Source organism: Paenibacillus illinoisensis NBRC 15959 (assembly GCF_004000925.1).
Classification (GTDB): Bacteria; Bacillota; Bacilli; order Paenibacillales; family Paenibacillaceae; genus Paenibacillus; species Paenibacillus illinoisensis.
On sequence record NZ_BIME01000007.1, the window covers coordinates 230,685 to 335,375 of the forward strand.

Annotated in this window: 88 protein-coding genes and 1 pseudogene (1 of these 89 cut by a window edge); 54 read left to right on the forward strand and 35 right to left on the reverse strand. The window is 47.7% G+C overall.

The window, feature by feature from the left end; translation table 11 throughout:
* Nucleotides 1–735: the 5' portion of a pentapeptide repeat-containing protein gene (locus PIL01S_RS18410; RefSeq protein ID WP_127538867.1), read on the reverse strand. 90 nt of this gene lie to the left of the window's left edge; the window shows 735 of its 825 coding nt (coding positions 1–735); the start codon lies at nt 733–735; its stop codon lies beyond the left edge, outside the window.
* Nucleotides 736–1,085: 350 nt separating this feature from the next.
* Here PIL01S_RS18410 and PIL01S_RS18415 point away from each other — a divergent pair, with 350 nt between their 5' ends.
* Complete coding sequence (locus PIL01S_RS18415; protein WP_095359839.1) at nt 1,086–1,625, forward strand: NADPH-dependent FMN reductase; 540 nt, start codon at nt 1,086–1,088, stop codon at nt 1,623–1,625.
* 218 nt (nt 1,626–1,843) lie between these two features.
* On the opposite strand, the gene gdhA is transcribed toward PIL01S_RS18415, so the two are convergent.
* Entirely contained in the window at nt 1,844–3,220 is a 1,377-nt protein-coding gene (gene gdhA, locus PIL01S_RS18420; protein ID WP_127538776.1) for an NADP-specific glutamate dehydrogenase, read from the reverse strand.
* A gap of 387 nt (nt 3,221–3,607) precedes the next feature.
* Between gdhA and PIL01S_RS18425 the strand changes: the two genes are divergently transcribed.
* From PIL01S_RS18425 to PIL01S_RS18435, 3 genes are read left to right on the forward strand one after another with little or no spacing between them, the layout of a single operon-like run.
* Entirely contained in the window at nt 3,608–4,081 is a 474-nt protein-coding gene (locus tag PIL01S_RS18425; RefSeq protein ID WP_127538777.1) for a GreA/GreB family elongation factor, read from the forward strand.
* Nucleotides 4,071–4,577, forward strand: a complete 507-nt coding sequence (locus PIL01S_RS18430) for a cation:proton antiporter regulatory subunit (protein WP_174818710.1) — start codon at nt 4,071–4,073, stop codon at nt 4,575–4,577. The genes PIL01S_RS18425 and PIL01S_RS18430 overlap by 11 nt, the downstream gene beginning before the upstream one ends.
* Before the next feature lie 3 nt (nt 4,578–4,580).
* On the forward strand, nt 4,581–5,786 hold the full coding sequence (locus PIL01S_RS18435) for a cation:proton antiporter (protein WP_127538778.1): 1,206 nt from the start codon (nt 4,581–4,583) through the stop codon (nt 5,784–5,786).
* A gap of 123 nt (nt 5,787–5,909) precedes the next feature.
* On the opposite strand, the gene PIL01S_RS18440 is transcribed toward PIL01S_RS18435, so the two are convergent.
* Nucleotides 5,910–6,788, reverse strand: coding sequence for a PhzF family phenazine biosynthesis protein (locus PIL01S_RS18440; protein WP_127538779.1), 879 nt, complete (start codon nt 6,786–6,788; stop codon nt 5,910–5,912).
* 188 nt (nt 6,789–6,976) lie between these two features.
* Between PIL01S_RS18440 and PIL01S_RS18445 the strand changes: the two genes are divergently transcribed.
* Together PIL01S_RS18445 and PIL01S_RS18450 are read left to right on the forward strand one after the other, a co-directional pair.
* On the forward strand, nt 6,977–7,903 hold the full coding sequence (locus PIL01S_RS18445) for an NADP-dependent oxidoreductase (protein ID WP_127538780.1): 927 nt from the start codon (nt 6,977–6,979) through the stop codon (nt 7,901–7,903).
* A gap of 180 nt (nt 7,904–8,083) precedes the next feature.
* Nucleotides 8,084–8,821, forward strand: a complete 738-nt coding sequence (locus PIL01S_RS18450) for a cyclase family protein (protein WP_127538781.1) — start codon at nt 8,084–8,086, stop codon at nt 8,819–8,821.
* A 128-nt stretch (nt 8,822–8,949) separates the two neighbouring features.
* Here the strand turns inward: PIL01S_RS18450 and PIL01S_RS18455 are convergent, their stop codons facing one another.
* Nucleotides 8,950–9,150, reverse strand: a complete 201-nt coding sequence (locus tag PIL01S_RS18455; RefSeq protein WP_095290136.1) for a hypothetical protein — start codon at nt 9,148–9,150, stop codon at nt 8,950–8,952.
* A 185-nt stretch (nt 9,151–9,335) separates the two neighbouring features.
* On the opposite strand from PIL01S_RS18455, the gene PIL01S_RS18460 reads away from it, so the two are divergent.
* Nucleotides 9,336–9,818, forward strand: a complete 483-nt coding sequence (locus tag PIL01S_RS18460; protein WP_127538782.1) for a hypothetical protein — start codon at nt 9,336–9,338, stop codon at nt 9,816–9,818.
* Between the two features lie 91 nt (nt 9,819–9,909).
* Here the strand turns inward: PIL01S_RS18460 and PIL01S_RS18465 are convergent, their stop codons facing one another.
* From PIL01S_RS18465 to PIL01S_RS18475, 3 genes are all read right to left on the reverse strand, one after another.
* Nucleotides 9,910–11,736, reverse strand: a complete 1,827-nt coding sequence (locus PIL01S_RS18465) for an ABC transporter substrate-binding protein (RefSeq protein ID WP_127538783.1) — start codon at nt 11,734–11,736, stop codon at nt 9,910–9,912.
* 62 nt (nt 11,737–11,798) lie between these two features.
* Nucleotides 11,799–13,313 carry an ABC transporter permease gene (locus PIL01S_RS18470; protein ID WP_127538784.1) on the reverse strand — a complete coding sequence of 505 codons (1,515 nt, stop codon included), beginning with the start codon at nt 13,311–13,313 and terminating at the stop codon, nt 11,799–11,801.
* A gap of 12 nt (nt 13,314–13,325) precedes the next feature.
* A complete protein-coding gene (locus tag PIL01S_RS18475) occupies nt 13,326–14,744 on the reverse strand; it encodes an ABC transporter permease (protein WP_127538869.1) in 1,419 nt (472 codons plus the stop codon).
* Nucleotides 14,745–14,914: 170 nt separating this feature from the next.
* On the opposite strand from PIL01S_RS18475, the gene PIL01S_RS18480 reads away from it, so the two are divergent.
* Nucleotides 14,915–16,660: an ABC transporter ATP-binding protein gene (locus tag PIL01S_RS18480; protein ID WP_127538785.1), complete on the forward strand. Its 1,746-nt coding sequence runs from the start codon at nt 14,915–14,917 to the stop codon at nt 16,658–16,660.
* A 112-nt stretch (nt 16,661–16,772) separates the two neighbouring features.
* Here the strand turns inward: PIL01S_RS18480 and PIL01S_RS18485 are convergent, their stop codons facing one another.
* The 3 genes from PIL01S_RS18485 to PIL01S_RS18495 form a co-directional block, all read right to left on the reverse strand.
* The gene (locus PIL01S_RS18485; protein WP_127538786.1) at nt 16,773–17,555 is read right to left on the reverse strand and encodes a hypothetical protein; all 783 of its coding nucleotides are present in this window, start codon (nt 17,553–17,555) and stop codon (nt 16,773–16,775) included.
* Between the two features lie 110 nt (nt 17,556–17,665).
* Nucleotides 17,666–18,427, reverse strand: coding sequence for a LuxR C-terminal-related transcriptional regulator (locus tag PIL01S_RS18490; protein ID WP_246058451.1), 762 nt, complete (start codon nt 18,425–18,427; stop codon nt 17,666–17,668).
* Nucleotides 18,428–18,445: 18 nt separating this feature from the next.
* Complete coding sequence (locus tag PIL01S_RS18495) at nt 18,446–19,510, reverse strand: suppressor of fused domain protein (protein WP_127538787.1); 1,065 nt, start codon at nt 19,508–19,510, stop codon at nt 18,446–18,448.
* Nucleotides 19,511–19,659: 149 nt separating this feature from the next.
* Between PIL01S_RS18495 and PIL01S_RS18500 the strand changes: the two genes are divergently transcribed.
* The 5 genes from PIL01S_RS18500 (at nt 19,660) to PIL01S_RS18520 (ending at nt 26,385) form a co-directional block, all read left to right on the forward strand.
* Nucleotides 19,660–19,953: a hypothetical protein gene (locus PIL01S_RS18500; protein WP_127538788.1), complete on the forward strand. Its 294-nt coding sequence runs from the start codon at nt 19,660–19,662 to the stop codon at nt 19,951–19,953.
* 349 nt (nt 19,954–20,302) lie between these two features.
* On the forward strand, nt 20,303–21,760 hold the full coding sequence (locus PIL01S_RS18505; protein ID WP_127538789.1) for a glycoside hydrolase family 1 protein: 1,458 nt from the start codon (nt 20,303–20,305) through the stop codon (nt 21,758–21,760).
* A gap of 70 nt (nt 21,761–21,830) precedes the next feature.
* Nucleotides 21,831–23,255 (forward strand): glycoside hydrolase family 1 protein, encoded by a 1,425-nt coding sequence (locus PIL01S_RS18510; protein ID WP_127538790.1) that lies wholly within the window; start codon nt 21,831–21,833, stop codon nt 23,253–23,255.
* A gap of 232 nt (nt 23,256–23,487) precedes the next feature.
* Nucleotides 23,488–24,339, forward strand: a complete 852-nt coding sequence (licT, locus tag PIL01S_RS18515) for a BglG family transcription antiterminator LicT (RefSeq protein WP_127538791.1) — start codon at nt 23,488–23,490, stop codon at nt 24,337–24,339.
* A 129-nt stretch (nt 24,340–24,468) separates the two neighbouring features.
* Complete coding sequence (locus PIL01S_RS18520) at nt 24,469–26,385, forward strand: beta-glucoside-specific PTS transporter subunit IIABC (protein ID WP_127538792.1); 1,917 nt, start codon at nt 24,469–24,471, stop codon at nt 26,383–26,385.
* 136 nt (nt 26,386–26,521) lie between these two features.
* On the opposite strand, the gene PIL01S_RS18525 is transcribed toward PIL01S_RS18520, so the two are convergent.
* The gene (locus PIL01S_RS18525; protein ID WP_127538793.1) at nt 26,522–27,403 is read right to left on the reverse strand and encodes a LysR family transcriptional regulator; all 882 of its coding nucleotides are present in this window, start codon (nt 27,401–27,403) and stop codon (nt 26,522–26,524) included.
* Nucleotides 27,404–27,574: 171 nt separating this feature from the next.
* On the opposite strand from PIL01S_RS18525, the gene PIL01S_RS18530 reads away from it, so the two are divergent.
* Both PIL01S_RS18530 and PIL01S_RS18535 read left to right on the forward strand, forming a co-directional pair.
* Nucleotides 27,575–28,168: an ankyrin repeat domain-containing protein gene (locus PIL01S_RS18530; RefSeq protein ID WP_164764273.1), complete on the forward strand. Its 594-nt coding sequence runs from the start codon at nt 27,575–27,577 to the stop codon at nt 28,166–28,168.
* A gap of 50 nt (nt 28,169–28,218) precedes the next feature.
* Complete coding sequence (locus PIL01S_RS18535; RefSeq protein ID WP_246058453.1) at nt 28,219–29,574, forward strand: uracil/xanthine transporter; 1,356 nt, start codon at nt 28,219–28,221, stop codon at nt 29,572–29,574.
* Here PIL01S_RS18535 and PIL01S_RS18540 read toward each other — a convergent pair.
* Both PIL01S_RS18540 and PIL01S_RS18545 read right to left on the reverse strand, forming a co-directional pair.
* Entirely contained in the window at nt 29,561–29,938 is a 378-nt protein-coding gene (locus PIL01S_RS18540) for a PilZ domain-containing protein (protein WP_127538795.1), read from the reverse strand. The two genes, PIL01S_RS18535 and PIL01S_RS18540, sit on opposite strands and share 14 nt — an antisense overlap.
* Before the next feature lie 109 nt (nt 29,939–30,047).
* Complete coding sequence (locus PIL01S_RS18545) at nt 30,048–30,512, reverse strand: hypothetical protein (protein ID WP_127538796.1); 465 nt, start codon at nt 30,510–30,512, stop codon at nt 30,048–30,050.
* Between the two features lie 148 nt (nt 30,513–30,660).
* Here PIL01S_RS18545 and PIL01S_RS18550 point away from each other — a divergent pair, with 148 nt between their 5' ends.
* The 9 genes from PIL01S_RS18550 (at nt 30,661) to PIL01S_RS18590 (ending at nt 39,438) form a co-directional block, all read left to right on the forward strand.
* On the forward strand, nt 30,661–32,244 hold the full coding sequence (locus tag PIL01S_RS18550) for a HEAT repeat domain-containing protein (RefSeq protein WP_127538797.1): 1,584 nt from the start codon (nt 30,661–30,663) through the stop codon (nt 32,242–32,244).
* Between the two features lie 28 nt (nt 32,245–32,272).
* A complete protein-coding gene (locus tag PIL01S_RS18555; protein ID WP_174818711.1) occupies nt 32,273–32,737 on the forward strand; it encodes a DUF6386 family protein in 465 nt (154 codons plus the stop codon).
* A gap of 73 nt (nt 32,738–32,810) precedes the next feature.
* Nucleotides 32,811–33,494 carry a hypothetical protein gene (locus PIL01S_RS18560; protein WP_127538799.1) on the forward strand — a complete coding sequence of 228 codons (684 nt, stop codon included), beginning with the start codon at nt 32,811–32,813 and terminating at the stop codon, nt 33,492–33,494.
* Nucleotides 33,495–33,514: 20 nt separating this feature from the next.
* The gene (locus PIL01S_RS18565) at nt 33,515–34,135 is read left to right on the forward strand and encodes an SMI1/KNR4 family protein (protein WP_127538800.1); all 621 of its coding nucleotides are present in this window, start codon (nt 33,515–33,517) and stop codon (nt 34,133–34,135) included.
* 10 nt (nt 34,136–34,145) lie between these two features.
* The gene (locus PIL01S_RS18570) at nt 34,146–34,679 is read left to right on the forward strand and encodes a DUF5412 family protein (protein WP_127538801.1); all 534 of its coding nucleotides are present in this window, start codon (nt 34,146–34,148) and stop codon (nt 34,677–34,679) included.
* A 374-nt stretch (nt 34,680–35,053) separates the two neighbouring features.
* A complete protein-coding gene (locus tag PIL01S_RS18575; RefSeq protein WP_246058455.1) occupies nt 35,054–35,602 on the forward strand; it encodes an RNA polymerase sigma factor in 549 nt (182 codons plus the stop codon).
* Nucleotides 35,592–36,731, forward strand: a complete 1,140-nt coding sequence (locus tag PIL01S_RS18580) for a DUF4179 domain-containing protein (protein WP_127538802.1) — start codon at nt 35,592–35,594, stop codon at nt 36,729–36,731. The genes PIL01S_RS18575 and PIL01S_RS18580 overlap by 11 nt, the downstream gene beginning before the upstream one ends.
* Before the next feature lie 316 nt (nt 36,732–37,047).
* Complete coding sequence (locus PIL01S_RS18585) at nt 37,048–38,580, forward strand: methyl-accepting chemotaxis protein (RefSeq protein ID WP_127538803.1); 1,533 nt, start codon at nt 37,048–37,050, stop codon at nt 38,578–38,580.
* 150 nt (nt 38,581–38,730) lie between these two features.
* Nucleotides 38,731–39,438: a DUF4274 domain-containing protein gene (locus PIL01S_RS18590; RefSeq protein ID WP_127538804.1), complete on the forward strand. Its 708-nt coding sequence runs from the start codon at nt 38,731–38,733 to the stop codon at nt 39,436–39,438.
* Between the two features lie 90 nt (nt 39,439–39,528).
* On the opposite strand, the gene PIL01S_RS18595 is transcribed toward PIL01S_RS18590, so the two are convergent.
* The 3 genes from PIL01S_RS18595 to PIL01S_RS18605 all read right to left on the reverse strand — a co-directional run bounded on the left by PIL01S_RS18595 (nt 39,529) and on the right by PIL01S_RS18605 (nt 42,750).
* The gene (locus PIL01S_RS18595; RefSeq protein ID WP_127538805.1) at nt 39,529–40,401 is read right to left on the reverse strand and encodes a DUF4850 domain-containing protein; all 873 of its coding nucleotides are present in this window, start codon (nt 40,399–40,401) and stop codon (nt 39,529–39,531) included.
* 119 nt (nt 40,402–40,520) lie between these two features.
* On the reverse strand, nt 40,521–40,886 hold the full coding sequence (locus PIL01S_RS18600; RefSeq protein ID WP_127538806.1) for a VOC family protein: 366 nt from the start codon (nt 40,884–40,886) through the stop codon (nt 40,521–40,523).
* A gap of 211 nt (nt 40,887–41,097) precedes the next feature.
* Nucleotides 41,098–42,750, reverse strand: a complete 1,653-nt coding sequence (locus PIL01S_RS18605) for an alkaline phosphatase (RefSeq protein ID WP_246058457.1) — start codon at nt 42,748–42,750, stop codon at nt 41,098–41,100.
* A 236-nt stretch (nt 42,751–42,986) separates the two neighbouring features.
* Here PIL01S_RS18605 and PIL01S_RS18610 point away from each other — a divergent pair, with 236 nt between their 5' ends.
* The 3 genes from PIL01S_RS18610 to PIL01S_RS18620 all read left to right on the forward strand — a co-directional run bounded on the left by PIL01S_RS18610 (nt 42,987) and on the right by PIL01S_RS18620 (nt 47,333).
* Complete coding sequence (locus PIL01S_RS18610) at nt 42,987–44,291, forward strand: hypothetical protein (protein ID WP_127538807.1); 1,305 nt, start codon at nt 42,987–42,989, stop codon at nt 44,289–44,291.
* A gap of 223 nt (nt 44,292–44,514) precedes the next feature.
* Nucleotides 44,515–46,029, forward strand: coding sequence for an AbgT family transporter (locus PIL01S_RS18615; RefSeq protein WP_127538808.1), 1,515 nt, complete (start codon nt 44,515–44,517; stop codon nt 46,027–46,029).
* A 47-nt stretch (nt 46,030–46,076) separates the two neighbouring features.
* On the forward strand, nt 46,077–47,333 hold the full coding sequence (locus tag PIL01S_RS18620) for an amidohydrolase (RefSeq protein ID WP_127538809.1): 1,257 nt from the start codon (nt 46,077–46,079) through the stop codon (nt 47,331–47,333).
* A gap of 132 nt (nt 47,334–47,465) precedes the next feature.
* On the opposite strand, the gene PIL01S_RS18625 is transcribed toward PIL01S_RS18620, so the two are convergent.
* Complete coding sequence (locus tag PIL01S_RS18625) at nt 47,466–49,049, reverse strand: choice-of-anchor I domain-containing protein (protein ID WP_127538810.1); 1,584 nt, start codon at nt 49,047–49,049, stop codon at nt 47,466–47,468.
* Between the two features lie 210 nt (nt 49,050–49,259).
* On the reverse strand, nt 49,260–50,042 hold the full coding sequence (locus PIL01S_RS18630) for an SDR family NAD(P)-dependent oxidoreductase (protein WP_127538811.1): 783 nt from the start codon (nt 50,040–50,042) through the stop codon (nt 49,260–49,262).
* A 149-nt stretch (nt 50,043–50,191) separates the two neighbouring features.
* Here PIL01S_RS18630 and PIL01S_RS18635 point away from each other — a divergent pair, with 149 nt between their 5' ends.
* Both PIL01S_RS18635 and PIL01S_RS18640 read left to right on the forward strand, forming a co-directional pair.
* Complete coding sequence (locus PIL01S_RS18635) at nt 50,192–51,085, forward strand: LysR family transcriptional regulator (RefSeq protein ID WP_127538812.1); 894 nt, start codon at nt 50,192–50,194, stop codon at nt 51,083–51,085.
* Nucleotides 51,086–51,297: 212 nt separating this feature from the next.
* Complete coding sequence (locus PIL01S_RS18640; protein WP_127538813.1) at nt 51,298–51,741, forward strand: Hsp20/alpha crystallin family protein; 444 nt, start codon at nt 51,298–51,300, stop codon at nt 51,739–51,741.
* Nucleotides 51,742–51,870: 129 nt separating this feature from the next.
* Here the strand turns inward: PIL01S_RS18640 and PIL01S_RS18645 are convergent, their stop codons facing one another.
* A complete protein-coding gene (locus PIL01S_RS18645; protein WP_127538814.1) occupies nt 51,871–52,425 on the reverse strand; it encodes a DUF1697 domain-containing protein in 555 nt (184 codons plus the stop codon).
* A 139-nt stretch (nt 52,426–52,564) separates the two neighbouring features.
* The gene (locus tag PIL01S_RS18650) at nt 52,565–53,215 is read right to left on the reverse strand and encodes a hypothetical protein (RefSeq protein ID WP_127538815.1); all 651 of its coding nucleotides are present in this window, start codon (nt 53,213–53,215) and stop codon (nt 52,565–52,567) included.
* A 474-nt stretch (nt 53,216–53,689) separates the two neighbouring features.
* On the opposite strand from PIL01S_RS18650, the gene PIL01S_RS18655 reads away from it, so the two are divergent.
* Nucleotides 53,690–55,330, forward strand: coding sequence for a DUF1593 domain-containing protein (locus PIL01S_RS18655; RefSeq protein ID WP_127538816.1), 1,641 nt, complete (start codon nt 53,690–53,692; stop codon nt 55,328–55,330).
* A 103-nt stretch (nt 55,331–55,433) separates the two neighbouring features.
* Here PIL01S_RS18655 and PIL01S_RS18660 read toward each other — a convergent pair whose 3' ends face one another.
* Entirely contained in the window at nt 55,434–55,997 is a 564-nt protein-coding gene (locus PIL01S_RS18660) for a TetR/AcrR family transcriptional regulator (RefSeq protein WP_127538817.1), read from the reverse strand.
* Nucleotides 55,990–57,204, reverse strand: coding sequence for an MFS transporter (locus PIL01S_RS18665; RefSeq protein ID WP_127538818.1), 1,215 nt, complete (start codon nt 57,202–57,204; stop codon nt 55,990–55,992). The genes PIL01S_RS18660 and PIL01S_RS18665 overlap by 8 nt, the downstream gene beginning before the upstream one ends.
* 216 nt (nt 57,205–57,420) lie before the next feature.
* Between PIL01S_RS18665 and PIL01S_RS18670 the strand changes: the two genes are divergently transcribed.
* A complete protein-coding gene (locus tag PIL01S_RS18670; protein WP_127538819.1) occupies nt 57,421–58,227 on the forward strand; it encodes an alpha/beta fold hydrolase in 807 nt (268 codons plus the stop codon).
* A gap of 24 nt (nt 58,228–58,251) precedes the next feature.
* Nucleotides 58,252–59,235 (forward strand): sensor domain-containing diguanylate cyclase, encoded by a 984-nt coding sequence (locus tag PIL01S_RS18675; RefSeq protein WP_127538820.1) that lies wholly within the window; start codon nt 58,252–58,254, stop codon nt 59,233–59,235.
* A gap of 110 nt (nt 59,236–59,345) precedes the next feature.
* Here the strand turns inward: PIL01S_RS18675 and PIL01S_RS18680 are convergent, their stop codons facing one another.
* The gene (locus PIL01S_RS18680) at nt 59,346–60,833 is read right to left on the reverse strand and encodes a right-handed parallel beta-helix repeat-containing protein (RefSeq protein WP_127538821.1); all 1,488 of its coding nucleotides are present in this window, start codon (nt 60,831–60,833) and stop codon (nt 59,346–59,348) included.
* Between the two features lie 117 nt (nt 60,834–60,950).
* On the opposite strand from PIL01S_RS18680, the gene PIL01S_RS18685 reads away from it, so the two are divergent.
* On the forward strand, nt 60,951–61,094 hold the full coding sequence (locus PIL01S_RS18685; protein WP_246058459.1) for a hypothetical protein: 144 nt from the start codon (nt 60,951–60,953) through the stop codon (nt 61,092–61,094).
* Nucleotides 61,095–61,227: 133 nt separating this feature from the next.
* Complete coding sequence (locus PIL01S_RS18690; protein ID WP_127538822.1) at nt 61,228–61,884, forward strand: DUF2625 family protein; 657 nt, start codon at nt 61,228–61,230, stop codon at nt 61,882–61,884.
* Nucleotides 61,885–62,020: 136 nt separating this feature from the next.
* Here the strand turns inward: PIL01S_RS18690 and PIL01S_RS18695 are convergent, their stop codons facing one another.
* A complete protein-coding gene (locus PIL01S_RS18695; RefSeq protein ID WP_127538823.1) occupies nt 62,021–63,367 on the reverse strand; it encodes an MFS transporter in 1,347 nt (448 codons plus the stop codon).
* 242 nt (nt 63,368–63,609) lie between these two features.
* Nucleotides 63,610–66,261, reverse strand: a complete 2,652-nt coding sequence (locus PIL01S_RS18700) for a cation-translocating P-type ATPase (RefSeq protein ID WP_127538824.1) — start codon at nt 66,259–66,261, stop codon at nt 63,610–63,612.
* A gap of 446 nt (nt 66,262–66,707) precedes the next feature.
* On the opposite strand from PIL01S_RS18700, the gene hcp reads away from it, so the two are divergent.
* The 3 genes from hcp (at nt 66,708) to PIL01S_RS18715 (ending at nt 70,669) form a co-directional block, all read left to right on the forward strand.
* Entirely contained in the window at nt 66,708–68,000 is a 1,293-nt protein-coding gene (gene hcp, locus PIL01S_RS18705) for a hydroxylamine reductase (RefSeq protein ID WP_127538825.1), read from the forward strand.
* 225 nt (nt 68,001–68,225) lie between these two features.
* The gene (locus tag PIL01S_RS18710; RefSeq protein ID WP_127538826.1) at nt 68,226–69,617 is read left to right on the forward strand and encodes a PTS transporter subunit EIIC; all 1,392 of its coding nucleotides are present in this window, start codon (nt 68,226–68,228) and stop codon (nt 69,615–69,617) included.
* A 263-nt stretch (nt 69,618–69,880) separates the two neighbouring features.
* Nucleotides 69,881–70,669 (forward strand): collagen-like domain-containing protein, encoded by a 789-nt coding sequence (locus PIL01S_RS18715; protein ID WP_127538827.1) that lies wholly within the window; start codon nt 69,881–69,883, stop codon nt 70,667–70,669.
* Nucleotides 70,670–71,139: 470 nt separating this feature from the next.
* On the opposite strand, the gene PIL01S_RS18720 is transcribed toward PIL01S_RS18715, so the two are convergent.
* Nucleotides 71,140–71,886, reverse strand: coding sequence for an isoprenyl transferase (locus tag PIL01S_RS18720; protein WP_127538828.1), 747 nt, complete (start codon nt 71,884–71,886; stop codon nt 71,140–71,142).
* 155 nt (nt 71,887–72,041) lie between these two features.
* Here PIL01S_RS18720 and PIL01S_RS18725 point away from each other — a divergent pair, with 155 nt between their 5' ends.
* Entirely contained in the window at nt 72,042–72,683 is a 642-nt protein-coding gene (locus tag PIL01S_RS18725; protein ID WP_127538829.1) for a hypothetical protein, read from the forward strand.
* Nucleotides 72,684–72,890: 207 nt separating this feature from the next.
* The gene (locus PIL01S_RS18730; RefSeq protein WP_127538830.1) at nt 72,891–73,661 is read left to right on the forward strand and encodes an SDR family NAD(P)-dependent oxidoreductase; all 771 of its coding nucleotides are present in this window, start codon (nt 72,891–72,893) and stop codon (nt 73,659–73,661) included.
* 68 nt (nt 73,662–73,729) lie between these two features.
* Here PIL01S_RS18730 and PIL01S_RS18735 read toward each other — a convergent pair whose 3' ends face one another.
* Nucleotides 73,730–74,374, reverse strand: coding sequence for a TetR/AcrR family transcriptional regulator (locus tag PIL01S_RS18735; protein ID WP_127538831.1), 645 nt, complete (start codon nt 74,372–74,374; stop codon nt 73,730–73,732).
* 164 nt (nt 74,375–74,538) lie between these two features.
* Here PIL01S_RS18735 and PIL01S_RS18740 point away from each other — a divergent pair, with 164 nt between their 5' ends.
* The 3 genes from PIL01S_RS18740 (at nt 74,539) to PIL01S_RS18750 (ending at nt 78,435) form a co-directional block, all read left to right on the forward strand.
* Nucleotides 74,539–75,081: a CueP family metal-binding protein gene (locus PIL01S_RS18740; RefSeq protein ID WP_127538832.1), complete on the forward strand. Its 543-nt coding sequence runs from the start codon at nt 74,539–74,541 to the stop codon at nt 75,079–75,081.
* 289 nt (nt 75,082–75,370) lie between these two features.
* A complete protein-coding gene (locus PIL01S_RS18745) occupies nt 75,371–76,387 on the forward strand; it encodes an ABC transporter substrate-binding protein (RefSeq protein ID WP_095359600.1) in 1,017 nt (338 codons plus the stop codon).
* Nucleotides 76,384–78,435 carry an iron ABC transporter permease gene (locus tag PIL01S_RS18750; RefSeq protein ID WP_127538833.1) on the forward strand — a complete coding sequence of 684 codons (2,052 nt, stop codon included), beginning with the start codon at nt 76,384–76,386 and terminating at the stop codon, nt 78,433–78,435. The genes PIL01S_RS18745 and PIL01S_RS18750 overlap by 4 nt, the downstream gene beginning before the upstream one ends.
* A gap of 101 nt (nt 78,436–78,536) precedes the next feature.
* Here PIL01S_RS18750 and PIL01S_RS18755 read toward each other — a convergent pair whose 3' ends face one another.
* Both PIL01S_RS18755 and PIL01S_RS18760 read right to left on the reverse strand, forming a co-directional pair.
* Entirely contained in the window at nt 78,537–80,612 is a 2,076-nt protein-coding gene (locus PIL01S_RS18755; RefSeq protein WP_127538834.1) for a methyl-accepting chemotaxis protein, read from the reverse strand.
* Between the two features lie 169 nt (nt 80,613–80,781).
* Nucleotides 80,782–81,954 carry an aminotransferase class I/II-fold pyridoxal phosphate-dependent enzyme gene (locus tag PIL01S_RS18760; protein WP_127538835.1) on the reverse strand — a complete coding sequence of 391 codons (1,173 nt, stop codon included), beginning with the start codon at nt 81,952–81,954 and terminating at the stop codon, nt 80,782–80,784.
* A gap of 166 nt (nt 81,955–82,120) precedes the next feature.
* On the opposite strand from PIL01S_RS18760, the gene PIL01S_RS18765 reads away from it, so the two are divergent.
* Nucleotides 82,121–83,146 (forward strand): leucine-rich repeat domain-containing protein, encoded by a 1,026-nt coding sequence (locus PIL01S_RS18765; RefSeq protein WP_127538836.1) that lies wholly within the window; start codon nt 82,121–82,123, stop codon nt 83,144–83,146.
* Between the two features lie 76 nt (nt 83,147–83,222).
* On the opposite strand, the gene PIL01S_RS18770 is transcribed toward PIL01S_RS18765, so the two are convergent.
* On the reverse strand, nt 83,223–85,514 hold the full coding sequence (locus tag PIL01S_RS18770; protein WP_127538837.1) for a helix-turn-helix transcriptional regulator: 2,292 nt from the start codon (nt 85,512–85,514) through the stop codon (nt 83,223–83,225).
* A gap of 347 nt (nt 85,515–85,861) precedes the next feature.
* Here PIL01S_RS18770 and PIL01S_RS18775 point away from each other — a divergent pair, with 347 nt between their 5' ends.
* The 8 genes from PIL01S_RS18775 to nagZ all read left to right on the forward strand — a co-directional run bounded on the left by PIL01S_RS18775 (nt 85,862) and on the right by nagZ (nt 98,313).
* Nucleotides 85,862–86,527: a hypothetical protein gene (locus tag PIL01S_RS18775; RefSeq protein ID WP_127538838.1), complete on the forward strand. Its 666-nt coding sequence runs from the start codon at nt 85,862–85,864 to the stop codon at nt 86,525–86,527.
* Nucleotides 86,528–87,152: 625 nt separating this feature from the next.
* Nucleotides 87,153–88,049 carry an ABC transporter permease gene (locus PIL01S_RS18780; protein WP_246058467.1) on the forward strand — a complete coding sequence of 299 codons (897 nt, stop codon included), beginning with the start codon at nt 87,153–87,155 and terminating at the stop codon, nt 88,047–88,049.
* A gap of 15 nt (nt 88,050–88,064) precedes the next feature.
* A complete protein-coding gene (locus tag PIL01S_RS18785) occupies nt 88,065–88,934 on the forward strand; it encodes a carbohydrate ABC transporter permease (RefSeq protein WP_127538839.1) in 870 nt (289 codons plus the stop codon).
* Between the two features lie 45 nt (nt 88,935–88,979).
* Nucleotides 88,980–90,536: an extracellular solute-binding protein gene (locus PIL01S_RS18790; protein WP_127538840.1), complete on the forward strand. Its 1,557-nt coding sequence runs from the start codon at nt 88,980–88,982 to the stop codon at nt 90,534–90,536.
* A gap of 62 nt (nt 90,537–90,598) precedes the next feature.
* Nucleotides 90,599–92,908, forward strand: a complete 2,310-nt coding sequence (locus tag PIL01S_RS18795; protein ID WP_164764275.1) for an Ig-like domain-containing protein — start codon at nt 90,599–90,601, stop codon at nt 92,906–92,908.
* A gap of 5 nt (nt 92,909–92,913) precedes the next feature.
* A complete protein-coding gene (locus PIL01S_RS18800) occupies nt 92,914–93,696 on the forward strand; it encodes a glucosamine-6-phosphate deaminase (protein ID WP_127538841.1) in 783 nt (260 codons plus the stop codon).
* Between the two features lie 8 nt (nt 93,697–93,704).
* On the forward strand, nt 93,705–94,856 hold the full coding sequence (locus tag PIL01S_RS18805; protein WP_127538842.1) for an N-acetylglucosamine-6-phosphate deacetylase: 1,152 nt from the start codon (nt 93,705–93,707) through the stop codon (nt 94,854–94,856).
* Nucleotides 94,857–94,866: 10 nt separating this feature from the next.
* On the forward strand, nt 94,867–98,313 hold the full coding sequence (gene nagZ / locus PIL01S_RS18810; protein ID WP_127538843.1) for a beta-N-acetylhexosaminidase: 3,447 nt from the start codon (nt 94,867–94,869) through the stop codon (nt 98,311–98,313).
* A 148-nt stretch (nt 98,314–98,461) separates the two neighbouring features.
* Here nagZ and PIL01S_RS18815 read toward each other — a convergent pair whose 3' ends face one another.
* Nucleotides 98,462–99,181: an SDR family NAD(P)-dependent oxidoreductase gene (locus PIL01S_RS18815; protein WP_127538844.1), complete on the reverse strand. Its 720-nt coding sequence runs from the start codon at nt 99,179–99,181 to the stop codon at nt 98,462–98,464.
* Complete coding sequence (locus tag PIL01S_RS18820; protein ID WP_127538845.1) at nt 99,178–99,588, reverse strand: winged helix-turn-helix transcriptional regulator; 411 nt, start codon at nt 99,586–99,588, stop codon at nt 99,178–99,180. Before PIL01S_RS18820 ends, PIL01S_RS18815 begins: the two co-directional genes overlap by 4 nt.
* A 199-nt stretch (nt 99,589–99,787) precedes the next feature.
* On the opposite strand from PIL01S_RS18820, the gene PIL01S_RS18825 reads away from it, so the two are divergent.
* Nucleotides 99,788–100,342 (forward strand): NAD(P)H-dependent oxidoreductase, encoded by a 555-nt coding sequence (locus PIL01S_RS18825; protein WP_127538846.1) that lies wholly within the window; start codon nt 99,788–99,790, stop codon nt 100,340–100,342.
* Between the two features lie 300 nt (nt 100,343–100,642).
* Here the strand turns inward: PIL01S_RS18825 and PIL01S_RS18830 are convergent, their stop codons facing one another.
* Nucleotides 100,643–100,996, reverse strand: a complete 354-nt coding sequence (locus PIL01S_RS18830) for a DoxX family protein (RefSeq protein WP_127538847.1) — start codon at nt 100,994–100,996, stop codon at nt 100,643–100,645.
* Nucleotides 100,997–101,136: 140 nt separating this feature from the next.
* Here PIL01S_RS18830 and PIL01S_RS18835 point away from each other — a divergent pair, with 140 nt between their 5' ends.
* Complete coding sequence (locus tag PIL01S_RS18835) at nt 101,137–101,517, forward strand: winged helix-turn-helix transcriptional regulator (RefSeq protein ID WP_127538848.1); 381 nt, start codon at nt 101,137–101,139, stop codon at nt 101,515–101,517.
* Between the two features lie 295 nt (nt 101,518–101,812).
* Here the strand turns inward: PIL01S_RS18835 and PIL01S_RS18840 are convergent, their stop codons facing one another.
* On the reverse strand, nt 101,813–102,391 hold the full coding sequence (locus tag PIL01S_RS18840) for a TetR/AcrR family transcriptional regulator (protein ID WP_127538849.1): 579 nt from the start codon (nt 102,389–102,391) through the stop codon (nt 101,813–101,815).
* Nucleotides 102,392–102,530: 139 nt separating this feature from the next.
* Here PIL01S_RS18840 and PIL01S_RS18845 point away from each other — a divergent pair, with 139 nt between their 5' ends.
* A complete protein-coding gene (locus PIL01S_RS18845; protein WP_164764276.1) occupies nt 102,531–103,451 on the forward strand; it encodes a CPBP family intramembrane glutamic endopeptidase in 921 nt (306 codons plus the stop codon).
* A 227-nt stretch (nt 103,452–103,678) separates the two neighbouring features.
* On the opposite strand, the pseudogene PIL01S_RS18850 reads toward PIL01S_RS18845, so the two are convergent.
* Nucleotides 103,679–104,118 (reverse strand): annotated as a pseudogene (locus PIL01S_RS18850) (sulfurtransferase); the annotation flags it as partial.
* Nucleotides 104,119–104,691 lie beyond the last annotated feature (573 nt).

The following is a 104,691-nucleotide window of genomic DNA, read 5'->3' on the forward strand; positions in this document are numbered from 1 at the left end:
AATGCTCCCGGTCAGATCTGCTCCGCCCAGATCCGCATCACGCAAGTCGGCACCGATCAGATCAGCATGTCTTAAGTCGGCATTGCGCAGGTCACAAGCAATCATTAAGGCGCCCCGAAAGCTTGCTCCCCGGAGGTCAGCACCTCTTAAATTGGCGCCTAGGAAGTCTCTTCCTTTCAATTTCTTGCGTTTGGATTTCCCTTGTTCATGGCTGCTGGATGGCGCATGCGCACGTACCAGTTCACTCCCCTGCACCAGAAGATCGTTTACGATCGCCCGCTGAGAGGGAATATCCAGACGCAGAATCGCGGAAGGCTCCAGATCGGTTAGGCGTTCCGTCTCCTGGTATACGCTGCGGATGGCATCGTGAAGAGAGGAGGTTTCCGGCCTCAAGAGCATTTCGTTCATATAACTGAGCAGTTCATGCAGTTGTCTCATGACAGGCAGGCAGTCGAACATTTCGGCAGCGGATTCCGGATGATCCCGCCAATCTCTGCCCGCATAGGTTACTTGGGACAGCTTCTGACCTGCACCAAAGCAGTCATAGACGGTGCAGCCCTTGAAGCCCTTTTGCCGGAGCTGCGTATGAATGCCGCAGCGATGGTCTGAGCGCAGGTTGGAGCAAGGGGTGCCGCTGGCTTTGTCAAAAGCAAAGTCGGATGACTTGCCATAAGGCAAGGCAACGCAGCACAGCCCGAAACATTGCTCACAGTCCGTGTATAAATGAGGGCTCATCGTACTGCCGTGGGATAGATTAGACAATGTGTACACTTCCTTTAATAAATGAAAAAACTGGATATTCAGTGTTAATATCACTTTACCATTACACTGAAATATGATCAATTCCTATAGGTTTCATATGGGAGGGCAAAATTGCAGAATAAATAGGAATCAACATTGATATGATAAGTAGAGGTAAAAAAACATTTGCAAACTTTATGTAAGTTACTTGACTAATTTAATCATATAACTTATTATCAATAACAAGCCAAACAATTAAACGGATGCAGGATGGTGCAGATATGGGATTTATGGATAAGTTATTCGGTAAAACTAACAACAACACACAAGAGGAGGAAACAAAAATGTCGAAATTAAATATCGGGATTATTCTTGGGAGTACACGTGAAGGTCGGTTGAGTCCGCAAGTAGGAGAATGGGTAAAACAGATCGCTGATTCACGCGGTGATGCCAACTATGAAATCGTGGATATTGCCGATTATAAGCTGCCGCTATTGGGCGAAGCTGATGCAACAGAACAGGCTACTGCCTGGAACACCAAGCTGGCGAGCCTCGATGGATTCGTATTTATCGTACAGGAATATAATCACAGCATCTCTGCATCACTGAAAAATGCACTGGACTATGCTCGTGAAGCTTGGAACGATAAAGCTGCAGGAATTGTTAGTTATGGCTCGGTAGGCGGTGCACGTGCGGCAGAACACCTGCGCGGTATTCTCGGAGAACTGTCGGTTGCCGATGTTCGTGTTCACCCGGCGCTTTCTTTATTCACCGATTTTGATAACGGAACCTTCAAACCGGCTGATCTGCACTTGACCAATCTCAACGGAATGTTGGATCAAGTGTTGTCCTGGAGCGGGGCACTGAAAACCGTTCGTTCATAATCATATGGAATGTAATAGCCGCCATTTTGGCGGCTTTTTTGCGTGAGGGAGAACACAACCATATTGACCGTCTCACCCTGTGAAGGCCTGGCGTGCTCCGATCATTTCAAAAGATGAAAAGGACAGCTCTCCACAGGGAGAACTGTCCTTCATGAATAAAGTTAAGATGAATGATGATGTGCACACGCTTCAAGTGGAACGGTCAAATTGATTAAAACTTAGACTACGCCTTGAGCGAGCATGGCATCGGCTACCTTCAGGAAGCCTGCAATGTTGGCTCCTGCCACAAGATTGCCTGTACAGCCATATTGATCCGCTGCCTCTACACAGCTGTTGTAAATGTTCCGCATGATCTCATGCAGCTTCGCGTCCACTTCTTCAAATGACCAGGACAACCGCATGCTGTTCTGAGACATTTCAAGGGCGGACACTGCAACTCCACCTGCGTTGGCTGCTTTCGCCGGACCGAACAGAACGCCCTCTTTCAGGAAAAGATCGATTGCAGCAAGCGTGGAAGGCATATTGGCTCCTTCACCGATGGCTTTCACGCCGCCTTGCACGAGCAGTTCAGCAGACTGTTCATCAATCTCATTTTGCGTTGCGCAAGGCAGCGCGATATCGCACGGGATGGACCAGATACCTGCACAGCCCTCGGTGTACACCGCATGAGGATGCTCTTTGACGTATTCGCTGATCCGCAGGCGATCCACTTCTTTCAATCGTTTTACGGTATCCAGGTTAATTCCTTCTGCATCGTATATGTATCCCCCCGAGTCACTGCAAGCCACGACCTTGGCACCGAGCTCCTGAGCCTTTTGGATGGCGTAAATGGATACATTGCCTGAACCGGAAACAACCACTGTGCTGTCCTGGAAGCTCAGCCCTTTCGATTTCAGCATCTCGTTCACGAAATACACACAACCGAATCCAGTGGCTTCCTTGCGTGCAAGGCTTCCGCCATACAGCAGACCTTTCCCCGTCAATACAGCTGCATCATGCCCGCTGCTAATGCGTTTGTACTGTCCGAACATGTAACCGATTTCCCTCGCGCCTACACCAATATCGCCTGCAGGTACGTCCGTATCGGAACCGATATATTTATACAGCTCTGTCATGAAGCTTTGCGTGAAACGCATCACTTCCAGATCGGATTTTCCTTTGGGATCGAAGTCGGAACCGCCTTTACCGCCGCCGATCGGCAGTCCAGTCAGTGCATTTTTGAAAATCTGTTCGAAGCCCAGGAACTTCACGATTCCGGAATACACGGAAGGGTGGAAGCGCAGACCGCCTTTGTAAGGACCGATGGCACTGTTGAACTGCACGCGGAATCCGCGGTTCACTTGGACCTTGCCTTGGTCATCGACCCAAGGTACGCGGAACGTAATAACACGTTCAGGTTCAACCAGCTGTTCGAGCAAGCTGTTGTTCATGTATTTCGGGTGTGCTTCAATCACAGGAATGAGTGAGTCCAGAATCTCTTTTACAGCCTGATGGAATTCATGTTCTTGCGGATTTCTGGCGATAACCGATTCATAAACGGAATGAACATATTCTGCAGCAGTGACTTGAGTTGATTCGTGAGTAATAGTGGACACTTTTTCGATGCACTCCTTTATTGTGTTAAAGTCTTTGGTTGGCTATTTGCATAAATTGCATAAAAGTTTGTAGTTAAATATACAGGAAAGAAAATAAAAATACGAGATGAAAACCCATAAAATGTTTTTTATGACGTTATTAAAATGTTCTATGGATCTATCATGTGGTGTAAAGATTGGATTCCAATATTGGATAATACAGCCGATTACCCATTTTGAACGGGAAGTTAGCTGAATAGACTGGATTAAAAAATTAGTTTTGGTAAGATGGTAAGAAGGCCCCGGTTTCCGGGGCTTTTACCTAACAGAAGGAGGAAAACAGGATGATGAACAGCAACATGCGAATTCATGTGGAGAACAAAGCTTGTATAGGAGGTGAGATCTATTATGAACCATAGGTCTAACCTTCAACCTTGCAGAGAAATACTGGTGAAACAGCTCATTACATTGGGTGAAGAGAAAAGGACATTTCTCGACGCCTATTTTGACGTGCGTGAACCCGAGCGGATACAGATGGAGAAATTATTGACTGCTTACACCGGATATGTCCAGAAGCTGCTGCTCGGCCCGGATGAGCTTCTCCATTCCGTCGTGCTTATTGGGAGCGAGATCCGATTTGATTACATTGATTTCCATACGTCGGATGCATTCAAGATCGTCATGCCTGAAGAGGCAGATCCGGATGCAGGGCGCATTTCCTTTCTCTCGCCTGTAGGACGTCAATTACTGCTTAGCAGCAAAGGGGAAACGAGATCCGTTACAATCCCTGCTGGTTCCATGAGGGTGCGTATTACGGAAATCACTTGGAGTAGTACAACCTTGAATCCGGTGTCTTCAGGAGGTGTGGATCATGCACTTTAAAGAGACGGATTTACCGGGAATTGGACGCAAGTATTGGCTGCATACCCGTAGCGGAGAGCATTTGATTATCGTGATTCATAATGATGAGCGGCGCGATCTGTTTCACATGGAATCCGGAGACACGCCTGAAGAGGTGGGGGATATGATATCCCTGATAACCTTGGATGACGAAGAGGCCCGGGCAGTCGCTGCCATCGTGGGAGGCATGATTTATAAGCCCAAGTTCCAGGATGAACGGGAAGTTATGCTCGAGGGCCTGCTGATCGAATGGTTGCGAATCGAACCTCATTCACGAAGCGTTGGAAGAACGATTGGGGAACTGGATATCCGCCAAGCGACGGGGGCTGTCATTCTGGCGGTGGTGGAGAAGAACAGGGAGAAACAGTTTAATCCGGGGCCAGACTATGCATTTGCCTCAGGGGCTACCATTGTCGTAGCAGGAGAGCGGGATCAGATCAGGCAATTAAAACGGTTATTATCCGATGGACGGTTGTAGCCCATGGATATGCTCATATTCGAAGTGGGAATTGCTGTTGCGCTGATTACACTTACGGGGCTAATATCTGCACGATTACGATTTTCGGTCATTCCTTTCTATATTCTGATCGGAATGGCAGTTGGACCGCATGCACCACAGATCGGTATCGTGGATTTGCGTTTCATCGAAAGCTCGGCATTTATTGAATTTATGGGCAGGCTTGGCATTTTGTTTCTTCTATTTTATCTTGGACTTGAATTCTCGGTCTCTCGTTTGATGAAATCGGGCAAAGCCATATTGACCGGAGGCATGTTCTATGTAGGGCTTAATTTTGCTTCCGGTCTGCTGCTGGGCTGGTTCATGGAGCTGCCGTTAAAAGAAACGCTGGTGGTGTGCGGCATCATGACCAGCTCTTCAACAGCGATTGTGGCCAAAGTACTCGTTGATCTGAAGCGCACGGCGAATCCTGAAACGGAGATTATTATGGGCATGATCATGTTTGACGATCTGTTCATTGCCATTCATATCTCGATCCTGACTGGACTCGTTCTCAGCGGGGCAACCTCGTTCCTCAGTGTGCTGCTGGTATCCTTGTCTGCGATGCTGTTCATTGTGCTGTTTCTGATCATTGGCCGGAAGAGCATCAAGTATATTGACAAGGCGCTGAATATCAAGTCATCCGAACTGTTTCTGCTTACCGTGATGACGTTGCTCTTTCTAGTCGCTGGTTTCTCGGAAACACTGCATGTTGCCGAGGCGATCGGTGCATTAATGATGGGGCTGGTACTCGGTGAATCGAGACATGCGAACCGGATTGAGCATCAGGTCATGCCGTTCAAGGATTTTTTTGGTGCGATCTTCTTTTTTAGCTTTGGGCTGACCATTGAACCCTCCTCCCTTGGGGGAGCTGTCGGGATGACGATCATTGCGGTCATTTTAACGATTGTGAGCAATTATGGCGCAGGAATGATTGCAGGCAGAATGTCCGGAATGACGCCAAAGGCTTCACTCAAAGTGGGATTCACGCTGGTTTCCCGAGGAGAGTTCTCGATCATTATGGCGAACATTGGCAAGGCCGGAGGACTGATGGTTTCAATCCAGTCCTTTGCTGTGCTGTACGTGCTGATTCTGGCGGTACTTGGGCCAATCCTGACGAAGGAAGCGCCGTGGATCTATGGGCAATATGAACGTCTGAGAAATCGATTACGAAGGAAAGAGACAGGTTAGATTGGGTTTTGGTAGCAGCGTCACACCATGGAGAGGCTTCAACTCTCGGGTGTGACGCTTTTTTTGGATTCCTATGCTACCAAGTACTGTAGTGAAAAGGCGAGCAACGCGGATATTTTTTGCTTAAGGAAGATGAATTTGAATATTCTCGATATGCACGGCGACACCGCCGATCTGAACTTGAGTGATCTCGTTGGAAGGGCCGAGCGTTATTCTGCCTAGAATCCTGGAAGGACGGTTCATCGTGTACCCTTGTTTGATCATATATGTCTGATTATGGGGAGCTCGGAGTTGTTGATACTTATGCAGGTAACACAGCAATGCGCCATTGGATGTACCTGTGGCGCTCTCTTCCGGTATGTTGTACAGCGGGGCAAAGTTCCGACATTCTGCGAGGGCTGCATTATCCTGCGTTTCGAGTGCGAACACATGATAACCCACCACTTGATGAGCTTTGCTGATGTCGGAGATTTGCAGAAGATTAGGATTGATGTTTGTCAAAACATCAGGATGCCTAACCGGAATTAAGATGTCGCGCAGCCCGGTAGACACGATCTGTACAGGCAATTCTGAGTGTAGGTCTTGCAGCGGAATCTGCAGAGAGTCTGCGATGTCCTGCCGGTTGACCAGCTCTCCAAACTGCGGAAGTGTCTGGGACAGATAGACGTCACCGCCTTCCTCGACGGTTACTTCGAGAATTCCCGCAAGTGTATTAAGTGTATACTTGCCCACGTCAACCATCTGCTCTGCCTTCATGAGATAGAATAGTGCCACCGTTGCATGTCCACATAGGTCAACTTCATGATTTGGAGTAAAGTAACGTATGTTGTAATCAGCTAAATTCGAAGGCATGACAAATGCCGTTTCGGAAAATCCGACTTGTCTGGCAATCTCTTGCATCTGCGACGCGGACAAATGCTCTGCCTGCAGAACGACTCCAGCGGGGTTACCTCCCTCAGCGATATCCGAAAATGCATGTAATGTGATGACCTCAATATCCATTTTGTTTTCCCTCGCTTGTCCGTTAGTTCATGAAAAATGAGAATGTTCCTATTATAGCATGCTTAGTGGCTGGTTTTTTGATGGAACGAGGACGGCGAGCGATTGAGATTCAAGGTCAAGTGAATGGCTGCACAGGGTAATGAAGAAGGAGAGCACGCAATAATCCAATGGGAAGGCAGGGATTTGCAATGAAAGCTATTGTTATTGATAAGTTTGGTGGAGCGGAACAATTGAAGGAACAGGAAGTACCCAAGCCGACATGTGGAATCAATCAGGTTATCATCCAGATTCATGCAACCTCGGTGAATCCGGTCGACTTCAAGGTCCGACAAGGACATATGGAAGAAGCGGCTGATTCATTCCCTTTGATTTTGGGCGGGGATGCTGCGGGTATTGTGGCAGAGGTAGGATCCAATGTTACACAGTTCAGGGAGGGTGATCGTGTATTTGCCCGTCCGCGAAGCTTCGGAACCTATGCAGAATATGTGGCGGTAGATGCAGATATCGTATCCCGTATTCCGGACAATCTGAGTTCTGAGGATGCTGCGGCCATACCGCTTGCGGGCATGACAGCCTGGCAGGCACTTGTTGATCATGCGCACCTCGCCAAGGGGCAAAAGGTATTGATTCACGCGGGAGCAGGCGGTGTGGGAACTTATGCGATACAGATTGCTAAATACATTGGTGCTGAAGTGGCGGCAACGGCGAGTGAGTCCAATGAGGAGCTGCTTCGCTCCTTGGGCGTGGATCATTTTATCAATTATAAAAAAGAAGATTTCTCAGTGATCCTCTCCGGGTATGATGTCGTGCTCGATACAATGGGTGGTGATATTCAGCGGGACAGCTTCAAGGTGCTAAAGTCCGGCGGACATCTGGTTTCGCTGGTGGAGCAACCGGACGAGAACCTTGCCAAGGAGGCAGGCGTAACGGCGAATGTATTCATGATGGAACCGAAAGGGGAGCAGCTCGACCAACTGGCGAAGCTTGCCTCAGAAGGAAAACTCAAACCTGTGATTGACGAGACATATGATTTAAGCGAGCAGGGACTTCAGGAGGCGCATAAGAAGAGCGAAACACATCATACACGTGGGAAGCTTGTCATCCGCACGCAATAGGTGTCAACTCCCATACGAAGGTTATATTACATTGAAATTAGGAGCTCAATGCTGGCCATCTTCCGTTTGGGAAGGTGGCTGTTTTATTGTTGATGGCAGCAACAGAACTGCATTCCCATAGATGGAGGTTTAAGATATAATAGTAGAAATTTATTCCATTCTGCGCATGAGGTGATCCAATTGTCCAACGAACTTATTCAAGCCATTCAAGTGTTAAAAGAAAAGAAGTGGGTTGATCTGACCCATACATTCGGCCCGGAATCGCCGCACTTTTCTGCTTTTGATGCAGCACAGTTTGATACGCTGTTCAATCACGACCAAGGCTTTTTCGCTCAGAGCTTCAAGTTCCCCGGTCAATACGGCACCCATCTGGATGCACCGATTCATTTTGTGCGTGACACGCGTTATCTGGATCAGCTAGGGCTGAAGGAACTTGTGCTGCCGCTTGTGGTTATTGAGCAGTCTGCTGCCGTGGCGGGCAATCCGGACTTTACGCTGGATGTCGAGCATATTCTTGAATTCGAAAAGGAACATGGGGTCATTGAAGAAGGCAGCTTCGTGGCACTCCGTACCGATTGGAGCAAACGCTGGCCCGATCATGAAAAGTTCGACAACAAGGATGCAGAAGGCAACAGCCATGCACCCGGTTGGTCGGTTAGTGCATTGATGTTTTTGTTCGAAGAACGCAAAATCAAGGCCATTGGTCATGAAACCTTCGATACCGATTCAGCTGTGGACTATCAGAAGAATGGCGCACTTCTCGCGGAATATTATGTGCTTGCTCAGGATACATATCAGGTAGAGTTGTTAACCAATCTGGATCAGGTGCCAGCAAAAGGTGCAGTGATCTTCAACATTGTACCCAAGGCCGAAAAAGCTTCCGGATTCCCGGTTAGATCCTTTGCCATTTTGCCTTGATGCAGCAGCTCTCAAATGAAATTAAGTTCTATAGAAGGTCAGGGTCCAATTATATACAATTCCTAACTACTAGATCAATGCTCATATGTAAACGTAAAGGAGGCACGTGTTGCCTCCTTTTTTATGTCTTACTTTTGATCCGAGTGGGGATTCGGATTGAATCTTTGTGAGATTTTCTTCTCGGCTTTCTTGCGCCGGATCCAGCGCTTAAGTATGTTCTGCTGCTTTCTTTCTTCTAGTGTTTCTTTCATGCCTTGAATCATGAATTCGGATCTTCGTCTATCATCCCGACTAATCTCGCGTAATTCTTTAATAAATTTGTCGTCCATATCTGCCTCTCGCTCATTCAGGATAACACCATTATACCGAACGTACGTTCTTTTATCAAGTTTTACCATTAGCCATTGTAGCCGCAACCGAATTTGTGAAAAAGAGCACAGGAACAGTCTCCTCTATATGTGAAAATGGAATTGAGAATTCAGTGCCATCTGTACACTTGTCTGGAGGGTGAGGTATGAACGCAGGTGAGAAGCGACTCGGATCCGGCCAGGGTTCGGACAGATTATCGTGGGTACTCATTATATTGCATGGATTTTTGGGCATTGGTGCGATCGTTGGAGGGGGAGGCCTCATTATCGATTCATCAGGAAGTCTCCTCCATATGTCAAATTCGTTGTTGGAGCATTCCCCGTTTGGCAATTTTTTGATTCCGGGAATCATACTATTGTTGGTTCTTGGTATCATGCCGATCGTGATTGCCATTTCGCTTATAACATACTCTCATTGGGAAATAGGAGAAAAACTTAATCTCTACCTGGATCGGTATTGGGGATGGACATTCTCCTTGTATACAGGGTTCGCACTTCATATCTGGATTATGGTTCAGGTATTCTGGATACAGCATGTCTCAATCATTCATCTGATTTATTTTGCATGGGGCGTCGCAATTCAGGTTGTTACTCTCCTGCCTGGAGTGCAGCGAAGATATTCCAGGTAGATCATTCAACCTAGATGCAATCTGCATTATATGAAAACGGCTGCCGACAGAACCCTGGAGTGATTCTGTCAGCAGCCGTTTATGCTTTTATCTACTTGGATGCGTTGTAATTGCTCAAGAACTCTTTTACTTTGGCCGGATCAGACTTCAATTCATTCCCTGTCTGAACGAGCGGACTTACCGTAGAGTAGGCTTTGAGCTTGTTGTTCTTATAGAACTGGAGAATCTCATCCTGATTAATGGAGTACAGCACTGCCTTTCTCAAGTCACTGCTCTTCGCCACATCTCTATTCTTGGTGTTAAACAGCAGATAGGAAACCGCGTTGCTCGGAATGCTCTGCAGCTTCAGCTTGCTGTCACTTTCAATGATGTCATACTTCGTTTCTGGTACCCCGTAATACAAATGAATTTCACTGCTGCGAAGGGCAGACAATGCACTGTCAGCATCCGCGATGAAGCGTACGTTTACCTGTGAAATTTTCGGAGCATATTCAGAGCCTTTGCGGTATCCGGGGTTTTGATAGAATACGCCCTCGTAATCGTTTTTGTAAGCCAGAATGTAAGGTCCACTTGCATACAGTGTGTTGTTGTACGAAGCCCCCTCTGTTACCGTGTTCTGGTCACCATAAGGAATATCCTTGTTTACGTCAAAAGAAGCTACGTCATAGGTGTTGATGCTCTCCACCTGTTTCTTGGACACGATCCCCGCGGATTGGTGAGCCAGGTAATTCAGGACTTGAGGGAAAGGCTCTGTTGTGGTTAGTTTCACGACCTGATATTTACCTGCACTATTATCCGCTTTTGTTTTGTCTGAGACCAGTTCGGTGATTTTGGAATCGAGTCCTTGCTCGAGAGCGTCTTTGATGGTTCCGTTACCGCCGGATTGCTGGATGGATTCCAGGGTGCTCAGGTCGGTTACCAGCTCAGCTTCTTTGATATGCTCGTGCAAGCTGTATGTCCGGTGATCCGGAACAGAGTCTTTATTTTTGGCGCGGTCCAGAGAGAAGATGACGTCATCGGCACCAACGCGCTCCCCGGTATCCACTGCCTTTTTGTTTTCAATCTTTGCAAAGTTAATATCGTCTCTCAGAATGAAATAATACTCCGAATTCCCCTCAGCGATGCTGAAATTGTGGGAAAGTGATGCTTCGGCTGTCAGTTGATCATCATCCGTCAGGTTTACAAGACGAACATACATGTTGGTGTTCAATTGGTTGATGGAGCCGTCGTTGCCTTTGATCGGGTCAAGGGAAGTCAGCACGGAAGCACTTTGAGTCAGGATCAGTGGATCCTTAGTATTCTTGGAACTGTCCTTGAATTCGATCGGTTCCCAAGCCATGGCACGGGATTTGGACAGGCGCACCGTATCCGGATTCAGGATGTCCTGATTCACGGCCTGACTCTTCAAGGAAATGTACAATGGAGCGATGTAGGCTTGATCCGTTACCAGGCGGTCCTCCAATTGTTTGTACGTTTCCTTGTATTCTTCGGGTGTTTGGGTGGCTGCGGCGTCAATGAGTTTATCGATCTCTTCATCCGCCAGAATGCTGTAGTCACCACCGGTTTTGAAAAGAGAACGAACGGCATAGTCCGGGTTACCGGTTACTGTCGTCCAGCTGGAGAGAGCAATATCATAGTTGCCCGCGTCCTGTTGGGATTTGTAGCTGCCGTAATCCGGCTGCAGATTCAGCTTTACATTGAAGCCGTTTTTGGTCAGCTGATCACGGATGATATTAACGTCATTTTCGGAAGAACTTTGGGCGAGCAACTCAATGTCGACTGGAGCCTGATTCTGAGCGTTCTCTGCTGGCGAAGTGGGGGTCGTCTCCGATTGGGTTTCGGACTTGGTCTTCACGCTGCAGCCCGAAATCACGATGACGAGAATAAGCAGCAATGAGATCAACGAACGTTTTTTCATGGGATTACCTCCTGGATAATTTTGAATGGAATGAATTGAATGAATTGTTAGAATTGCTTGAATTAAGCCTTTACCAATTTCGGATCAAGTGCGTCGCGCAGACCATCACCGAGAAAGTTGAATGACAGAACGAGCAGAATGATAGCCAGCCCCGGATAAATGGCGAGATACGAGTGCGTTTCCAGATATGTACTGCCCAGCTTGAGAATGTTGCCCCATTCCGGGATATGTGGTTCGACACCCAGTCCCAGATAGCTCAGGCTGCTGGTAGCAATGACCGCTCCGCCAATCGTAAGCGTGGACTTGATGATCATTGGTGCAAGCGAGTTGGGAATGATGTGCTTGAAAATGATGGAACGGTTGTTATAGCCGAGTGCACGCGCAGCCTCTACGAATTCGAAGGTGGAAACATACAGGACGCTGGCTCTCATGGTACGTGCATAAGTCGGGATGGAGCCCAGACTGAGTGCCAGAATCAGATTGACCGTATTGGCGCCAAATGCCGCAATGATGGCAATGGCCAGCAGGATGCCCGGAATGGCATAGAGGACATCGAGCAGCCGCATGATGATATTGTCTGTGTGTCTTCCATAGAATCCGGAGAAGGCTCCAAGGACTCCACCAATGATCACAGGAATAATGGTCGACAGGCAGCCTACGATCAACGAGATGCGGGCACCGAATACGATTCGCGAGAACAGGCATCGCCCGAAATCATCCGTCCCGAGTGGATAAGCCAGGGATGGCGGCTGCAGCAGGGCGGAATAGTTGTTTTCGACCGCCATGCTGTAATCAAAGGTGAAGAAACTGCAGATCGAGATGGAAAATAGAAAGATGATAAAAAACATGCCGGACATCGCTGTTACGTTAGGAGCCAGTCGGTCCCAGAGGTCGTTCCAGAAGTTTGATTTCTGTTTCCCTTGTCTCCGGTAGCGCCCGATGATGGAAATGCCGAGCAGGAGTGCAAATACGTTTCCTGTGACCGAGGTAAGGATCAGCAGGATGCTGACAGCAATCATCCAGCGTGGAATGACCGAAGCAGCAGTATACTGGGCTACAATCATCAAAACGACCAGGTCAATGACCAGAATGAATAGCAAGGCGGCCATGGCTGGCAAAAACGTATCGGATACATAGGGTTTGAACATATTGAGCGCCGATACGCCAATAACGAACAGCTGCGTCAGCAGCATATAGACCGCAAAGGTGTATTCCACTTGCTTTGCTTTTTTGATCAGATGAAATGCTGCTGTGACGATGAAAATATTGCCAGAGCAGATGGTCAGCAGCTGAACCCAAGCCAGCCTGCGGGTTAATGCTGAGATATGTCCGTGTCTGGTCAAGTCTTTTCGGATGAGCAGCATCAGGATACTCTGAATGATCGTAAAGAAAAGATAGATACAAAGTGCAGTTAGCAGAAATGGTCTGAATTCTTGCCTGCCCAGGTCATAACTGTTAAACAGCAGTAACACCGTCAATAGGAGAGAAGTAACCCACGCAAAGCTGGCCTGACTGTATTCTGGTGAAGACTTAAGCCGGAAACGCACTTCTTGTGTTAGGGAACCCGAATTTGTCATATTGCACCTGCTTTAATATTGTTTCATCTTGGAACGTACTCTTGGATCAATAAATGCGTACAACAGATCTACGATTACATTAATAATGGAAATGGTAATCGCTGTATACACTACTCCGCCCATGATACTCGGAATATCGGGAATAAACTGTTTATCCACAATGTAACTGCCGAGTCCACTAATATTAAATACTTTCTCCGTTACGGCCGCTCCGCCGAGCATACCTCCAAATTGCAATCCAACCACCGTTACGATTGGAATCAACGCATTGCGTACCGCATGTTTCAGCAGAACACTCCGTTCGCTGAGTCCTTTGGCGCGAGCTGTCATCACGTAATCTTCGTGAATAACTTCCAACGTGGAAGAACGGGTCATCCGGGCCACTGCAGCCGTTAATCCTGTTCCCAGAACAATGGTTGGCATAATGATGGACAGCCAGTTCTGAGGATTGAAGGTCGCAGGCAGCCACTGCATTTTAATTGAGAAGTTCAGGATGAAGATCAGTCCCTGCCAGAAGTTCGGAATCGACAATCCGATCAGGGCGATAAACATAAATGTGTAATCAAACAGCGAATTGGGCTTGATCGCTGAGATGATCCCGATGGGAAGTGCGATGACAAGGGCAAGCAGTAGAGAAATGACTGCGAGTGTCAGTGTAATTGGAAACTTTCTGGCTATGGTCGCAGTAACATCCTCATTTCCCGAGAAGGATTTGCCCAGATCAAACAGCGCGATTCCCTTGATATTGTTCCAGAGCTGAACGAGATAAGGCTGATCCAGACCGTATACGTGATTAAAGGCTGCAATCTGCTCCTGTGTCGCTGTCTCTCCGAGAATGTTGGCTGCCGGGTTGAATGGAGACAGATACAAGATAGTAAATACGAGGGTAGCTACACCCAAAATGACGAATAGAGTCATCAGTATTCTTTCGAATATGTACTTTAGATAAGGATTGCCATAGATCCATAGTATGACGTACATCAGACAGCCTGGAATGATAGATAGAGCCACAAACCAGGGTTTATCCAGCAATGCACGGAACGTGTCTGCCATGGTCAGGCGCTGTTCTCCATGTTCCTGCAGCCTGCGTGACGTTCGTTCATACAACTCTTTCTGATATGTTTCCTCCAGCCACTGCTCCGTCTGACGCTTGAATTCTGTTTCACTGACCTGCTGCTGGAAGAAGCGATGTTTGCGCCTCAGCTGTTCTTCTACTATGGTTCGAAGCTTATCCCGGTAAGAAGAAGAGTGCATCTCCTGTTCTACAGCTCGCTGAGTGGTTTGCCATCCATCCTTTTGGTGTCTGGATTGCCACACCAGAAGCACAATCAGATTGATCGGCAGCCCGAGAATAAACAGCACATATCGGTAGGAGGGATGAAGCAGCATTTTGCCATAAATGAAACTCAGATGCTGTGCAAGCCGTGACATTTTGCCGCCTACTGCAAGATTCAAACCGTGCAAACCTCCCTACATTCAGTTTTAAATTGCATTATTCCGATTGATATAGTATATATTATTTAGGGTCTATTCAATTGTCAAGGTATGGAATTGTGTACATATTATGAAACGCGTAAATATGAAGGAAAGCAGGTGTTTACATGCAGCCTTTACTGAAAGTTAGTGATTTGTCCGTCTCTTTTCATTCTGGAGAGAATGAGTTTCAGGCGGTACGGGAGGTCAGCTTCGAGGTTCGGAAAGGGGAAACGCTTGGGATTGTTGGAGAATCGGGGAGCGGCAAAAGTGTAACAGCCCGTTCCATTATGAGGCTGCTTGCTTCTCCTCCATCTCAGATGAAGCAGGGAGAGATTTTGTTTCGTGGAGTCAATCTGGCGACCAAAACGCAAAAGGAGATGGAAAGCATCCGCGGCCGCGACATCGGCATGATTTTTCAGGATCCCATGAGTTCGCTTAATCCGACCATCAAAGTTGGAAAACAAATCTCCGAAAGTTTGATCAAGCATCAGAAGCTGTCTCGCAGGGAAGCGAAAAAGCAAGCCATCGCCATGCTCGAGCTGGTTGGCATATCACGGAGTGAGGTGCGCTACAATCAGTACCCGCACGAGTTCTCGGGAGGCATGCGTCAGCGGGTCATGATCGCCATTGCACTTGCTTGCCGCCCGGAGCTGCTGATTGCCGATGAACCAACAACTGCACTCGACGTGACTATCCAGGCACAAATTCTGAATCTGATGAAAGACATGCAGGAACGGCTGGGGACGTCCATTATACTGATTACCCATGATCTGGGGGTTGTGGCCGGAATGTGTGACCGCGTCGTGGTCATGAAAGAGGGACAGATCGTGGAATCCGGGACGACGGCGGAGATCTTCGCCAATCCGAAACACGAATATACGTCCAGACTTCTGAATGCCTTGCCGCGGTTGGATGAGAAGAAGAAACCCAAACCGGTTTCACTGTTCCCTAAGGATCTACAAGATGATCAGCCTCTGCTTGAGGTGAAATCCCTGCGGCAGCATTTTAATCTTGGCAAAGGCAATACACTGAAGGCAGTGAATGATATCAGCTTTTATATCCGACAGGGCGAGACACTGGGAGTCGTAGGAGAGTCTGGCAGCGGAAAATCCACGACGGGGCGTGCCATCTTGAGACTGCATGAACCGACTGGCGGGGATGTCTTGTTCAAAGGGGTTCCACTAAACCGGCTGTCCACTTCGGAAATGAAAACGATGAGACGGCATATGCAGATCATCTTCCAGGACCCCTACGCCTCATTGAACCCGAAATTGAGAATTATGGACATTATCGGGGAGGCTCTTGATATCCATCAGCTGACCAAGACAACAGCGGAGAGGGAGAAGCGGGTGGAAGAACTGCTGGAAATGGTGGGGCTTGATCCATCCCATGCGCTGCGGTACCCTCACGAATTCTCTGGCGGTCAGAGACAGAGAATCGGGATTGCGCGGGCACTTGCTGTGGAACCGGAATTTATTGTGTGTGATGAGCCGTTGTCTGCGCTCGATGTGTCCATACAGGCGCAGATCGTACAGCTTCTTGAGGAATTGCAGCAGCGGCTTGGTTTGACGTATCTTTTTATTGCACACGACTTGTCCATGGTCAAACATATCAGTGATCGTGTGGCTGTGATGTATAACGGTAAAATCGTTGAGCTTGCTGAGAGTGAAGAGCTCTATTCCAATCCACAGCATGCGTATACGAAGTCGCTTCTCTCTGCAATCCCGGTCCCTGATCCGGCTGTGGAAGCGAAGAAAAAACGCACGGTGTTTGAAGAAAACAGCAGGGAGCAGCTAGCCGATCGTTACAATCTGGAGCAGTCCAAGTGGGTCGAAGTAACGGAAGGGCACTGGGTGGCCGTTTCTGGTTAGAACGGATCAGAGTGATCACACGAGCAGGCACAAAAAAACAACCCCGTCAGTGATCTGTGCAAGATCAACTGTGCGGGGTCCTTTATACGTTTGTTTTAGGTTGTGGACGGTATTATTTGAATTGCACCGATTTCTTGATATTGTCAATTTCGGCTTTGCTTGCATCATCCAAATACGTGAAGATGAAGTTGAAGGCATAACCTTCAATGATGGTGCTGTAGTAATCCTGTGTAATGGTTGTGCCGTCACCAGCATCCATTGTGATTTGCATAACATCCATCTCTTTACCACCGATCGTTTCGGTTGTGATTTCCTTATAATCATAAGGGAACTGGCTGTCGACCATGAATTTCTTGGTTGCTTCCAGGTAGTCTTTACCTGTGCGAATCCCTTGCAGCAGGCTGACTTTCTCGGCAATAGCCATAGCGGAAGGACCCACTTCCTGACCACCCAGAGGCAATTCTGAAGCCATCAACAGGTTCAGTGTTTTTGTTTGGGACAGTTCAAGCTGTTTTTTCTTCGTATCATCGTCACCGGCAATGGCATCCGAAGAAGCGCTTGTCAGCTCGTTCATTCCTGCAGCATCCTGGAACTCCCATTCCTCAGGGAATTTCAAGGATACACCGAAGTAGTCATTCGTGTAGGAACCTTTTTCGGTTGTACCCAGTTCCACGTTAGCTGAATTGTCTTCTTCCTCAGCTGCTCCGTCAGTCGACGTTTCCGTACTTTCAGTATCCTCAGTTTTGGCTGTATCCGTGTCTGTAGCGGCTGCAGTTTCTGTTTTAGTCGTGTCTTCCGTTTGAGCGTTGTTATCTGCCTTGTCACCGCAAGCGGCTGCAACAAGCATCATCATGATGAGCATAGTGAATAAAGACGTTTTTTTTGTGATAGACATAAAACCCTCCTGAAATAAATGTGTGTGTTCTCTCTCTGTAATGTTGCGTACTCCAAAATTGTAGCACAAGTGTTCTTCTTGACCAGCTATAGGAAACTATAGGGGTTCCACTATAAATAAGACAATCGGCTTGCAATTGAAACAGCTTCCGTGCTGGATTGCACACCTAATTTGTTGAAGATCACTTTTTTGTGGTGATTCACGGTGCATTCCTTGATTTTTAATTTCAAAGCTATGGCCTTAACGGTTAACCCTTTTGAGATCATTTCAAGGATGGTTAACTGACGCTCAGTGAAATCCACAGAAGGCTTCTCGGTAGGAACGGATGACATCAGGCTCTGGTAGCTGTTCTGCATATGGGCAGGAATGAGCTTGGCAATGGCGATTAATTCACTTTGCATATCTGCGTTAATGGTGGACACATCCAGATAACCGGAATGGTTGATTCCTACAGATAGAGGCGTAGCGTAACAGTGCCATTGTTGAAAAAGCGGGCTCTCATGCTGCTCTGGCGGCAGCAATACCGGTTCGTTCTTTTCCATGGTGGCCGAGATGGCGTTGATTCCGCAGCTCTGTGCAGTGAAAACCATGCCTGGACGAATCGGTGACTGCTTCACTTCATCCTCCAGATCAGGGCTGTAATCCATGGCGAGCAGCACGCCATCCGCATCCGTAAGCAGAAACAGATAGGTGCTGGACAGATTCTCTCGGATATCCGATAGACTGCGCTGGAAGGCACCGATCAGAAAATGATTGATTTTGCGCAATCTTTCCAGACTGGTCCTGGAAATATATTTAATATGAGCCATGCTCGATCTAGGTGCACTGATGTCAGACCAATGTTCCAGCAAGGCCGATGTAGTGACAGACATGATACTACCTCCTTACATTTAACCGATGGTTTCTACGACGCGACCTTCCTGGTCGGTAATTTCAGTTCGGACGATTTGGATAACCAATCCGGGAAGGGAAGGAATCTCGAATGTCATTTCCGAAGGTTTAAGATGAGCTGTTAGTTCGTTTACTGTCTGTTCATTCACGGTTACGGTGATTTTGGTTTCTTCTTCATGAAAATAAGCGTTTTCCCCGGCCTCGAAGGTGATATTTACACCTGAACCGACAAGTGATAACGGAGCACGCTTTGCAATACGGCTGCGCAGTATTTTTCCAATCAGAACCGCTTGTTTGGCTCCCAGCTGGAGTTCGGCGGGCGTATTTTTTTGCAGCAATCTTTTGCGGGAAGGCGTCCAAGCCAGTTGTTGTATGAATAAAAATGCCGTGCTGGAGCCTTCAAGCTCAATTCCACGCTGAACAGCCTGCCCTACCGATGGAATATCCACATAGGAGTTGCGCATGAGATCCGTAACATACTTGGGCATAAATGCTTCGCATGCCTTGAGGAAGCCACGTGTGTTCCACGTCTGCATCGTTTCCATTTCACGTCCAGTAATCCCGACCATTTGAATGAACTCCACTGTACCATTAGGGGTGGACAGCTGATTCAGATCCGGGTCTTCAATAAAGGAAAGGGCGGTCAGCAAGGTATCAGAGCCCAGACAGATCGGTCCATTGGCATCCAGGTAGTCGCCTGGGCGAAATACGTTACCGCTATTGAAGACATACCGCCCCATATTCTGTAACAAGTTCAGGGCCCAAGCTGGAGGTTCAGTCTCATCCTCTGTTCGGGTAAGCCGAAAGGTCAGTTCGAATCCATATCCACTGTGCTCTGGATCATTGGTTTCTTTGTCATATAGTTCGGAGAATCCGTACGTTACAAAATGCCAATGAGGCGTTGGGTGTTCCACTTTATAGGCACTGATTCCATCCAGAGGGTCAGGTCCTCCGAGCGCATAAGGGATGGCTGTGCCATAATGTTTGGGTTCCTGCTCCCCATAAAGTTCGTTAAATGCTGTATCAATGGCATCCCAGCCGGCTGTGCTTGCTTCATCAGTCATGATGGGTTCCTCCTTCAGGTGTTCAATCTCCCAAAAAAACATGTAAAATTAAGTTTACCTGTCTCAGTTATCGTTTCAAGCGGCTTAAGGCTGAATTATGTCAGATAGGACTTCGGGGTATCAAATCGCATTTCAGGGAGGTAATTTACATGAGTATGAAAGATATATTTCTTGCTGAATTCAATCAGGAGAATTGGGACTCATTTGTTATGTGCTTTGCTGATCGCTTTTTGCAGGTCGATCCAAAACTGGTGGAAAGCGCGAAACAAAAGGGGATTCCGGCAGATATATGTCAGGTACTTTTATGCGAAATGGGGGAGTATGCACTGGAAGGGATGAGCAAAAAGGTGCCTGCTCTAGGCGACCAAAGTCCTGCAAGCTATCTGGGTCATACAGACGGCACAAATGCATTAAGAGCAGCCATTATGCGCATGCCGCGTTGAAGTTCTTCTATATAAAATGGGTGTCACGTGGTGAAGTTGATTTTCAAATATAGATATGTTACGCTTACATCACGAGAGAAAAACAACCAAATAATCAATACATCGTTTGATGGATTGTTACTGCGAAGACAGGCAAAACCTAAACTGATGGTGAAATGAAAGCTCCTTTTTTGGGCGCTATTTTACCTTGAGTTTAGGTTTTTCTTGTTTTCTGGCCTCTTTTGGGTCCATGGATCAGGAACAACCTCAATTGGATCTACTGATTACCGTGTTGGTTTGCTCGAAATAGGACATTCTATCTTTCTGACTTGTCATTACAAAATAAATTGTTGAAAAGAGGTTGTTGTTCATGACTACTGCAAAAAAAGGATTCCCTGAAAACTTCCTATGGGGCGGCGCTACAGCTGCCAATCAATTGGAGGGTGCATTCGATAAGGACGGCAAAGGTCTCTCCACAGCAGATATGATCGCCCATGTTCCCAAAGAGAAACGTACGGGCGGACATGCTATGGAAATCTCCTCTTCCCGCATCGAAGAAATTCTGTCAGGCAAAATTGAAGAGCGTTTCCCGAAACGCTTTGGTATCGATTTCTATCATCGTTTCAAGGAAGACATCGCCTTGTTTGCCGAAATGGGCTTCAAAGTATTCCGCTTGTCCATTCACTGGGCGCGAATTTTCCCGAACGGTTATGATCAGGAACCGAACGAAGCAGGTCTGAAATTCTATGACGAAGTCTTCGATGAACTCTTGAAATACGGCATTGAGCCGCTGGTGACCTTGTCTCACTACGAAACTCCGCTCGGTCTGACACAGAAGTACAATGGCTGGGCTAGCCGTGAAGTTATTGGGCACTACGTAAGATATGCAGAAACAGTATTCAACCGTTATAAAAACAAAGTGAAATACTGGCTGACTTTCAATGAAATCAACGTCATGCTGTTCAGCCCGTACACTGGCGGCGGCATTCTGATCGATAAAGTAGACAACAAATTGCAAACGACGTATCAAGCGCTGCATCACCAATTCGTAGCAAGTGCCATGGTAACAAAACTTGCGCATGAGATTATTCCTGGTTCCCAAGTAGGCTGTATGCTCGCTCGCATGGAGACATATCCGGCGACTTGTAACCCGGTAGATGTGCGTCTGGCTCAACACGAGAATCAGATCAACCTCTTCTTCACGGATATGCACGCTCGTGGTAAATACCCGAACTACATGGCACGTTATTTTGAAGAGAACAACATCATGATTCAAAAAGAAGCTGGCGATGATGAAATTTTGCTGAACAACACGGTCGATTTCATCTCCTTCAGTTACTACATGTCCGTAACCAAATCAGCTTCTGCTGACCTGGAGGAAACTGCAGGCAACCTGGCTGGCGGTGTAAAAAACCCTTATTTGGAAGCTTCCGACTGGGGTTGGGAGATCGATCCAATTGGCCTGCGCATAACGCTGAACAACTTCTGGGATCGTTACCAAAAACCATTGTTCATCGTAGAGAATGGTCTTGGAGCTTATGACAAAGTAGAAGAAGATGGTTCGATTCATGACTCCTATCGTGTGGATTACCTGAAAAAACACATCGAACAAATGAAGGAAGCCATCAAGGATGGTGTGGATCTAATCGGATTTACGGCTTGGGGTCCAATTGACCTGGTGAGTATGTCCACTTCCGAAATGTCCAAACGGTACGGCTTCATCTACGTTGATCTGGACGACGAAGGTAACGGAACCCTCGAACGTTCCAAAAAGGATTCTTTTGACTGGTACAAAAACGTGATTGCAAGCAATGGTGAACAGCTGTAATTACAGGTTCGGATAGCTTGAACGCTTCTGACAAACAATGAATAGACACGATAAGAGAGGAATGATTGAGATGACAACACCATTTCCTAAGGACTTTCTATGGGGCGGCGCGGTAGCTGCCAACCAGCTTGAAGGAGCTTATAATACGGATGGTAAGGGATTGTCTGTCCAAGATGTGATGCCTCACGGGATCACCACGCCAAGAACGGAAGGACCTACGGAAGATAACCTGAAATTGATCGGAATCGATTTCTACAACCGGTACAAAGAGGACGTAAAACTGTTTGCCGAAATGGGCTTCAAAGTGTTCCGTACATCCATTGCCTGGTCTCGAATCTTCCCTAAAGGGGACGAGCTTGAGCCAAACGAAAAAGGTCTGCAATTTTACGATGACCTGTTCGATGAGTGCCATAAATACGGGATTGAACCCCTAGTAACGATTTCTCACTATGAGACGCCGCTGCATCTGTCCAAAACGTATGACGGCTGGGTTAACCGTAAAATGATCGAGTTTTACGAACGTTATGTAACCGTTCTGTTCAACCGCTTCAAAGGCAAAGTAAAATACTGGCTGACGTTTAATGAAATCAACTCCATTTTGGAGGAGCCATTCATGAGCGGCGGGATCTATACGCCAAAAGACCAATTGAGCAAGCAGGATCTGTATCAGGCGATTCACCATGAGCTGGTGGCAAGTGCACTGGCTGTTAAACTGGGTCATGAAATTATGCCGGAAGCCAAAATTGGCTGTATGGTTCTAAGTATGCCAACGTATCCGCTGACTCCGAATCCGGATGATGTGGTTGCAGCGATGCATGCAGAACAACGTAATGACATTTTTGCCGATATCCACGCACGTGGATACTATCCAAAATACATTAACCGTTATTTCAAGGCGAATAATATCAATATCAAGTTCGAAGACGGAGATGCGGAAATTCTGAAGCATACGGTCGACTTTATCTCGTTCAGCTACTATGTAAGTATCTGTGAGACAGGTGATCCGGAGAAACGCATTGAAGGAAAAGGAAATCTGTTTGCAGGGGTTCAAAACCCTTACCTTAAAGCAAGTGAATGGGGTTGGCAGATCGATCCGCAAGGTCTGCGTGTTACGCTGAATAAATACTGGGATCGATACCAAAAACCATTGTTTATCGTTGAGAACGGGCTGGGTGCCGTGGATGAATTGATCACGGACGAGCACGGCAATAAAACGGTAAATGATGATTATCGCATTCAATATCTGAATGACCACTTGGTGCAGGTTGGTGAAGCGCTTGAAGATGGTGTCGAAGTTATGGGATACACTTCATGGGGCTGTATCGACCTGGTTAGTGCATCGACTGCAGAGATGAAGAAGCGTTACGGATTTATCTATGTAGACCGCAACAACGACGGAACAGGTTCACTGGAACGGTATAAGAAAAAATCGTTCCATTGGTACAAAGAAGTTATTAGTACTAATGGTGCAAGCTTGAAAGGCATTAACGAATAATAGTGGTTCAAAAGGCATGGTTGACAAGCATCTTCTCATGTCATAATTAGTCACATTAACCGCTTTCACAAAAACATTGTCATATAGATATTTATATGGTAAGATGGGCCTAAGGCTAATGAATAACTGGATTGTTACTGTTCAATCAGGCAAAACCAGAAGCAGGGCATCTTTCGTGACCTGCTTTGGTTTTGCCTTTTACTACTTTGACGGTGCAAGGTGATGTGAAGAAATGAAAATTGAGAAGGTGCTCAACAACAACGTAGTTACCGTGATTGATTCGGGCGGAAACGAACTGGTCGTCATGGGGCGGGGAATTGCCTTCAAAAAACATGCTGGTGAATCGATCGACGAAAGTCTTGTCGAAAAAATATTCTCATTGGAAAGCAAGGAAGTATCGCAGAAACTGAAAACGCTTCTGTCCGATATTCCAGTTGAATATGTTGAATGCTCGGATGAAATTATTCGTTATGCGGAGACGGTGTTAGGTGAGAAGTTACATGAGAGCATCTATATTTCACTAACGGATCATATTCATTTTGCCATTGATCGACATCGTCAAGGATTGCAGATCCGTAACGCACTGTTCTGGGAGATCAAGCGCATGTACCGCAAGGAATATGCCATTGGACTAAAGGCACTTCAGATTATTGAAGAAACGCTGGGTGTACTGCTTCCCGAAGACGAATGCGCATTCATCGCCATGCATCTGGTCAATGCCCAGATGAACGGCGAGATGAGAGAAACCATCAGTATTACGAATATTGTCAAGGACATACTCAACATTGTAAGGCGCAGTTTTGTCATTGAACTGGATGAGGATTCGCTGAGCTATTATCGCTTCTTAACCCATCTGAAGTTTTTTGCTCAACGTGTGCTGCAAGGTACAGCCATTGAAGACAAGGAAGAAGATAATCCGCTTCATGATCTGGTGAGTAAGCAATACCCTGAAGCATATGCTTGTGCAGTCAAGATTAATGATTATACGCGGAAGATCTATAATCGGGTCTTGTCCAAGGAAGAAATACTGTATCTGACGATTCACATTGAGCGTGTTGTAAGAAATGAACAACCAATTGAATAATTTTAGGATTGTTACTGCTAAAAAGGCAAAACCTAAACGTTGAATAATGATAAGCTGAAACTGCTTTGTCATTATTCAGTGTTTAGGTTTTTTTTTAACCTTCATTACACATTAAAGGAGCAAAATACAATGGATAAACAACAATTGTCCAAAGATATTCTGAAGTTGGTCGGTGGAGAAGAAAACATTGATCAAGTCACGCACTGTATGACAAGACTCAGATTTAATCTCAATGACAATGGCAAAGCTGACAAAGCGACGCTTAAAAATACACCTGGCGTTATGGGTGTTATGGAGAATGGTGGTCAATTTCAGGTCATTATCGGAAACGACGTGCCTGTGGTGTACAACGCGCTGGTAGGAAACATGTCCAAATCTCCTGATGCGAAACCAGCTGCTGCTGCAACAGGCGGCAAAAAGAAAAATTCGCTGAGTGCCGTATTTGACTTTATTTCAGGTGTGTTCACTCCAATCCTTCCAGCCATCACTGGCGCGGGTATGATCAAAGGGATCGTGGCCTTGCTGCTTACCTTTGGATGGATTGATGCAACAAGTTCAACATACATCATCTTGTCCGCAATTGGTGATGGTGCGTTCTACTTCCTGCCAATCATTCTCGGGATTAGTACAGCACGTAAACTCGGGAGCAATATGTACATTGGTGCGGCCATTGGTGCATCGGTTATGCATCCAACCATTACCGCTTTGTTAGCACCGGGTGAGAATGTATCTTTCATCGGTTTGCCGGTTGTAGCTGCAACCTATGCATCTTCGGTTATTCCGATTTTGATTGCAGTCTGGCTGGCATCTTATGTAGAAAAAGCTATCGACAAGGTTACACATGCTTCTCTTAAATTGATTGTTGTACCTACAGTTACACTGCTTATCATTGTTCCTGTTATGATGATCGCCGTAGGACCACTAGGGGTTATCATTGGTAACGGCTTGACAGACGGTATTAACTGGTTGTTTAATAATGCTGGTTTGTTTGCAGGATTGCTTGTTGGTGGAGCGTTCTCACTCTTGATTATTACAGGAATGCACTATGCGCTCGTTCCAATCATGATCGGTTCCATTGCAACATTGGGATACGATTACTTGATTCCGCTCATGATGGTTGCTAACTTTGCACAAGCAGGTAGTGCTCTAGGTGTTTCTCTGAAATCCAAAAACAAACAAATCAAGTCCTTGTCTGCATCGACTGGTGTTACCGCACTTATGGGTATTACAGAACCAGCTATGTACGGGGTCAATATGCGATTCAAAAAACCGTTTGTGGCAGCACTGATTGGTGCGGCAATTAGCGGAGCGTTCATTAGCTTCTTCCAAACTAAAGCCTATGTTATGGGTGGTCTGGCAGGTCTTTCAGGAATTCCAATGATCATCGGTCCGACATTTGTATATGCTCTGATCGGAATAGTCATTGCGGTTGTAGCTTCAGCAATTCTGACCTACATTCTCGGATTCGAAGATGTTCCAGAAGCGGTTCCAGCAGCAACGACTACAGCTTCAGCTGAGCCTGTTACACCAGTTGCAGCTGATGTAAACAGTTCCGCTTCCGCAGTATCTGCGGTTGAAGAAGAAAAAGCCCAGGATCAAGAAGTATTCAGCCCGATGACAGGGGAAGTAAAACCGCTGAGCGAAGTACCGGACCCTGCATTCTCTGAAGAAATTATGGGTAAAGGATTTGCAATTCAGCCGACCGAAGGTCGTGTGGTTTCCCCGATTAACGGAACGGTGTTCTCTTTGTCGAAGAGTGGACATGCCATTGGTCTGGTCAGCGACAACGGTGCAGAGATGCTGATCCACATCGGAATTGATACAGTGAAGCTGAAAGGCCAATTCTTCTCGCCTAAGGTTCAGGCGGGTGCAAAAGTTGCTGTGGGTGATGTATTGATGGAATTTGACCGTGAAGAAATCGAAAAAGCGGGTTATACAACCATTACACCAGTCATCATCACAAACATGCATCAATATGAGTCGATTGTATCTGCAGGTCGTACTGCAATTAAAGAGCAAGAGCTGCTCTATACAGCCAAAGCCTAATCCATAAGAAACAGCAGAGTTTCCAAACGTACTGGAGACCCTGCTGTTTTTTTGTTTTATAGCTACGCTAATCGTTGTATGTCACTGCAGCTGAATATACGTTGCTTCCAGAAACAACACCTCATCCGTTATGTACCTATGGGAGCATCTCCCGAACCAACTGCACGAATTGCTGGGCCGGCTTGGACAGATAACGATGGTGCAGCCAGACGAGCGCTGAACCCACGGTGGAGTTTGGATCAAGGATCCGATATACATGGAATGATTGTTCGTGATGAAGCTGCAGCACAGTGCCAGGCACGATGGAGTTCGCGAATCCGAGCCGGACCAGCTCTAGCAGCATGGCCACATCTGAGCATTCACCCATAATTGAAGGCTTCACCTGATGTTCACGAAACTTCTCGAGAATCAGTTCAAACATGCCGAGTCCCTCTGTACTGGGAAGCAGGAGTGGAACTTCTGCCAACTGATCAAAATAAGTTCCATGTTCCTCCTTGGTCTCCAGGGGCTCCGAGGATATGTAGTAGAGCGGCTCCTGCGGCAGATGCAGCACTTCATAGTGTTTGGTTTTTACCGGCATACGTACGCAGGCAAGTTCAATCAGACCATCATCCAGCATGCTGCATAGTTGAGCGGATTCATTCTGCTGAATTTTATAGGTTACTTGAGGATGGCTTGTGCGAAACTGCTGGAGCGCCTTCGGGATCAGACTATCGGAAATGGTGTTCATGCCCAGGGATAGCTTGCCCCGGATGCCGTAACGGAAGCTCTGCATTTCCATAACGGCTTCCTCCATGTATTTGGTCATCGTGACGGCATAATCATAGAAGCTGCGGCCTGCTTGCGTTAATTCCATCAAGCGTCCCTTGCGTTCAAATAAGGCTACGCCAAGCTCTTCTTCCATCAGTTTTAATTGCTGGCTGAGTGGAGGCTGAGCCATGTGCAGTCTTCGAGCAGCTGCTGTAATTTGTTTCTCTTCGGCAATGGCAATAAAGTAGCGACATTGTTTGATATCCACTTGTTTTCACCCTCGTTGCAAGTATATGTATTTCGTATAGTTAGCCAACAAAACATGTATTTTTAATATACTATCCTCCTATGGTACCATACATTAGATTTACGCACCTAAATAGCAAGATTCGATCTCCATAGGAACGCTGATCCACAAGGTTAACAAACGAATTGGAGGATGAACGCATTGGTTAAAACGATACATGCCGCTGCTGAAGCTGGACATACAGATGAGGTAATCCGGTTTATTACACAAGGTGACGGACTGAATGAACGGGATGCGCTTGGGAGAACTCCGCTAATGGCTGCAGTGCATGGCAACAAGGTACAGACCGTTAGCATGTTGATTGATGCCGGAGCGGATATTAACATTCAGGATAATCGATTGGATAATCCATTGTTATATGCCAGTGCTGAGGGCCTCAAGGAAATTGTTGAAATGGCCATCGCGGCTGGGGCAGATACAAGATTAACGAATCGCTTTGGCGGAACCGCACTTATCCCTGCAGCAGACAGAGGCCATGTGAACATTGTGGAATTCCTGCTGACTTGTTCGGATGTGGATGTGAACCATGTCAACAATCTGGGCTGGACAGCTCTGCTGGAGGCCGTCATTCTGGGAGACGGTGGACCCCGGCATCAGCAGATCGTGGCATTGCTTCTGCAATATGGTGCCGATAGAGAGATCGCCGATCGGGATGGCGTTACCCCGCTAGCTCATGCCAGACGCAACCGTTATACCGAAATGGAACGGATGCTATCGAATAGCTGAATGAAGGTGCCTATTTCCATATTGAGGCACGAAAGGACACGAATGAAATCATGAACAGACAACAAGAGCATTTCATTACAAAATATATGAGTCAGACATCCTCGCTGGTTTTGGCAGGAATTCAATGGTTCTTCTTCCTGTTTACCAACACGGTTGTGGTGCCATTATCCATTGGTCATAATTTTCAGATGTCACCGGATGCCATCGCCGCATCCATGCAGCACGCTTTCCTGCTCACCGGAGCTGTGTGCATTCTGCAGGCCGTGTTTGGGCATCGCTACGCGGTCATGGACGGACCGTCAGGTCTGTGGTGGGGATTGACCCTCAGCCTGACCGTCTCCGCATCTTCTGCCGGCATGAGTCTGGAGCGAATCGGGGGCGGACTTGCTGCCGGCTTCCTGCTCGCAGGACTAACCATGGCTGTTCTTGGACGATTGGGTGCAGCCCATCTGCTGCAGAAACTGTTTACACCCATGGTCAAGAGCGCCATGTTATTTCTCATGACGATTCAGCTGACCATGAATTTCTTCAAAGGCATGATCGGGTATACGGAATTCGGCACATTTAACCTGCCGGTTGCAGCTTTATCCGTAGCTATTGCCTTTCTGGTCGCCCTGATCCAACTGAAGGGAAGAGGTAAACTGGGCAACTACTCCATCCTCATTGGCATTGTGACAGGGTGGATTGCATACAGTTTTGTGTTTCCAGGCCAGCATGCAGGGTTGTCGGGCAATTCTGGGGGGAGTTTGTTTACGCTGTTTCCATGGGGGGTACCGACGTGGGAGCCGGGCATTGTTGTAACTGCGTTCTTCGTCGGATTGGTCAATATGACGAATTCAATTACGACATTAAGCACGGTCGAGAAAATATATGAAACACAGACGACAGACCAGCGATATAAACGCTCCTATGTGCTAACCGGATTGTTCAGCATGCTATCCGCATGTGTGGGTGTGCTGCCATTTGGTTTATTTGCTTCGTCTATCGGTTTTCTGGAAAGCACTCGGATTTTGCGGCGTGCTGCTTTTATTATCGGAGCTGCCATGTTATGTATTTTGGGGCTCACCCCTTCGGTGACTGCCTTTTTTGCGCAAATACCACCGAGTGTGGGCAGTGCTGTGCTGTTTGTAGCCTATCTGCAAATGTTTGGAACAGCTCTCCGCACCATTGAAGGTACTGCATTTAATTCCAAGACGATCTACCGCGTGGCTCTGCCTGTGCTAACCGGCGTGGCAGTGATGAACATCCCTGCAGAGGCATTTCAGGCATTACCGATTTACCTTATTCCGATTATTAGCAATGGTCTCGTGATCGGAGTTATGGTCTCGCTGATTCTGGAGAAAAGTGTGAACTGGTCCAAAATGGAGAATGCTTCTACCGCGAGCAAAACCGCTACTTCACCATGATTCTTCCCTGTCCGGCAAGCATGCGCAGTTCTCTGGACAGGCGATCATGGTTCCCGTCTTGTATTTTAAGCTGCACGCCGTAATGCCAGGTTTCGTTCTCCTCGTTGCCCCAGCGCAGTGTTCCTTCCAGATCTAACGGATCTTCAAAAAGAAGCAGATTCATTCCGATCCGGATTTCATTGGACTCCACATGCAGGCTTAGCGGAAATGAAAGCTGGCACCCCGATCGGCTGATATCGATCAATTCGGCCTGAATGGGTTTGTGCGGAGCAGAGACTCCATTAATGCTGATAATGTAAATTTCAAACGTGATGGGTTCCTTCAATGTATAACGAAAAGGCTCTCTTCTAAGGTTGATTGACATAGTTTCCTCCACAAAGTTCAAAAAGTTCATGTTATGGATATATCGTCAATTTGTAGCCGAAAATGAAGAGATATGGCCTTGTTTGCATTGAAGGGGATCCAACACCATGTCAGGTAAAATTGAGCCCTATGCTCGCACTCGCAGACCGTGGATCATAGCTGGAATATATTGATCCCCATGGGAAGCTGTATTCCATATAGGGATAGGGTTTAGAGCGGTTAATATGCGGCGCAGTGGAAATTTGATTTTTGAGCCACTCATCATGGGCCAGCTTGCGCTTCATCTCACCTGCTTCGGTCCAGTCATCCCATGAAGAGGGGAATTCTTCGCCGTCCAGTGCCAAACTGGCCTGAACCAGCCGGGACTGGTGGAAACACAAGGCGAGGTAAAATGCTTTAACATCTGCAGAGGCATCTGATTTGAATTTGTACCACGTATATCCCGTAGTAAGTTTCTGAACCTCCGTACGATTCTCCCGATAAAACCAACTTGCCTTCAATTCCTCCTCCGTAAGACCGGAGTACAATTTCAGGCTATCGTGAACCCGAATCACGCCGCTTTCCCATCCGTCCATATTACAGCTCCTCCCTCATTGCATTTTTTCACAAGTATAGCATACAGATATAGCCCCTGAGTTCCTTTAACCCCGGTTCCCGGCTTGATATAATGGTTGGATATGGTTCTGATTCCTCACCTGAATCAGATGGGAAGGAGCGGATGAAATGCGGCAATTAACTTCGGAACTCCGGCATAAACTGGATCAGCTCGAGACGGGAACGGTTCGGGAAATCGCCGAGCAGCTCCGTCATCTTGGTCAATCCGGAGAGTATATCTTGATCCCGAGTCTGCTGCGGCTGATGGATGATGACAGTCTTGTTATTCGTCAGGCTGCAGAGCAGGCTGTAGCTCGTTTGATAGAAGCGTGTCCAGTATCCGAACTGGTGTGGCTGAACGAACATGTAAGGGAATGGCGTCCTTCCCCCGTCATTTGGAAGCGGGTCGTGGAACGTGAGGTACATAAGATAGATCAGGCCAGTACAATTCGTTTGTCCATGTTGACGATGCACTGGAGCGGCTACATCAGAGAGGCTGCGGTTAAAAGAATGATTCGGGAGGATGAGTCCTATAGCTTTCCTTATTTGCTGCTTCGGTTGAATGACTGGGTGCCCGAAATTCGTCAGTTGGCGAGAGCGGCACTGGAACTTAAACTGAAGCCCGAGCATGCCAAGCTGTGGATGGAAAATATCATGCTTGTGGAGCGGCTTCGGATCTGTGGACGGGATTCATTCGAGTCTTTTATCGAATCCGTACATCACCTGCTGCGTCAGAAGGAATGCAGGTTTGTCCTTCATAACGCACGGGTATCCCCTGAACCCAGCATCCGTCAGTTCGCTTTTCGGATTTCACTCGAAGCAGAGGGCACGGATGCTGGCATGATTATGGAGCAGGCATTACGGGATGAGAACCCTGCCATCCGGCGATGGGCAGCGCAGCGAGTAGATCGTATGTTGTCCGGTCAGAAGCTGAGAGAGGCCCTTCTTGGCATGCAGCTGGACAGTGTACCTTCAATCCGCCGGGAAGGTCTGGCTGTACTTGCCACGATGTATCCAGATGATGCAAAGGCCATTATAATGGATCGGCTTCTGGATTCAAACCTGCCAGTGCGGGATACAGCACGGAGGTATGCCAAACGGTGGATGAACGTGAGCTATGCGGAGTGGTATCTGGATGTCATCTGGGGTGATGATCAGCATCATCTCGCTGCAGCAATTTCAGGACTGGGAGAGACGGGGGACAAGGCAGACGCAGAAGTGCTGTATGAATATGCGAAGCATCCATCGATTGCCGTACGAAAAGCCGTTATCCGCGGATTAATGCGGCTGGACGCTTCTTCATACGGAACGCATTTTGTAGATTCGCTAAAAAGCCCGCAATCTGGCATTTCTCGGGAGGCCTGCCGTGCACTTATGCATCATCCCTATCTCATTCAGCCTGATGTAATGGCTGATCTGTTGTCGGACCCTGATGCCCTGCCTCATGTCGTCCGCAATGTGCTGCGCATTATTTCTTCCATGAGCAAGTGGAATCAGGTTGGACTGCTGCTGCAGCAGCTTCCAGCGGCAAGGCACGAATGGGTGAAACAAGCCATTCATCGCCAGTTGTATAACTGGGCCAGGTACCCGAACCGCAGCTACGGCGGAAGATTGTCCGTGGCAGAACGGGGACGTCTTCATAAGCTGCTGTCGTTATGCGGGCAGGAACTGGACGGTGATCTGCTGCATCGCTTGGAGTGGCTAATGCAATAAATCATGACGATCAGAGAGGAAGATAAGAATGCGTGGGACATTTCAATTCGTGACGGGAACGGCAACCATGTGCCTGTTCGATCTGGCTTCGTTAAAACACCGTGTAGAAGAACCGACCGACTGGTGGTCCATTCCGGAAGATGAACTGGCTGAGGTGAATGCGGGCAATTGCCTCTTTTTCAATCTGGGAGCCGATGGATTGTACGAGGTGTCATGGAGTGTGGACATCTCGGATTCAACCAGCGTAGTGCAAGAAACGGAAGGTGCGCAGGTATTCTATCTGCAAGTTCCGTCCGGCAACGTATTTCTGGGTGCAGCTGAAGATGTCAGTGGGGGAGAACTGGAGCCGGATGAGTCATGCGATGGAATAACACTATCGCTGCAGCCGGGAAATGTGGCTTGCATCGTCTCAAGAGAAGGCAATCAGATCTCACTGACGATTCAACCAGGTGCTCAAGGACACAATGATCTGAATAGTCTGATCCGGATTTGAAGTGTTTTTTATAAGGATAGACAGATCTCATAGAACTCAAGAACTGAAGAAAACGGAAGCGGGAGGAATCCACATGCCGAATTGGAATTTCACATCGATCACAGATTCAGATAAACTGCATCAACATATGCAGGTACTCGCCGCACTAGATATCATCCTGTCGGAGGAAGAATGGCTTCGTGTACACCGATATGAAGCAGAACTGCAGCCTGGTGTAGCTTGGGGGAGTATCGACAACGGGGCAGGAGATCACCTGCATGTGTTGTTTACCCCATCGGGTACCTTAATCAAAGGATTTGATCATGAATCTCCCTTAAGCCCCCATGCTCGTGACGATGGTGAAGTCTATCCGGGCATGTATGATGAAGTGCCGAAGGCATTAAGAGCAATCTTGGAGGACCAGGAAGAGAGAATGGAACCCGAGGATGTTACCTTTTGTATTTGGCAGGAGGGAAAAGACCCGGAGTGGAAGACAGGAAGCTGGATTCAGCAAGCGTTAATCGAAGAAAGCGAAGACGACGCCACAGGCGGTGCCGATTTTTTGCTGGGCTATATTGAGGAAACGCCAGAGGCGTTCGCTGATTGGGCAGAGGGTTATTACGAGTCACATGAACTGCCGCTGTCTGCGATTGCAGAAGTATATGAAGGAAAACCAGTGACGCCAGGTTTAATCAGGAAGCTATGTCCTGAACGTGATGTAGAAGCAGCACTGGATGAGCTGCAACAACGTGGTTATGTCATAGAACGAATGGAATAGAGGGTGAGGGGACAGCAGTCGTGTATAAGCAGCAACTGGAACGCATAAGCGAGAAGTTGAAGAATCTTCAACGTTTGGATGCGGATATGAGCTTGTTTGGGGCAGAGAACCACGAGTATGAGCTGGAGCGGGTATGGACACCGGAAGAGATCACAGGGTTCGAACAGAAATGGAAGATTAATTTGCCAGAGGAGTATCGGGCTTTTCTGATGCATATGGGATCGGGAGGAGCAGGTCCATATTACGGACTGGAGAAGCCGGAAGATGGGGTGTATGCCGTCATTGGATATGACGATGAGCTGAATGCTATCTCGGATCCATTTCCCTATGTAGAAGCTTGGAACTGGGAAGTTGACTGGTATGATGACAGCAAGGAGGAAGAAGAGTGGGATGTACTGGACCATGATTATCTGGATCCTAAACGGTCGGCAGGCCTGCTGCGCATCAGTGATTTTGGCTGCGGCATTTCCATGAATCTGGTCTTGAATGGACCATGCAGCGGGGAGATCTGGACCGATGATCGGGCGAATCGCAGCGGCATCTATCCGGATCATTATTTCGGTAATACGGAACGTCTGCGTTTTCTGGATTGGTATGAGTTATGGCTGGATCGTTCCATCCATGAATTGAATGAAGAGTAGGGGATTCTTGATGGTAAAAAAAATGAACAGGATTGCATTCTTGCTCGTGCTCATTTTATACTTCATTTCGTTTTACTCATTATATGCCAATATGCATAATCAATGGTTGATCGCTCCGCCTGTCTATGTGCTGCTCGTTTTTTCTATATTCGTTCTTGCCCTAGCTATATTTGGGATTCAAGATCGATCGAACAACTTTGCGAAGCTGAGAAGCTGGATCTCGGTGATTCTCTCTTCAGTCCTCATTGTCCTACTCCTTGTCGTTGCATCATTTACTGCGATGTTCTCCGGAGCAAAAGTATTACTTACGACGACACATTCGCCAGATCAGCACTATACACTGAAGTTCTATAAAACGGATGCGGGTGCAATGGGGACATTCGGTATTGTAGGGGAATTACAGGGACCGCTTTGGTTTCGAAAAGTAGTGTATTCGGAGCGAAAAGCAGATCAAGTCCATTTGCAATGGAGCAATAACCACACCGTTGTCATTAATGAGCATCAAGTGAATTTATTGCTAGAGAAATCCTGGATTCCACAATAATACTCATTGAGAATAACTAAGCTTTCTAGGGACCTCGTTGTAACTCATGTAGATCAGTGATAACCATTTAACGTGAGTGAAAATAACTGATTCGACTTTACATAAATAAATAGGGTTTATAAAAAACGTACGATGATCTATAAAGCACATTTTAATAAAGAACAGTACGGATTAATGAATGATCTCTGTCTTAAACAGGGGTCATTCTTTTTATCGTTTAACTCAAAATATTTCCAGACAGCCTTGAGCCATATTGGGCCAGTTTGAATCTATTTTACAATCCGGCTCATTGGGATTTGGGAAAATAATAAAAACCGTTTGGTGCAGTTACCCGTCTTATACCACAGAAAGAGAGAGAGAAGGAGGGAACCGGGGTGGAGACCAAAGCCGAGATGAAGAAGATGATATTCGTGCAAACCGAAGATGAGACGGTGTTTGTCCAGTCCATCATGGAGCATCAAGATACGCTGATTTCCATTGCCTACAGCTATCTCCGCAATCGTCATGATGCTCTGGAAGCCGTGCAGGAGATGACATGCCGGGCCTGGACGAAGCGTCGGAGTTTGAAAAATGAAAAAGCGTTCAAATCATGGATTATTCGTATTCTGATCTATGTCTGTATTGATGAACAGAGACGCCGCAAGCGAACCACACCGCTGGCTAATGACGGTTTGGAGGATGTGTTTGCAGAGGTCGCAGTTGCAGGCCAGGATGATAACCGGATTGTCATGTGGGGATTTTTGCAGAAAATAAAACCGAAATACCGCCATGTATTATTGCTGAAATATTATAACGACATGACACTAAGTGACATTGCCTCGATCCTTGGAAAACCCGAAGGCACCATCAAAACCTGGCAGCACAAAGGGCTGGAGCACTTACGCAAGCTGATGAAGAACAGGGGGGATTGGCATGAGAACTAGTCCGGAGGAACAAGCGCTTCTTGCAGACGCATATCAGGTTGAAGTAGAGAAACAGCATTTGAACCCGGCAGATACGGCGTTTGCCATCCAGCGAGGGCTTGCAAAAGCAAGAGCGAGGCGAACGACAAGCGGTCTCCCAATAAAATGGGTCACTGCTGTGCTCATTACAGCAATTACTGCCGCGTGTTTCCTGCTCGGGCCATACCGAGGGATGGTTATCCCCCAGACAACAGCTGTTGAACCCATTCAGGACTGGGGAGTGCTGGAGCCTTTTCGAAAACTAGCTGAGCAGGACGTTAGCGGGGGTACGATCGAATCTGCAATGAATAATGGCTATGTTCAACTTGTCGACCGTACGGTGAAATCGGGAATATATCAATTTACCGTTAATGCAGTAATGGCAGACGAGAACAAGTTAATTGTGTTATATACAGCCAAGACAGACGATACTCAAGAAGTCTATTCGGTTGTGAATACCAAGATGACAAACGCGGTAACGAATAATGTATTGGGCGACGGAAATATTAGAGGGGTGCATCATTCAGAAGATGAGCACACCATTTATGGTCAAAGCGCCATAGAGTTTCAAAAAAATCAGCCCTTGCCTGAACAAGTCATGATGAATGTACAGATTTCATCAGTTGTTCCGAACCAAGGGACTGATTCAGATGCAGTCAAAAAGGAACGGAAATATCAATTTTCAAAAAAAATGAACGTCACTTTCAATCTGGACCCTAAATTCTCGATTCCACAGACAGAAGTCTTAGAACTGAATAAGCTATTCACAGTTGGTGGATATGAGGTTATGTTATCTGAAGTAGAATTATCCCCTCTTGTGACTCGTGTCAGATTCATTTATGAACCTGGCAAAAAGATTGATTACGAAACCAAACTTTCCATCTACGATGTAGTTAACCCTATTAAAATTGTTTCTACAACCAAGGATGGTAAGCAGTTAGAGTTATCCTCGGTAGGAGGAATTGGCACCGAAGACGGCATGATCCACTCGTTCAGCAGCAACCTGCTTGATAATCCACAATCGTTGGTGTTAAAGCTGCTTGCACCGGGCAAAGTGTATGATGATCTTCAGGAAGCAGAACGCGATATGATCGAGTTGAAAATCAAATAGACTGGTTTGTTGTCATCAGGATTCAGCGGAATCAACCTAATTGGCCTGCTTGTACGTAACAGCGTACGAGGCAGGCTTTTTGGTTTATCTCTCGATTGATATGGAAGCCTATTATTTTGCTGTAGTATATAAATTTTAAATTTAGAATACCGATATACATAATGTAGCGCTTATTTCATGTTTATGAAGTTAATTTGTACTATGCTACAGCGCGGGGGATTTGCGGATTGCGTATAAGCAGGACCATAGACCAATGGAATGTAGTACAGAGTTGCCCTACAACACCACATTTACCTAGATAAAGGACGGGGAACGGATGAATCGGTATGATGAAATTATTTGGAAAAGGAACAAGCTGATCAGTATCATTTTGTGGATTATTCTTGCGATTGGTGTGAGTCTGAGCTTCATGCTCCCCAAGCTGCTTGTTTCCAATGGGATTGCCATTTTGTTTGCAGCCTGGGTTACATACGCTAATGTGAAAAGAAAACATATTCATTTAATTCCTTGGCTGTTTACCATTTTGATTACCTTATGTGGGGTCTATGTCGGTTGGGGTACGGTTAACCTTACGATGAGTCTGGTAATAACCGCTGTTTTGCTGCTCATTCCGAACAAGAAGTTTTTCATGATTGGTTTTTTTGTCTTACTAGCCCACAGTGTGCTCCAGCTATTTGTTATAAACACAGCTCATGCTGATGAACTTATAGAGAATATCGTTAACGTTGGACTGTTCGCTCTTACTGGAGCAATCCTGATGTTAGTCTCCCATTTGAATCAAAGACTTTTCCTGGACAGCGAAGTCCGCTGGCAGGAAGTAGAGCAATCCAAACACAGAGTAGAGACGATGATGGAACGTGTCAAAGCTTCGGTGGAAGGTCTGTCTCTTTATACGGATCAACTGAAACAGAAGGTGGACGCGACCGGGTCCATCACGCATGAAGTGACGCTCGGATTCAGTGAAGTGGCCAAAGGCGTTGAGTTCCAGGCGACCAGCGTAGCAGAAATTTCGGAATCTCTCTCCTTGTCGGATCATCATATCCGTGATGTTGCTTCCTATTCGTCTCAAATGAAAGAACTGTCCGCCAGTATGGCATCCAGTACGGAAACGGGAAGTGCACAGATGGACCATCTGAATGTGCAGATGCAGGAACTCTATGAGACGATTGATACCACGGCTTCCGATATGAGAAAGTTCAATGAGGAAAGTGAAGCAATGTCCCTGATGTTGAACAGTATCTCGGATATTGCGAACCAGACCAACTTGCTTGCACTCAATGCTGCGATCGAAGCCGCTCGTGCAGGCGAACATGGACGCGGATTTGCCGTGGTCTCGGAGGAAGTTCGCAAGCTGGCAGAGCACTCTGGTCAGTCAGCAAGTGAGATTGGCACCATTTTGACCCGGTTAAAAGGGCAAACACAGGCACTGACGGATCGCTTCGAACGCATTCGCCTTGCTCTTCAGGAAGGAAGAGATAGCGTGCAGACTGCAGAAGTTGTGTTCCGTACGATTAATAGCAATTCCCAGGAAGTGCTGAATCAGGCTATGGATATTGAGAGCAGTTCCGCCACGATGAAGGAATCCTCCACCAAAGTCGTGAATGAGGTTTCCGAGATTTCAAGTGTGACTCAGCAATCCAGTGCCGCTACGGAAGAGATTCTTGCCAGTATGGAGGAGCAGCGCAGCCTGACTCAGAAGATGGTGGACAGCTTCGGTGAGCTGGAGCAACTGATTCTGAACCTAAATGAGCTGGTGTCGGATCATCAGATGTCCTCTTCTGTCACTAAAGAGAAGGCTGTTGATCGTCCTTCACCAAGTGTGGCACCGATCGATACACTGTCAGCTTAGAGGCAGGATACCTTTTAGTAGAAAATGTAGAGCCCGCCCGTACGTTCATCGTCGGGTGGGCTTTTTTGCTGCCAAGTGGTGACTTGAACCCCATGAATATCTCCTTTACAGTGTAATGTAGAGTGTGAAGTGCAAGGAGGAGTATAGTGAATGAAGTGGCTTGAAATCAGTAAGTCCAAAGATGTGGAACAAGTTTGCGCAGCTATACATAGCCTGGATATCAATGAGCGAGATGAACGAGGACGTACACCGCTTATGCTTTTCTTAACGCATCGCATGCCAGCTGAGGCCATTAAATGTCTGTTGGAACAGCAAGCAGACTTGGACGCGGAGGACAAACTCGGCGATACCGCTCTAAAAAAAGCTGTGAAGTTCAAGCAGATCGAAGCTATCCAGCTGTTGCTTGAATATGGGGTGAAGCTGGATTCTGCATATGGAATTCAGGCAACGGCCTGGAACGCTGCTAGGAGGGACCCGGACATTGCAGATATGCTGCTCGGTACCGCGGGCTCGGTAAGACTTCGGCTGACTCAGGCGGAACAAGCCATCGTGGATGAAATTTTGTACGAGGAAGCTTCAGAGAGGGCAGCCGCGAAGATCCGTGAGCTGGACTCAGCTGTACTTCTGCATGCTGTCGTGAACGGGTATAACTGGGATGACAGTCCCGAGCCTATGCTGGCTGTTTGTGAACATCCTGCCTGTGCCGAGATCACGATGCTGGACATGGCAGAGCTGCTGGATGCCGATTATTGGCTGGAGATGGACGAAGATGAAGTGAACCAAAGCGAGGATGGACCAGGTTATCGCCAGCTTGCCGAGCTGCTAAGCGTGAAGTGTCCAAAAGCGTTCCACAAATGAATTGTGAATACAAAACAAGAGCATGTTATGGGCTCAACTAGAGATGCTCTTTTTTGTATATTAGTAAATAATGTGATTCTAGGCGAGCGCCTAATCTGTCTCCATATTCAGCGGTCCATGATGGGACTGGAAAAAATGCAGAGAGGACTGAATTACCTCGTCTCGGGTAGAGGGAACTTGAGCTAGGTTGAATTCCAGCAGCCGGAATACATAACCATTGCTGTCTTCTTCGTAATAAACGACACCTTCTTGGTAAAAACCGTCTTTCAATGTCGTCACATATGATGCTGTTCGGTGATTCTCTCCCTCCGTTCCGCCATCATTCCATTCGTCAAAAGACATAGGATCATAGACAGTGAAACCCTGTTCCTCTGCCCAGCCGGCCTGATCGGGAAAATATGTTCCAATATTGTTTATGGCACAGCCTTGACAGGCCCAGGCGTTGTCCGAATAATGCAGATTCTCTTCTGTATTATCCGGATTCATCAGTGTGAGTCCATAGGAACCGTTCGCCCCTACGCTTCCCGAAGCTTCCCAGCCTGCTGGAGCTAATAATAGGTAGCCGCCTGGCATGTCTGATCTATACACCAGTACAGCTTGCAGCTTGTCTTTAAGATCCGGTGAGAGTTCGTAACTCATCTCCGGAACTCGGGGAGGTGCAGATCTGATATAACTTCGATCACTGTCCACGCTGAGATCTGCTTCCGTCAACTGCAGAGGCAATACAATCTGACTTCCATCTGTTCCTGGAAAAACGATTGTTTCCCTCGTCGATTGAGCAGGTGCTGAACCTTGTTCCATCTCCTCTGAAGCAGGTGCCGATGCATAGCCATTTCCCCAGGTGCCAGTGGTAAACCCGGCATACATTCCACATACAAGCAGAGGAACGGCAGCGATTGCTGCGAACCACCCTATTTTGCGACGGGGTTTGACGGATGGGTGCTGTTCCACGTTTTTCCCCATTCCTTGCTCAACTCCTTATCCAATAGTCACTAGCTTAGTGTTCGGTTCGTTGCGGTCTTGATTGGGCGTAGATAAAAAGGTACCAAGTTATAGGCGCTGATGCACCGTGTCACACCAGATCATGCATGTTCGGCGAGCTGTATCTCGAAGCCGTCCGGGTCGGCAATGTAGAGGAAGCGTAGATGTGGATTCGGCTGAACAGGCCCGCGAACAATGGGAATATTCAGTGCTGCCAGTCGTTCCATGGCTTCTTCCAGTGAACTCACCTCGTAGCCGATGGACACGCCAGATTCTTTTTTGAGGATGGATTCACTTCCCTCAATCAGCTCCAGCATGGTTTCATTTTCTGTGCCCAGCATGGCAATTTGCCGCCCACGACTTTCGAATTGACGCTGGATTGGAAGCCCGAGCATGCCGTGGTAGAACCCAAGCGAGGCTTCCAAATTGCGCACCCGAAGCGTGATCCAGTTTAATTTGATCAACATGGGTGAATCTCTCCTTTTTGTCTCCTATATATCAATGTTACGTCCATTATACGACAAGCAAGGAGGGTGTACCCATCCTTGTCTGTGAACAACAAAAATAGCTGCCGAAATATTCGGCAGCCCAATGATATAATTCCGGTTGAAACTTTATAAACCGCTACGCTTTCCCATTATGTGTGTTTGGTTTATAAGCGCAGACCATCTTTCAAACTTACTGAATCAGATCCACTGCACCCTGTGGTACAAAAGCATCTACCCCGTTATACACGATTACGCCTTCCAGCGCAGTCTTTTTGCCGTTAACCAGCGCAATATTTTTGTAGATTTGCAGTTCTACTTTAGTGCTGCCTTTGGTAACCAGAATCTTAGGATTTTTGGCATCTGTCAGATCCAGCTTGTACGTAGCGCCTTTGGCTGTGAATGCTTGTTTGGCAGGAACAAACAGCTGTTTGCTCACGCTATCCAGCTCTAGATTCAATACGCGCGCCATATATTTAGCCACATCCGTATTGTCGATTACGCCGAATGGACGGTCATTGTTCGGAGCATACGTGTAGAGCACAACGTCTCCGCCTGTGTGACCACCAGTTGTCCAGCCAATGCCTGCGCGTTTGCTGATCATTGGTCCGATGGCGTAGTTCAGGCTGCCTGGCTCGGCTGCCTTAATGGTAGCGATCTCCTCGGATGTCAGGTCGGAAATGCCATAGTATTGTTTCATGACAGCTTTGATATTGGTGCGTTTGGCATTCAGCTTCGCTTCCACGCCTTCACCTGTCAGCTTGGCCTTTTTCAAAGGTCCGATAAATGTGGACAATGGTTCTTTGTCATAGGTGCCCGTTGTTGCATTGTTACCGATCGTGAGACCGCCGTTACCGTGGTCCGTTACTGCCACAACAGCTGTCTCTCCATCTGCTTTGGCAAAATCCATGGCTACTTTTACAGCATCATCAAATGCCAGCACGTCACTGATAATTCCGATCGGATCGTTGGCATGCGCAGCCCAGTCCACTTTGCTGCCTTCAACCATGAGGAAGAAACCGTCTTCGTCTTTGGACAGAACATCAATGGCTTTGGAAGTCATTTCAGCAAGGCTTGGTTGCTTGGCAGGGTCACGGTCCATATCATAAGCCATGCCTGCAGGTGCGAACATTCCCCACAGTTTACCGGAGTTTGAGGCATTCATGGCAGCCGGTGTGGTCACGTAATCGTAACCGAGTGCTTTAATAGAAGAGACCAGATTTTCACCGTCTTTGCGACCCGCCGGCTCAAGGTAGCGACTTCCGCCGCCCAAAACAACATCGAGGCCGTTATATACTTGCTGTTTGCTGAGTGCGTCGTAATTTTTGCGATCCGGATAGTGGGCAGAGAAGTCTGCCGGTGTAGCGTGCATAATCTCGGAGGTGGCTACAATGCCGGTTGCCTTGCCTGCCAATTTGGATGCCTCCAACACGGATGCAACGGGTTTCTTGGCATCTCCAGGCGCGATAGCCTTCTGTCCAGGCATGGTTGCCTTGTCTGGCAGTACGCCAACATATCCTGTATGTGATTTATAACCTGTAGCAAAAGCCGTTCCCGCAGGAGCCGAGTCCGCAATCGGAGCATCCGCGGAGTGTGTGCGAACCATACCGCTTGCCATGGAATCCAGAGTCAGGGAGGACCCTTTGTACCAGCGGGCCAGTGCAGTGGCATCGTTAGCCATACCGTCCGGAATCAGGATAATGACATTTTTGATCGGTGATGATGATGCGGGTGCAGCAGTGTCGTCAGCAGCCCATGCTGCGCTGCTTCCTCCCAGCGTAGCTGTAACAACTGTTGTAACCGCGAGCATCATTTTGGCCGCACGGGCATTGAACCGGTTTAACATGAATACATCCTCCTAAAATAGATATGTATAGTTTGGTATCCAAAAACCAGTGTATACAACAATTGCTAAACGAACGTAAGGAATGGGTTAACTAAATGTAAAATTTACGATTATGATGCTTAATCAGGAATGAGAGGGTGTAAGCCATGGTTGAGATGAAGAGGTTTACAGCGGAACCTCAGTTCGGTATGATTTTTGTATAAACGATGTTGCGTTGGACAAGGGGATGTGAGTGCATGTACCGAATCGGAATTGTAGGACCGAAGCCGTCCATTGAGCGGACCATGCGTGCTGTGGAGGGGCAGGAGCTGGAGGCTCATTTTGAGTTGTATCCCTATGAACATGCGCGCGAGACGGGCGAGATTATTACGAGGAACCGCGAGAAAGTACACGGGTGGGTCTTTACGGGTCCCATTCCTTATCTGACAGCCCAGGACGTCTTGCATGAAAAAGAACATGCCATCTACTGCCCGCCTACCGGGGCCAGCTTGTACAAAGCCATGCTGCAAGCCATTTATACACTGGACAATCCGGTGAAGGAAATCTCCATTGATATGACGGGGAATGAAAGCTGGGGGCTGATGGACAGTCTTGAGGAATTGAATTTCTCGGATGAGCAACTGCGAAAATACGTTTTTTCCACCGATTACGATGTCGAAGACATGATCCAATTCCACGTTCGTCACTGGGAGGAAGGGCAGACCAAGGCAGCGATTACCTGTCTGTACGCTGTATATGAAGGATTACTTCAGAGAGGGGTCCCAGTCTTCAAGATTGATTCCACCAAGCTGGAGACGGTGCAAGCGGTACGAATGCTGATTGAGCAGATTCGCAGTTCTGCATTCAAAGACAGCCAGATTGGCGTGTTAATGGTTGAGATTGAAGGGTGGCATGCAGCCGGTGAACAATCGACGGAACGGTATCAGTTGCAGCATATGGAGCTCAAGATCAAAGGCATCCTCCTGCGTCATTGTGAACAAATCGATGGTTCCCTTCACCAGGATGGTACAGGACGATATCTGATGTATGGTTCCAGGGGTGGAATGGCCCGTAACATGGAATCGCTGCATACAGCGATGCACCAGCTTGAGCTGGATACGGATCTGCTTTCCTTTGCCGGGATCGGGTTTGGTGAAACTGCATTTGATGCAGAGCGTCATGCCCGGAAGGCGATCCAATATGCCAAGGACGATGAAGCTGGACGTGTGATTGTCTATGAGACGGATGGGACGATTGTGGAGGCAGCGGGTGAGGATCAGGAATTATCCTATGAGATGTATTCAAGTGACACCGAATTGCTCGAACAGTTGAACAAGGCAGGGGTTAGCATTCGTACGTTTCAGAAACTGAAGGCATACATACGCCGGATGGGCAAAGAAGAATTTACGGCCAGTGAACTGGCATCAGGATTATCAATGACCATCAGGCACGTACAGCGAATTCTCGGCAGTCTTACGGCATACTCCCTGGCTGAAATCACGGGAAATGAGCTGAATACCCGCAGAGGACGGCCAAGTAACCGATATCGGCTGCTGCGTTAGATTTACGAACATAGAGTCGGAATAAGGATACCGATGTTGCAACCTTAGCTCTCATGTCCACTCCTGGTGGACAATGTGAACGGGCTGCAGATCGGTATTTTTTATGTTTAGTGTCAAAATACATAACATAAGTATTGAGTTTTGTATGGAGTTAATTATATAATGTCCTAAAATTACGACAATTTCGTTAAATGTACGTTAATAACACTCAGGGGGTATTTGCATGGTGAAAGCGGAAAGGCAGGAGAATACAGGACTTTTTGGTTGGGTAGAGAAAGTGGGGAACAAGCTTCCCAATCCGTTTTTATTGTTTATCTATCTCATTGTTGCCCTGATGTTTGCTACCCTTATACTGTCGTTCTTTAACGCGACAGCACATAACCCGATTGATGGAGAGAAGGTTCAGGTCAAAAACCTGCTGAGCCGAGAGGGAATACAGTGGCTGCTGCCGAATGTGGTAAAGAACTTTGCTGATTTTAAACCACTTGCTTCGATTCTGGCACTGGTACTCGGAATTGGTCTCGCTGAGAAAGTAGGTCTTCTGGAAGCAGTCATGCGCAAAATGGCTGTTCGGGTGCCCGCCCGTTATGCCAGCTATCTGGTCATTTTCATTGCATTCTTCAGTCATGTGTCTTCTGATGCTGCGCTTGTCATCATGCCTCCGCTCGGAGCATTAATTTTTCTCGCTGTAGGCAGACATCCAATTGCCGGATTGATCGCAGCCATTGCCGGCGTTGGTGCTGGTTTCACCGCAAATATGCTGATTGTGACTACGGATGTATTGCTGTCAGGCATCAGTACCGAAATTGCCGCCTCGGTAGATCCAAATGTGGGTGTTACGGTCTTGGATAACTGGTACTTCATGTCCGCGTCTGTCATTGTGATGACACTGGTTGCAGGTTTTATGACCGACAAATTCCTGGAACCGCGCCTTGGCACATATGAAGGGGAACGTGTGTACAAGCTGGAAGCTCCAACACCTGAAGAAAACCGGGCACTGCGTGCAGCCGGTATTGCCGCCCTTATTTTTATCGCTGTCATCGCGTTTATGGTGGTACCTTCGAATGGCATTCTTCGCAATCCGGAAACAGGCAGTGTGATGGGTTCGCCTTTTCTTGCAGGGATTGTGCCTGTCATTTTACTGTTCTTCTTCACCGTAGCACTAACTTACGGCATTAAACTGAAAGTGATTCGGAACCAGAATGATCTGCCGAAATTGCTGATTGAACCGATCAAAACGATGGCAGGTTTCATTGTGATGGTCTTCCCGCTATCCCAATTCGTGGCGATGTTCAACTGGAGCAACATGGGTAAGTTTCTGGCACTGACTATCACGGATCTGCTTGAAAAAACGGGTATTAATGGCATCCCGGTGGTGATTGGACTGATCTTCCTGTCTGCGTTGCTAACGATGTTTATCGCAAGTGGATCAGCGATCTGGTCCATTCTGGCTCCGGTGTTTATCCCGATGATGATGCTGCTTGGATTCCATCCGGCGTTCACTCAAGTCATTTTCCGGGTATCCGACTCGGTTATTATTCCACTCGCCCCGGTATCGCCTTTTGTACCCTTGTTCGTCGGATTTTTGCAGGAGTACCGCAAGGATGCCAAGCTCGGGACGTATTATTCCTTGATTTTGCCATATTCCATTGCATTCTTCTCCGTCTGGGTCGTCATGGTCATTCTCTGGTACGTCTTCAACCTGCCACTTGGCCCGGGAGTTCACGCCAGATTATAGAAGATGGACTGATTCGGAAATAAGAGAGTTGAGAGAGGGGAACCGATATGATCGACATTATCGCGCTTCGAAGAGAGCTGCATCAATATCCCGAATTGGGATTCACGGAATTTCGTACCGCTACGAAAGTTGTACAGATGTTAACAGCGTTAGGCTATCGTGTGACGTATGGAAAAGATGCCATTGATGACACGTCCCGGCGGGGGCTGCCCAAACCGGAAGTACTGGAAGATGCCTATCAGCGTGCTCTTCAGGAAGGAGCGGACCCCGCTATCGTGGAACAGATGCGCGGCGGATTTACCGCTGTTGTCGCCGAGCTGGATGGAATTCAGGAAGGGTCGACAACGGCATTTCGCTTCGACATGGATGCACTGCCGATTCGTGAAAGCGGGCAGGACAAGCACGTGCCACAGTCGGGGCAGTTCCGCTCGAAACATGAAGGCATCATGCACGCATGCGCACATGACGGGCATACCAGCATTGGTCTAGCACTGGCAGAACGGTTAAGCGACCGACAATTCGCCGGGACGGTTCGTCTGCTGTTCCAGCCTGCCGAAGAGGGAGTACGCGGTGCATATGCCATGGTGGAAAAAGGCATGCTGGATCAGGTGGATCGCCTGTTCTGCATGCATCTCGGCACTGACGTATCATCCGGTCATGTCAAAGGGGCCTCCGCTGGTTTCCTGGCAACGACGAAGCTGGAAGCGCACTTTACGGGGGTATCCTCGCATGCGGGAGCTTCACCTGAAGAAGGGCGGAATGCGCTGCTTGGTGCGGCAACTGCCATGTTAAACATTCATGCCCTGCCAAGATTCAGTACAGCCGATACACGGATCAATGTGGGCATTTTGGAAGGAGGAACTGGCGCGAACATCATTGCCGAGCACGCTCGCATGGTGATTGAGACGCGTTCCACGAAGGAAGAAACGAATCTTGAACTGGAGCGGCGTGTGCGTCAGATTCTGGAGCATAGTGCAGCCATGCATGAGTTAAGGGTTACCGTTGAGATTGTAGGCGGAGCTATTCCGATCAGGTGTGATATGGAACTTGCGGAGCTTGCCGTGAAGAAGGCAGAAGGGATATCCGGAATAAGACATGCTGAAGCGATCTCGGATGGCGCTGCTCTGGGAAGCGAGGATGCCAGCTATATGATCAAACGTGTACAGGAGCAGGGTGGACTTGCCACGTATATGATTGTGGGCAGTGACCTGCCCGCACCCCACCACCATCCTGAATTCGATATCGATGAAGCGGTTCTCGCGCCGGCGGTGGAATGGCTGGAACGATTGGCTCGCAGCGTTTAAAGCAGCAGAGATGGCACATTAGCAGGCAACAAAAAAGGACATGAGAGCGTGATGCTCTCATGTCCTTTTGAGATTTCGTGGACTCGGTATGCAGCAGGCAGCTGCTGGAACAGCCGCCTGCTGCATACTGAATTATTTTTTCTCAAAAAAGCTAAGTGTCCCTGTGCTCTCATCCGCACTAACAAATACGCTGCGGCCGTTAACCCGGTGGATTCCTTCCGGTGACTCACCAGCTGTCGGAATCAGGCCAAGGTAGGCAGGGTTTACCGGGTCAGCGAGATCGAAGAACAAAATGGCATCGGCCCGTTCAGAGGCTACGGCAGCATAGGTTGTGCCGTCTACAGTGGATACCGTCAGATTTTCGACCTCACTGCCTTTGTTGGGACTGCGATCATCCGGATATAAACCAACCTTGGCGGTTGCATCATCGATCAGGTTTTGGCTGTCATATACCCGCTTGCTCTGCAAATCCCAGACGGCGATATTGCGTCCGCCTGCTTTAACACCATCGTCAAACTCGTCTTTGCCCAAGTCGCCTTCATTGGCAGTCAGCAGGTATTTGCCATCTGCAGAGAATGCAATACCGTCTGGCTCATAGCGGGCTGTCAGGCTCTCGGTGAACTGAATGACACCGTCATCGTTCAGATCGGCTTGATGTGAGGTAGTACCAAGCGAGAAGATCGAGCTGATCTGTTTCGTTTGCAGGTCGATGATGGCAATGACATTGTTCTCCTGCAATGTAACAGCTGCGGTTTTGCTGTCCGGGCTGATGGCAACATACTCTGGCTGCGGGTCATGCGGATAGCTTGCACCGCTCACATCTTCCAGAGACACAGGCAGGTTGGTTACCTCTCCTTCAAGGACGTTTCCGCCGGCAAACGATACAATCATGATGCTGCCTGGGCGTTTGGCATTAGGGTAATCGATCTCGTCCGCAGCCTTGTTCAGTTCTTCATCTTCGATTGCGATCACGGCTTGCAATCCATCCGGGGATAATGCGATGGAGTCTGGCCCGACCCCAAGCTCATACGTCTTCACGGTTTTGTAGGTTGCAAGATCAACAACCGCCAGTAGCCCCTTGTTCGCCTCGGTATCTGTATCGCCGGTACGAATAACGGCGAGGCCATATTTGCCGTCCTTGGATACGGTTACGCTAGTTACCTCTGCTTTGGCAGAGAGATCATGGAAGCTGACGGTTTTCAGAACGTTCACGTTGTTCAGATCAGCAATATCCAGCACGGAAATGCTGCCATTGTCTGCTTCAGTTACGAGGAGGCGCTGACCGTCCGGGGTAGAGGCAGCGATTTCGGCTTTGCCGCTTGGCATCTGGAAGGCCGCTGTCTGTTCAAATCCGGTTTTATTTTGGCGCAGGATCACCTGATCCGTAATCCGTTTCAACGTTTGTGGGGAAACGTATGTCGTTCCTTTCGTAACATAACTTTTGCTGTCCAGCTGCGTTTGTACCCCGTTAATGGTAGCTGTAGCTGTTCCGACCGGAAGCTGCACTCGGACTTCACCCAACTGGATGTCGGCACTGCGACTGCTGCTGTCCCAAGTGACGGTTCCCTGCATATTTTGAATGGCTGTTCGTAGTACGACATGATTAGTAGATTCGGATGCGCTTGCCGCATGAACCATCGATGTGTAGCTGGCTGCTCCTGCGCCGAGTATAGCTGTCATGGACAAAACGGCGAGCCATTGATTTCTCTTTTTCACAGTTCCAGATCCCCTTTACCGATTCATGGTTGATAGTATGTACAATTGTTTTAGTATAGGGGCGAATTGTTAAGCCGAGGTTAGCGAACTAAAGCAGTTTTGTAAAAATATCGAGTAATGACATCCAAGTGAAAAAAGCCTACTGGCAGAGCAGAGCTCAGTCCAATAGGCTTTACTTGGTATATGGAAACCATGTGGAAATGTACAGACTTAGAACCAGCGGCTCAGGTCTGGATATCCGGTCGTTGCCCAAGCTCCATCCACGATGAGGCTGGAACCGGACACATATCCTGCATCTTCGCTCGCAAGGAACAGGGCAGGTCCCGTCATTTCTTCCGGCTGAGCAGCACGTTTCATCGGAATCCGTTCCATGTAGGCTTCTTTGATATCTGCGTTGGAGAGCAGTTCCGCAGTTAATGGTGTATCGATGAGACCCGGTAGAATGGCATTAACACGAATGCCGTTACGCGCCATTTCGAGCGCTCCATTCTTGGTAAGCATTTCGACACCAGCTTTGGCAGAGGCATAGGCCGATCCGGCATACATAGGCACGTGGGAGTTGAGGGAAGCCACGTTTACGATGGCTCCGCCACCATGTTTAGCCATCTCAAGGGCTTCATGCTTCATGCTCAGGAAGACACCTTTCATGCACAGATCCACGGTGAAGTCCCAATCTTTCTCCGATAGTTCCGTAATGACGCCTGCACGGGAGGCACCTGCCACATTAAAGGCCAGATCGAGTTTGCCAAATTGTTTGACAGCGGCACTCACCATTTCTTCAATATCGTTTTCAACGGTTACATTGGCTTTAACACCGAAGAACCGTTCCCCAAGTTCACCCTGGATAGCGTCCAGACGTTCTGTATTCAGATCGGCAGCAAGGACGGAAGCTCCTTCTTGGACAAGGCGTCTTGCAATGGCATATCCGATACCAGATGCCGCACCTGTAACAACCGCAACTTTACCTGCAAATCGATTCTCAAATGGATTCATATGTAGCACTCCTCTGTCGGTTAAAATAAAAAAATGATTTCGCTTACATTCATCTTCAATCCAAGTATACTTAATTATATGATTCATGTATATTTAACAAAAATGCACTTAACATAAAATAAATTAATGTAAGGATTGGGAGTTAAACGATGAATCTGGAACAAATGGTGTATGTACTTGAAGTTGAAAAGACCAAATCCATTACCGTTGCTGCTGCAACATTATCGGTCACGCAGTCCACGATCAGTCAGGCGATCACACGTCTGGAGCATGAGCTGGGCATGCCATTGTTCAGCCGGTCCCGTAACGGTGCGTATGTATTGGAACAGGCCAAGCCTATTTTGGACAAAATGAAATCGGTTGTTGATACGGTCCGAAACATTAAGGAGGATGCCCAGTATATAGGGGAATCGATCCATGGAGAACTCCGATTGTCAGCCATACCTGGAGGAATTCCGGGCATCATACCTACCATTGCGAGTTTGAAGAAACGATATCCGGATCTGAAATTCGAGCTGTCCGAAAGTGCTGCTCGCAACATTATCAGAGATGTGCGGAACAAGCAGGTCGATCTCGGTCTAATCGCTCTATATACAGATGATATGGAGCAGCATCTGGAAGGATTGCGCTTTGTTCCCATTGATGAAGGGGTGATGCGTGCCTGTGTGAATCATACCAATCGCTTGGCTGGCAAGAAGTCGATCACCATGCATGAATTGAAAAGCGAGACACTGGTGTTATTTAATGACGAATTGGTGGATTTGTTTGTAGGGGAGCTTTCGCAGACGGTAGGAGAGGTGAATGTATTGTTCCGAACGAACAATTCTGAAGTGGTCAATGCCGCCCTTGCCCAGCTGGATGCGGTGACGATCGGTCATGAATATTCATTCACACATGACAGAAGTGTCCTGCATCATGACTTCTCCATCCTGGAAATTGAAGATGTACAGCGTGCGATTTCCATTGGATGGGTTATGCGTGAGAGCAAATCATCTAATCTCATCGTCAAGCGGTTTCTGGATCGTTTTCAGTATGAAGGATAGCGTTTTATTCATTCTCTGAATGAGCCCGAAAAAGCAGGAAGGTCAAAAAAGGTCAAATCAAAAGAAACAAGGATCTATTCTCGAGCAGTGAATCATATTGAAGAAAAATCATTTTTTTTCGGCTCTTACGTATTTTGAGCATCATCCACAAGAGGATTATAATAATCCATGTAAGCAACAACAAACCAATCACATATAAGGAGATGATGTTCATGTTTGATCTGATCCCGTTTCGTAAACGAAATGAAGACCTGTTCGGACACATGCTGAAATCCTTCAATGATATGGTTGACAGCCCGTGGCTTGCTCCCTTTGGAACCGGCAGCCAGCCATTCCGGACGGATATTCGTGAGGAAGATGGGAAATATTTGATTGAAGCTGATCTGCCTGGTATCGCCAAGCAGGATATCGATATTCAGGTACAGGGCAATGAACTGGTGATCCGTGCGAAACGTAATGAGTTTCATGAACAGAAGGATGATTCGAATCGAATTATTCGGCAGGAGCGCAGGTCCGGTGAATTCCTCCGGGGTTTCTATATGGAACATATCGATGAGGAGAACATTAAGGCTCGATTGGAAGATGGCGTGCTGAAGCTTGAAATTCCGAAACGTTCAGGAGACGATCATACGCACAGACGTATTCAAATTGATTAATGATTTTACATGCAGCTGCTTGTATTCATAAAAGGTATCCCTCAAGGCGAACAGCATGGAGAGACATCCGTCAAAATATTCCTCCATGCCATCCCTTGGGGGATTTTTTTCATACCGAAGTTCTTATGATCACTCTGCCGCAGCCAGCATGAGCTTATAAATTTGGCGGGTCGTGTTGACGTTTCTGACCGTCATATATTTATAGACAGAGGAGCCGACAAGCTTGTTCATCCCGCTGCGTCCCGCATCTTCTCTGCTTACTGAATACAAGATGGCTCCGGTAACGTATATCAATGTGCCCACTTCCGGTTTGAGGGGCAGCTTGTCCAACACCGAGACGTCATTGACTTCATCCCACAGAAACATCACGTCACTCTTGGCCTGCGCGTCATTTGTCCATTCCTCCGGCAGCGCCTGAAGCACAGTCTGCATTTCTTCCATATTGCGCACCACGACACGGATCTCTAATCCGAACTCAGCAGTAATGGCTTGCTCCAGTATCTTGGATATCTCGGCGTTAGCGTGAATACGTTCCTGATCATCGGCGAAGATAATGTTACCCGTATTAATGTAAGTTACGACATTTTGCATGCCTGCTTGTTCAAAAGTTTCTTTCAGCTGCTTCATATTGATCTTATTGTTCCCGCCTACATTAATCCCCCGCAGCAAAGCAACATAAATCATGGTCTTCCCCCTAGTTCATCAGAGATAAATTCTTCTGAATGCAAATTTCAAGACACGTCCTAATTCGTTAGCGAAGCCATCGTAGTTGGGAACAGCTGCGACCATCATTTTCAATCTTGCTTATTCTCACTCCGATGATTTAACGAAGTGATAAATATTCAACTAAATGTGCGGTGTGCTCTACGCCGAGCAGATCAACCAATAAAGGTTCTATATGCTCCAAATATTCAGGTTTGGTTTCATAGGTCTCTTCATCCTTCACTTCTCCGCCGTAAGCGCGTGCCGCTTCAATCAGGATGGCGAGTGCAGTGAACAGGTCAGACAATGAACCCGCAATACGCCGGGGCTCTCCGCCTTCAAAGGCAGCATACACAGGTGAGTTGGCTTCGCTTGTATCCACAATCAATGGATCATCATTGAAGTTGGCAATAACGACATGATTTGCTTTCCAGGAGGGCGACTCCACATATGGCTCATTCATGCCGATCCAGCGATAACCCTGCTGCTGGCGGTGCAGGTGCTCAGGGGCAACGAAGGATAACAGGGCCGCATCGCCAATTTCCACGGCCGCATTTTTCATTTTGAGTGTCCCTTCAGCTTTTGCATCTCTCATCTCATAATGGGTGTACAAATACACAAGCTCAGGTGAGAGAGGTATACGCTTGTCCACTTCGGGCAGGTTAGGTTGTTCACGAGGGCGCAGATCATGTTGCTTGAAAAGTCCGTAAGCTTCATTGTATAAATCCTGCTGTTCAATAAACTGTTGTAAGGCAGCATCCAATTTTTGCATGGTTTTAATTCCTCCTGATGTTGTGATTGTCATGTTAATCTATGTATAGGATCCAGTTACCATAGAAATTATACTATATCAAAATGGGAAAAGCTTACAACCTGTTATGGTGGGAGTCGAGTGGAAATCTCGTGACTAGGACTGGACCAGAGGCTAAGCATTTCAATGGGGAAGACAGCTTGGGTGCAACGGAGCAGAAGGATATTAAAGCGGCCTGCTTAAGGCCTAATTTGGTATGAATTCAAGAAAAAGATGATTGAATACGTTTACATCAATTAATCAACATGCTATACTTTTTTTCAAATAAGGATTGTTACTGTTTCGGCAGGCAAAACCTGAACATCAATATGCGTGGATTCTGTCCATGGCGTATTCATGTTTGGGTTTTTTTGCATTCTACGGTCCATATTAAGGAATAGGAAAGCGCGCGCTGGTCATTCCCACACATCATGCTGAACAAGAAAGGGGAACATCATGAACAAGAGAAAATGGCTGAATGTATTCGCTGCATGGTTTATCAGTAGTATTCTGGTGATTAGTGGATGCGCATCCAAAACACCTCAAGCAGCAACTGATACGCCGAACCAGGCAGAAGAGCAGGAAAACAGCAATAATCAGGATACGGACACGACAGACAATGAAACGGCAAAAGGAAGGACCGTTATTACGACAGATGGTGAAGTCGATGATATGAACTCGGTCATCCGCTTTTTGCTGTATTCCAATGAAATGGATTTGGCCGGCATTGTGCTGACCAGTTCGGTGTATCATTATGCAGGCGATAAGGACTCGGGAATTGAACCATTCCGCTGGACAGGCACACAGTGGGTATACGACATGATCGATGCTTATGGCGAGATTTATCCGAACTTGTCCAAACACGCGGACGGTTATCCGGAACCCGAGCAGCTTCGTGCCATGACGAAAATCGGGAATATCTCCGACAAAGGCGAGATGGAGAAGGAAACGGAAGGCTCCGAATTTCTTCAGACCCTTTTCCTTGACGATGACCCCCGTGATCTGATTGTTCAAACCTGGGGTGGCACCAATACAACGGCAAGAGCGCTCAAATCCATTGAAGAACAGTACAAAGACACGGCAGACTGGGAAACCATCCGCAAAAAGGTCAGTGATAAACTGGTACTGTACATCATTCTCGACCAGGACGACAGTTATAACGAATATATTGCGAAGAACTGGCCGGATATCCGCATTCTGAATGACCAGTCGAACTTCTGGCATTTCGCCTATGCGTGGAAGATGCATGCCGAAGAAGTAAACAGCAAGCTGCATGGTGATTGGATGATCAAAAACATTCTGGATGGACATGGCAAGCTGTTGGACATGTATGCTTCCATGGGCGATGGTAAAATGATTGAAGGCGAGCTGGACGAAGAACAGCGCGGAAGTGACGCGTATCTTCAAAATAATCCACAATATGATAAATACGACTTTATCTCCGAGGGGGACTCCCCTTCGTTCTTCTATCTGATCGATAACGGACTTCGCAGTTTGGAAGACCCTTCCTACGGCGGTTGGGGTGGACGGTTCGGTGTTGTGAATGACAAGCTGTTTAGAAACAATGTGCTTGATTATGATCCGTATACCAAACGATATGAGGCCGAGTATTCCCTGATGAGATGGTTTGACGATATTCAGGACGATTTTGCGGCCCGTGCAGATTGGGCTGTTACAGATACCTTTGAAGGGGCCAATCATAACCCGACGCTGACCATTAAGGAAGGGCTCGATCTGTCCGTCAGTCCAGGTGAACGTGTGAGTCTGAATGCTGAAGCGAAAGACCCGGATGGCGATCACCTAACGTATAAATGGTGGAGATATTTTGAAGCAGACACGTATGAGGATGCCAAAGTAAAGCAGAACCAAGTGGAGAAGGAAGTCGCAGGAGACCTGCTGCTGGGGCTGCATCGTGAGCTTGCGAAGGATGAACAGGTAGATACGATCAAACTGGAAGGCAGTGACACGAGCACGGTAACATTCACTGTACCGGAGGATGCCAAATCCGGGGACACGATTCATATCGTGGCCGAGGTACAGGATGATGGCGATCATCAGCTGAAGCATTATCAACGTGTAATTCTGATTGTAAAATAACGAAGACGCAACTCGCGTCAAAAGAACATCACAAAGAGGAGCGGTCTCCACGGGATAAACATGGAGATGTGCTCCTCTTTGCTTGCAGGATAAACCAAATTCTCTAGCGGCGTATGCCTGTCCAGAACACATTCCAGGCAATGGCGAGTGCGTGTTCATAAGATTGTCTGGTCTCATATACGAGCTGTACATCCAGACCATCCAATAGGGTGACATAAGCCACCGTAGCTTCCTCAGGGTTCAAACGGATGTCCTCATGTTTGGCAAACACGGCGGCGAGCTCGGCTTTGAGCGTGCCAAGATATGTTCGATATTGTGCGAGGACAAAATCATGCACCTCAAGCGGAGTGATAAAGGACAGAATGTACATAAAAGCCACATTCGGATGTGTCAGGAATCTGTTTTTATGGTCAAGCAAAAAGTTGTACAATTGCTGCTCTAAGGGCAGTTTATTCGCCTCCAGGAAGAACTCTATGACGAATTGTTGTTCCTCCTGAACAACTTCCTCATAGAGTTCAAGCAGCAGCGCCTTTTTGGTCGGATAATGGTAAGCAAGGGATTGCTTGCGAATGCCGGCCTCTTCGGCGATCTGTGCCATCTTGGTTCCCTCGTAACCCAGACGATTGAAATGTTGGATGGCAATGTCCTTGATACGTTGTTTACTCAATGTCTACCTCCAATGAATAATCTTCAGCTCTCCGTTGTTTCCGGGAGTATACCAGATATAGCATGATATATACCACAAAAATGCCTATGGCAATATCATACACCACTGTATAGGAAAATGCTGAAGCAATCATACCAAGCAGCAGTGAACCGCCGCCAATGCCTAGGTCGAAGAAATTGAAGAAGGAGGCCATGGCATTCTCATGTTCATGCTCATCCACCAGATTGACGCACCAGGTCTGAATCGCTGGAAAAATGGCACCGAATCCGAATCCGTACAAGGCCCCGGCAATGAGGAAGTGCATGTCATTTTGGGCGATTGTCAGAAAGAACAGTCCCGCTATCGCAAATACGGCAGATGGCAGCAATACGGAACCCGGGCCCAATCGATCGAACATTTTTCCGGAGAACAATCGGACTACGAAACTCGCAATAGCCACGATGAAGAAAAACCAGGCTACATTATCAAATCCTCTCTCTGCCGCAAACAAGGCCACAAAAGACATGATTGAACCGGCAGCTACGCCGACTAACATAATCAGCAAGGAAGGGAAAAGCACCTTTTTTTCGATTAGCTTGACTTTAGGCGTATGGGAACCTGATGGGTCTGCACCTGATTCCGTTTTTGTTTTCCTCGATACAAATATCGCCATGATCATAGCGAGAAGCAGGATGCACATACCACCCATGAACAGACTTTGATAATTGTATTTATACAGAAGACTGGTTCCGATCAATGGGCCAATGGAAATGGCTACGGTCTCTCCTACACCGAAATATCCCATACCTTCACCTCTGCGATCCTTGGGCATGTTTTCTGTAGCAATCGTTGCAAAATATGTCGTTGCCAGACCAAAACCAAATCCGTGTATAACCCGTAATATTAAAATCATCCAAATACCTGACGAGAGGTAGTATGATCCTGTAGTTAATGCACATATGATTATACCGATGAGCAATAGGAACTTTTTGTCCATCCGCGATGCAAGTACCGACGTGAAAGGGCGAATCAGAATGGCTGAAAACATGAATATGCCTGTCACCAGGCCAATCTGAGAAGCATCCCCGCCAAGCGTTGAAACGAATAGAGGCAGGGTTGGTAAAAGCATTTCAAAGGCCATGAACAGTAAAGCGTTAGCCAGCATGGTAAAAACAAAAGATCTTCCCCACAACTTCTGGGGTGCACTTCCAATTCCAAGGGTAGTCATCAATCTTCCTCCACTTTGTTATCTCTGTCGCGCGACATGTTGAACTGATATTAACTGACGACAGTCAGGTTGTAAAGAGGTTTATTATTTGCGGAAATGTGAAACTATTGTACGATTTCATCAAGTGAATTAATATTTTTAATTCATATTCCAACTTTTTCCGATATAATAACCACATATGAAGTGAATGGAAAATACCTCAGAGAGGTGATTGTAATGACGGTTGACGTCCTTGTACGCAACAATGTAAAAGTACTTGGTTCAGGCAGCAGAACGATTGTCTTTGCTCATGGGTTTGGATGTGATCAGGACATGTGGCGCTATATCGTTCCGGGTTTTAGTGAGAATTATCAAATTGTTTTGTTCGATTATGTAGGCTCAGGGCAATCTCAGATCAATTATTACGATGCGCATAAATACAGTGATTTGCGAGGATATGCTACGGATGTTCTGGAGATTATGGAAGCGCTCAAATTGAGAGATACGATATTCGTTGGTCATTCTGTCAGCAGCATGATTGGCATGCTGGCATCAATTCAAGCTCCCCAATATTTTAATAGCATCGTGATGCTGGGGCCTTCTCCGCGATATGTGAATGACCTGCCGAATTATTATGGGGGCTTCGATCGCCGTGACATTGATGAACTGCTCGAGATGATGCAGTTGAATTTCATAGGCTGGGCAAGTTATTTGGCACCGATCGTGATGCAGAATGCGGAACGGAAGGAGCTCACGGAAGAGCTGGAGAAGAGCTTTTGCTCCAGAGATCCGCATATTGCAAGGCAATTTGCCGAGGTGACGTTTTTGTCCGACTGCCGTGAGGAATTGGAACAGGCATCTGTACCTACGTTGATTCTTCAATGCTCCGATGATAGCATTGCCCCGGTTGAAGTAGGCGATTATCTGCATGCTCATCTGAAGAACAGCATGCTGCAGCAGATGACCGCCAAAGGACATTACCCTCACTTAAGTCAACCGGAAGAAACCATTCGATTGATTAAGAATTATCTGACGAGCGCATAAAACCCAGAAGAAAGGCTGTTATTGATGGATGCACAATTAGATCTTGCTCCCTGCGGGTACTTCTCGATTTCTGACTCGGGGGTCATACAATCAGTCAATCAAACCCTGCTGACGATGCTGGGTTATGAACGCAGCGAGCTAATGGGAAGACATATTGAGTCCACCATGTCGGTCACCAACAAGCTTTTTTTCCACACCTATTTCTATCCGTACATTCAGCTGTATGGCCGCGTGGACGAGATGTACTTTACGTTTCGCACCAGTGATCAGCAGGATGTTCCGGTTCTGCTTAATGGAATTCGCCAGACTCGTGACGGGGAAAGCGTCGTGGACTGTGTGGTTGTGGTCATGCGTAAACGGATCGAACATGAGAAGGATATTTTGAACACGAAGACAAAGCTGCAGGAGCTCTATCAAGCTACGCATGAAGCAAACAAGGAGCTTGAACGGCTGCACGAGGAATATGAAGTGAAGCAGCAGGCATTAATTAAAGTGAATGACCAGTTGGAGACGATGGCTTCTACCGATCTGCTCACCGGACTTAAAAACCGCAGATTCTTCCAGCTGAAAATGCTTGAAAGTTTGGAAGGCTACCATGCCACCCAGCGCGAGTTCTCGCTGCTGGTCGTAGATATTGATCATTTCAAAAGCATTAACGATACTTACGGACATCCGGTGGGGGATCTCGTACTTGGCAATCTGGCAGGTCTGCTGCAGTCGGTATCCAGAAGTTCGGACGTTGTGGCTCGTTATGGCGGGGAAGAATTTGTGATTATTCTCACGGATTGTACGGCCGAGCAAGCAGTGATTACAGCCGAACGGTACCGTACTCAGGTGGCTTCTGCGGATTGGGGAGTCTATAATATCACCATCAGTATCGGTGCAGCGACGGTTGCTGAGGAAGATACGGATCAGTCCTTGTTCCAAAAAGCGGATATGGCGCTGTATGCCTCCAAAACCGGAGGGCGCAATCGGGTGACCCATGCAGCTGGTTTAATCCAAAGCTAACTCCTTATAACTAATGATTTAGTAAAAGCAGAAAAAAACCGGACAGGATAGGGACACCCCTTTATCCGATCCGGTATTTGATTTTTCTATTCTTCTCTTAGTCTCTGCTGTTACCTGGGTGCAAGGTAACCATAACCTTCTGCCGGTGATCCGGGCTGGAGATTGAAGTCTTCGCTGGTTTCGTTCATGAATGCCGGGTTTACATAGTGTGAGTGTGCGTCATTGCTGGAGTCCTTCATGTAGGCTGGAAAACCGGAATACCCTTCATTTTTCCAAACCCACAGGGCATCTTCCTCTGCAATCGGGGTGTAGTAGACATTTTCATCAAGCAAGTTTCCTGAATTGCTGCTGTATTCATTGTAGATGAGCACACCGGAGCTGCCTGACACGACGATGTTGCGTTTAAACGTGTTATTCTTCGTCATGGCTTGCACGAACAGCTGCCCATTGCCTGCGCCCAAAGTGTCATTTTGAAACAGCGTATTGTACATCACCGTGCTGTTTTCGGTAGACCCGCGTTCCTCGTCATATCCTCCCATGGCAATGCCCGTCAGCCTGTTGTGATAAACCAGGTTATCCTGAACCGTAATATGGCTTGTGGAACGCCCGGCATGTTCGGATGCGATTTCGATGCCGATATCGTTGCGGTATACCCGGTTCTGGTCAATGATATGATCTGTACCCCCATCGACATAGATGCCCCCGGCCGAATGGCTGTCATTGGGAAGGTTGGTGCCATAGGAAGGATTGAAATTAGACGTAATATCGTATACCTCGTTACCTCTTACAACTCCATTTCGGGCCCGATCATACTTGTCATCTGCAGAAATCTCTTCATACCCAATCAGATCGATGCCGATGTTATCCGTATCATGGATGGTGTTGTCCAGTATGGAAAAAGTGTCTACATTTCCGTTAACAGCGAGTGACTCGCTTGAACCCAAGACCAGGTCATATAATTCATTATCCTGGATAAGAATATTCCGCAGTGCTGCGGGGTGTTCCGTGCCATAGACAGCAATCCCGTGAGCATCTCTTCCCGTTAAATCGGGTCCTTTCGGCTGAACAACGTTGGCAACCGCGTGTACGGTATTGCCTCGAATTTGGATGTATTCACCTGCTCCGTGTACATAAATCCCGGTGGGTACCTGGTCAGCATGTGCTGTGGTGAAGTTGCGAATCTCTAAATTCTGTATCGTGATGAAGCTGGCATTCTCCACTTCAATCAAGCCTTCAAGTCCATTTACAGACAGACCCTTTCCGTCAATAATGGCTTTCTCATCGGGATAGCTGGAGAAGATGGTAGGCTTAGTGGAGGAATGACCGCTCCGGGTGATTTTGACTTTCTGCTGGTACACGCCCTCTCGCAAATAGACAGTACTCCCTGGCGTGGCATGTTCAGAAGCATGCTGCATTGTTTTCCAAGGGGATTGAATAGTACCGCTGTTTGCATCGTCACCTGAAGGTGATATGTAGTAGAATTCCTGATGGTCGGATCTGTCAGTCGGAGCAGGTGCTGGATTGGATGTGACCTGATCCTGGCAACCCGCTGCCAGCAGCGTCAGAGCCAGAAAACAAATGTTGACTGCACGAAGCAAAGGTTTTCCTCCTTATGAGTTAGCTGTGAAGTTTTGATTATAGCAGATTTGAATGGTGAAATATGCCATGATATGCTGATAGAAAGGTAAAATGTGCGTGTGTATGGAGGGTAAAGCATGTGGAACGATGTTTTTGAAAAGGAATGGGAGAAGCGGCCTGGAGTCCTTTTTGCTCATTCTGGAAATCTGGGGTACGAGGATTGCATACATGTGGCCGATTCATTGCCTGAATTGTGCAGGGGAACCGATGAGATTGGATGATGAGTCCGACTTTACGCGGTAGGCTAGAACTGGACAACGAGAATGGTGAAGTGTTAGAGAGCTTTGGTCACGGAAAATGAATAAAAGAATGCTAGGTATAAATGATGAATTGATACCTTGGAAGGAGTAAGATATGCAAACATTATCTGCAGATGAACTATTGGATCGGGACAATCACGCGTGGGAGGAACTCAAGGAACTACTGGATAACGGGCAAAATACATATGAGTATGTTTCCGCACGACCGGAGGATGGAGCAGATACGCTCTATCGTCTTCAGGTGAGCACCAAATCCTATTTGGGAGCTGTTGCTTACGAGACGGAAGGAATTGTGATTGATCACGGGTGGATCACGCTGCTGGGTGCAGGCGGTGAGAGCGTATTTGGAAGTCTGACCAGCTGGAATGGTGTGAGCGACAAGCCCTGCGTACAGGCACTGAAGGGCATGATGGTGGTTGCCTATGATGTGGCAGGCGGATTTTTTGCGCTGGATACCGGCAAATTCGGTCGCACTGGAGAGATATACTATTTTGCGCCGGATACACTGGAATGGGAATCGACGGAGCTTGCTTATTCAGGTTTTCTGAACTGGCTGGCAGATGGCGATTTGCAGCAGTTCTACCAGACCTTCCGCTGGGAAGGATGGCAAAATGATCTTGGTCAGCTTCAGAGGGGACAAGTATTTGCCTATTACCCGCCTCTGTGGACGCAAGAAGGAAGCGGAGAGGGCAGCAGCAAAGCCCCTGTATTAGTTGAGGAAGCCTGGAAGGCAGCGCAGGATGGAAATTAATACGGAGCTTGAACCCAGAGTTTGAATGAATGGCGAATAAATTCGTACTGAAGACGTACTGAAGCACACAAATAACCCGCATGCTGTGCGGGCTGTTTGTGTGTTCTTTTTGTATTTATCATTCTAAAGCATTCCATTAGTTGGCCGTACTACTCTGACTCTGTACAACTTCGGAATGAGAGGCTCTGTGATGCCACACAACGATAACAAGCGAGGCAAGACAGACGAAGAGCAGACATCCATAAACAACGTGATAGGCTTTCTCTACCGAAACGCCCGGGATGCTGTGTAACAGCAGTCCGCAGACCGCCACAGACATCGAACCACCGAAGAATTGAATCAGCTGAAGCATGCCCATACCTGCTCCGATCTGCGCTTTGGGCAGAATGCGGGACGTTTCGTTATTCAGTGAAGCCATGGAGGCGGAGAGTGCAGGCGAGAAAAAGAGATAGCCTCCGGTAATAATAAAGGCGGACTGATTCAGTCCGAGCATAAACAAGGCAAGTACAGCTGCAAGCAGTACATGTCCAATCATCAGAAAGCGCATGTTGCCGTAACGGTCGATCCATCGTCCCACGAAACGGGTACAAAAGGCCGCGACAATGGCTCCCGGAGCAATGAGCAAACCAATCGTGAGCGACGAACGTCCGAACAGGTCGGCAAGGACAAGCGGCATCAGAAACAGATTGCCCAGATTAACGACCAAAATGCAGAAGCCAATGAGAATCAAACGTGTATATCCTGGCGTTCGAAATACGTCTGGATTGACAAACGGAAGGCGTGCTTTGCGGATGTACCACATATGAGCCACAAGAGACAGGACACCGATGGCAAACCAGATCCAGGACTGCTGGGTAATCGCGACCAGAAGCGTGATGGCGTTAATGACCGTTAACACTGCCCCGATCATATCGAAAGGGTTCTCTGGTCTTGGTGTTTCACGCGGCAGGAAATAGAGCAATACAGGTAGTGCAAGCAGGACCAGCACGGTTATTGCAAAAAGACCATTCCATCCCCAGTATTCGCTAATGAGTCCGCCTACAATGGGACCAAGTCCAAAAGCCATGGCACTGCCTGAAGAGATGAGGGCAATGGCGGCTCCGCGACGTTCCAGCGGGATGTAGCGGCTGGCAATGACAAGACCTAGCCCGGCCATAACCCCTGCACCTGCGGATTGCAGAATGCGCGTCAGCAGCAGGACAGCGAAGCTATGTGCGAATAATCCGAGTAACGAAGACAAGCCCAGAATCAGCAGTCCAATCGTTAGCAGTTTGCGTACCGGGACCCGATCGGATAGTCGGCTGAAGATTACAGTCGACAATGCGTAACCGATAGAGTAGCTGGAGATGACCCATGAGCCCAGGTCGGATGTAATCTGTAAATCGTTAATAATGACGGGTAAGGATACATTAAACATGGTGGTGTTCATCACGACAATGAACAGACAGCATGTCCAGAGAGGCATTACAATTTTATCTTTCACGTTACCATTCCTGTCTATGGATTGAGTCAAGCTATATTGAAAATCAATAAATCATTTTACGCCCAAACTGCATATATGGCAATAATGTCATAAAAATTGAAGGGGTTCGCATCGGTGGAAAATGGGATGAAACAGATCGAAACAAACAAAAAACGATAGGCAAAGCCATGTGTTGTAGAAGTTGATTCCCTGCACCAAAAAAGACGCCCGTCTGAGGGCGCCTTAAAGGGTTGGAGTATTTTTTATGCTGGACTAACTGCTCTGCCGCGGTTGCGAATCCATTTGATGACATCCATCAGAATGACAGCGAGGAGGGCAAGGCCGCCTGCAACGAGGAACTCGTTCCAACCAAATGCATCCGGAATGGCGAAGATGCCGCGTACACCCGGAATCAAGGTGATTCCGTAGAGACAGAGACATACCAGAATGGAGCCAAGGACAAATTTATTCGTCGTGAAGCCCACCTGGAAGATGGTCTGTGTGTTGGAACGGGCTGCAAATGTTTGCAGACTCCGTGCCAGAATCAGGGTCGTAAAGGCCATCGCCACGCTCATTTCTTCAGAGATGCCAAGCCCAATATACTGGGATACAATAACAGCTGCACCGATCAATACACCACGTGTAATCACGGCTTGAAGCGTACCGCCGGCAAAGATGCCTTCATTAATATCTCGCGGCTTGCGCCGCATCACATCCGGTTCGGCCTTTTCCGTCCCCAGTGCAATGGCAGGCAGGGAGTCATTCACCAGGTTGATGAAGAGAAGCTGCAGGGCCGTAAACGGGTTCACCCATCCAACGATAAGTGCGAACAATATGGCGATAATGGCGCCAAGGTTACCCGCAAACAGGTAAGCAATGGCTTTTTTGATGTTATCAAATACCATACGCCCGACACTCACTGCGTTCACGATGGATACAAAGTTATCATCCGTCAGAATCATGGCAGCCGCATCCTTGGCAACATCTGTACCGCTGCCCATGGCTACACCAATGTCGGCTTGTTTCAGAGCTGGTGCATCATTGACACCGTCTCCGGTCATGGCTGCAATTTTGCCTTTGCGCTGCCATGCGCGCACAATGCGGATTTTGTTTTCAGGGGATACCCGTGCATAGACCGAAATGTGTTCAAGCTGGCGATCCAGCTCTTCATCCGACATTTTGTCCAGCTCAGCGCCAGTGATGGCGAGATCATCCGGGCCTGCAAGACCAATATCCCGTCCGATTGCCTGGGCTGTCGTTTTGTGGTCCCCTGTGATCATGATTGTGCGGATACCAGCCTTCATGGACTCTTCGATGGAGCCGTACACGGCTTCACGCGGTGGATCAATCATGGCTGTCAGACCAACAAGCGTCAGATCATATTCGTCTTCAGGTGTAACCTGCTTTTTGTCATCGAATTTCTTGTAAGCATAAGCCAGTACACGGAAGGCACGTTTGGAGAAAGCTTCGTTTTTCTCCTCGAATTGTGTGCGAATCTCAGCTGTAAGCGGCTGAACCTCTCCGTTCATGAACACATGAGTACACCTGCTGAATAGCACATCCGGACCACCTTTGGTTAATAAGGCCGTCTGTCCTTCGAAGGTATGCACTGTGCTCATCAGTTTCCGATCCGAGTCAAAAGGAAGCTCTGCTTCCCGCGGGAACTGGTCCCGAATTTCGTTATAGTCCTTGTTCACACGGTTACTGAAGGCGATGAGGGCTACCTCTGTGGGATCACCCAGCTCCTTGCCCTCCTGGTTAATATTCGAATCATTGCAGAGTACTGCAATATGTAACAAGCGTCGTTCCTCTTCAGACCACTGATCGGGATCGTCCGGGAATTCCTCTTTGGTGCCATGGGGGATGTAATAATCCACAACCGTCATCTTGTTTTGGGTAAGCGTGCCTGTCTTATCTGTACAGATAATGCTGGCTGAACCGAGCGCTTCCACGGCAGGCAGCCGGCGAATGATCGCATGCTGCTTGGCCATTTTATTCGTTCCCAGCGACAATACAATCGTCACGATGGAAGAGAGAGCTTCAGGAATGGCGGCGACGGCGACAGCAACGGCAAACATCAGTGCATTGATAATTGAAGGACCCAGATTGTCCGTGCCTTCGGTTAACCAGACACGTCCTGCCTCGATGGCGAAAATAAGAATGGACAGTCCCAGAATGAAAAAGCCCAGTTTTTTGCTGAAGGCTTCCAGTTTGCGCTGCAGCGGAGTTTCTTTGGCTTCAGCATTTTCAATCAATTCGGCAATCTTGCCGATCTCTGTTTTTAACGCGGTTCCGGTAATCACCAGAGTGCCCCGGCCGTATACGACCAGCGAACCGCTGAAGGCCATGTTGCGCCGATCACCGATGGGAGCCTCCTCCGGAATGGCATCTGCATGTTTCTCCGCTGCTTCTGATTCTCCAGTCAGCATGCCTTCATTGATTCTCAGACTACCGGATTCCAAAATCCGCCCGTCTGCCGGCACATAATCACCCGCATCCAATAAAACGATATCGCCGGGAACGAGTTCCCTGGCTGGAATAGTCTTTTTCTCACCATCACGAATAACTTTGGCTTCAGGAGCAGACATTTGCCTTAAGGCATCGAGGGAACTTTCCGCTTTTTTGGTCTGTACAACACTAATTACTGCATTTAGCAGGATAACCAAGAAGATAATCAGTGATTCAATAAGATGTCCGAGCACAACCTGTACACCTGCCGCAATGAGCAGCACGATGACCATGGGATCTTTGAAATTTTCAAGAAACAGTTTCCAGACAGGTGTTGCATTTTTGCCTTTTAACTCGTTATATCCTTCTGTCTCAAGTCTTTTTGCAGCTTCGGAGGCAGTCAGCCCCTTGGGGGAACTATCCAAGTCTTGAAGTGTCTCCTCAGCACTGTGTCTATAATGTTGCAATTGACCAGCTCCTTGATTAAATGGATTTCTTCTGTGTATTACCCTTACGGGCAAAATATAGAATCGTTTCATTTCCAACTTTTTTATGTTCACAGTATTTTTCATAAGTAGCCAAGATATGCCTCTTGTTCAATTTATTTATTTGCAGTGATGTACGGTTACGTGCACCACTGCATTAATATCACATGCAACAGCGAAAAGGACAGGTCAAATTAAGCGGTAGCCGGGGAGGTAACTCTCCGGTTTTTCTGATCTCGCGAATCTGTGCCTGAGTTAAGCACTGATTGGATGATAGTCTTGGAGGGGAAACAATAGGTTCAACTATTTGCTAATTTTGACTATAAGGTGTCGAATGATAAACTGTGTCCGCCATCACACTTGGTCCCCTGCGGGTTTGTTACGCTGTTACCAGTGAATGAAATCGAATCACGTTGGAGGGAACAGATATGTTTTGTTATCAGTGTGAGCAGACACCGAGTGGTGGATGTACAGTAGTTGGGGTCTGTGGCAAAAATGAAACGATAGCCAGTCTGCAGGATACCATGATTTTTGCGTTGAAAGGCATAGCGGCTTATGCAACACATGCTCGGCAGCTGGGATATCATGATCCGGAAGTGGATCGAATTACATATGAGGCCCTGTATATGACGTTGACCAATTCCAATTTTAATGTGCAGGAACATCTCGATATGGCCATGCAAGTAGGGAACGCGGCAATCCGAATTATGGACGTGCTGGATCGTGCGCACACCGAGAGATTCGGCATACCGCAGCCCATCACCGTTTCGCAGAACCAGATTGAGGGACAATGCATTGTAGTGACCGGACATAACTTGTATGCGCTGGAAGAGCTTCTTCGCCAGACCGAAGGGAAAGGCATCAACATATATACACATTCCGAGATGCTGCCTGCTCACGGGTACCCGGAACTTAAGAAATATGCCCATCTGAAAGGCAATATCGGCAAAGCCTGGTACGATCAGCGCAGATTATTTGAACAGTTTCCGGGTGCCATCCTTGCGACCACAAACTGTGTCATGCCTATCAAAGGTACATATGCCGACCGATTCTTCTCGTATGAAGTCGCGGGTCTTGAGGGTGCAGCCAAGATTATGAATGATGATTTCACTCCTCTAATTGAACGCGCGCTTTCCCTGCCAGCAGCAGACGTTAAGTCTGAGCAGGTACTAACGACGGGGTACCATCATGAGACGGTAATCGGACTCGCTCCAGAGATTATTCAGGCAGTCAAAGATGGTCATATCCGTCGTTTCTTCGTTATTGCTGGCTGTGATGCACCTGGAAAGGGCGGAAACTATTATCGTGAGCTAGCGACTTCACTGCCTAACGATACCGTGATTCTAACCACATCATGCGGTAAATTCCGCTTCAATGATGTGGATTACGGTACAGTCGGGGATACAGGAATTCCCCGTTATATCGATCTGGGGCAGTGCAACAACTCCGGTTCAACCGTGAAAATTGCAATGGCTCTTGCGGACGCATTTGGCTGTTCGGTAAATGAGCTGCCTGTCAGCATTGTCCTGTCCTGGTTTGAGCAAAAGGCTGTGGCGATCCTGCTGGGGCTGTTCAGTCTTGGTATTCAGGACATTCGAATTGGACCCAAACCGCCAGAATTTATCTCGGCTGGAGTATTGGATGTGCTTGTTGACATGTTTGGCTTGAAGCTGATCACAACAGCAGAGGAAGATATGAACGCCATGCTGGCGTTGTCATAGGGTGCCAGAAATTGAATCAATCATAGAAGATTTTGGAAGAGCCTGCGGAAGCAGGCTTTTTGCTTTCTTAAGGTGAGTTTAGGTCCATGTACCCTGCTTATATGGTAATGAAATGAAAGGAAAATTAGTTTGAATATCCTATTGAAGTTTGATCATGGAAATGGGTATATAGATAAGGGCACATCATAAAACTCGGGTTTACCGCAGCATAAGGAGAAGGTACATATGAATGACAGGCAATTCGAAGAGATCTTGAAACTTGCAGGTGGAAAGGAAAACATAAGACAAGTCACGCGGGAAGAGCAGGCAACGGTACTTATTCTAGAAAATAACAGTAAAGTGGATATGTCAGCATCTGCTGCTACCGATCTTGAAGTAACAATTCGGATAACAGGTGCAGAATGTCGCTTGGTGATTAAAGATGAATCCTCCTCTTATTACCGTCTGTTAAGGGACATGGGTACGCCAGAAAGCATGCGCGATCATCCCGAACGGAAAGAGGAGCATACATACCGCAAATCGTTTTCAATATTAGAGTTTATATCCGATGTGTTTAGACCCATAATGCCTGCCATTTTGGGAGCGGCGGTCTTCAAGATTGTGCTTGCAGTCATAACACTGATTAGTACGTACGGTTTTTCGGAACCCTCATCCTTCCTACAGAGCCAGACATTTATGATATTGAAATCCATTGGGGATAGCGCCTTTTATTTGCTGCCTGTATTGGCAGCTATCAGTACTGCCCGGCAGTTAAAGAGTAATATCTACGTTGCAGCAGCTATCGGCGGATTGATGTTTTACCCGCAAATGAGTTATTTACTGTCAGGTCAAGAGGAAGTTCATTTTATGGGTATGCCCATGGTTTCGGAGGCAGCCTTTTTCTCGGCTCCGCTCTGGATGATTCTGACGATCTCTGCTGCATCTTATGTAGAAAAAGCCGTTGAACGATTCAGTCCCAAGATGCTGCAGGGCATTCTGGCTCCGGCATTAACATTCGGAATTCTGGTCCCGCTGATCCTGCTGGTGCTGGGCCCACTAGGTTCGTGGATTGACAAGCGAATGCCCGCTGCCGTCGATTCCTTGCTCACGGATGCACCGGTCGTGGCTGCGATGCTGCTGGGAGCGGCATTTGCATTAATGCTGTTTGCCGGATTGCATTATTGGCTCGTTCCCCTGATGCTGAATGAGCTGATGACCAACGGATTTTCCGTGATCATTCCTGCGATGTTTGTTGCATTTACTGCTCAGGCGGGGGCAGCACTGGCTGCGGGACTGCGCAGCAGACAGACCGAGTTCAGAAAACTTGCATTCTGGGCAACCGGAACGGCTCTTTTGGGTGTTCCGGAGCCTGCAATCTATGCCGTCAATATGAGAAGGAGGGCTTCTTTTTATGCAGCGCTTATTGGTGGTGCTATCGGCGGACTCTACTTCGGTATTGTATCGGTAAAATCCTTTGCTTTAAGCGAATCAGCAGGCCTGCTTCAAATTCCGGCATTCATGGAAGATGGTACGCTGAATATGATTCATACGTGTGCCGGGCTGGTTTTAGCCTTTTTTGTCTCAGGTGCACTCACATACTGGCTGACAGATAGGTCAATGAAGAACAAACATGTATAAGCGTAATGCTTCTCATAAGTGGTTTAAATAGTATTCTTTGCAGTTAAGGTTTCCGTGTATTTAAAAGCTCTTCCATACTTTCAATATGTAACAGAAGGAATTCTACAAATTGAATCCACCTGTATAAAGCCTGAATATTGGATTACAATATAGACAACTTTCCTCATAATGGGCCCTGTAATTTTCTGAATTATAGTTAGTTGTCTACGCCCCCAGTGATTACTGCACATAGTATGTGGAGAAATATCACGGAGGTGAGTTAATTGATCAATCGTCATGGGAAACGGATTTGTAGACGTAAATTCAAAAAACATGTACATTGCGGTGTGAAGGTTAAGGTATTGAAGGTTAAACCTAAGGTTATAGTTAATGCACCACAAGGCGTACCAGGGATTCCTGGTCCACTAGGACCGATAGGTCCCAAAGGGGCCACTGGTGCTCAAGGGATACCGGGGCCAGTCGGATTGCAAGGAATTCCTGGTATACAAGGACCTGTGGGTCCGGCTGGTGCGGTCGGAGCAGTGGGCCCAGCTGGCCCGGTTGGCCCTGCAGGTCCTTCTGGCCTCGTGGGTCCAGCTGGTCCTGTCGGTCCTGTCGGCCCTGCAGGGGCAACTGGAGCAACAGGTCCTGCCGGTCCAACAGGGGCTGGAATCTCCGATTTCCTGAGTGTTTTCCGAGCTGATCCCGGTACAGGTACGGACACCGTTCCAGGAAACTCGCCAATAACTTTGACTGGGGTATTGGCTAACGTGGGTGGTGCCTTTACCTTCGTGCCGCCATCTTCAACGATAACCATCAATGAAACAGGAAGTTACTTTATCTCTTTCTCCATTCATAATCAGGGCGATGCCGATTTCAACCTCACAGTAAACGGAACGCCTATAACCCCCGTGCCTTTCACAGGTAATGGCGGAGGCCCAATCTCTGCTGAAGTTATTATTACGGTCACAACAGTTCCGACAACGATCCAACTGGTAAATGCGAATGCAACTCCTGTACAGTTGCATAACAATCTGAATACCACGGTGACTATTCTGAAATTGACTCCTTAATGTCGATTCACAATATAGTCTATGTCAGCATAAAAATTAAAGTTTATGCCTTTTATCCAGTCCATAAGTCTATTTATTGAGATGGTATGGACGGCTTGGAATTCGGGAGCAGCGGGATGTTGTAGCTAAAAGACATCACCGCTGCTCTTTTTAGTTCCGAAGCCGAGACCTTAGAATTAGGGGGAGTAGAGCCTGAATTGGGCGAATAGTTTATCGAAGGAATCTCGTATGAACCTCTGATCCTTTAATCGGGTTATGGGGGACAAGCTTAATGGGTTTGAAGCAGTTATGTCTGGAAGAGATCAACTGGGACAAATTCGGAAATCATGGATGGAGTACTTCGAGACTGGCTTCTGCAAGTGAGAGAGTTACCACAGTATATGGTGCAAAGTTTGGAGTGTTACGGTGAACATTGCTAAAAATGTGCAAAAGAACAAGCAGCTCCCTGAAGATTTGAATGGAACCTCGAATTATTCCAACGCTCGCATCTTGCGCTGTTGATAATCAAGCATGGCTTCATATAGCAATTGCTCGTTAAAGTCCGGCCACATGACATCCGTAAACCACAGCTCGGCGTAGGCAACCTGCCATAATAAGAAGTTGCTTAGCCGTTTCTCCCCGCTAGTCCGAATCAATAGATCCGGTGCTGGATTTTGTCCGGTATACAGAAACTTCTCAAGGTCCTGTTCAGAGATGTCCCGCACGTTTTTGTTTTCTTCAATACATAATTTAATAGCTTGGACGATATCGCTTTTCCCGCCATAGTTCATGGCGAAGTAAACGGTCATTCCACGATTGGCCCGGGTTAGTTCAACCACCTTGCGCATCGCCTCTTGTGTTTCAAGAGGAAATTTGGATATATCACCGATGAAATCCACCTTAATACCATGTTGATTGAGTTCCTGAACGGTCGTATCCTGTACAAATTCGACGACCAGGCTAATGATATAATCTACTTCCTCTTTAGGCCTTTTCCAATTTTCCGTAGAGAATGCATAAAGGGTGAGAGAGGAGATCCCGTTTTGGTGGCATATGCTTATCGTTTCGCGCATCGTCTGCATGCCAGCATAATGTCCAGCACTTCGGGGAAGTCCTCTGCGCGTGGCCCAGCGCCCATTTCCATCCATCATAATGGCGATATGCTTAGGAAGGTCACCGTTCCAGTCTATCTTATTCCTGATATCATGATCTTCCTTATGTACACGGAGCCATTTCAATGTATATTCCTCCTACATGGTCTGCTTGGAGAACAATTCTGTCTGGTCTAATGAGTAATAAATCTGTTGTCCACCACGGTTTCCAGAATTTATAATTATTATATAGGAATGGATTGGAAGTTCAAACGAAAATCGTAAGAAAGGAACGTGCCCGTATGTCCGCATGGACTGATCTTTTTGAGAATAGAACACATTCGCTCGTTATGTATCCACATCCTACAGACTATTCATCGCCTAGTTGGATTGGGGGGAATGCACCTGCTTACTTTGATCATAACGCCGCATTCGCATTTCTGCGTGAGCAAAATTATCTGTTTTATCTCAGTGTGACTCTTCCTGATACAGACTCTATGGAACCTGTCCCAGGCCAGGGGATGATCTCTGTATTTGTACCAGCAGAATATGAGAGATACCTTGAGAACAATAGATATCCAACCTGTGATATCCAGGTGTTTCAGCATCCTGTTTCCCCTGAAAGTGCACTGGAGACCTACACCAATCCTGCATTGGTTAAGCACAGCCTAACAGAGTGGACATGGATTGAAAATGGGGCTGCAGCAGATGAGCCATGTTTGGTTAGAATTGGAGGCACACCGAGATTCATTCAGCAAGAGGACAGTTACTTAACAGCTCTGCATCATGATGGATACGACTTTTTCATCCAGATTGACGAAGATGGTTATGTGGATGGAATGGTTGAAGAATACGTCTTTGGTTATGGGGCCCTATATTTGTTCGCCAAGTTCGATGACGGGAAAATGACCGATCCCCTCGCAGGATGTTGGCAATATTCGTAGATTTGAAGTCAAAACAACATATCTCGTCTATATTGTGGATTATCATCTATGAAGTAAACAGATCCCTATCTATCTATTGGTTATCCCACAAAAGCCTGTCCATTTGCTGATTGAAAGAGCTTTCATTTCATCCGTATACTAAAGGAGTCAACGAGTTGGATGCCTTCAATAGGCGTTCATCTTCTAAGAAGGAAAGGATGATATGAAATGGGCAGATTAACTGGAAAAGTTGCAATTATAACAGGTGCAGCGAGCGGCATGGGATTGGCAGGGGCTCAATTGTTTGCCAAAGAAGGGGCTAAGGTTGTCGCTACTGATGTGGCTATTGAAGCTCTGGAAGAACAGGTGCAGCACATCGTGGCAAGTGGCGGAGAAGCCACCGCGCTTAAGCTGGATGTGTCGAGTCCTGAGTCGTGGAACGCTGTTGTGAAAGAAACAGTAGCAAAATACGGAAAAATAGATATTTTGGTTAATAATGCCGGAATTCACATAGCCAAGGGGATTTTGGAGGCCGAGCTGGAAGATTGGGAGAAGGTCATGTCCATAAATGGCACAGGGGTATGGCTGGGGATGAAAGCCGTTATTCCTTACATGCAACAGAATGGACAAGGCTCCATTGTTAATACATCGTCCATCGCTGCAATTATTGGCGGAATTGCAGACGCTCAGGGCGCAGCCTATAGTGCTTCCAAAGGCTCCGTACGTTCACTGACCAAACATGGTGCACAGTGGTTTGCGAAAGACAACATACGGGTTAACTCTGTACATCCAGGTGCTGTATTTACCGGCATGGTGGAAAAAGCAGGCATCAAGTCTCAAGTGGAGATGGGGGAGAATTACAAAAATCTCGCGCCTTTGCCTCCGCATGCCGGAGAATCCATGGATATCGCCTATGCCTATCTGTTCCTGGCTTCAGATGAATCGAAATTTATTACAGGCGTTGAGCTTCCTGTCGATGGCGGCTGGATTAGTAACTAGACAATATGATAATAGGGCAGCTATTCGGAGGTACCACTCTCATGTTGAATGAGAGCTGGTACCTCTTTTTATATGGACAAGCCTGGTTTGTGACGATGGACCGGGGCCAGATTCGAGCGATAAACTTCATTCGAGCGATTCATACGAGTAAATTCCAATAGCTGCTCTGCCATGTAAGTGGAACTGTATTTGAAGTTGCTCTGTACCCAGCCTGTAATCAGACCCAAAACGGCATTAGCCTGATAGCAGGCAAGGAGTTCCTTGTCGATCCTGGGATCCGGAGACATATCCGTTACGTCCTGCAGGTAGAGGGTAATGAGCGTTTCATAGAGAGTATCCCGAAATCCCATAGGCATATGGGATTGAACAAGCAAGGTATAAAAGCTGGCATTGACAAGAACATGGTCGAAGATTTTGATGGCCGATGCGTTCAAATCCTTGATCTCAAAATCATGGTAATGCTCATAAGGAGCCCGGTAGGCGGCTATCAGGTCATTGATCACATCGGTCAAAATCTCGCGCAGCAAGTCTTCTTTGTAAACGTAATGTTTGTAAAACGTACTGCGATTCAAATCAGCCGATTTGACAATATCGGTGATGGTAATGCTCTCCAGCGGTTTGCGTGACATCCATTCCAGCAAGGAAGCCTTTAGCGCCTGTTTGGATTTGTAAATTCTTCGATCTGTGTCTGATTCCGAAGCAGATTTATGCATATACACACCTTCCTATGCTTATCAATAATACTTCTAATATGCTGCTGATTTTTTTATGCTACAAGACAAATATGTGAAAATCTGGTGACTTTATGGTGTACATAGCCCATGGCGTGGCATTCTCCATTATAATAAACCAAAACGGACGAGGAGATGAACTCCAGTTGAGAAAAGGAATACTTATTACAGCCTTATTCATTACAGTCGTTGGCTTAGGAATATACCTTATCGCTGATAATATGCTAAAAAAAGAAGCAGGCCCTCCTGAATCAACCAATGTTAAGGAATTGATATACGATATCAGTACGGGTAAAGTCGAAACAAAATCGGCCTCCATTAATGCTACCCAGTTGGTCGTTACCGGCAAGGATGATCAAACGAAAACCTATAATCTGCCTGAAGAGGAGTTTTTCCTTTCGATTGCGCCTTACGTCGAGCTGACTCACCCATGTGCCATTCATAGCCTGACGGGTTGTCAGGGGGAAATGAAGAACAAAGAGTTCCTGGTCACGATTCATGACTCAGAAGGTAATACGTTAATGAAAGAAGAACCGATAAAAACCGGAAAGAATGGCTTTATGGATCTGTGGGTACCGAGAAACAGAACATACTTGGTCCGTATTGTACATGACGGGAAGGTCGCGGAATCCCAGCTTTCCACATATGAGCAGGACAATACCTGCATTACTACAATGGAACTGAACTAACATTTGCATTCCGTTAGAATTGGGGCACGATTATACACGATGGAAGGCGCGCACGGTAGATGAAGAATACTGCAAATCTGGCATGTCATGATGCTGGTTGAGAAGAGTCCATGGATAACCAGGGGCTCTTTTTCTTTTTATCCCCATAAATAGGCACAATAGCAGAATCTGTAGTCAGCGCGTTATCGCTTTTTTATTGACAAAATGTGATTTCTGTCGCATAATCCAATATGTGATAATGATAATTATTATCAGAGTTAATACATATAAACAGGGGAGATTACAGTACATGAAAAAAAGCTTGAACGGACTACTATTATTGTTGGTTTTTGCTCTTACATTAGCAGGATGCGGTTCTGCAAGCACTAGCTCGAATGGATCAGCTGCGGATGCAGGTGAAGGTAATGCTTCTGACAACACGCAGACGGAAGCGGCTTCTGGCCCGGTTACCGTTAAACATAAACGCGGAGAACTTACGCTGGACAAGCCAGCAGAGCGCGTAGTTACTCTGGAATGGACATATACGGAAGATGTAGTTGCACTGGGCGTTCAGCCAGTAGGTAATGCCGACAACGCCAACTACAAAGTCTATGTCACTTCCGAAGCAGCCCTGGATGACAGCGTGACAGATATTGGAACACGTAGTGAGCCGAATCTGGAAGCTATTGCTGCATTGAAACCAGACCTCATCATTGCCAATGCAGATAACAATAACGCGGTCTACGATCAGCTTAATGCGATTGCACCAACGATGGAATTCGACCCTTACGATGGCGATGGCTATAACTACGACAAGATGACAGATATCTTTAATAACATTGCTATTGCTCTTGGCAAAGAGGACAAAGCGAAGCAAGTACTGGATGAACTTGATCAACATTATGTAGAAGCCAAAGAAAAACTGGCTGCTGCAGGCAAAGAAGATTTCCACTTTGCTCTGACACAGGCATTCACGTATCAAAATGCAGCTAGTCTGCGTATGTTCACGGACAACTCGGTCGTTATTGGTACATTGGACAAAATCGGTTTGGTAAACGACTGGCAGCCTGAAAAGCTCGAAGGCTATGGTTTCTCCACAGTGGGAATTGAATCCTTATCTGATGTACAGGACAGTAACTTCATTTATATTACACAGCCGGACGATGACGTTTTTGGCACAGCCATGAAAGATAACTCGGTTTGGAACGGACTGAATTTTGTGAAGGAAAACCGCCTATATCAATTGGATAGCACAACGTGGACATTTGGTGGACCAATTTCCTCCAAGGTTTTGGTTGACGGAGTTGTTGAGGCGATTACCAAATGAGTTCAGTTCAGGGAACTAGGCCAGCTATGAACTGGCGCACAATAAGCATATATGGGGGCGGTCTAACCGCTCTCATCGTGCTTTTTTTTGTAAGTCTTTGTTATGGAGAGGCTTCCATTCCATTGAGTACGGTCTGGGATGCTCTTACAGGCAAACAGAACACGCTGGAGCACAATATGATATGGGATTTGCGTATGCCGCGTACGGTTATCGGCATTATCGCAGGTGGTGCGCTGGCTGTGGCCGGAGCACTGCTGCAGACGATCACCCGTAATCCGCTGGCAGCGTCAGACACGCTGGGCATTAATGCAGGTGCCTACTTTATCGTCGTGCTGGGAGCTATTCTCTTTCCGGGTGTGCTCAGTCAGTCGCCTTTTCTGTTCGCAGCTCTTGGTGGTTTGCTTGCGGCATTTGCAGCTTATTTCATGGGTGGGGGACGAAGATCAAGTCCGGTTCGACTTGCGTTATCCGGTATGATCGTGTCCATGGTGCTCGGTTCCTTTACAAGCGCACTGCATATTTTCTTCTCCATGGAAACACAGGGATTATTCCTATGGGGATCCGGAACACTCGTCCAGAATGACTGGAGCGGTGTCGCTTATGCTTGGCCTTGGGTCGTTGGCATCACCATCCTCGCGCTCATTTTGTCCAGACAGTGGGATATGCTGGAGCTGGATGAATCAACGGCGTCCTCTTTGGGTCAAAGGGTTGGTTTGGCTCGTGCGGGTGGCTTGATTATCGCGGTGCTGCTGGCTGCGGTAATTGTCAGTGTCATCGGGCCGATTGGTTTCGTGGGACTGGTAGCACCCCATCTGGTTCGGTTAAGTGGAGTGCGCTCCAACCGGTTACTGCTGCCCGGTGTGTTTATCTGGGGAGCGGCTCTCCTAGTTGGCGCAGACGTACTGGCCAAGATGGTACATAACTCCAGCATGGAGCTGCCGACAGGGGCTGTCATGGCGATTATTGGTGCACCGTGGCTGATCTGGCTGGTACTTACACGCATGAAAGCAGCGAATGGTTCGGGGATGTCCTCTTCCATGAGCACAGGCGCACCTTCACGCCGCTTTGCGTTTGGCCCGATGGCAGTATTGTTCTCGGTCGTAACTATAGCGCTTATATTGCTTAGTACCATGTTTGGCGGCCTGCGAATTCCGCTGGCTGATCTGTTGCCAAGTTTATTCCGATCGGATGGACTGTTCTCGGCTGTGATTCAGCTTCGAATTCCGCGTACGCTTGTGGCTGCAGGTGCTGGAGCTGCACTGGCGATCAGTGGTGTGCTCATTCAGATGGCCGTGCGTAATCCACTGGCGGATGCTTCCATCGTCGGTGTGTCCTCCGGGGCAGGGCTCGGAGCGATGATGGTCATTATTTTATGGCCGGGTCTTCCAATATATCTGCTGCCCATCGCAGCCATCATCGGTGCAGCTATTGCGGCAGTGGTTGTATTCTCCCTCTCCTGGAAGAAAGGGCTTAACCCGTCTGCGGTTGTGCTGCTGGGGATCGCCATGTCGGCCATTGCTGGAGCAGGAATTCAGATCCTGATAGTTCGTGGCGCTGTATACGGCAGCAGCGGATATATCTGGCTGACAGGTAGTACCTATGCCCGTACATGGGATCAGGTGAAGGTTATCGGTTTATTTTTGGTTATTCTGGTTCCGCTGGCCTGGTGGCTCGCTCGTCAATTCGAGCTGTTGGTATTCGACGACAACAGTGCATCCGGACTTGGACTGGGCGTACGCCGAACAAGATTGCTCGCCATGACGACGGGGGTACTGCTGGCAGCAGGTGCTGTTGCTTGTGTAGGAACCGTCGGGTTCATCGGTCTGATTGCCCCGCATATGGTGCGGCTGCTGACAGGACATAAGTTAAGACGGTCCATGTTTTTATCCGCACTCGCGGGTGCAGTGATGCTGGTGCTCGCTGATACGATCGGCAGAACAGTCATGGCGCCGACAGAGATTCCATCAGGAATCCTTATTGCCCTGATTGGAACGCCGTACTTCCTTTACCTGATGTACCGTTCCAACTGGCACAGACCGATGAAGTAAAGCGTATATTCAAACGCAAAATAGGATTTGGAACGTTAGAAAGCCCGCTCACGCAGCGGGCTTTTGTTGTTTATTTATTGTTCATTGCGATCATGTGCACACTATGATTTCTGATCAACCTGGAACTGGTTTAATTCTTCCTCAAGCTTGTTCGACAACTGACTCAATTGCTGGGATAATTCCGCAACCTGTTCGATACTGTCCAGTTGTTCCTGTGTGCTCGCACTAACCTCTTCGGTAGAGGCTGAATTTTCTTCGGTGGTGGAAGAGATAATTTCGAGTGCCTGGACAATCTCATCCTTGTGTTTATGAACACTGGAGGTGTTATTGCTGATCTGCAGCATGCGTAATCTCAATTCCTCCAGATCTTTATTGATGCTGTAGAACACCTGCTTGGTGCCTTCGACGGACTTGGCATTTTCCTCTGCAATCAGGAGGCCGTGAGCCGTGTGTTCTACGGATGTCTTCGTTTTATCTTCGATTTGACGAACCTTTTTGCTAATTTCCTCTGTTGCCATCGCAGTCTGCTCAGCCAGTTTGCGAACTTCTCCTGCGACTACGGCAAAACCTCGTCCCTGTTCTCCTGCACGTGCAGCTTCGATGGAAGCGTTGAGTGCCAGCAGGTTGGTTTGGGTTGCGATCTGATGGACGGTGTCCACGATACCGGAGATTTCATGACGGCTTAGATCAATATCATGGATAATGGCTGACATGGCCTGGGTTGAATGGTGGTTCTCCTCTGCCCATTTGGATAACTGATTCAACACTTCCAATCCTCGTTCGCTTTGTTCTGCGGAAGCTTGAACTTTGGTCTCCATCGTTTTGACATCACTTGATATGTCGTCGATTTGACCTGATAATGATCCGGTTTTTTGCAAAATGTTCTCGGATTCAATGGACTGATAATTGGTTGCATTGGCAATTTCGTTAATTGCTGTTGCCGTATCATTCATCGTTACGGCCGTCCGAGCGGAAATGGATTGCAGATCCTTGGAGGATTGGCCTAAAACTTGTGCAGTTGCCCCTACCATCTGAATCATGCTCTGAATTTTTTGCACCATGTTGAGCATACCTTGTGAGATTTGACCAATCTCGTTGCGGGATGTTGTATCAAACTGGACGGTTAGATCTCCCTGTTCCACAAGTTTAATTTTTTGCAGCAGTTTCGGGATGGATCTCAGTAGATATCGTAGGGTGATATAACTGATGAACACAAGCACGATGGCGGCTACAGCAAAACCTATAATGGTGATCCACGTAAAGGCTTTTAATTCTTCGAGCACTTCATGCTCCGAAATGGTCAAACCTACAGACCATCCGGTATCTGTGCTGGTGGCATACCCGACATAACGGCCTTCTCCGTTGTTGTCATCTATAAGTTGGATTCCGGATTCACCGGCCATCATTTTCTTGCCGATCTCACCCAAATCTCCCGGACTTTCGTTAATCTTTTCCTTGAGCACCTTGGCTTGGTCAGGATGATATAAAATATCACCTGTCTTGGAGGCCAGAATGGAATAGCCTGTGCTTCCAAGTGAGTAGCTCTCCATAAGGGATGGAATATCCTTGAATGCAATATCTGCCGCCGCGAAACCGATCAACTCGTTGTTGTTATCCTTAATCGGATAGAATATGCCCATTAGGATATTACCTGAAGCAATATCGGCATAGGGTTCGGAGAAATATAAGCCATCGGCTTCAACAGCTGGTTTATAATACGGGCGATCCTGAATCACAAATTCAGAGTCGGACGCTGCACCATCGTGTTGGAGCCAGAAGCCTTTTCCATCAATGCCCGCAATCCAAGCATCCACAAAAGAAGGTTCTTCCTTCACTATGGCTGCAAGTGTAGCCTGGGTTTCGGCAGCATAGGGTGATGTTGTAGCGGTAGAAGCAGATTCGGTGGTTTGAATATACTGCCTGAATAAATTATTGGTGGACATTTGCTTAACAAGAGATCCTTTTTCCTTAAACAAGGCATCGAACTGGGCTACAATGGCCTGCGTTTTCGTTTGCAGCATCAATTCCTGCTGTTTAACAAGGATGCTTCGAGTGCTGGTAAACATAAATGTTCCCAGGATGGAAAAGACGACAACAATGATGGCCAACAACATGATAGACAGTGTATTGGCGATGCTTGATGTCCGGGTCCCTCTTTTTCTAAATAACTGTGCCATGCTGCCATCTCCCCAAGATCGGATATTGAGCTGTGCTGCTCTTACCTTTTATTTCGGTATTTCGATTTCGTTTCGATAGAGGGAGGGGGAAAGGGTACAGTACATCTCCGCATGACAGCATAAAAAAGCACCAGTTCCTTAATAAGGAATTGGTGCTCTTTGCTAATGATTAATTCGTTATGAGTATGCCGCTGTCTTTGACAAATTGAAGTGCCTGCTCCAATTGGTCCCGATCCTGGACCAGCGCGAGCCGGACATATCCTTCACCGGAAGGGCCAAATGCACTTCCAGGTGTCACGATGACGCCTGCCTGGCTGACCAGATCCATGGCGAATTGCTCCGAACTGTCATAATGAGCCGGGATCCGAGTCCAGATAAACATGGTGGCATCGGGCTTCGTTATTTCCCATCCGAGTCTGCTGAAGCCTTGGCACAGAATATCCCGACGTTCCTCATAGATGGCCCGGACCCGGTCTACGTCACTCTGATCCCCGGTAATGGCGGCAATGGCTGCCTTCTGAATCGGGAGGAACATACCGTAATCCATGTTGGATTTCAGCTTTTTCAACATGGATACTACAGCTGCATTGCCCATGCAAAATCCGATTCGAGCCCCGGCGAGTCCGTACGTTTTGGATAGGGAATTGAATTCAACGCCGACATCCATGGCACCAGGGAAGGCCAGAAAGCTCCCGCATGATTTCCCATCGAACACGAGCTCACTGTATGCATTGTCATGGAGGACGATGATATCATGTTTTTTGGCAAACGCGATCAGGTCCAGATAAAACTGCTCCGGTGCCATGGCTGTTGTTGGATTGTTAGGGTAGGATACCAGCATGAATTTGGCTCTCTGCGCTATGGCCTCAGGGATATCCTCAAGCTGGATGACATAATTGTGTTCTTCTTTTTGAGACATGTAATATAGTTCTGCTCCGGCCAATAAGGGTCCATCGGCGAAGACGGGATAACAAGGGTCTGGCACAAGCACCAGATCTCCTTCATCTACAATGGAAAGCGAAATATGGGCGAGTCCTTCCTGTGAACCGAGCAAGGAGCATATTTCAGTCTTGGGGTCCAGATCAACCTGATACCTGCGCTTGTACCACTCACTGACAGCCTTCAGCAGCTCACTCTGGTCATTGATGGCATAGGTGTAATTTTGCACGTCTGCGGCTGCCTCACATAAAGCCTGAATAATATGTTGCGCTGGCGGGGTGTTGGGTGCGCCGACGCTCAGATCGATGACGCCCAATCCCTGTTCCAGACGTTGTCGCTTGATTTCAGATAATCGAGTAAAGATGCCTTCATTAAAGTGGTTCATTCGTTTGGCAAATTGCATGCTGTGGTTCCTCCAGTCTGTTCAAACACTTATATCTATAATAGATGGGCAAGAAGCAAATGAGAAGAGACGCTGACGAACTCTGCTTGTGCAGACCGATATCGTACTTCTCAAATCGGTTTTATTCATTTACAATTGCAGGAAAACCGGATGGAGGGGATCTGAAATGAGTGAACCTTGGACTGCGTCGATGAGCGGCGTTCCCTGGAATGCAACGAAAATGGATCATGCGGTGAAGCAGCTGCGAAATCGAGCTACCATTTCTTTTGTGGTCGGAGCAGACGTGATGGAAGATGTAGCAGAATTGGACGAGCGGGTATTTTCCAAACGGCCTGATCTGATCCTGAAGATTACGAATGTGGAGGAGAAGGGACGTTACACGGAAGAGTTTTTGAAGATACTTGCGGGATTGAAATATGTTAAGGCTCTGGAATTGGATCTGAAACAGAAACAGGATTTGAGTGTACTTGGTGCGCTGCAAGGAATGGAATTTCTGAATATACGAGCAGCCAAAACGCAAAATCTGGAGTTCATCCGAAATTACAAACAGCTGCAGTACCTTTCTCTTAGCGGGAAATTTGATGATCTGGCTCCGATTGAGGATTGTATTCGGCTGACTACATTGGTGTTAAACTGCAGCATCGAGACGCTGAACTTTGTTGTGGACCTGCCGTTTATTGAATATTTGGCCATCGATCATGGTGTCTTGAATGGACCCCTGGATGTGCTCGCTGACTCAAACATTCGTATGCTGAGAATGTCGTCTGTACGGAATCTGGCCCATATTGATGAACTGAGTGCATTACATCATCTGGAGTTCTTGCACTTGTCACTGCCCAAAGTCGAGCGGTTGTGCGACTTTTCGGGCATGAAGAACCTGCGACAGCTGGAATTGGATTTTATGAAATCACTACGGGAAATAGACAACCTGTGGACTGCGGACCGATTAGAGGTGCTGGAACTGAAAGAAATACATAAGGGAATAAAGGCGGAAGCTTTTGAGCGTTTGAGCGAAATGCCAAGTCTGGGGCAGATGGATTTTCGCTTCATCGATCACGGCAAAGGCCGTATTGCAGCCATGCGCAAACATATGATTGATGCGGGAAAAGAACATCTTCTCTATGAGAATATTCCAGAAGATCAACGCATCCCCTCAATGGCTCTAATACACCTGTCCAACATTCTAATGTGATAATAAGCAAACGCCCGCTCTCCGAGCGGGTGTTTGCTTATATGGAACTTAAGATGGCTCTGCCAGTCATACCTGTCTAACCATGATTCGAGGAGATGAATGGCTCATCGCCTGCGCCTGCATGACGCTTGCGATACTCTCCGGGGGTCATCCCGTATCGACGCTTGAACATGCGGATGAACGAGTTTACGTTCTGATAACCGACCTGCACGGCGATATCCTGAATTCGCAGATCCACATTCACTAACAGTTCCTTGGCCCGCTCAACCCGGAGATTATTGAGATACTCGCTGAAGTTGATGTTGGTCTTTTCCTTGAAAACACTGGAGAGATACCCCGGCGTGAGATTCAGCTTGTCGGCAACAAGATTCAGATTAATATCCTCCCCATAATGATGGTTCAGATAATCGAGCACAAAGCTGATAACGGGATCTTTCGTTTCCAATTGGCTGCTGATCGCCGAGAGGATCGGTTGAATCTGCGACTGAAGCCATGTCCTGTACTGCTGTATGGAATAAAATCCGGTGAAAGGATCACCAGATGGAGAGGAGACAAGCCCGCCTTCAATGTGCGTCAGGTTCAGTTTCATCACCGTCTTACCGATCTGCTCCATCGCACCGAGAGCAAATGTGCGAAAATCCTCTGCGGCTGCGTCCTTGTGCCTCAGCTGCTCCAACTGGCGATCCAGCCAGGCAAAAACAGCTTCCTCGTTGCCTGATTGCAGCAGGTCATGCAGTTCTTCCCCATAGGTCACCTTGACATGAAACGAAGTGGATGAGGAAGCTCGAGGCTCTACAATAACCTGGGTTTCTCCGTTTAGTCTGCGCTCTTTGAGCAGAGTGGACAGATTCCGGTACGCATCGGTAAACGGAATATCCCCAGAATATACCGGGCTTAGCGCGATGGTCAGGTACATGCATTCTTCAGCAGCAAGCAGCTCCTTCAGCGTATCGAGCGCCTGCAAGATACCGCTCTGCGGGCCAGGATCGAACAGAAGCAGGAGTAATTGATCCTGTTCAGGCTGAAGTGCAACGCTGTTATTTTGATTGCTGGTGAACAGGCTCTGAATTAATTTCCATAATAATAGGGTATGCTGTTCCAATTCATCTGGCGTGTCCTTGAAGCCAACCTTGAATAAAATGGCGACATAAGGATGTTCAGGCTGCCGAACCTCCTCAAGATCTGCCAGATGGGAGCTGAGCGGGATATTCTTGACTTTATGTGTATAAGCGAACTGCCGCACCAGAGAGTTCTTCTGTGCGAGATCGCTTTGAATGAATCGGTTGTTCTCCAGTATGGAACTGAGACGGTCACCAATCATGGCGAATTCCTTCACTCTGCTCAACTTGTCTGCCCCGCTTCCGGAATTTCGGTCAAGAGCGGCAATAAGGTGCTGCAGCGGCTGGTTTAACCTCAGGCTAAACAGGAGGGAGGAGAGTACGCTGATCAAAATGGCGGCGCCGAGCAGTACCATAAGCAGCAGCTGCATACCGCGCATCTCCGCGGCAATCACAGAGGCCTGGGTGACCCGCACATAGGTGAACCCGGTCTGCTTGCCTTTTTCATAGAAGTAATACTGATCTCCAATGCGTTCATGCCTGCTTCCATCTATAGGAAGCGGAGGATTATGGAGTTCCTCTTCTGTGGTAGTGAACAATAAACGCCCCTCACTATCCAAGATGTAGAACGGATTATGGCTGCCATCTCCATACGTATCCTGCATACGCTGCGGATTCAGCATCACAATGCCGTATACATCCTCATAAGGAATGGCTTTCATCATGACAGGCATCAGCTCTCCCAGGGAGCGGGAAGAATGGACGGTTTTTTCCGTAAAAGCTGCTGCGGGCATCACTTTCAAGAACTGGTTGTTCATCGTTTGGCTTTTCCAGTAGTCCGGCGAGTACGCTTCACTGAAATAATATTTCCCGAACATGTCGGCTGCACTGCTAAGTCCATCCTTCTCCAGTACATAGTCCTCCTGCTTGAAATAAAGAATGAAATTGTCGATATGCAAAAAAGGATTGGTATACAGGGTAGAGAGGTCTGCCTTCACTTCAGCGGGAATATCGTAACGACGATTGTCCTTAAGGTGGCTCAAAATGCCCAGGTTGGCTGTCCAGGTATCCGATTGAGTGAGGGCCAGAATCATGTTCTGGGTCAGCCGGAAGTGATTCTCATATCCTTCGACGGTCTGTGCGAGGCCCAGTTCATTTTGTCTTACCATCTCCTGATAAACCTTGTTGCTCAGGTACAGATGGGAGAACAGGTTAAATGAAGCCAAAATCAGGATGACACTGAGGAAGCTCAGCATTAGCTTAACAAACAGGCCGTTCAGCGCAAATCGGTTTGTAAGCAGTTCCTTCATTATGACATTCCCCCTTAGATACAGCCGCAGATCATTGGTCTAATCCTATCATAGCGGCATAAAGCTGACACAAACAATATGCACTTTTACTGATTTATACGCGGATATTTGGAAATTAGCAGTATAGGGAAATGTTATATAACATGTAGATAGCGCTTACCATAAAAGATTTGTTATAATAAAGGGATATTCCAGGATTTAAAGAGAAGTTATCTGACATAATAAAATCCTTTAACTATACTTTTGTATGATCGTAATGAAGGATGCCTCGCTGACATCGTGCACAATAGCCTCATTTCCCCGCATCAAGATGTGGACTAGAAGAATATTCTCACTGGAGGAAATTAATGAAACGTTCTTACCTGTTATTGGTGATTTTATTAACTCTAAGTGCATGTGAACAAGCTAATACGAGTGACAACGACAATAATGATGCTCCTGTTTCCAGAGAAATCAATGTTAAGAATGCTAAAGATGCAGAAGTTTCTCCTAACACCAAAGAAAATTCATTGAAAGACTCCTCCCATTTTTTAGCTGAAGACGAAAGTGGTCTATCCGCTTTGGATTTTGATACGGCCTATAAAATGTGTACAGAAGCGCTAACTGAATATTACAAAGCGATTTGGAACGGTTCAGACATTGATCTGGATACTTATATCGATAATGAAAACCTTAAGCAGTATACGCAAAAAAAGATTACATCTCAATTTAATTTGTTTCTCAAAAACAAGCTCACTCATAATCGAGTGACAGGCGTTGATATTGGTGCCGGAAAAGTTGAACATATTAGAGAAGGTGAGAGTTTTTTCTATTTTAAATTAGAAGCACACGTTAGGAAGGATGTAGGCAGTTTTGCTGAAGATACTGAATTTATGGTGCAAAATGTGAATGGGAAGTTAGTTATTGTTGACTGGTATACGAATACAAAGGATAGTTATGATTCTGTTGTACGTGGAGAAAATCAGACTATTGATAATCCGGATATCTGGAATGGTAGTGAATGGGCCAATTAACTGGATTAATTTTATATGCTTAACAAAAACAATAATCAATGTATTAGAAGAAAAGAAAAAGCACGAGCTGCAGGGGTATTTCATCTCTGTATTTCGTGCTTTTTTGTCATTATGTTTACCCGTTTTGAACAGGAGGGTGATTGCCTGAATTCGAGTTCACTTTGGGCTAGATTCGCAGCAGGAACATCAACTCCAGCGATTGCTTTTCACTCTTCGGCTGGATCGTTCCAGGAAAAGAATGGTACATCCTTCTTCATACTCCAAGTAACCTTGTGTCGGTTGTTTCTATTGAGGATGGCGCGGTTCAACGTAATCATGTGGTCTAATCCTATCATAGCGGCATAAAGCTGACACAAATAATATGCACTTTTACTGATTTATACGCGGATATTTGGAAAATAGCAGTATAGGCGAAATGTTATATAACATGTAGATAGCGCTTACCATTGAAATCCAGCTATAATTCGGTTACAAACCCCGGTTGTACAGGGGAAGTTAGCTCACATCTCATATCTAGTTGAGTTGCAATCATGTAGTAAGAGGGGGCATGCCGATGGCTGATGCTGGCTTAATGCAAGACAAACTGCGAAGAAATTCAATTCATTCGTCACGGCGGAAGGTGCGGATGACCCGGATCTGGAACAAAAACAAGGCGCTATGGCTGCTCTTCCTGCCATGCCTCCTGTATTATCTGATCTTCCGCTATGCACCGATGTTCGGACTGGTCATCACCTTCAAGGATTACAATCTGTTTAAGGGAATTTGGGCCAGTGATTGGGTAGGGCTCAAATACTACCGGATGTTTCTGGAGAATCCTGATTTTTGGCCGCTCATGAAAAATACGTTCCTACTGGGGATGTATAAGTTGTTTTTTGGCTTCCCGGCCCCGATCCTGCTTGCCATTTTGCTCAATGAAGTGCGTAAGGCGGCGTTCAAGCGTTTTGTGCAGACAGTCAGTTATCTGCCGCATTTTATCTCGAATGTAATTGTGGCAAGTATGGTCATTATGTTCCTCTCCCCCACCGGAGGACTGATAAATAATCTGCTCGGATGGATTGGCGTGGGACCGATCAATTTCATGAATGAACCCGGGCTATTTCGGGGGATCTATGTCCTGTCGGAGATCTGGCAGCATATCGGCTGGGAGACCATTATTTATCTCGCCGCGCTGACAGCCATCGACCCGCAGTTGTATGAGGCGGCTGATATGGACGGAGCAAGCCGACTGCGCAAAATCTGGCATGTCACGCTGCCCGGCATATCTCCTGCGATCGTCATCACGCTGATTTTGAATATCGGCAAGGTGCTTGAGATTGGTTTCGAGAAGGTTTTCCTGATGCAGAACCCGGCGATCTACGATACAGCGGATATTATCAGCACCTATGTCTACAGGGTGGGGATGGTCCAGGGAAATTTCAGTTATGGCGCCTCCATTGACCTGTTCATGGGAGTCATCAGCCTGATCTTCATCTATACGGCCAACTTGCTCAGCCGCCGATTAAGTGAAACCAGTCTATGGTAGAAAAGAGGTGTGAATGTGAAATCCCTCCGGTTCTCCTGGTTTAATCTCGTGGCATCGTTAGTCCTGCTGTTTGTTGTGGTGATCACACTCTATCCGTTCCTTCATATGCTGGCTGTTTCCCTCAGCAGCAACGTAAACGTCATCCAGAACAATATTTCCTTCTGGCCCAAGGGCTTCAACCTGAGCATGTATAAGCTGGTGCTGGGAGATCCGCAAATCTGGACGGCTTACCGAAATACGATTATCTATACTGTGCTCGGTACGCTGATCTCGCTGGTGGTCACTTCAACCGGAGCGTATGCATTGTCCAGGAAAGACATGGCGCTGCGCAACAGCTTCACCGTGCTGATTGTCATTACGATGTTTTTCAGCGGGGGAATGATTCCGACCTTCCTGGTGGTACGCTCCCTGAATCTGGTGGATACCGTCTGGGGCATGGTTCTTCCAGGGGCAGTAAGTACATGGAATCTGATCCTGATGCGAACATTCTTCTCGGGCATTCCCAAAGAGCTAGAGGAATCGGGCCGCATGGACGGCCTGAACGATATCGGCATCTTCATTCGTATTGTCGTGCCGCTGTCCAAGGCGTCCTTCGCCACCATTGCCCTGTTCTATGCCGTGGGCATGTGGAATAACTTTATCTTCCCGCTGCTCTATCTAAGATCTCCCGATTTGTTTCCGCTTCAGGTGCTGCTGCGTAATCTGGTGCTGGCCGGCAGTGCAAGCTCAGGAGACGTCACATCCATTGGTGGAGATAATATGGTCGTGGAGGAATCACTCAAGTATGCGACCATCATGGTGTCCACCCTGCCAATTCTGATCATTTATCCGTTTGTACAGAAGTATTTTGTAAAGGGAGCCATGGTTGGAGCGGTCAAAGGCTAATCGGTAAGAGAACCACCGCAAATTCAGATTAAGGGAGAGAAGCGCATGGGCAAATGGAAATCGGCAATACTTCCCCTGTTGATTGCTGTAACGATGGTAGCAGGGTGCAGTGGAGGCGGCAATGGTTCCGGCACGACGACGGATGCTCAGGGGGACAACGGCGTTACGGACTCCAAGGGAACGGGAAAAACCTTTACGGCGCTGCTGGATAACAATGCCACATTCCCTTATTCCAAGAGCTGGCCCGTTTGGGGCTGGTTGAAGGAGAAGACTGGCGTCACGCTTGAAGTGCAGACACCTTCCGGCAAGCTGGATGAGAGCCTGAACCTGGCGATTGCCTCCAAATCGCTGCCTGATCTGATGTATATGCCGAATCGCAAGGAATCGAACAAGTTTGGGCAGCAGGGCGCGCTGGTGGACTTGATGGAGCATATGGACAACATGCCGAATCTGCAGGCATGGATGAAACAATACCCCGAGGAAGCGAAGGCTGCCCTCTCCGCCGACGGCAAGATGTATATGTTCCCCAATCAGGGCTTCGGTGAGACGAACCGCATGATTTGGATGTATCGAAAGGACGTTTTCGATAAGGAAGGCATTCAGGTTCCGACGACCTACGAAGAGCTGCATGCGGCCCTGAAGAAGCTGAAGGAGAAATATCCGGACAGTTACCCTCTCTCTATCCGCTACGGGCAGATCCCGGATGAGATGAATGCAAATATGACGGTGAATTATGGAACCGGAGAAGGCGCCTACTATGATTTTGATCAGAAAGAATGGCGTTATGGACCGACCGAAGACAATTATAAATCCATGGTAGGGATGTGGAAAAGCTTCTACGATGAAGGTCTGGTTCCGCCTGATTTCCTATCACTGCAAACCAAGCAGTGGCAGGATATGGTCTCTACAGGCAAATCATTCGTGACCATTGATTATATTAGCCGGATTGATTTCTTCAATAATGCCATGCAGGCAGAGAATCCCGAGTTCAACATGCAGTTCATGGCACCACCGGCCGGCATTGGCGGGGGCAAGCAGCTTAATCCTTACTTTCATTATATGGAGGGTGGTTTGACGGTCGCCTCCACCTCCAAAAACATCGATGATGTCATGAAGTACATGGACTTTTTCTATTCCGAGGAAGGGCGTACGTTCAGCAGTTGGGGAGTAGAGGGCGAGACCTATGTTAAGGAAGGGGATACGATCAAGTTCAAGCCGGAGTATAACGATGTCATTGAAATGCGCAAGCAGACGGGGCTTCAGACGAGCGGAACCTATACCTGGATTGATTTTAATGCCCATTTGTCGCTGTTCTCGGATGATCTGAAGCATGCCTATGAAGAAGCCGTGAAATATGATCCTTCCTCCATGCAGCCGAGACCTGCTTTTACCGAGGGGGAAAATGAAATTATCTCCATTACCGGGCAGGCGATCAAAAAGCACCGCGATGAGAGCTTTGCCAAATTCGTGACCGGCTCCCGCAGTCTGATGGATTGGGAGAAGTATGTAGAGGAGATTAACAATCTTGGTGTAGATCAGCTGCTGAGCACCTATAAGGAAGCGTATGACCGCGTTCTGAATATTCAGTTGAGCGCGAAATGAGCGAATATACGGCCCAGGAATCCTAGACCATTAGTACAGAATGGCAAAAGGAGGCTTCGCTTATGAAAAAGCAGCACCTGCGTGTGTACTCCGGATTCAGGCTAGCCATGGTTTTGTTGATAGGTATGGTATTCGTTGGAATGCTCTTCCCTGGTAAGGCGGGAGCAGCCGGTTCCATCTCGCTGGACGTACCCGGAGGTGGATATGTGTCGGACGGAGGGATGGTAGAGATCGGGGGCAGTTATACCGGTCTGTATGACATTCGGCTGTATGTGAACGGTACGTCTCAATACGAAGTGCTGTTGAATGATCCCGATGGAGATGACAGCGGCACGTGGTCTTACATGCTGGATACCTCGGGCTATAACGGGTCAGTGGAACTGGTCGTCCGCGGGCTGGATACATCTACCCGCTACGGGGTATGGAGCGTTCCCGCCATTCTTACCGTTGATAATGCGGCAGGGGCTGTTCCTGTGGTCACGATTACTGGACCGTCCGAAGGTGTACCTTTAAGCGGCCCGGTAGAGGTCACGATTGAAGCTGTCTCACCGATTCCGGTCTCGCTAGTAGAGGTGAGGGTGAATCGAGGGGCGTGGCAGCAGGCCGTGCAGCAAGGCTCGGTGTATGTATTCGTGTGGGACACAGCGGGAATGGGCGATCGTACAGTCAGTCTGGAAGCACGAGCGAGCAGTGCACCCCAACGGTACGGCTACAGCCCAACCGTGTATGCGCAGATTGGAAACGGGACGCACGAACCAGCCTTGCCTTTGCCTGATCAGGACCGCGCCATGTGGATCTGGGAACCGGAAAGCTACAAGCTGCTTCTGAATCCCGGTTCTCGCCAGGTGCTGGAATCGTTCATTACGGATACACAGACATTCGGTCAAGAGCCGGTTCAGACGCTGTATCTCGCAGTGGGCAAATATGCGGGGTACAACGCACTGGAAGAGCAGGAGGCCGAGCTGCGCTCATTCCTGAGCTGGGCACATAGCAAAAATGTGCAGGTGCATGCATTAATTGCCGGAGGCACCTCTCCGGCCTACATGGGCGCTTACGAGAAGTATCATTCTCATGCAGTGAGGGAAATGGAACAGGTTATCAATTACAATCTAGCAGCGGCAGATCCGGAGAAATTTGACGGCATCAATGTGGATATAGAGCCGTACATTTCCCCCGACTTTAGAGATCCAAGCCGATTCCTGCAGAAGGAATACCTGGATGTTTTGCAAAAAATGATTGATCGCCGGGATATGGCGGGTATCCGGCTGCCGTTTGGCCCAGCTGTGCCCAAGTGGTATGACACGTCGGATCAGGGTGCGAATATTGTCTGGAATGGCTCCAGCAAGTGGCTCTCCGAGCATGTTCAGGATATTTCCGACTACATCTCCATCATGGATTACCGGGATACGGCGGATGGCTCCGCCGGCATTATTGCCGGGGCTGCCGGAGAACTCGCTTATGCAGACCAGATCGGCAAGCCGAATTCGGTGGTCATTGGTGTGGAGACGCTGGATATCGCGAACAGCGGCGATCCGGAGACGATCACGTTCTGGGAGGAAGGCCGCAGCCATATGGAGGCCGAACTGGATAAGGTCTATACAGCTTACGGGCAGAGCAGCGCCTTCGGCGGTATTGCCATCCATCACTATGATTCCTACCGTGCATTGCCTTCTTATTGGGGAACGGACGGCATATTTTGGACCGCGCCGGATGATCAGGAGGCCCCTTCAGCCCTTGCAGGGATGCCGTCTGTTGAGACGACTGATTATCAGACCATACAACTGAAATATGGAATAGCTTCGGATAACATGGAAGTGGAGCGCTATGTAATTTATCGGAGCACCGTTCAAGGATTCGCGCCTGCTGCTTCGGATATCGCCGGACTCGCCCGGGGACTGAGCTACCAGGATAAGGGACTGCTGCCGGATACGACGTACTACTACCGGATTGCGGCCCGCGACTTGCAGGGCAACATCGGCCCGCTCACCGATGAAGTGTCAGTCACAACGGGAAGTACCTCACTAAAGCCTCTGGTTGTCTCGGATATGAATCTGATTTATAACGGAACGGCAGTATCCGTCACCCTGAAGGTCAGAGATTACGATACTGGCGAGGTGCTGACGGGTGTGAAAGTGGAGGGGAGATTCACTTATTCGGCAGGACGGTATACCAGCGGGATCACTGGAGCAGATGGAAGTATAACGCTTGGCTCGGAAGCGGTGGTCCCGGGGAGGCAGGTTGGTTTTGAACCGCGCAGAATCGTTTATGGCGGTTATTACTATGCAGCAGGGCATGATCTGCCGCATGCGGCACTGCTGATGCAGAATGCGGGACATGAAGCATCGGGCGAGGAGCCTTCTGAAGGAGGATGAGGAGCATGAATGTAAATGGCTTGATACAGCCGCTGGAGACTCAAGTTGTAGAGCAGATGTCTGTACAGATCTATGCCGATCGGAATCAGATGGGGAGAGCCGCAGCAGCCGCGGTTGGAGATCGATTAAGACAGCTGCTGCAGGATCCAGAGCGTCAGGTCCGCATGATCTTCGCTGCGGCACCTTCGCAGAACGAATTGTATGAGGGGCTGGTGCAGGAGAAGGACATTGACTGGTCACGGGTCTGTGCCTTTCATATGGATGAATACATTGGCTTGCCGGATGAGGCTCCGCAGCGCTTCGTCCAGTATTTGACGGAACGGCTGTTCAGCCGGATTCAGCCGGGGCGGGTGGAACTGCTGAACGGACTGGGCGATGCGAAGCAGGAGTGCCAGAGATATGGAGAGCTGCTCCGTGCTGCGCCCATCGATATCATCTGTCTTGGGATCGGAGAGAATGGGCATATTGCCTTCAATGACCCGCCCGTTGCTGATTTCAATGACCCACTGCTTGTGAAAAAGGTGAAGCTTGATGAAGCCTGCCGACATCAGCAGGTAAACGATGGCTGTTTTGCCCGGCTGGATGATGTACCTGAACAGGCTTTGACTCTGACGGTGCCGGCGCTGATGGCAGGGAAGAGACTGTTCGCCATTGTTCCAGGAGCGTTGAAACGTCAGGCGCTCAAGGCAGCTTTACATGATCCGATAAGCACGGCATGTCCGGCTACCATCCTGCGTACACATCCCGGTATTACGATGTTTACGGACCGGGAAGCCTTCGGCCTGTGAGCGTGACTATGGTTGGGAGACACTACCGGACGGGGCTGCCCATTGAGGTCAGAGTCAGAGAGGGACGCATTGCTGCTGTTACCGAGCTTGCCGTGACGTCTTCCGCGGAACATCTTCCCTGGCTTGCCCCTGGTCTGGTTGATTTGCAGGTGAACGGCGGCTGGGGTCTGGATCTGAATGCGGCTCCGCTGTGCCCCGATACGGTGCTGAAGCTGACCATGCTGCTGTCGAGCCAGGGAGTCACAAGCTACTGCCCGACACTCATCACGAACAGTTTGGATCAGCTTGCTGAATCAGCATCTGCTATTGCAGAAGCTGTTCGGCTGAAGCCCGAAGTGACCGCGAGCGTTGCTGGCATTCATCTGGAAGGCCCGTTTCTGTCACCGGAGGACGGCCCGCGCGGCGCACATCCACGGCAGCATATCGTTCCTCCGGATTGGGATGCCTTGTGCCGCTGGCAGGAGGCCGCCGAAGGGTTGATCCGTATTGTGACCCTTTCACCGGAGTGGCCGAATGCCGCTTCATTTATTGCCCGATGCTGCGAATCGGGTATTCTTGTCTCGATTGGGCATACGGCAGCTGCACCTGAGCAGATCCGGGAAGCCGTCCAGGCGGGGGCCATCATGTCCACCCATCTCGGCAACGGTGCGCATCTGACGCTTCCGCGCCATCCCAATTATCTGTGGGAGCAGCTCGCGGCAGATGAGCTGTATGGCTGCATGATCGCAGATGGCCATCACCTTCCGTCGTCCGTGCTGAGAGTGATTCTCCGAATGAAGGGAAAACGCGCCATTCTGGTCAGCGATGCCGTTTCACTGAGCGGCATGCCACCCGGTTCTTACCGCCCGCATATCGGGGGTGAAGTGGTATTGACGGCTGACGGTCGGCTGCACCTCGCCAACCAACCTCAGCTCCTCGCGGGCTCGGCGATGATGCTGCCGGAACAGGTGGGCTATCTTGTGAGAACGGGGCTAACCGGGCTCGCTGCCGCCTGGGATTGTGCTTCTGCGCATCCTGCGGAGCTCCTGGGGCTGCAACAGGCCGCAGGACTTGAGAAAGGAGCACCGGCCGATCTGGTTAGCTTCAACATGAACGGTGGGAAGTTGAGCATGCTGCAATGCTGGAAGAACGGGCGGCTGCAGCCACAGGGTAACGAATAGGAGGAGAGCGATGCTGAGCTTGATACCGCAACCGAAGCAAATGACAGAAATTCAGGAAGACCCTTTAAGGCTGGATGGCAAGGCAAGGATAAGCCTGTATCTGGAGCAGGAGGATCCTCGGCTCCAGATCCATTGCCGCCGGGCATTTCCGGGTCTTAAACATACAACCTCAAGGATTGATAAGGGCTATTGGCTTATTGCAGAACGTTTATCGGACCAAGAGCCACAGCAGAGAGATCATGGGCCTGAGATGAATGATCAGACTGTTGATAAAGTCCTGGAAGAACAGGAGAAGAGCCAGCAGCCTCCTGATGCCGCCGCTTCAGTCATTCCAAAAAGGGAAGAAAAATGGGCTTGTCTTGACGGGAGGTCGCAAGGGTACACGTTAGAGGTATCGGCCGGAAGAGCTGAGGTCTGTGCGCTGGATGCAGCGGGTTTGTTTTACGGATTGCAGACATTGGCCCAACTTCGTGGACCGGATGGAGACATCCCGGCCGTGTCCATATCAGACTGGCCGGATACGGCTGTGCGGGCAATGAACCTGGATTTGCGCCAGACGTTCTCGAAGCCGGAACGGTTGATCGAATACTTGGGGGAATTTGCCAAATATAAGACCAACGCAGTTCTGATTGAATATGAGGATAAATTTCCATTCCGTACGCATCCAGAGTTCGCACACTCGAAGCATGCATTAAGCCTTTCGCAGCTTGAAGAACTGAAGCGTACGGCGCATGAACATTTTATCGAGATTATTCCGCTTCAACAGTGCTTCGGACATCTGGAGTATGTATTGCGCCACGAAGCCTGGCGGCACCTTCGCGAAACAGAGCAGTCCACCGGGGAAATCTGCCCGTCGCACCCGGAGTCCTTCCGGCTGATTGCCACGCTGCTTGCAGAGATGATTGACGCCCACCCGGAATCGCGATATATCCATCTTGGCTGTGACGAGGTCTACAGCTTATGCGAATGCGATCGCTGCCAGGTCGAGTTTGGCGGCGTGCGGGAACGGGCCTTTATCGCTTTTTTGAACCGGCTGATCGCCTTTACAGCAGAGCGGGGGAAACAGCCGATATTCTGGCATGACATGCTGGACAAATGTCCGCCAGAGGAACTGGCCAAACTGGATCAGCGAAGTGCAGCCATGATCTGGATTTATAACGGACGCAATATTGAAGCAGAGGTTACTTCGCATACGGACAAATTCAGATCGCTAGGCATCGAAGTCATGGGGGCTCCGGCTGTTCGCAGCTTTGACTGGGCGGAGCATCAGAACTATCCGGTATTATCAAACCGAACGGACAATTTGCTTCAGTGGGCCAAGACAGCAGGCAAGCTGGAACTTGACTGTATCGTTGCCACGAACTGGACGGGGCCGTTCAGCCTCGGTGTTCCGTATGGTATTTTTGAAACCACCTGGTACCCGATGCTGCTGCATGCGGACTTAACCTGGAATCGTAAGGCGGATGCCTCCACCTTCATCGACCGATTCCTGGAATTGTTTCATGGCATTGATCCGGTAACCGGACATACTCGCATCGGCAATTATCAGCTGGAGGATTATTATGAGGTGATCTGGAAGCTGCTGAACGAGGTTCGGAATCATAAGGAGGAAGCGGAACTGATTGCCATTATGCATGATTATGAGGTGGCTACAGACCGTTCCAGAGCGATCCACAAGTATGCCTACCGCTGGGAGCTGTATCCTGGAGATGATGCGGAGTGGCGCTCGCTGCAGAATAACTACACGAGAAACCGCCGTGGACGCGAGAAGGTTCTTCCCCGCATGAGGGCTGCACTCGATCGTTACCAGCCGTCCGATATGGCAGAGCATTTTGTGAAGTCGAGGTTCTATCTGCATGATTATCTGGAGCGCACACTCTATCATGAGTTGGGGCTGGATGCGACCTATGCGGAATCTGAACCGAAGGCGATGAGTCTGGAAGATAAAATCACCATGATGTGTGTGGTTGGTACGCCATCTACCTGTGCCGAACCGGAATTTCGGGAGAGAATGTCGCAGCAGCGGTTTGGCGGAATCGGCATCTTTCCCCATAATGTGGAGAGTGAGCAGCAGACGCTGGCACTACTCGAAGAAGTGCAGAAGATAGCCGGAGAGTTTGGCAGCTCGTTGCCTTATTATATTTCGGTAGATGAAGAAGGAGGCACCCTGTCCAAGTTCAAAACCTTTTTCCCCTATATCCCGGGTAACCGGGCAGTCGGATTAAGCGAAGACCCGGAAACCGCCTATCTGCTCGGTAAATTCATCGGCAGTGAGTTGAACGCGATTGGGATTCCGATGAACTGGGCACCTGTACTGGATGTAAACACCAATATTGATAATCCGGTTGTGGGTGTTCGCTCCTTCGGAGAGGACCCGCGGCTGGTAGCCCAATTCGGTCGTGCCTATATTGAGGGAATGCATGAAGCAGGTGTGGCCGTGACGGCAAAGCACTTTCCGGGTCACGGCCAAGTAAGCGGGGATTCGCACGTGGTCCTGCCTGCGTGTGAGCTAACGCTGGACCAATTGATGGAGGGACCGCTGCTTCCCTTCATGGAGGCGATCGATGCCGGAGCGGATTCGGTCATGATGGGCCATCTGGTGTTTCCGAACATTCCGGAATCCGGCGGTCTTCCGGCTTCGCTCAGTTCTTTTTTTGCCTCAGAGCTGCTGCGTACCAAGCTAGGTTTTGAAGGTGTAATCTGCACCGATGATATCGAGATGGGTGCCATACGCAATCATTTCAGTCCGGATGAAGTAGGCGTACTGGCCGTCCAGGCGGGTAACGATATGATTCTCATGTGTCATACGCCAGAGTACCAGAGCCGGGTTATTGCAGGCATTCTGGCCGCCGTGCAGGATGGGCGGATCGACGAAGCGCGAATTGACGAGTCCGTTCATCGTATCCGGCAGCTATATGGTAAATTTCAAGACTACGAAGCGTCTGCACAGCCCATTCCAAGGGAGAAGTGGGATGAGGAGGCACTCAATCTGGCTCGAAAAACACTGAAGGTTACCCGGGACCCCCAGGGCCTGCTTCCGCTCAAGACTTCGCTGAACTATTTGCTGATACTGCCGCAGCAGGAGCAGCTGACCCGGGCGGATAACAGTGGTGCAGCCGAGATCAGGCTGGCATCACTTTTGAAGGATGCAGGATTGACCGTGGTGACACGCAACTGTGCTATGAAGCCTGATGCGGAGGAGATTACATCACTCGTGCAGCAGGCTGCGGCTGCAGATGTCGTTATCCAGGGTACCCTTAATGCTCATCTGTTCACAGGTCAATTGGCGCTTGCCGAGGCACTGGCTTCGGTTAAGCCCATGCTGAATCTGGTGCTGCGCAATCCATATGATGACGCCACTCTACCGCAGCAGGCCGGGAGCATACAGCTCTGTTCAACCTCCGATTATTCGCTGCGGGCACTGGTGGAGCTGCTGACGAGGACCACTTCGAAGTGACTTGTCAGCTTGAAATGGTAGTCCATAATGAAAAGGTAAAAAGCCCGTTGCTAAACGGGCTTTTTACTGTATTGAATCAATCTGTTATTCATTTATCCTATATAAGGGTTCTTCATATATTCGAGCCGGACTCGCATTAAGACTCTTATTATGCGTTTGTATCTGTTATCGCCGGGATATTGATTTCTTTTACGCAGGCTGCCTTGGACAGGTTCACGATGCATTTGACGATGGAGACCATATCTTGGAGGGGGATACGTGTGCCATTATATTCAGCAAGTGCACGTTCACTTCCCTCTTCATAAGGGATTGCAGCTGCAAGCTCTCCGGGGTTGATGCACGTAACGGCAATGCCATCGTGTCTCGTGTGTTCCCGCAAGGCTTCCGTAATTCCTCGAATGGCAAATTTGGAAGCTACAAATGAAACCTGAGTATTATTTGAATTATTCAGACCGGCAGTGGAGCCAATCAGAATGATTTTGCCGGCTGTCGATTGCCGGAGATGGGGCAGTAATGCCTGAATGCTTACAATCGCCGATGTGATATTTACATGTATCAGATTAGAGATATCCGCTGGAGCGTCTTGATCGAACGAGTAGTGTTCCTCAAATCCTTCCTTTTCCCAAATGCCCACATTGTAAATGAGAACATCCAATGTTTCGTTCTGGAGCGCGCCTGTGACCACTTGGGCTGCATGGAGATCAGACAGATCTGCCTGTATCCATATGCGTTCTACGCCGTCATTCAGGTTCAAATTGTCAGGCCGACTGCGAGAGATGACCCAGACCTTGTCTCCCTGCTCGGGGACACCTCTGACGAAGGCATCTCCAAGTCCTTTGCTTGCACCAAATACGAGATAGTTTTTCAATTCAAGTTCTCCTTCTTTTCAATTATCGAATCAAGGGGTAGCGAGTCAAGAACAGACTCTTTATTTTCCAAAAGCATAATTTCTTCTCCCTGCTGCTGTCTTAATGCTATATTTTCCCGTCCCCATGCACACATCACATCCACAATCTTGTTGGCGGTGACCCCATACTCCGTAAGGCTGTATTCCACTTTTGGCGGCATCTGCTGATACACATGTCTTCTGACAAGACCGTCCTTCTCAAGCTCGCGTAATTGCTGAATCAGGACCTTTTGCGAAATGCCGTCAATACTGCGCTGCAGCTCGCTTGTCCTCTTCACACCTGACATTAATAAGCATACAATTAGCGCTTTCCACTTGCCGCCGATAATCTCGAGGGTTGCTTCGATTCCCAAATTATATTGTTTCAAGACAGTTCACCTCGTTCAGGTTACATCTTGTTGATGCGGTATAACTGTTCATTTTCTCACAACTTTGCTGATGAAGTCCATACACACCTCGAAGTAACCATCTTACTTTATTGTGTGTATTTTCTTTTTGTCAGGCCTATATGATAATGGCGTTATTCAAACAAAAGGGTTAGCCTGAACCAAGAAAGGAAGTACAACAATGAAAACACTCGTGATCCTGGCACATCCGAATATCGACGTTTCAAGAGTAAATCGACGCTGGAAAGAAGAGCTTGAGCAGCATACAACTGAAATTACGATTCATGAGATCTACAAAGCATATCCGGATTGGAACATCGACGTTACCAGAGAACAGAAGCTGCTCGAAGCATATGATCATATCATCCTGCAGTTTCCGCTATATTGGTACAGCTATCCGCCTTTGCTCAAAAAGTGGTTTGATGATGTTTTTACCTACGGATGGGCGTATGGATCATCGGGCAATAAACTGCACGGGAAAAAGCTGAGCCTCGCCATGTCGATTGGGGATAAAAAAGAAAATTACTCGCCGGAAGGTTCCGTCTCTTTTACTATAGACGAAGTGACTGCGCCTTTCAAAGCCAGTATCAATCATGTGGGCGCGATAGCATTGCCGTATTTTGCAGTTTTCGGTGCATCTTTTCAAACGACTGATGAAGAGATAAACCAAAGTGCTCGAGATTATTATCGTTATATCAGTAAGGTTCAGAATGAAGTTGAGAATCTGTCTGTTTAAAAAATATATAAGAAGATAAGTCTCATATTTTCTGAACTATACATTTTCATAATGTGTACATTACAGGTGGTTTAGAATCGTTATCATCAAGAATCTTCTCTAGAAAATTAGACATGGGTATATGTACAAAAAAAAGCCCGCAATTCTCGTGGGCTTTTTTTCGCTTATTTATCTCAGTAGCAAGGGGTTCTCCGCTTGACGATTCTATTTACTCCAGCTACCCGGATATAGCCTTACTTTGGAGTATCCACTTTGTACGTGCCGGCGATCCACTGCATTTCAGTTCACAATGGATAACCTTTACAGTCTTCCCATTGCAACGATTAACGCCAGTACTACAAAAAAGATATTCACACCGATCTCCCGGTACTCTTTTCGTTGAATATGGAACAGCATTCCGAGCAGTGCGACTGCAGCCAAAGCAATTGCACTAATCGGCGTAAGCACCGGAGCGATGTTCAGTGCCCACGGCAATATAAGGCCCAGCGCTCCGAGGAGCTCCGCAATTCCGATCAGAACAACTAGAGTTTTCGGCACATTATTTACCCAGGCCCATGTCTTTTTGGACGACTCGATACGAACGGTTTTCATCCATCCCGAATATATGAAGCCTGCCGCCAAAATGATTTGTACGATCCATAACGTCACATTCATCTTTTCTTGTCCCCTCACTTGTTCGATTTCAACATCTGCCTCTATACTAAAGTGAGTAAGGCCAATCAGGAAGTAGGCACTTTATCCTAACCAGGTAACCAAAAGTAAACCTCGACATGGCCAGAAAGTGAGGAATAAGAATGACGGTGTATTGCAAATTCGGAACCGCGCTGGACATCCTCACAGGCAAATGGAAATCATTGATTCTTCTGCGCCTGTTGAACAACGGTACAATGCGGTTCAGTGAACTACAAAAAGCCATTCCGGATATTTCGAAAAAGATGCTGACTCAGCAGTTAAAAGAACTGGAATATCACGACATTGTGCATCGTGAAGTGTATGCGCAAATTCCGCCAAAGGTCGAATACTCAATTACGGAGTACGGACAACTCATGAAGCCCGTGCTCCAAACCATGAGCGACTGGGGAGTCGGACATGTGCAGCATATGCAGAAGCTTTACGGCGAAGAAGAAGCAGAGACAATTCCAACCGACCTTCGGAAAAGCGATACCGTGCGCTAAACGTTTCGTTATTGGTGCACGCTAAAAAAGCCCGCAAAAATCGCGGGCTTTTCCTTTTTCAAATATACAAAATGAACGCTTAATATTTTCCCCCAGTCGCTACCGGGTTCTCCTCATAACTAATCCAGTCGCTCCAGCTGTAGATTGGGTTCTGCAATTGGTTACACAGCAGCCAGCTGTGGACCTCAAGAGTATCAATCCATGCACGCCCGAATAGGACACAGGCACGGAAAGTGTATTCTGCTTGGCTCTGACCAGCTGACTTAACTCCCCGATTTATGCGTCAAGCTTTCCTTCAACGTATAATCCAATGGATATAGTCTTGTATCATTTCTTTGCTTCGTGTTCGATTTATCTTATCCGGCTCTAGATACAAATTGAGAGCCATTCCGTTGATAAAGGCATACAGTTTTTCTTGTTCCTTCTCTTCATCGGTTGTGCTCAGAAGACCTTCATTTTTCAAGTATATAATGCAATTCTTGATTGCGTTTTGGAGGTCCTCATAATTGGTATCGAACCCTTTTTGCGTTTTTCCATAGGCTACAAAGGCAAACCAAACCTCCATTTCCAATAATGTTTGTTCATCAGTCGGGACTAGCTCAAGCAAGTATTCAACAATTCTTTCTTGAGGCGCCAGTTCTCTTGCATTCAGATTTCTTAACCGAATAAGAACCTTTTCCTTAACTAACTCCATCGCAAACGCTAATAGGCTCTCTTGTTTTGAAAAGTAGTGTCTTAAAGCTCCTTGTGATAGTCCGGCCTCCTTCGCAATCGTTCTTGACGTTGCCTGATGAATGCCTTTCTCGCTAATGATTTTCCAAGTTGCTTCAGCGATAATATTCTTCATTTTCTCATGGTCCACGATTTTTGGCATACACACAGAATATCATATTATTTAACTCAAGTGAATTAAATAGACGATTAAGATGGAATGTGCTAAAGTTTATTTAACTCAACTGAATTAAAAAAGAATGGGGCAAATGCCGCATGCAACTCAAAGGAGTGCAAAGGGAATGAACCAGCAATTCAAAGTAATGCTTCCGGCATGGGGAAAGGCAATTGGCTTATTGTGCTTGATAATTATGTTTGCTGCTGTACTGTGGTTAGTGTGGACCGGAAACTTGAGTATAAGATACACGGCCGACCATGAGGGAGTGATTCCAATATGGCATAGTTGGTTGCCAGCATTCCTTGGTATTTTGCTAATCCGTCTGATTCCTTATAAAAGTCAAAATCATACGTCTTTCCAACAAATGAAGAGACATCACTTGGTCGTTCAATCGATTGTGTTATTGATGTCAGGCGTTTTATTTACGGCTTCTCTTATAACGATAGACCCACAAGGATTACATTTCGAGCTATATTACTTAGTGTTCAAGTTGACGACACTGTTTTGTATTCCGCTGATTTTCTTGCTGATTTATAGCAAAACGACTGGCGCGCAACAAGAAATTATATTGGCAAAGCCTGGCTCTCGCAGACACGTCATTGGACCATTAATCATTATTGTGGTCTGGGGTTATCTAAAGTTCTATTCTCCAATTGCACAACCAGAAGGAGCAATCGAAGCAACCGATTTGACAGAATTACTTCTCTTGGCGTTCATTGGTTTTATTATCAATAGCGTATTGGAGGAATTTTTTTATCGGGTATGGCTGCAAACCCGGTTGGAGGCATTGCTTGGAAGATGGCCTGCCATTCTACTAGTTTCAATGTTATGGTCCATTTGGCATGTCGCCATTCAAGGATCTGGTCAATGGGATATTGATGTGGCAACAGTGATTGCAAATCATGGGGTTACGGGTCTGTTTCTTGGTTATTTATGGGCCCGTTATCGTAAAGTATGGGTGATTATCTTGATTCATGGACTCATGAATGCTTCCCCTCATTTTCTTTTGCAGATCTTGTTTCATTGGGCGGGAAGAGCTGGATAAGTCTGCCCGTGCAAAGATGCCTTTATCTCTCCCGTATTCCCGGATGTTAACAAAGACATTCGAATTGTCTGCTTTCAGCCTAGTGATATTTATTAAAGTGAATGTGGCTTCACCTTCTACATGTTGATTTCCTGTTGACGCTCATGCACTGTAAATACACCGCCCCGGGCATCAGCCTGTATGGCGGTGTTTTCTTCTTTGAGATACTGTAGACCCGTGCTCCGTACTTACTCGTCCACAGTTTCCACTGCATTCTCCTCATAACTAATCCAGTCACTCCAGCTTCCGGCGTACAGCTTCACATTGGTATAATCGGCTTCCACCAGCGCGATCACGTTCGGGCAGGGCAGGCCGAGACACCGGAGCCGCAGTACACGATGATGGGCTCGTCCTCCGCCAGCTTCCCGAAACGTTTCTCCAATGTACTCACGTCAGACCACCGGCCTTCTGCGTTCAGTACGTTTTTCCAAAAATAATTCACTGCACCCGGAATATGTCCAGCCTTGGCATCAATCGGTTCTTCCAGCCCCGCATAGCGGCGGGCATCGCGAGAGTCGATCAGCACCGCTGGGCTGTTCGCCGAAGCGTGCTGCGCATCCTGCACGCTGGCGAGCATGAGCGGCTGCACGTTTGCTTCGAGCGTGGACGGAATCCGTACAGGCACATCCACCTGGCAAAACGCCAAATTCCCGGTAACCGCCGATGCCGGCTTTTGTCAGCTGTGCAGTGAGCTCGATTGAATCGGGCTGCGGTGATGTCCGCCATGAGTAGAGACCGGAGTGGCTAAAGTCGAGTCTTTTTCAAATCGAGATATACGGTTCATGGAATGTAGGTTGCATCATAAACTTCTTGGCCGGCATTTGGCAATGACTAGATTCGGTTCGTTGAAATAATCTTTGTTGCTTTGGGGGGCTTTTATGGTCTTAAAGCTATAATCTACTTCTTAGACTTTATTTCTCAAAAATTGGCCCTGTAGTCCTATTTACATATTATGGAATGTAGCCGGCGTATAGATACACAATCTACCTAGGGTGATGTATGTTGTGAAAATATTGGTTGACGCGCCCTTTTCCAGCAAATGAAATGTATATAATATGAGCTAATATTACTTTAATGAGATTTTACTACATATTATTCATAATAATGAAAATAATTATAGTTAATAACTACTATACCTTTTATTTATAATAAATGGTATAAATATCTAAGGGAAAATTTTCCTTAATTATTTACATATGAA

Bases quoted from the DNA above. Each gene is read 5' to 3' on its own strand.
- PIL01S_RS18415 (WP_095359839.1), top strand. From the start codon at position 1,086: ATGTCGAAATTAAATATCGGGATTATTCTTGGGAGTACACGTGAAGGT.
- PIL01S_RS18425 (WP_127538777.1), top strand. From the start codon at position 3,608: ATGAACCATAGGTCTAACCTTCAACCTTGCAGAGAAATACTGGTGAAA.
- PIL01S_RS18430 (WP_174818710.1), top strand. From the start codon at position 4,071: ATGCACTTTAAAGAGACGGATTTACCGGGAATTGGACGCAAGTATTGG.
- PIL01S_RS18435 (WP_127538778.1), top strand. From the start codon at position 4,581: ATGGATATGCTCATATTCGAAGTGGGAATTGCTGTTGCGCTGATTACA.
- PIL01S_RS18440 (WP_127538779.1), bottom strand. From the start codon at position 6,788: ATGGATATTGAGGTCATCACATTACATGCATTTTCGGATATCGCTGAG.
- PIL01S_RS18445 (WP_127538780.1), top strand. From the start codon at position 6,977: ATGAAAGCTATTGTTATTGATAAGTTTGGTGGAGCGGAACAATTGAAG.
- PIL01S_RS18455 (WP_095290136.1), bottom strand. From the start codon at position 9,150: ATGGACGACAAATTTATTAAAGAATTACGCGAGATTAGTCGGGATGAT.
- PIL01S_RS18460 (WP_127538782.1), top strand. From the start codon at position 9,336: ATGAACGCAGGTGAGAAGCGACTCGGATCCGGCCAGGGTTCGGACAGA.
- PIL01S_RS18465 (WP_127538783.1), bottom strand. From the start codon at position 11,736: ATGAAAAAACGTTCGTTGATCTCATTGCTGCTTATTCTCGTCATCGTG.
- PIL01S_RS18470 (WP_127538784.1), bottom strand. From the start codon at position 13,313: ATGACAAATTCGGGTTCCCTAACACAAGAAGTGCGTTTCCGGCTTAAG.
- PIL01S_RS18475 (WP_127538869.1), bottom strand. From the start codon at position 14,744: ATGTCACGGCTTGCACAGCATCTGAGTTTCATTTATGGCAAAATGCTG.
- PIL01S_RS18480 (WP_127538785.1), top strand. From the start codon at position 14,915: ATGCAGCCTTTACTGAAAGTTAGTGATTTGTCCGTCTCTTTTCATTCT.
- PIL01S_RS18485 (WP_127538786.1), bottom strand. From the start codon at position 17,555: ATGTCTATCACAAAAAAAACGTCTTTATTCACTATGCTCATCATGATG.
- PIL01S_RS18490 (WP_246058451.1), bottom strand. From the start codon at position 18,427: ATGTCTGTCACTACATCGGCCTTGCTGGAACATTGGTCTGACATCAGT.
- PIL01S_RS18495 (WP_127538787.1), bottom strand. From the start codon at position 19,510: ATGACTGATGAAGCAAGCACAGCCGGCTGGGATGCCATTGATACAGCA.
- PIL01S_RS18500 (WP_127538788.1), top strand. From the start codon at position 19,660: ATGAGTATGAAAGATATATTTCTTGCTGAATTCAATCAGGAGAATTGG.
- PIL01S_RS18505 (WP_127538789.1), top strand. From the start codon at position 20,303: ATGACTACTGCAAAAAAAGGATTCCCTGAAAACTTCCTATGGGGCGGC.
- PIL01S_RS18510 (WP_127538790.1), top strand. From the start codon at position 21,831: ATGACAACACCATTTCCTAAGGACTTTCTATGGGGCGGCGCGGTAGCT.
- licT (WP_127538791.1), top strand. From the start codon at position 23,488: ATGAAAATTGAGAAGGTGCTCAACAACAACGTAGTTACCGTGATTGAT.
- PIL01S_RS18520 (WP_127538792.1), top strand. From the start codon at position 24,469: ATGGATAAACAACAATTGTCCAAAGATATTCTGAAGTTGGTCGGTGGA.
- PIL01S_RS18530 (WP_164764273.1), top strand. From the start codon at position 27,575: ATGAACGCATTGGTTAAAACGATACATGCCGCTGCTGAAGCTGGACAT.
- PIL01S_RS18535 (WP_246058453.1), top strand. From the start codon at position 28,219: ATGAACAGACAACAAGAGCATTTCATTACAAAATATATGAGTCAGACA.
- PIL01S_RS18540 (WP_127538795.1), bottom strand. From the start codon at position 29,938: ATGTCAATCAACCTTAGAAGAGAGCCTTTTCGTTATACATTGAAGGAA.
- PIL01S_RS18545 (WP_127538796.1), bottom strand. From the start codon at position 30,512: ATGGACGGATGGGAAAGCGGCGTGATTCGGGTTCACGATAGCCTGAAA.
- PIL01S_RS18550 (WP_127538797.1), top strand. From the start codon at position 30,661: ATGCGGCAATTAACTTCGGAACTCCGGCATAAACTGGATCAGCTCGAG.
- PIL01S_RS18555 (WP_174818711.1), top strand. From the start codon at position 32,273: ATGCGTGGGACATTTCAATTCGTGACGGGAACGGCAACCATGTGCCTG.
- PIL01S_RS18560 (WP_127538799.1), top strand. From the start codon at position 32,811: ATGCCGAATTGGAATTTCACATCGATCACAGATTCAGATAAACTGCAT.
- PIL01S_RS18570 (WP_127538801.1), top strand. From the start codon at position 34,146: ATGGTAAAAAAAATGAACAGGATTGCATTCTTGCTCGTGCTCATTTTA.
- PIL01S_RS18580 (WP_127538802.1), top strand. From the start codon at position 35,592: ATGAGAACTAGTCCGGAGGAACAAGCGCTTCTTGCAGACGCATATCAG.
- PIL01S_RS18585 (WP_127538803.1), top strand. From the start codon at position 37,048: ATGAATCGGTATGATGAAATTATTTGGAAAAGGAACAAGCTGATCAGT.
- PIL01S_RS18590 (WP_127538804.1), top strand. From the start codon at position 38,731: ATGAAGTGGCTTGAAATCAGTAAGTCCAAAGATGTGGAACAAGTTTGC.
- PIL01S_RS18595 (WP_127538805.1), bottom strand. From the start codon at position 40,401: ATGGGGAAAAACGTGGAACAGCACCCATCCGTCAAACCCCGTCGCAAA.
- PIL01S_RS18600 (WP_127538806.1), bottom strand. From the start codon at position 40,886: ATGTTGATCAAATTAAACTGGATCACGCTTCGGGTGCGCAATTTGGAA.
- PIL01S_RS18605 (WP_246058457.1), bottom strand. From the start codon at position 42,750: ATGTTAAACCGGTTCAATGCCCGTGCGGCCAAAATGATGCTCGCGGTT.
- PIL01S_RS18610 (WP_127538807.1), top strand. From the start codon at position 42,987: ATGTACCGAATCGGAATTGTAGGACCGAAGCCGTCCATTGAGCGGACC.
- PIL01S_RS18615 (WP_127538808.1), top strand. From the start codon at position 44,515: ATGGTGAAAGCGGAAAGGCAGGAGAATACAGGACTTTTTGGTTGGGTA.
- PIL01S_RS18620 (WP_127538809.1), top strand. From the start codon at position 46,077: ATGATCGACATTATCGCGCTTCGAAGAGAGCTGCATCAATATCCCGAA.
- PIL01S_RS18630 (WP_127538811.1), bottom strand. From the start codon at position 50,042: ATGAATCCATTTGAGAATCGATTTGCAGGTAAAGTTGCGGTTGTTACA.
- PIL01S_RS18635 (WP_127538812.1), top strand. From the start codon at position 50,192: ATGAATCTGGAACAAATGGTGTATGTACTTGAAGTTGAAAAGACCAAA.
- PIL01S_RS18640 (WP_127538813.1), top strand. From the start codon at position 51,298: ATGTTTGATCTGATCCCGTTTCGTAAACGAAATGAAGACCTGTTCGGA.
- PIL01S_RS18645 (WP_127538814.1), bottom strand. From the start codon at position 52,425: ATGATTTATGTTGCTTTGCTGCGGGGGATTAATGTAGGCGGGAACAAT.
- PIL01S_RS18650 (WP_127538815.1), bottom strand. From the start codon at position 53,215: ATGCAAAAATTGGATGCTGCCTTACAACAGTTTATTGAACAGCAGGAT.
- PIL01S_RS18655 (WP_127538816.1), top strand. From the start codon at position 53,690: ATGAACAAGAGAAAATGGCTGAATGTATTCGCTGCATGGTTTATCAGT.
- PIL01S_RS18665 (WP_127538818.1), bottom strand. From the start codon at position 57,204: ATGACTACCCTTGGAATTGGAAGTGCACCCCAGAAGTTGTGGGGAAGA.
- PIL01S_RS18670 (WP_127538819.1), top strand. From the start codon at position 57,421: ATGACGGTTGACGTCCTTGTACGCAACAATGTAAAAGTACTTGGTTCA.
- PIL01S_RS18675 (WP_127538820.1), top strand. From the start codon at position 58,252: ATGGATGCACAATTAGATCTTGCTCCCTGCGGGTACTTCTCGATTTCT.
- PIL01S_RS18685 (WP_246058459.1), top strand. From the start codon at position 60,951: ATGTGGAACGATGTTTTTGAAAAGGAATGGGAGAAGCGGCCTGGAGTC.
- PIL01S_RS18690 (WP_127538822.1), top strand. From the start codon at position 61,228: ATGCAAACATTATCTGCAGATGAACTATTGGATCGGGACAATCACGCG.
- hcp (WP_127538825.1), top strand. From the start codon at position 66,708: ATGTTTTGTTATCAGTGTGAGCAGACACCGAGTGGTGGATGTACAGTA.
- PIL01S_RS18710 (WP_127538826.1), top strand. From the start codon at position 68,226: ATGAATGACAGGCAATTCGAAGAGATCTTGAAACTTGCAGGTGGAAAG.
- PIL01S_RS18725 (WP_127538829.1), top strand. From the start codon at position 72,042: ATGTCCGCATGGACTGATCTTTTTGAGAATAGAACACATTCGCTCGTT.
- PIL01S_RS18730 (WP_127538830.1), top strand. From the start codon at position 72,891: ATGGGCAGATTAACTGGAAAAGTTGCAATTATAACAGGTGCAGCGAGC.
- PIL01S_RS18735 (WP_127538831.1), bottom strand. From the start codon at position 74,374: ATGCATAAATCTGCTTCGGAATCAGACACAGATCGAAGAATTTACAAA.
- PIL01S_RS18745 (WP_095359600.1), top strand. From the start codon at position 75,371: ATGAAAAAAAGCTTGAACGGACTACTATTATTGTTGGTTTTTGCTCTT.
- PIL01S_RS18750 (WP_127538833.1), top strand. From the start codon at position 76,384: ATGAGTTCAGTTCAGGGAACTAGGCCAGCTATGAACTGGCGCACAATA.
- PIL01S_RS18755 (WP_127538834.1), bottom strand. From the start codon at position 80,612: ATGGCACAGTTATTTAGAAAAAGAGGGACCCGGACATCAAGCATCGCC.
- PIL01S_RS18760 (WP_127538835.1), bottom strand. From the start codon at position 81,954: ATGCAATTTGCCAAACGAATGAACCACTTTAATGAAGGCATCTTTACT.
- PIL01S_RS18765 (WP_127538836.1), top strand. From the start codon at position 82,121: ATGAGTGAACCTTGGACTGCGTCGATGAGCGGCGTTCCCTGGAATGCA.
- PIL01S_RS18770 (WP_127538837.1), bottom strand. From the start codon at position 85,514: ATGAAGGAACTGCTTACAAACCGATTTGCGCTGAACGGCCTGTTTGTT.
- PIL01S_RS18775 (WP_127538838.1), top strand. From the start codon at position 85,862: ATGAAACGTTCTTACCTGTTATTGGTGATTTTATTAACTCTAAGTGCA.
- PIL01S_RS18780 (WP_246058467.1), top strand. From the start codon at position 87,153: ATGACCCGGATCTGGAACAAAAACAAGGCGCTATGGCTGCTCTTCCTG.
- PIL01S_RS18790 (WP_127538840.1), top strand. From the start codon at position 88,980: ATGGGCAAATGGAAATCGGCAATACTTCCCCTGTTGATTGCTGTAACG.
- PIL01S_RS18795 (WP_164764275.1), top strand. From the start codon at position 90,599: ATGAAAAAGCAGCACCTGCGTGTGTACTCCGGATTCAGGCTAGCCATG.
- PIL01S_RS18800 (WP_127538841.1), top strand. From the start codon at position 92,914: ATGAATGTAAATGGCTTGATACAGCCGCTGGAGACTCAAGTTGTAGAG.
- PIL01S_RS18805 (WP_127538842.1), top strand. From the start codon at position 93,705: ATGGTTGGGAGACACTACCGGACGGGGCTGCCCATTGAGGTCAGAGTC.
- nagZ (WP_127538843.1), top strand. From the start codon at position 94,867: ATGCTGAGCTTGATACCGCAACCGAAGCAAATGACAGAAATTCAGGAA.
- PIL01S_RS18825 (WP_127538846.1), top strand. From the start codon at position 99,788: ATGAAAACACTCGTGATCCTGGCACATCCGAATATCGACGTTTCAAGA.
- PIL01S_RS18830 (WP_127538847.1), bottom strand. From the start codon at position 100,996: ATGAATGTGACGTTATGGATCGTACAAATCATTTTGGCGGCAGGCTTC.
- PIL01S_RS18835 (WP_127538848.1), top strand. From the start codon at position 101,137: ATGACGGTGTATTGCAAATTCGGAACCGCGCTGGACATCCTCACAGGC.
- PIL01S_RS18840 (WP_127538849.1), bottom strand. From the start codon at position 102,391: ATGCCAAAAATCGTGGACCATGAGAAAATGAAGAATATTATCGCTGAA.
- PIL01S_RS18845 (WP_164764276.1), top strand. From the start codon at position 102,531: ATGAACCAGCAATTCAAAGTAATGCTTCCGGCATGGGGAAAGGCAATT.